Source organism: Nocardioides imazamoxiresistens (assembly GCF_032378595.1).
GTDB lineage: Bacteria > Actinomycetota > Actinomycetes > Propionibacteriales > Nocardioidaceae > Nocardioides > Nocardioides imazamoxiresistens.
Map to the genome: position 1 here is coordinate 1 of NZ_JAVYII010000002.1, position 113,394 is coordinate 113,394.

A 113,394-nucleotide genomic window follows, 5' to 3' on the forward strand; every position below is an offset into this window, starting at 1 on the left:
GACGCCGCCGGACATTCTTTTGCTGTAGGGGCTGGGGATGCGGAACTTTGTTCCGCACCCGGCCCCTACAGTCATTTCTGCGTGCTCGAGGCGAACGCTCCGCGGGCAGTCGTGGGAGACATATCGCCCACAGCTGCAGCCGCGGGGTCACACGAGGCGCATGATGGCGCCCAGGCTCGACTTCGGCTGGAACGACGTGGCCTTCTGCGGCAGACGTCGTCCTGCGTCGAGGACGCTGACCAGCGCGTCGTATCCCACCGCCGGCAGCAGCGCGACGACGCGCTCCTCGCCGCCTCGCGCGGTCGGGCTCAGGCGGCCCAGCGCGCCGTCGGCGGCGTGGTGGTACTCGACCACCGGTGGGATCTCCAGTGCCGGCAGGACGATCTTGTGCAGCACCTCCACGGCCAGGACGTCAGGTGCGCCGATCTCGGCAGCCCACGCCTGGTGGCCGTCGGTCAGGACCATCGTCGCCGGCGCGAGCGCGTGCACGGCGTCGTCGGGGTCGAGGGACTTCATCGGGCCCAGGCCGACCGCATCGACCGCGTCGACGAGCGCCGCCAGCGGCACCCCGCGCAGGACGCGGTGGATGGCCGCGAGGAAGAGCGGCGTGGTCGAGTGGTCCACGAGCATGGCGAGCCCGCGTTCCCAGTCGGTGCCGGGGGAGTCGCGGTGCAGCTGCTGGTAGGCCGCGAGCCGGTGGTGGCCGTCGGCGACCACGGTGTGGTGCCGGGCGTACGACGCTGCGATCGCGCTCGTGCGCTCCTCGTCCGTGACGGACCAGAACCTGTGTCGCTGGCCCGCCCGGTCGACGTAGTCCGCGTCGGGCGGTCCCGCGACCACCTCGCGGACCAGCCCCTGGTCGTCGTTCGCGCCCCGGTGCAGGAGGAGGATCGGGGCGGGGTTGACCCGCATCGCCCGCATCCGCGAGGCGAGCTCGCGCACCTGCGCGGGATCGACGTCCTCGTGCGGGACGATCGCAGCGGACGCCGGGTCGCCGGCGGCCGGTCCGACGCCGGCGAGCGCGACGAGCGCACGCACGGTCAATCCCTGGGTGCTGTACTCGTGGACGTACAGGGCGGGTCGCGAGTCCTGGGTCAGGTTGCCCAGCCGGCGCCAGCGGCGCACCCGTTCGGGGACGGCGCGGTGCGGTCGGGCCAGCAGCCGCGCGGAGGCCGGGTCGCCCACGCGGGCGGGGGCCAGACGGGTCGCTGCGAAGGGGGAGAGCACGAGGGGTCCCGCGACGGCGGAGGCCTCTCCCACGTCGTCCGCTCCCACCGGTGCATCGTAGGGTGCGCTCGCAAGACGACCGGCGAAGGGGAGCACGTTGCTGAGGTCCACCACCGAGAGCCTGGCGGCCCTCCACGACGTCGTCATGCTGGACCTCGACGGCGTCGTCTACGTCGGGGGAGAGGGCGTCCCCGGCGCCTCCGAGCACCTCGCCGCCTGCCGCGAGGTCGGCACCCGGCTCGCGTTCGTCACCAACAACGCGTCCCGGACGCCGGAGACCGTCGCGGAGCACCTGCGGCGGGTCGGCGTGGACGCCACGGTCGAGGACGTGGTGACGTCCGCGCAGGCGGCGGCCGCGCTCGTACGCTCGCGCCACGGCGCCTCCGCGCGGGTCGCGGCCCTCGGAGGGGAGGGGCTGCACGCAGCCCTGGCCGCCGAGGACCTCGAGGTCGTGGGGGTCGGCGCGCCCGCCGACGTGGTCGTGACGGGCTACGGACCCGATGTGCTGTGGCGTGACGTGATGGCGGCCGCCGTGGCCGTGCGCGGCGGTACGCCCTGGGTCGCGTCCAACACCGACCGGACCATCCCGACCCCGCAGGGACCGGCGCCCGGACACGGAGTGCTGGTCGAGATGCTGACGCGGTTCGCCGAGGTGGGGCCAGCGGTCGCCGGGAAGCCGTCCCCTCCGCTGCTGCGCACCACGATCGGACGCACCGGCGCCTCGAGGCCGCTGATGGTCGGTGACCGGATCGACACCGACATCGAGGGCGGGGCGGCGGTCGACGTGGCCACGCTGCTGGTGATGACCGGGGTGAGCGACGCCGCGGCACTCGCGGAGTGTCCGCGGGAGTCGAGGCCCACGTACCTGTCCGCCGACCTCGCCGGACTGCTCGAGCCGCAGCCCGAGCCGCGCGTGGACGACGACGTCGCCCACGTGGGCGGATGGCGCTCCTGGGTGGAGGACGACGAGGCGCAGGTGGACGGCGAGGGGACGGCCTCGGACTGGTGGCGCGCCCTGGCGACGGCGTTGTGGCACCACGCGGACGGGACCGGGCGGGTCGCCGGCACCGCGCTCGTCCACAGCCGGGTGGCGCTGCCCGCCACGCGGGCCGCGGGCCGGTAGCCTCGGGCGCATGTTCGAATCCTCGCCCGCGCCGACCGTCGACCTCGACGACCGCGTGGGGCCGACGCGGGTGACACCGACCGGCGACGCCGACGTCGACGCCGCCCTCACCGCGCTCGAGGAGCTGGACGGCACTGCCGTGGACACCCACGTCGCCGTGTTCGACCGCGTGCACCAGGGGCTGCGCTCCGTCCTCGACACCTCGGCCGCGGGCTGACGCCCGATGGCATCTCGCCCCGCGCGTCCGCGGCGCCTGCGCCTGGACGCGGAGCTGGTCCGTCGCAGCCTCGCGCGCTCGCGTGAGCACGCATCCGAGCTGGTGCTCGCGGGTCGCGTGCTCGTCGCCGGCGCGGTGGCCGGCAAGCCGTCGACCGGCGTGACGACCGACGTGGCCATCGTGGTGCGCGACGACCCCGACCGTCCCGACTTCGTCTCCCGCGGCGGGCACAAGCTCGTGGGCGCGCTCGACGCCTTCGCGGCGGAGGGTCTCGCCGTCGCGGGCCGCCGGGCGCTCGACGCGGGCGCCTCCACCGGCGGCTTCACCGACGTCCTGCTGCGCCGCGACGTCGCGGCGGTGGTCGCGGTCGACGTCGGGTACGGCCAGCTCGCCTGGTCGCTGCGCCAGGACCCGCGCGTCCTCGTGCGCGACCGGACGAACATCCGGGACCTCGACCTCGAGACCACCGAGGGGCCGGTCGACCTGGTGGTCGGCGACCTCTCGTTCATCTCGCTGACGCTCGTTCTCGACGCCCTGCTGTCCGTGACCGCTCCGGACGGCGACCTCGCGCTCATGGTGAAGCCGCAGTTCGAGGTCGGCAAGGAGCGGGTCGGCAAGGGCGGCGTCGTGCGCGACCCCGCGCTGCGCGCCGAGGCCGTGAGCGACGTGGCCGCGGCCGCGGCCGCCCGCGGCTGGGGCGCCCGCGCGGTGGTGACGAGCCCGCTGCCCGGACCGTCCGGGAACGTGGAGTTCTTCCTGTGGCTGCGCCGAGGGCCGAGCGAGGTCGACGACGACGCGATCCTCGCCGAGGTGCGGCGGGGCTCGGGCGAGGAGGCGGACGGATGAGCACGACGCGACGGGCCCTGGTGCTCACCCACACCGGTCGCGCCGACGCCCGGTCGGTGGCCGAGGAGATGTGCCGTGCGCTCGGTGCGGGCGGGATCGAGGTGCTGGTCCCCGCGGACGAGGCGCCCGACCTGGACCTCACGTCTCCCGCGGGCGGCCCCGCGGTGCGCGTCGTGGAGGACCCGGAGCTGCCGGACCTCGACGTCGAGCTGGCGGTCGTCATCGGCGGCGACGGCACGATCCTGCGGGCCGCCGAGCGCACCCGTCGGGCCGGCACCCCGCTGCTCGGCGTCAACCTGGGCCACGTCGGCTTCCTCGCCGAGGCGGAGCACGACGCGGTCGCGGCGACGATCGAGGCCGTCCTCGAGCGGCGGTACACCATCGAGGAGCGCCTCGCCCTCGACGTGACGGTGTTCCACGACAACCAGCTGCTCGCGCACACGTTCGCGCTCAACGAGGCGTCGGTGGAGAAGGCCGCCCGGGAGCGGATGATCGAGGTCGTCCTCGAGGTCGACGGGCGCCCGATCTCGCGCTGGGGCTGCGACGGGGTGGTGCTGGCGACGCCGACGGGCTCCACGGCGTACAACTTCAGCGCCGGCGGGCCGGTGGTGTGGCCCGAGGTCGAGGCGCTGCTGATGGTGCCGATCTCGGCCCACGCGCTCTTCGCGCGGCCCATGGTCGTGGCGCCGACGTCGGTGATCGCCGTCGAGCTGCTGACGCCGGGCACCGGCGCCGGCGTGCTGTGGTGCGACGGGCGACGCACCGTCGAGCTGCCGACGGGGGCGCGGATCGAGGTGACGCGCTCGGCCCAGCCGGTGCGGCTGGTGCGCCTGCACGCCTCGCCCTTCGCGAACCGGCTGGTGGCGAAGTTCGGGCTGTCGGTGGAGGGCTGGCGCGGGGCCGCCGAGCGGCGCCGTCAGGACGCGGGATCAGGGGAGGTGCGCGACCGTGCTCGATGAGATCCGGATCAGCTCGCTGGGGGTCATCGACTCCTCCACGCTCCCGCTGGGGCCCGGCCTGACCGTCGTGACCGGTGAGACCGGCGCCGGCAAGACGATGATCGTGACCGCGCTCGGGCTGCTGCTCGGCGGCCGCTCCGACAGCGGGGCCGTGCGCACCGGCGCGAAGGCCGCGCGGGTCGAGGGCGTCGTGCGCACGACCTCGCTCGCCGGGTTCGGCCCGGCCGTCGAGGAGGCCGGCGGCGTGGTCGAGGACGACGCGGTCGTGCTGGCCCGCAACATCTCCGCGGAGGGCCGCAGCCGCGCGTACGCCGGTGGTGCGGGCGTACCGGTCGCCGTGCTCGGCGAGCTCGCCGGGCCCCTCGTCGCCGTCCACGGCCAGTCCGACCAGCACCGCCTCCTGCGACCCGCGGCGCAGCGCGAGGCCCTCGACCGCTTCGGCGGCGAGGAGGTCGGGGCGCTGCTGCGGACGTACCGCGAGACCCACGACGCGCTCGTCGCCGTCGAGCGCGAGCTCGCCACGACCCTGGCGAGCGTGCAGGAACGTGCCCAGGAGGCCGACCTGCTGCGCTTCGGGCTCGAGCAGATCGAGGCCGTGGCCCCGGCGGCCGGCGAGGACGTCGAGCTGGCGGCCGAGGAGTCGCGGCTCGGGTACGCCGACGAGCTACGCACCGCTGCGGAGCAGGCGCGTGAGGCGCTCTCGAGCGAGACCGGTGCGCCCGACGCGCTGGCGACCGTCGCCGCGGCGCGCGCAGCCCTCGAGGGTGTGGTCGAGCACGACGCAGAGGTGGCCGCGCTCGCGCAGCGGGTGGCCGAGGTCGGCTACCTGCTCGCCGACGTCGCGGCCGACGTCGCCTCCTACGCCTCGCGGGTCGAGGTCGACCCCGCCCGCCTCGCCGCGGTCTCCGAGCGGCGGGCGGCGCTGACGGCGCTGCAGCGCAAGTACGGCGAGTCCGTCGCCGACGTGCTCGCCTGGTCGCAGCGCTCGGCGCAGCGGCTCACCGAGCTCGAGGGCGCCGACGACAGCATCGAGGGCCTGCGGGCCGACCGGGCGCGGCTGCGCGACGAGCTGGCCGCGGCCGGCGCCGCGCTCAGCGCCGCCCGGACCACGGCCGCCGCCGAGCTCGGCACGCGGGTCGAGGCCGAGCTCGCGCAGCTCGCGATGCCGCACGCGCGCTTCCGCATCGACGTCGCGCAGTCCGAGGGCGGCGAGGACGACGACGTCGAGCCCCTGCAGGTCGGCGAGCGGCGCCTGCGCTTCGCCCGGCACGGCCTCGACGACGTCGAGCTGCTCCTCGCGGCCAACACGGGCAGCGAGCCGCGCCCGCTCGGCAAGGGCGCCTCCGGCGGCGAGCTCTCCCGCGTCATGCTCGCGCTCGAGGTCTCCCTCGCCGCGACCAGCCCCGTGCCCACGTTCGTCTTCGACGAGGTCGACGCCGGGGTCGGCGGCAAGGCGGGCATCGAGATCGGGCGCCGGCTGGCGGCGCTCGCCGCGCACAAGCAGGTCCTGGTGGTCACGCACCTGCCGCAGGTGGCGGCGTACGCGGACACCCACGTCGTGGTGCGCAAGGAGAGCGACGGCTCGGTGACCAGCTCGGGCCTCACGGTGCTGGACGACACCGCCCGCGAGCACGAGCTCTCGCGGATGCTCGCCGGCCTGGAGGCCTCCGACACGGCGGTGGCGCACGCCCGCGAGCTGCTCGCGTCCGCCGGGCAGGCGCGCTCGGGGAGGTCCTGACCACACGACGCGCCCGGCCGCGCCTGCGCGATCCGGGCCCCGGGGAGTGCCAGCATGGTCGGGCCATGAGACTGCGAACCCGAACCGACGGCACCCCCGTCCTGCCCGGCACCAGCGGCCCCGTCCGCGTCGGTCGCCGGGTCACCACGCTCGTCCCGCGCCTGCGCGCCGGGGACGTCGCCCTCCTCGACCTGGTCGACATGGACCAGGCGACGGCCCAGTCCCTCGTCGACGCCGGTGTCGCGGCCGTGCTCAACGTGCAGCCGATGGTGTCGGGACGCTTCCCCAACCGCGGCCCGCAGGTGCTCGTGGACGCCGGCCTGCCCGTCGTCGACAGCCTGGGCGAGGGCGTGCTGAAGCTCGTGCGCGACGGCGCCGCCGTGCGGGTGCACGAGGGCGCGGTGCACGTCGAGGGCGCCGAGGAGCCCGTCGCGACCGGGCGGGAGGTCGACGCCGAGCTCGTCGCGCGCCTCCTCGCCGAGGCCCGCGAGGGCCTGACCAGCCAGCTCGACACGTTCACCCACAACGCCAGCGAGTTCCTGCGCCGCGAGCAGGACCTGCTGCTGCACGGTCGCGGCATCCCGGACGTCGACGCCCCGATCGCCGAGCGCCCGGTCGTGGTGGTCGTGCGCAACGAGAGCTCCGACGACGTGCTGCGCTCGCTGAAGCGCTTCCTCACCGAGCAGCGGCCCGTGCTGGTCGGGGTCGACCGCGCCGCGGACGACCTGCTGGCCGCGGGACGTCCCGCCGACGTGGTCGTCCTCAGCAGCGGGATCGACGCCGCCCTGCCGTCGACCAAGGCGCTCAAGGCCGCCACCGACGTCATCGCCGTGGTGCCGGAGGGCATCAGCCGCGAGGCGGCCGCGCAGCTGGACCGGCTGGGCGTACGCCCCCGCAAGGTGCAGACGCGCGCGACCGCCGAGGACGTCGCGCTCCTCATCGCCGACCGCGAGCGCGCCTCGGTGATCGTCGGGGTGGGGGTCAGCGCGACCCTGCCCGACTTCCTCGACCGGCAGCGTGCCGGGCTCGCCAGCACGTACCTGACCCGCCTGCGGGTCGGCGGTCGGCTGGTCGACGCCTCCACCGTGCCGACGCTCTACTCCGGCAGCATCCGACCGGTCCACCTGCTCGTGCTCGCGCTCGTCGGGCTGCTGGTCGTCGTCGCCGCCATCTCCGTGACCCCGGTCGGCCAGATGTGGGGCGAGGACGTCGCCGCCTCGTTCGGCTCGGTCGTCGACTACCTGCAAGGACTGTTCCGTTGATCTCGTTCCGCCACCACCTGCTCTCCGTCGTCGCCGTCTTCGTCGCCCTCGCGGTCGGCGTGATCCTGGGCGGTGGGCCCCTGTCCGAGCTGGGCCGCACGGACGACGCGACCGAGCCCGCCCGCCAGACCGACGACGGCTCCGCGACCCACGCCGAGTACGGCGACGCCTTCGCCGAGACGGTCGGCCCGCAGCTGTACGGCGACCGCCTCGAGGGCCAGCAGGTCTCGCTCCTGACGCTCGCTGGCGCCGACCCGGCGACCGTCGACGGCGTCGTGGCCCAGGTCGAGGCGGCCGGCGGCTCGGTGGCGGCCCGCTACGAGGGCCGCGAGAAGCTGACGGTGCCGGGGGAGCAGGGCTACGTCGACTCGCTGGGCACCCAGCTCGTCGAGGACAACGACCTCGGCGACGCGATCCCCAGCGACCTCGGCTCCCACGAGCGGGTCGGGCGCCTGATCGGGCGGGCGATCGCCAGCACGGAGGAGAACGGCGAGGAGTCCGACGTGACCTCGCAGGCCATCCTCGACACGCTGTCGTCCGGCGAGCTGCTGACCGCGCCGGAGGAGCAGGCCGGGCGTACGCCGCTGGTCCTCGTCGTGCTCGGCGAGGAGCGCACCGACGCCGCCGCGACCGCCCTCCTGGCCGGTCTCGCCCAGGGCATCGGCTCGGCCGCCGTCGGCGAGGTCGTGGTCGGCACGACCACGTCCGGCGAGGACGGCGACCTGTCCCTGCTGCGGGGCGAGGACGTGTCCGGTTTCACGACGGTCGACGGCGCCGACACCACGGTCGGGCAGGTGACGGCCGCGATCGCGCTCGGCGCCGCGGTCGAGGGCGTCCTCGGCTCCTTCGGCACCTCGGGCGCCGACGGCGCCGCCCCCGTCGGCTGAGGGCGCGTCGGCGTCCGGATCCGGCTCGACTCCGGTAGGGTGGAAGCCCGTGAAGAACTCGACGCCCACCAAGCACGTATTCGTCACCGGGGGCGTCGCCTCCTCGCTCGGGAAGGGCCTCTCGGCCTCCAGCCTCGGCAGCCTCCTGAAGGCCCGCGGCCTCACGGTCACCATGCAGAAGCTGGACCCGTACCTCAACGTGGACCCCGGCACGATGAACCCGTTCCAGCACGGCGAGGTCTTCGTCACCGAGGACGGCGCGGAGACCGACCTCGACATCGGTCACTACGAGCGGTTCCTCGACACCGACCTCAACCAGATCGCGAACGTCACGACCGGTCAGGTCTACTCGACGGTGATCCAGCGGGAGCGCCGCGGCGACTACCTCGGTGACACGGTGCAGGTGATCCCGCACATCACCAACGAGATCAAGGACCGGATGCTCGCCATGGGCGGGCCCGACGTCGACGTCGTGATCCACGAGATCGGCGGCACCGTCGGCGACATCGAGTCGCAGCCCTTCCTCGAGTCCGCCCGCCAGGTGCGCCACGAGGTCGGACGCGGCAACTGCTTCTTCATCCACGTCTCCCTCGTGCCCTACATCGGCCCCTCGGGCGAGCTGAAGACGAAGCCGACCCAGCACTCGGTCGCCGCGCTGCGCTCGATCGGCATCCAGCCCGACGCGATCATCTGCCGCGCCGACCGCGAGCTGCCGGCGTCGATCAAGCGCAAGATCGCGCTGATGTGCGACGTCGACGACGAGGCCGTGGTGACGGCGGCGGACGCCCCGTCCATCTACGACATCCCGAAGGTGCTGCACCGCGAGGGCCTCGACGCCTACGTCGTGCGCCGTCTCGACCTCCCGTTCCGCGACGTCGACTGGGAGCGCTGGGACGACCTGCTGCGCCGGGTGCACCACCCCGCCGAGGAGGTCACGGTGGCGCTGGTGGGCAAGTACGTCGACCTGCCGGACGCGTACCTGTCGGTCGCCGAGGCGCTGCGCGCCGGTGGCTTCGCCCACGAGACCAAGGTGCACCTGCGCTGGGTGCCCTCCGACGAGTGCGCGACCCCGGCCGGTGCCGCGCGAGCCCTGGAGGACGTCGACGCGATCTGCGTGCCCGGCGGCTTCGGGATCCGCGGGCTCGAGGGCAAGCTCGGGGCGCTGACCCACGCGCGTACCCAGGGCATCCCGACGCTCGGGCTGTGCCTCGGCCTGCAGAGCATGGTGATCGAGTACGCCCGGCAGGTCGCGGGCCTCGCGGGCGCCGACTCGACCGAGTTCGACCCCCAGACCCCCGAGCCGGTGATCGCCACGATGGCGGAGCAGGCGGCGTTCGTCGAGGGCGCCGGCGACCTCGGCGGCACCATGCGGCTCGGCTCCTACCCCGCGGAGCTGCAGGAGGGCTCGATCGTGCGCGAGGTCTACGGCGCCGCGCGGATCCAGGAGCGCCACCGCCACCGCTACGAGGTCAACAACGCGTACCGCGAGCGCCTCGAGGAGGCCGGTCTGGTCTTCTCCGGCCGCTCGCCCGACGACGAGCTGGTCGAGTTCGTCGAGCTGCCGCGCGACGTGCACCCCTACTACGTCTCGACCCAGGCCCACCCGGAGCTGAAGTCGCGTCCCACCCGCCCGCACCCGCTGTTCGCGGGTCTGGTGGCGGCGGCGCTGGTGCGCCAGCGCGAGCTGCTGATCCCCATCGACGGCGAGGGCTGAGACGTGGGCGCAGGCACCGACGACGCAGGGTCCGAGGACGCTCCCGTCCGCGACGAGCCCGCCTCCTGGCCGGTCGTCTCGAGCGAGGACCTGCACCGCGACGGGTGGGTCGTCGCGCTGCGGGCCGACCGCGTGCAGCGTCCCGGCGCGCCCGAGGAGGCGCCGTTCCGACGCGTCGTGCTCGAGCACCCCGGGGCTGCGGTGATCCTGGCGCTCGACGCCGAGGACCGGGTCTTCTGCCTGCGCCAGTACCGCCACGCCACGCAGATGCGCTTCGTCGAGCTGCCCGCCGGCCTGCTGGACGTCGACGGCGAGAGCGCCCTCGAGGTGGCGCAGCGCGAGCTCGTCGAGGAGGGTGCCCTGCGCGCCGAGCGCTGGACGCACCTCGTCACGACCTACCCCTCGCCGGGGATCAGCGCCGAGAAGGCGGCGATCTTCCTCGCCGAGGGCCTCAGCGCGGCCGACCGCGGCGAGTTCGTGCTGCGGCACGAGGAGGCCGACATGGAGGAGCTGTGGGTGCCGTTCGAGGACCTCGTCGACGGTGTCCTGGCCGGCCGGATCACCGACGCCCCCGTCGTGATCGCGGTCCTCACGCTGCACGCGCGCCGCACCCGCGGCGTGTCGGGCGGCGTCGGGCCGAGAAGCGGGGAGACGTCCTGAGCCTCGCCACGTCGCCGCTGGGCCGGGCGGTCGGGACCTACCTCGACCACCTGGCGGTGGAGCGCGGCGCGGCGGCCAACACCCTGAGCTCGTACCGTCGCGACCTGCGCCGCTACGCCGCGTACCTGGCGACCGCGGACGTGGAGACCCTCGACGACGTGACGACCGAGCTGGTCACGGCCTTCCTCGTGGCGCTGCGCTCCGGGGACGACGAGCACCCGCCGCTCGGCGCCAGCTCGGCGGCCCGCACGCTCGTGGCCGTGCGCGGGTTCCACCGCTTCGCGCTGCGCGACGGCCTGACCACCCGCGACCCGGCCGCCTCCGTGAAGCCGCCGACGCCGGCCAAGCGGCTCCCGAAGGCACTGCCGCTCGCTGACGTGGAGGCGATCCTCGAGGCGGCCGGCGCGCCCGGCACCACGCTGGCGCTGCGCGACCGGGCGCTGCTCGAGGTCCTCTACGGCACCGGCGCACGGATCTCCGAGGCCGTCGGTCTCGACGTCGACGACGTGGACCGCACCGAGGGCACCGTGTGGCTGCGCGGCAAGGGTGGCAAGGAGCGGGTCGTGCCCGTCGGGTCGTTCGCGCTGGCCGCGCTGGACGCGTACCTGGTGCGCGGTCGCCCCGAGCTCGTCGCGGTCGGTGGCGGCACCCCGGCGCTGTTCCTCAACGCCCGCGGCGGCCGGCTCTCGCGCCAGAGCGCCTGGACGGTGCTGGTCCGGGCGGCCGAGCGCGCGGGCGTGCGGGCCGACGTCTCGCCGCACACGCTGCGCCACTCGTTCGCCACGCACCTGCTCGACGGCGGCGCCGACGTGCGCGTCGTGCAGGAGCTGCTGGGCCACGCCTCGGTGACCACCACCCAGATCTACACGCTCGTGACCGTCGACAACCTGCGCGAGGCGTTCGCCCTCGCGCACCCCCGGGCCCGATGACCGCGCTGCTGGACGTCGCGGGCGTCGGCGCCGACCCCGACGCGCTCTACGACGCCTTCACCGGGTGGGCGCGGGCGCGGGGCACGGAGCTCTACCCCCACCAGGACGAGGCGGTCATCGAGCTGCTCGGCGGTGCGAACGTGGTGCTCGCGACCCCGACGGGGTCCGGGAAGTCGCTGGTGGCCGCGGCCGCCCACACCGCGGCCCTGGCCGACGACCGGGTCAGCTTCTACACCGCGCCGATCAAGGCGCTGGTCAGCGAGAAGTTCTTCGACCTCTGCACCCTCTTCGGGGCGGAGAACGTCGGCATGCTGACCGGCGACGCGGCGGTCAACGCCGACGCGCCCATCATCTGCTGCACCGCGGAGGTGCTGGCCAACCTGGCGCTGCGCGAGGGCGCGCAGGCCGACGTGGGGCTCGTGGTGATGGACGAGTTCCACTACTACGGCGAGGCCGACCGCGGCTGGGCGTGGCAGGTGCCGCTGCTGACGCTGCCCGACGCGCAGTTCCTCCTCATGTCGGCGACGCTCGGTGACACCTCCGCGCTGCGCGAGGACCTCATGCGCCGCACCGGCCGTCCGACGGCCCTCGTCGACGACGCCCCGCGTCCCGTGCCGCTGGACTTCCGCTGGTCGATGACGCCGGTCGGGGACACGCTCGAGGAGCTGGTCAGCACCCGGCAGGCGCCGGTCTACGTCGTGCACTTCACGCAGGCGGCCGCGGTCGAGCACGCGACGGGCCTGGTCGGCAGCGGCGGACTGGCGGCGCTGACCGGGCGCAAGGACGAGACGTGGAAGGAGCAGAAGGCGCGGATCGCGGAGCGCCTCGCGGGCTTCCGCTTCGGCGCCGGCTTCGGCTCCACCCTCTCCAAGCTGCTGCGCCAGGGCGTCGGCGTGCACCACGCCGGGATGCTGCCGCGCTACCGCCGCCTCGTCGAGCAGCTCGCCCAGGAGGGCTTGCTGGCCGTGATCAGCGGAACCGACACGCTCGGGGTCGGGATCAACGTGCCGATCCGCACCGTGCTGTTCACCGGTCTCGCCAAGTTCGACGGTTCGCGCCAGCGGATCCTGCGCACCCGCGAGTTCCTCCAGATCGCCGGCCGCGCCGGCCGCGCCGGGTTCGACACCATGGGCTACGTGGTCGTGCAGGCGCCCGAGCACGTGATCGAGAACGAGAAGGCGAAGGCGAAGGCCGAGGAGCGTCGCGCCGCGGGCAAGAAGAACTCCAAGGCCCAGCTGCGCAAGCCGCCCGAGGGCACGGTGGTGTGGAGCGAGCAGACGTTCGACAAGCTGGTCGCCGGCGCCCCGGACCCCCTGGCGTCGCGGATGCGCGTCACCAACGCCATGGTGCTGGCGGTGCTGGCACGCGAGGAGGACGCCTTCGTCGTCCTGCGCCGCCTGCTCACCGACAACCACGAGGACCGGCGCTCCCAGCTGCGCCTGGTGCGTCGGGCCCTGCGCCTGACCCGCAGCCTGGTGGCCTCCGGCGTGGTCCGTCGCCTCGACGTCCCGGACGCCTACGGGCGTCGCTACGTCCTCACCGAGGCGCTGCCGGCCGACTTCGCGCTCAACCAGCCGCTCGCACACTTCGCCCTGGAGGCGCTCGACGTGCTCGACGCGGAGTGGGAGACCCGCACGCTCGACGTGCTCTCGGTCGTCGAGGCGGTGCTCGACTCCCCGCGCCAGGTGCTGATGGCGCAGCAGTACGCCCGTCGCGGCGAGGCCGTCGCGGAGATGAAGGCGGACGGCGTCGAGTACGACGAGCGGATGGCGCTGCTCGAGGAGATCACCTGGCCGCAGCCGCTGCGCGAGGAGCTCGAGGGCCTCTACGAGGTCTACCGCACCAGCCATCCCTGGTTGCCCGACGACGCCCTAGCCCCGAAGTCGGTCGTGCGGGAGATGTACGAGCAGGCCATGAGCTTCACCGACGTGGTCTCGCGCTACGGCCTCGCCCGCTCCGAGGGCGTGCTGCTGCGCTACCTCTCCGACGCGTACCGCACGCTGCGCCACACCGTGCCCGACGTCCACCGCACCGACGAGCTGGACGAGATCGTCGACTGGCTGGGGGAGACGGTGCGGCAGACCGACTCGAGCCTGGTGGACGAGTGGGAGGCGCTCGGCGCCGACGACCCCGAGGCCGTGCGTCGCGCTGCCGCCGAGCGGGCCGGCGGCACCGCGCCGGTGCCGGGCGGCAACCGTCCGCTCTCGGCGCAGCCCGCGCTGCGGGTGATGGTGCGCAACGCCCTGTTCGCGCAGGTCCAGCGCTTCGCCCGCGACGACCTCGACGGACTGGTCCGCGCCGAGCGCGCGGCGGCCGACCGCGCGACCACGCAGCGGCGCGTGCTGGTGGGTCGTTCGGTGTGGGACGCGGCGCTGGAGGACTACTTCGCGGAGCACGACGAGGTACGCCTCGGCGCCGACGCCCGCGGTCCCTCGCTGCTGGACGTCGTCGAGATGCGGGGGCCCGCCCCGGGCTGGCCGGAGGCGCCCGGCGACGAGGACCCGCCCGAGGTGCGGCTGCTGCGCGTGCGCCAGACCCTCGACGACCCGGCCGGCGACCACGACTGGGTGATCGAGGCCGACGTCGACCTCGACGCGACCGACGACGTGGGCGAGCTGGTGGTGCTCACGACGGCCGTCCGACGGCTGTAGAGTCACGGGCGCTCGTACACATGTCGACATCCGTCCCCGAGGAGCCGAGGCCCGCGTGACCGACCACCTGTTCGCGACCGACGCGTCCGACCGCCTCGGACCGACGGGACGCCCCCTGCCGGACTTCCCGGAGCCGCCGCCGGTGACCCACCACGGCAACGCCCGCGTGGTCGCGATGTGCAACCAGAAGGGCGGCGTCGGCAAGACGACGACGGCGATCAACCTGGGCGCGGCGCTGGCCGAGCTGGGCCGCACCGTGCTGCTCGTCGACTTCGACCCGCAGGGCTCGCTGTCCGTCGGCCTGGGGCTCAACCCCCACGAGATGGACCTGACGGTCTACAACCTGCTGATGGAGCCGGACGTCACCCTCGACGAGGTGCTCGTCGAGACCGGCGTGCCCGGCATGGACCTGCTGCCGTCCAACATCGACCTGTCCGCCGCCGAGGTGCAGCTCGTCCACGAGGTGGCGCGCGAGCAGACCCTGGCCCGCGTGCTGGCCCCGGCCGTCGAGCGCTACGACGTCGTCATCATCGACTGCCAGCCCTCGCTCGGCCTGCTCACGGTCAACGCGCTGACGGCCGCCGACGGCGTGATCGTGCCGCTCGAGTGCGAGTACTTCGCGCTGCGCGGCGTCGCGCTGCTCAAGACCACCATCGACAAGGTCGCCCAGCGGCTCAACCCGCGCCTGAGGATCGACGGCGTGCTCGGCACCATGTACGACGGCCGCACGCTGCACGGTCGCGAGGTGATGGAGCGGCTGGTCCAGGCGTGGGGCGACACCGTGTTCCACACCGTGATCCGCCGCACCGTGAAGTTCTCCGACTCGACGGTGGCCGGCGAGCCGATCACCAGCTACGCCTCCCGCTCGACGGGCGCCGACTCCTACCGCCAGCTGGCCAAGGAGGTGCTCGCCCGGTGGCCCGGCGCGTGAGGCTGCCGTCGGCCGACGACCTGTTCCGGCCGACGACGGAGCCCGCGAGCGCCGCGACCCCACCGAGCGCGCCCCAGGACCCCGGGCCCGCAGCACCGGCGCCCGCCGAGACGCCGCGGCGTCCCAGCGGTCGCGTCAAGCACGACGAGAAGATGACGGTCTACGTCACCTCGGCCGAGCTGCTCGACATCGAGCAGGCGCGCCTGCGGATGCGCGCGGAGCACGGCGTGGCCGTCGACCGCGGCCGGCTGGTGCGCGAGGCCGTGGCGCTCGCGCTCGCCGACCTCGAGACGCGCGGCGCCGACAGCGCCATCCTGCGCCGGCTGAACGGCGAGGGATGACCGGCACGGCCCCCGAGAGCCTCGAGCCCGCGGAGGCCGGCGGCGCCGGGTTCGCGGTGCGCCTCGACAACTTCGAGGGTCCCTTCGACCTGCTGCTGAACCTCATCTCCAAGCACAAGATGGACGTCACCGAGGTGGCGCTGTCGCGGGTGACGGACGAGTTCATCGCCCACGTCAAGGCGGGCGGCCCGGTGTGGGACCTCGAGCAGACGACGTCGTTCCTCCTGGTGGCCGCGACGCTGCTCGACCTCAAGGCGGCCCGGCTGCTGCCCTCGGCGGAGGTCGAGGACGAGGAGGACCTCGCGCTGCTCGAGGCGCGGGACCTGCTGTTCGCGCGGCTGCTGCAGTACAAGGCGTACCGGCAGGTGGCCGCGGTGCTGGAGCAGCGCTTCGGCGCGGAGGCGCGCCGCCACCCGCGAGCGGTGGGCCTCGACGAGCGCTACGCCTCCCTGCTGCCCGAGGTGCTCATCGGCATCGGGCTCGAGGAGTTCGCGCGGCTGGCCGCGCGGGCCCTGACCCCGAAGGCGCCGCTCGAGCTCACGCTGAGCCACATCCACGCCCCCGCGGTCAGCGTGCGCGAGCAGGGCGTCCTCGTCGTCGCCCGACTGCGTCGCCAGGGCGCGCTCACGTTCCGCGCGCTCGTGCACGACGCCGCCGACACCCCGACCACGGTGGCGCGGTTCCTCGCGCTCCTCGAGCTGTTCCGCGAGGGCGTCGTCGCCTTCGACCAGGTCGTCGCGCTGGGCGAGCTGACGGTGCGCTGGACCGGCGACGCGGACACCGAGGTCGAGATCACCGACGAGTTCGACGGCGCACCGCCCACCCCGGTGGTCGCCGGGCAGGAGGGACCCGCATGAGCCAGACGCCCCCGGACGCAGCACGGGAGGCAGCGCCGGACGCCGGGCCGCCCGCCACGCCCGCCACGCCCGCCGAGGAGCTGCGACCCGCGCTCGAGGCGGTGCTGATGGTCGCCGACCAGCCCCTGCCCACGGTCGTGCTCGCGGCTGCCGTCGGTCACGGCGTCGGCGCCGTCGAAACGGCGCTGGTCGAGCTGGAGGCCGAGTACGCGGCGCAGGGACGCGGCTTCGAGCTGCGCACCGTCGCCGGGGGCTGGCGCTACTACACCCGCGACGAGTACGCGCCCGTGGTCGAGCGGTTCGTCCTCGAGGGCCAGTCGGCGCGGCTCACCCAGGCCGCCCTGGAGACGCTGGCCATCGTGGCGTACCAGCAGCCCGTCTCCCGGGCGCGGGTCAGCGCCGTGCGCGGCGTCAACGTGGACGGCGTGATGCGGACCCTGCTGTCGCGGGGCCTCGTCGAGGAGGCCGGCCAGGACGAGACCACCGGGGCGCACCTGTACCGGACCACGTCCTACTTCCTGGAGCGGCTCGGCGTCGTCTCCCTGGACGAGCTCCCCGAGCTCGCCCCCTACCTGCCCGCCATGGACGACCTCGAGGAGCCCGCCGGATGAGCGAGGACGCACCCCGTCAGATCGAGACCGACGACGAGGGCCTGATCCGCCTGCAGAAGCTCCTGGCCCAGTCGGGCGTGGCGTCGCGACGCCGCTGCGAGGAGCTGATGCTCGACGGCCTCGTGGAGGTCGACGGCGAGGTGGTGACGCGGCTGGGCACCAAGGTGGACCCGCGCACGGCCGTCATCCGGGTCGACGGCAAGCGGCTGCCGCCGGTCTCGGCGCACGTCTACCTGGTGCTGAACAAGCCCCGCGGCGTGGTCTCGACGATGAGCGACCCCGAGGGGCGCCGCACGCTGTCCGACGTCGTGGCCGACCGGCCCGAGCGGCTGTTCCACGTCGGTCGGCTCGACACGGACACCTCGGGGCTGCTCCTGCTGACCAACGACGGCGACTTCGCCCACCGGATGGCCCACCCCTCCTACGAGGTCGACAAGACCTACGTGGCCGAGGTCGAGGGGGAGGTGCGCCGCGCCACCCTCCAGCAGCTGCGCGACGGCGTCGTGCTCGAGGACGGTCCTGTCGAGGTCTCGAGCGCCCGGCTCGTGGAGCAGGGCCGCGGAGGCGCGAAGGGCCGCACCATCGTCGAGCTGGTCATCCACGAGGGCCGCAACCGCATCGTGCGACGACTGCTCGACGAGGTCGGGCACCCGGTCCGCCGGCTGACCCGCACCCGGATCGGCCCGGTCGAGCTGCGGGGGCTGGCCTCCGGCCAGCTGCGCGACCTCACGCGCGAGGAGCTCGGCGCCCTCCTGGACCGCGCCGAGCTCTGAGCCCACACTGGCCGGGTGCGCCCCGTCCCCGGTCTGACGCTCCACGCGTACGACGCGGTCCTCGACGCCCCGGGCACCCACCGGGGGATGCCGTCGCCGACCGTGACGCTCGTGCTGCCGCTGGGGGCGCCGCTCGACGTCGCCTGGGAGGGCGAGCCCGCCAGCCGGGTGCACCAGTGGTCCACGGTCTCCGGGATGCACACGCGGCCGGCGCTGATCCGCCACGACGGGTGGCAGAGCGGGGTCCAGCTGGCGCTCTCGCCGAGCGCGTGCCGTGCCGTGCTCGGGGTGCCGGCGGCCGCGGTCGCCGGCGCGCTGGTCACCCTGCCGGACCTGCTCGCCCGCGCGCCGTGGCTCGCGGACCTGCCGGAGCGGCTCGCCGCGTCGCGCACGCCGGCCGAGCGGGTCGCTGTCGTGCGGACGGGCCTGGCGCGTGCTGTCGCTCAGGACCACGCGGCCACGCCGGCCGCGCTCGGCGAGGCGCTGCGCCTGCTCGGGGCCGGCGCCCGCGTGGCTGCCGCGGCCGAGGCGGTCGGGTACAGCCGTCGTCGGCTCTCGACCCTCGTGCGCGCCGAGACGGGCGTCGACCCGCAGACGTACGCCCGGCTCGCGCGTCTCGACCGCGCCCGGTCGGCGGTCGTCGACCGCGTGCGGTCCGGGGCGACGGCGCCCCGGTTCGCCGAGGTGGCCGCCGTCACCGGCTACGCCGACCAGGCGCACCTCGCCCGCGACTGGCGGGCCCTGGTCGGACGGCCGCCGTCGGAGTGGCTGCGCGAGGAGTTCCCCATGCTCCAAGCCGGACCCGTCCCCGCGGGCTGAGGATGTCGTCATGTCGAACACCAACGCTCCCCGACTCTGGCTCACCCTGCAGCTGCGTGACGTGCCCGCCACCACCGCCTGGCTCGAGGCGATCGGGTTCACCGAGCACGTCACGCACCGCGACGACACGGGAGTCGTCGTGCACGCCGAGTACCTCTGGCCCGCCGGCGGCGGGGTGATGCTGGGCGCGGCCGAGCGGGCGGGCGGGCAGACCGACTGGGTGCAGCAGCCGGGCGGAGCCGCCGCGTACCTGGTCGTCGCCGACACCGACGCCACCTTCGCCGCCGCGGTCGCGGCCGGCGGGACCGTCCACTACGAGCCCGTCGACCGCGACTTCGGCGGGCGGGAGGCGGCCGTGCGCGACCCCGACGGCAACCTGTGGTCCTTCGGCACCTACGCGCCGGGCGCGTGAGGGCGGCGCGACGGGGCCAGTAGCCTTGCCCGGTGCCCGAGCCGTCCACGCCCGCCAGCGCCCGCCCGCAGGGCCGGATCGCCGGCCCCGTCCTCGTCGTCGGCGCCGGCCTGATCGGCACCTCGGTCGCCCTGGCGCTGGGCGCCGCGGGCCACGAGGTGTGGCTCGCGGACGCCAGCCCCGAGAACGTCAGGACGGCCTCCGGCCTGGGCGCCGGTACGCCCGTGCCGCCCGGCCGCGAGGGCGACGTGGCGCTGGCGGTGGTCGCCGTGCCGCCCGACGCGCTCGGCGCCGTGGTGTCCTCGACCCTGCTCGCGCACCCCGCGGCCGTCGTCACCGACGTCGGCAGCGTGAAGGTGCAGCCGCTGCGGGCCGTGCTCGCCGGGCCGGCCGCCGACGAGGCCGCCCGGTACGTGGGCTCGCACCCGATGGCCGGCAGCGAGCGGTCGGGACCGCTGGCGGCCTCGGCCAGCCTGTTCCAGGGCCGGCCGTGGGCCGTGACCCCGCACGCCGACGCCGACGTCGACGCGGTCGAGACCGTCGAGGACGTGGTCCGCGTCTGCGGCGCCACCCCGGTGTGGTTGACGCCCGAGGAGCACGACCGGGCGGTGGCGCGCACCTCGCACGTCCCGCACCTGCTCGCCTCGCTGGTCGCCGGCCGGCTCGCGGAGGCGCCGGAGCAGCACCTGTCGCTGTCGGGACAGGGCGTCCGCGACGTCACCCGGGTCGCGAGCGGCGACCCCGCGCTCTACGGCCAGATCGTCGCGGGCAACGCCGACGCCGTCCTGGCGCTGCTGGGGGAGGTGCGCGGGGAGCTCGACCGGGTGATCGCGGCCATCGGCGGCGGCGACCGCGGCGGGCTCGAGGCGGTCCTGGCCCGTGGAGTCGACGGCACGCGCGCGATCCCGGCCAAGCACGGCGGCCCGGCCCGGGCGATGAGCTCGGTGTGGGTCTCCGTGCCGGACACCCCCGGCGAGCTGGCCCGGTTGTTCGCCGACGCCGTGGCGAGCGGGGTCAACATCGAGGACATCCGCATCGACCACGACCCGGGTCGGCCCACCGGTCTCGTCGAGCTGGTCGTCGACGCGCGTCGCAGCGAGCACCTGCTCGTCTCGCTCGAGGAGCGTTCCTGGGTGACGCACAGGTAGGCTGCGCGCCCGTGAGCACCGCCGGACACCCCACGCCCGACCCCGCCGACCGCCCCGCCGACCGCCGCGCTGACCGTCCCGCCGACCAGGACGCGGCCGGCCTCGTGATCGCCCTCGACGGCACCTCCGGGTCCGGCAAGTCCAGCACCTCGCGTGGCGTCGCGGCGCGGCTCGGCCTCGCCTACCTCGACACGGGTGCCCAGTTCCGCGCGGTCACCTGGTGGCTGCTGCAGCAGGGCGTCGACGTGCACGACACGACGCGCGTCGCCGCGCTCGCCGACACCCCGCGGCTGGTCTCCGGGACCGACCCGGGCGCGCCGACGATCACCGTCGACGGCGAGGACGTCTCGGGCCCGATCCGCTCCGAGGCGGTCAACGCGGCCGTCAGCCCGGTCAGCGCGGTCCCCGAGGTGCGCGCGCGGCTGCTGGCGCTGCAGCGCGCCGCGATCTCGGAGGCCCTCGCCACGGGGCGCGGCATCGTCGTCGAGGGCCGCGACATCGGCTCGGTCGTGTGGCCGGCCGCTCCCGTCAAGGTCTACCTGCACGCCGACGCGTCGGCGCGTGCCGCCCGTCGCGCCACGGAGGAGGGCGGCAGCGACCCGAGCGCCACCGAGCAGTCCCTGCTCGCCCGCGACGCGATCGACTCGACCCGTGCCACCGCGCCGCTGGTGCGCGCCGACGGCGCGGTCGAGATCGACACCACGCCGTTCACGCTCGACGAGGTCGTCGGCCAGGTGGTCGGGCTCGCCGAGGCGGTCGAGGCGCGCACGTGACGCAGGCCCCGGCCCGGCCGCGTCGCTGGCTGCTGCACGGGGGCCGACCCACCTCGCGGTTCCTGATCCGCCGCGGCTTCGGTGTCCGGGTGCACCACGGCGAGCGTGTGCCGCCCCGGGGCGGCGTGATCCTCGCCGCGAACCACATCGGCTTCGCGGACGGTCCGCTGCTGGCCATCTTCAGCCCGCGCCCCGTGCACGCCCTGACCAAGCAGGAGATGTTCGCCGGCCCGCTGGGGGCGTTCCTGCGCACCTGCGGCCAGGTGCCGCTCGACCGGTTCCACGTCGACCGCGGCGCCGTGCGCACCTGCGTCGACGTCATCGAGCGCGGCGGCGCCGTGGGGGTGTTCCCCGAGGGACGGCGCGGACCGGGCGACCTGTCCCGCTTCCACCGGGGCGCGGCGTACCTGGCCCTGGTCTCCGGCGCACCCGTCGTGCCGGTCGCGATCCTCGGCACGCGCGAGCCCGGCGGCAGCAGCCGCGACCTGCCGCGACGTGGCACCACGGTCCATCTCCACTACGGTGAGCCCCTACGGCTGCAGCAGCAGGCGTGGCCGCGCCGCCGGGAACAGGTGGAGGAGGTCTCGTTGTTGCTGCGGCGGCGGATGCTGGACAACCTCGCGGCCGCCACGGCGACGACCGGGCTGGAGCTGCCCGGCCCGTTGCCGCCGGACGACCTCGACGACGACCCGTACACGGGTCTCGTCCCCCTCGAACCAGGAGCACCATGAGCGAGCACGACGACCTGCAGGCCCCGAGCGACCCGGTCGGCGACCCGACCGAGGTCCCGGTCGGTGGCCCGGTCGAGGACGAACGCGGTCCGCTCCCGGTGCTGGCGATCGTCGGTCGCCCCAACGTCGGCAAGTCGACGCTGGTCAACCGGATCATCGGTCGGCGCGAGGCCGTCGTCGAGGACCGCCCCGGCGTGACCCGCGACCGCGTCTCCTACGACGCCGACTGGAACGGCCGCTCGTTCACGGTCGTGGACACCGGCGGGTGGGACCCCGACGCGCGGGGCCTGGCCGAGCGGATCCGCGAGCAGGCGGAGATCGCGGTGTCGCTGGCCGACGCGGTGCTCTTCGTCGTCGACGCGACGGTCGGCATCACCGACGCCGACGAGGCGGTGGTGCGCGTGCTGCGCCGGGCCGACAAGCCCGTTGTGCTGGCCGCGAACAAGGTCGACGACCAGCGGGCCGAGAACGAGACGTACGGCCTGTGGAACCTGGGTCTCGGCGAGCCGCACCCGGTCTCCGCGATCCACGGCCGCGGCTCCGGCGACCTGCTCGACGCGGTGCTCGCCGTGCTGCCCGAGCCGCCGGCGTACCAGCCGCCCGCCGTCGGCGGTCCGCGCCGGATCGCGATCGTCGGCAAGCCCAACGTGGGCAAGTCCTCGCTGCTGAACAAGCTGGCGGGCGAGAACCGCGTCGTCGTGGACGACGCGTCGGGCACGACGGTCGACCCGGTCGACGAGCTGATCGACTTCGGTGGGCGCACCTGGCGCTTCATCGACACCGCCGGCATCCGCAAGCGGGTCAAGGAGGCCTCGGGGCACGAGTACTACGCCTCGCTGCGCACCTCGACCGCGATCGACCGCGCCGAGGTCGCCGTGCTGGTGATCGACGGTGGGCAGTCGATCTCCGAGCAGGACATGCGGATCATCCAGACGGTGCGCGAGGCCGGGCGGGCGCTCGTGATCGCGTTCAACAAGTGGGACACGGTCGACGAGGAGCGTCGCTACTACCTGGAGCGGGAAATCGAGCGCGAGCTCGTGCAGGTGCAGTGGGCGCCGCGGATCAACGTCACCGCCCGCACGGGCTGGCACGTCGACCGGCTGGTGCCGGCGCTCGACCGGGCGATCGAGGGCTGGGAGACCCGGGTGGGCACCGGTGCGCTCAACGCGTTCCTGGGCCGCCTGGTCGCCGAGCACCCGCACCCGGTGCGGGGCGGCAAGCAGCCGAAGGTGCTCTTCGGCACGCAGCCGTCGACGGCGCCGCCGACCTTCATCCTGTTCACCTCCGGCAAGCTCGAAGCGTCCTACGAGCGCTACATCGAGCGGCGCCTGCGCGAGGAGTACGGCTTCGTCGGCACCCCGATCGTGCTGCAGCAGCGGGTGCGGGAGAAGCGCAAGCGCTGAGGTTCGGCGCCGGCGCTACCTGACGAGGGCGCCGGCGTCCACCGGCAGGGCCGTCCCCGTCACGAAGCGGGCGGTCTCGCCGGCGAGGAACAGCACCGCGTTGCTGACGTCGTCGACCTCGACGAACGGCACGTCGAGGGCGTGCATCGCGTGGAACATCGGTTCGACGTCCTCGCGGCTCGGGGCCTCGGCCTCGGGGAGGAACAGTCGGTAGATCGCGTCGTTGAGCAGCATCCGCGTGTTGACGTTGGTGGGGAGGACCGCGTTGACGCGGATGCCCTCGGGACCCAGTTCGTTGGCGAGGCTGCGCATGATGCCGAGGACGCCGTGCTTGGCCGCCGCGTAGTGCGCGTTGTTGGGCAGGCCCTTGAGCCCGGCGATGGAGCTGATCAGGACGAGGCTGCCGCCGCGCCCTCCGGCCCGCACGTGGGGGAGCGCCGCCCGCACCGTGTTCCAGACCCCGGTGAGGTTGGTGTCGAGCATGTCGCGCCAGATGTCGTCGGTGAGGTCGGCGACGGGGTAGCTGCCGGCGATCCCGGCGTTGGCGACGACCACGTCGAGCCGGCCGAGGCGGGCGACGCCGTCGTCGACCGCCGCGGCGAGGACGCCCGGATCGCGGACGTCCGCCTCGGCGGTCACGACCTGGCGCCCCTCGGCCTCGACGAGGCGCCGGGTCTGCTCGAGGTCCTGGGGCGTGGCCATGTCGTAGGGAGCGCCGCCGACCGGGGCGCAGAGGTCGGTGGCGATGACGTCCGCGCCCTCGCGCGCGAAGCGGACGGCGTGGTTGCGGCCCTGGCCGCGAGCTGCTCCGGTGACGAGGACGACCTGTCCGTCGAAGGGTCCCACAGCGACCTCCTGAGTCCGAGATTGATGCAGAACATACGCATGGAAAGGCGGGCGGGCAACCGTCGCCATCGCTTGTGTTGTTCGAACAAATGTTCGATCATCGTCCTGTGTCCGTCCCCGCCCTCGCCACCGCCGACGACCCGCTCGCGGTCGTCGCCCAGCTGCGTCGCAAGGTCGCCGCGCTGGAGGGCGGACCGGCGCGCGAGACGGTGCCGACGCACCCGTCGCTGAGCGGTCTGCTGCAGCTGCGTGCGGGCGCGGCGTACGGCGTCGACACCGCCCGGCTCGCCCTCACCCTGCTCGCCGGCGCGTCCGGCGCGGGGGAGTGGACGGCCGCGGTGGGGTGGCCCGACCTCGGGGTCGAGGCGGCGGTCGAGCTCGGCGCCGACCCCGCCCGCACGGTGCTGGTGCCCGACCCGGGCGAGCTGTGGCTGGAGGCCACCGCCGCGCTCGTCGACGTGGTCCGCCTCGTCGTGCTCCGTCCGCCCGCGCGGGTCGACGCCCGGGCGGCGAGCGTCCTCGAGGCCCGGCTGCGCAAGCGCTCCGCGGTGCTGGTGGTGTGGGGCGAGTGGCCACGCTGCGAGGCCCGGCTGGGCGTCGAGGAGAGCCGCTGGGGCGGCCCCGAGCGCGGGGACGGACGGCTGCGCTCGCGCTCGGCCCGTGTGGTCGTGCGCCGGGGTGCCGCCCCGCCGCGCAGCGCCGAGGTCCGTCTCGAGGTCGCGGGGTGAGCCGCGTGCTGGCCGTGTGGTGTCCCGACTGGTCGGTCGTCGCCGCCCTCGCCGACGAGGGCCTCTCCGCGGCGCTGCCCGCGGCGGTCCTCAACGGCAACCACGTCGAGGTCTGCAACGCTCCCGCCCGGGCCGAAGGGGTGCGTCGGGGGATGCGGCGCCGCGACGCCCAGGGGCGCTGCCCCGAGCTCGTGCTGCTCGACGCCGACACCGACCGCGACGCCCGCGCGTTCGAGACGGTGCTCGGGGTGGTGGAGCAGCTGCGTCCCGGCGTCGCACCGCTGCGCCCCGGCCTGCTCGCCGTGCGCGGCCCGGGCCGCTTCGGCGCGGAGGACCACGCCGCGGCGACTTTCGCCGAGGCCCTCGTCTCGGCCGGGGTCTGGGACGTGCGGATCGGCATCGCCGACGACCTCTTCACCGCCGAGCAGGCCGCGCGGCGCACCGACGTGCAGGGCCACGAGGTGGTCGAGCCGGGCGGCTCGGCGGCCTACCTGCGCTCGCTGCCCGTCGAGGCGCTGCTGGCCGACCCGGAGGCCGGCGAGCTGGTCTCCCTGCTGCACCGGCTGGGTCTGCGCATCCTCGGCGACCTCGCCGCGCTGCCGGTGGCCGACGTCGCGCGCCGCTTCGGGGCGTACGGCGAGCAGGTCCACCGCCGCGTCCGCGGCGAGCGCTCCGGCCCGCTGGCGTCGCGCACGCCGCCGCCCGAGCTGGCCTGCGACGTCGGCTTCGAGCCGCCGCTGGACTCGGTGGAGGCGATCTGCTTCAGCGTGCGCACGACCGCCGAGCGCTTCGTGGCCGGGCTGGCCGAGCGGCAGCTGGTCGCGACCTCCGTGCGCGTCGAGGCGTCCTGCGCGGGGCCGCACGGCGAGGACGTGGTGGTCTCCTCGCGCGAGTGGCTGCACCCGCGGCACTTCACGGCCCGCGACCTCGTCGACCGGGTGCACTGGCAGCTGCAGGGGCAGGCCCAGGGCTCGGTGCGCAGCCGCCGCGCGGTCGCGGCGGTCACCGAGCCGGTCACGCGGGTGCGGTTCCTGCCCGAGACCACCGAGCCCGAGTCCGCGCACGCCGAGGGGCTGTGGGGCGGCGGTGCCTCCGAGCAGGTGGAGCGGGGGATGGCGCGGGTGCAGGCGCTGCTCGGCTACGACGCGGTGCGGGTCCCGCTGGCCCAGGGCGGGCGTACGCCGGCCGCGCGCCAGCGCACCGTGGCCTGGGGGGAGCGCGTCCGCGTGGTCCGCTCGCCCGAGCAGCCGTGGCCGGGGCAGATCCCCGCGCCCGCGCCGGTGCGGGTCTTCGCGTCCCCGCTGCCGAGCGAGGTGCAGGACGCGACCGGGGTGCCGGTCGAGGTCGACGAGCGGGGCTGGGTCAGCGGGGAGCCGACGATCGTGCGGACCCCCGACGCCGGCTGGCTGCCGATCGAAGCGTGGGCCGGGCCGTGGCCGATGGACGAGAGCTGGTGGGAGGCCGACGGCTCGCCGACGCGGCGGGCCGCGCGCTTCCAGGTCGTCGGGGTGGACGGGCGCGCCTGGCTGATGGCCTGCGTGGACGGCGCCTGGTGGGTCGAGGCGGGCTACGACTGATGGGCTGGAACAACCCCGCGGTGCCGTGGAGCGAGCTGGAGCGCCGGCTCTCCGGGCGTCCCGGCGCGGACGACGCGCCGATCTCGCGGCGTCGGCGACGACCCTCGCGGATCGACGTGGCGGCGCCGAGCGGGCCGACGGTGCCCTACGCCGAGCTGCACTGCCACAGCCACTACAGCTTCCTCGACGGCGCGAGCTCGCCGGAGGACCTGGTCGCCGAGGCCGCCCGGCTGGGGCTGCACGGGATCGCGCTGACCGACCACGACGGGTTCTACGGGGCGCCGATGCTCGCCGAGGCCGCGGCGGCCGTGGCGCCCGCGCCGGGGCGTACGCCGTTGCGCACCGTCTACGGCGCCGAGCTGTCCCTGGGCCTGGGCGGCCCGCAGAACGGGGTCCCGGACCCGGAGGGGCAGCACCTGCTGGTCCTGGCGCGCGGGGTCGAGGGCTACCACCGGCTCGCGGCCGCGATGACCGACGCCCACCTGCGCGGTGACGAGAAGGGCCGCCCGGTCTACGACCTCGACGAGCTCGCGGAGCGCGGCCGGGGGCACTGGGTGGTGCTGACGGGGTGCCGCAAGGGCACCGTGCGCAGCGCCCTGGCTGCCCACGGTCCCGCGGCGGCGGCCGCCGAGACCGCCCGGCTCGTCGGGCTCTTCGGTGCCGAGCACGTCGTCGTCGAGCTGACCCGGCACGGGCGAGCGACGGACCTCGAGACCAACGACCTGCTGGCCGGGCTCGCCGCCGAGCAGGGGCTGCCCGTGCTCGCGACGAACAACGTCCACCACGCGACGCCGCCCGGGCACCGCCTGGCCGCGACGATGGCGGCGGTGCGCGCGCGCCGCAGCCTGGCGGACATGGACGGGTGGCTGACGCCGGGCCCCGCGGCCTACCTGCGCAGCGGCGCCGAGATGGCCCGGATGTTCGAGCGGTACGCGGGGGCGGTCGCGCGCTCCGTGACGCTCGCGGACGAGCTCGCCTTCGACCTCTCCGCGGCCTCCCCGCGGCTGCCGAGCCGCAACATCCCCGAGGGCCACACCGCGGCGAGCTGGCTGCGGGTGCTCACCGAGCGCGGTTTCGCCGAGCGCTACGCCGGCACGCCCGCCGAGGCCGAGGCACGCGAGCGGGTCGAGGCGGAGCTGGAGGTGATCGTCCGCAAGGACTTCGCGGGCTACTTCGTCATCGTCCACGACATCGTCGCCTTCGCCCGCAGCCGCGACATCCTCTGCCAGGGCCGGGGCAGCGCCGCGAGCTCGGCGGTCTGCTACGCGCTCGGCATCACCGCGGTCGACGCGGTCTACTACCAGCTGCCGTTCGAGCGGTTCATCTCCGAGCACCGCGACGAGGAGCCCGACATCGACGTCGACTTCGACTCCGACCGGCGCGAGGAGGTGATCCAGTGGGTCTACGAGACCTACGGGCGCCACAACGCCGCGCAGGTGGCGAACGTGATCACCTACCGGCCGCGGATGGCGGTGCGCGACGCGGCCAAGGCGCTCGGGCACTCGACCGGCCAGCAGGACGCCTGGAGCAAGCAGGTCGACGGCTGGGGCCGGGAGGTGGACCGCGACCTCGGCATCCCCGAGCCGGTGGTCGACCTCGCGGAGGAGCTGCTCGGGGCGCCGCGGCACCTGGGCATCCACTCCGGCGGGATGGTGCTCACCGAGCGCCCGATCGGCGAGGTCGTGCCGATCGAGCGCGCCCGGATGGAGAAGCGCACCGTCATCCAGTGGGACAAGGACGCCGCGGAGTCGATGGGCCTGGTCAAGTTCGACCTGCTCGGTCTGGGGATGCTCGGCGCGCTCGACCACATGATGCGGCTGGTCGAGCAGCACCTCGGGGTGCGCTGGCGGCTGGAGACCGTCCCGCGCGAGGAGCCGGAGGTCTACGACATGCTGTGCCGCGCCGACTCGATCGGCGTGTTCCAGGTCGAGAGCCGCGCGCAGATCGGCACCCTGCCGCGCCTGCAGCCACGCTGCTTCTACGACCTGGCGATCGAGATCGCGCTGATCCGCCCGGGGCCGATCCAGGGCGGCGCGGTGCACCCGTACGTCCGCCGCGCCATGGGCAAGGACCCGGTGAGCTACCCGCACCGCGACCTCGAGCCGGTGCTCGAGCGCACCCTCGGCGTGCCGCTGTTCCAGGAGCAGCTGATGGCGATGGCCGTCGCCGTCGGCGACTGCACCCGCGACGACGCCGACCTGCTGCGGCGGGCGATGGGCTCCAAGCGCGGGGTCGAGCGGATCGAGTCGGTCAAGGAGAAGCTGTACGCCGGGATGGCGCGCCGTGGCCTGACCGGCCCGGCCGCGGACGCGATCTACACCCAGATCCTGTCCTTCGCGAACTTCGGCTTCGCGGAGTCGCACGCGCTCAGCTTCGCGCTGCTCGTCTACCACTCCTCGTGGTTCAAGCTGCGCTACCCGGCCGCGTTCCTGGCCGGGTTGCTGCGCAACCAGCCGATGGGCTTCTACTCGCCGCAGTCGCTGGTCGGCGACGCCCGGCGCCACGGCGTGCTGGTGCTGCGCCCCGACGTCGCGCTGTCCTCGGCGAGGGCCGACCTGGAGCCGGTCGCGGCGGGTGAGCGACCGGCGTACGACGGTCCCACCGCGCCGCACCGTCGCGACGGGGACCTGGCGGTGCGCCTCGGGCTGGACTCGGTGCGGGGGATCGGCCGCGAGGTCGCCGAGCGGGTGGTCGCGGTGCGCGAGCAGGGGGCGTACCGCGACGTCACCGACCTCTCGCGACGCGCCGACCTGACCTCGGCGCAGCTGGAGGCGCTGGCGACCGCCGGGGCCCTGGGCTGCTTCGGGCTGGAGCGGCGCGAGGCGCTGTGGGCGGCCGGGTACGCCGAGAGCGGCGACCACCTGCCCGGCACGACGCCGACCCCCGCCGCCCCGGCGCTGCCGGGGATGAGCACCGTCGAGGAGACCCTCGCCGACCTGTGGGCCACCCGGGTCTCCCCGGAGCACCACCCGGTCGAGCACCTGCGCGGGCTGCTGCGGGCCGCCGGCGTGCACGCGATCGGCGACCTCGACGCCGTCGAGGCCAACCGTCGCGTGCACGTCGCCGGGCTGATCACGCACCGTCAGCGGCCGGGCACGGCGCAGGGCATCACGTTCCTCAACCTCGAGGACGAGTCCGGGATGCTCAACGTCGTGTGCTCGGTGGGGGTGTTCACCCGGCACCGCCAGGTGGCCCGCAACCGGGTCGCCGTCGTGGTGCGCGGGATCCTCGAGCGCACCGAGGGCGTCACCAACCTGGTCGCCGACCGGCTCGAGGCGATCGACGTCGTGGTGCCCGGGGCCGGGGAGATCCTGCAGGCGAGGGCGGCGTCGCGGGACTTCCGCTGACCGCGCGCCGCCCCCGACCGCCCAGGGACCTGCGTCAGACCCGCACGACCATCTTGCCGATGTTGCCGCCGCGCATCATCGACAGGAACGCGTCCACCGCGTTGTCCACGCCGTCGACGACGGTCTCGTCGTGGACGATCCGTCCCTCGGCGAACCAGGCGCCCATCCGCTCGGCGAACTCGCCGGCCAGGTGGCCGTAGGTGCTGACGATGAAGCCCTTCAGCGTCAGGCCGTTGGTGACGACGCGGAACATGTTGCGGGGGCCCGACGGGGCCGAGTCGGCGTTGTAGTCGCCGATCGCGCCGCACATCGCGGCCCGGCCGCCCTGGTTGAACGACCAGAGGGCCGCCTCGAGGTGGTCGCCGCCGACGTTGTCGAAGTAGACGTCGATGCCGTCGGGTGCGGCGGCGGCGAGCTGCTCGCGCACGGAGCCGGCCTTGTAGTCGAAGGCGGCGTCGTAGCCGTAGCGCTCCTGCAGCAGCGCGACCTTCTCGGCCGACCCGGCCGAGCCGATGACGCGGCCGGCGCCGAGCAGGCGCGCGACCTGGCCCACCGCGGTGCCGACGGCCCCCGCGGCGCCGGAGACGAAGACGGTGTCGCCCTCCTGGACGCCCGCGACGGCGGTGAGTCCGACGTACGCCGTCAGCCCCGGCATGCCGAGCACGCCCAGGTGCAGCGAGGACGGCGCGCCGCCCGGCACCTCGGGCACGGCGCGGAACTCCCGGGCGGGCGCCTGCGCGACGTCGCGCCAGCCCAGCTGGTGCAGCACGAGCGTGCCGACCGCCAGTGCGTCGTCGCGGGACTCGACCACGCGACCGACGGCCCCGCCGGTCATCGTGGCGTCGAGCTCGAAGGGGGGCACGTAGCTCTTGGCGTCGTTCATCCGACCCCGCATGTAGGGGTCGACGGAGACGAACTCGTTGCGCACGCGCACCTCGCCGGGGGCGAGGTCGTCCAGGGTGACCTGGACGGTGCGGAAGTCCTCGGGCACCGGCCAGCCCTCCGGGCGGCGGACCAGCTGGACCTGCGTGCTGACGGTGGTGGGAGACATGGGTGGACGTCCTCTCGTCGGGGGAAGGGGGAGGGGAGCGCGTCGCGTCAGGACACGGCGAGCACGACCAGCACGCCGCCGACCAGCGGCGGCACGAGCTGGACGAGCGCCGGTCGTGCCTTGGCGGGCGAGGACAGCACGAGCACCAGCCCGGCGGCCACCATCGAGGCGGCGCCGGTGAGCACGAGGGTCACGCCGACGGCCCGCTCGTCGAGCGCGACGAGCACGGTGCCGACGATGATCGCGATCGCGAGGAACAGGTTGTAGAAGCCCTGGTTGAACGCCATCTCCGCCGTCTGCTCGGCCTGCTCGGGGCTCGTGCCGAACACGGCGCGGGCGCGCGTGCGCCACCACAACGACTCCAGCGCGAAGATGTAGACGTGGATGGCGGCGGCGACGCCGGTGAGCACCAGTCCTGCGACGAGCATCGCTTCCCTCCTCCGCCGGCCCGGGTCTCGGACCGGCGGGAGCCACCGTAGCGCCGGGGCGCACGACCGGGCCCGGACTAGCGTGGCGGCGTGACGGACGCGAGCACGGTCGAGGAGGACACCGAGGGCCAGGACCCCTACGAGCCGGACCCCCGCCGCTGGCGCGTGCTGGGCGTCTCCCTGGTGGTCGGCTTCATGGTGCTGCTCGACGTCACGATCGTGAACGTCGCGGTGCCCTCGATGACCGAGTCGCTGGGCACGGGGCCGGGCACCATCCAGTGGGTGGTCTCGGGGTACGCCCTGACCTTCGGCCTCACGCTCGTCACCGGCGGGCGCCTCGGCGACGCGTTCGGCCGGCGACGCCTCATGGTGGTCGGGCTGCTGGGCTTCATCGCCTCCAGCGCGGCCGCGGGGCTCGCACCGGACGCCCTGTGGCTCATCGTCGCCCGGCTCGTCCAGGGCGCGTCGGCGGGCCTGCTGACCCCGCAGAACTCCGGGCTCATCCAGACCCTGTTCCGGGGACGCGAGCGCGGGGTCGCGTTCGGCACCTTCGGCCTCGTGGTCTCCGTGTCGTCCGCGATCGGGCCGGTGCTCGGCGGCGTCATCATCGCGCTGGCGGGCATCGAGGACGGGTGGCGCTGGATCTTCCTCGTCAACGTGCCGATCGGCCTGGCGCTGCTGCTGCCGATCGTGCGGATGGTGCCGGGCCGCACCGACGACGGCGCGGGCCGCACGCGCCTCGACCTCCTCGGCGCCGTGCTGCTCGGCGCGACGGTGCTGGCCGTGCTGGTCCCCGTCATCTCGTTCGAGGGCGGCGCCCGCCTGCCGCTGGTGCTGCTCCTGCTCGTGCCGGCCCTCGGCTGGGCGTTCGTGCGCTGGGAGCACCGGGTGGTACGCCGCGGGGGAGCGCCCCTGCTCGACGTCGGGCTGCTGCGCCGCACGCCCGGTTACGCCAGCGGCGTCACGGTCGGCGCCCTGTACTTCACCGGCTTCACCGGCGTCTTCCTCGTGCTCAGCGTCTTCCTGCAAGAGGGACGCGGGCTCTCGGCGCTCGAGGCCGGACTCCTGCTGTGCCCGTTCGCGATCGGCTCGGCGGTCGCCTCCCCGCTCGCCGGCCGGGTCGTGGACCGGGTCGGCCGGGTCCTGACGGTGGTCGCGCTGGGCGTGATGATGGTCGGCCTGCTGGCGCTGGGTCTGGCGGCGCCGCTGCAGGGCGTGCCGCTGTGGCTGGTGCTGTCGGTGCCGCTGCTCGTGGCGGGCGCCGGCGGTGGCGCGGTCGTGTCGCCGAACATGACGCTGTCGCTGGCCGACGTGCCGACCCGGATGGGCGGCGCGGCCGGGGGCGCCCTGCAGACGGGTCAGCGGATCGGCGCGGCGATCGGGGCGGCGCTGGTGATGACCGCCTACCAGGTGGCGGCGGAGCAGGCCGGCGATCCCGGCGTCGCGCTGCGGTGGGGCATCGGCTGCTCGCTGGTGCTGCTCAGCGCAGCGCTCGCCGCGGCCGTGTGGTCGTGGCGCCACGAGCCGGGCGGGGCGACGAGGTCCGCCTGACGGGTGCCGCCCGGACCGGTGGCGCTGCTCAGACCGGTGCCGCTCAGACCGGAGGCGCCACGCGGGGCCGGTCCCACTTGTCGGTCCAGGTCGGCGCCGCGGCCAGCGCGTCGAGGAGCCGGTCGAGGTCGTCGTCGAAGGTGACGATGTCGCCCTGGGTGGGGCGCACGAAGCCACGCTCGACCATCTGGTCGCGCAGGGTGCGCAGGGGCTGCCAGAACCCCTCGACGTCGAGGAACCCGCTGCGCTTGTCGTGGATCGAGAGCTGGGCCCACGTCCACTGCTCCGCGACCTCCTCGAGCGTGCCGGCGCCGCCGGGCAGCGTCAGGAACGCGTCCGCGCGCTCGGCCATGATCGCCTTCCGCTCGTGCATCGACTCCACGACGAGCACCTCGGTGCAGCCGGTGTGGGTGAGCTCGCGCTCGTGCAGGGCGCGGGGGATCACCCCGACGACCTCGCCGCCGGCCTCGAGCGCGGCGTCGGCCACCGTGCCCATCAGGCCGACGCTGCCGCCGCCGTAGACGAGCGTGGTGCCGCGCTCGGCCAGTGTGCGTCCGACCAGGCGGGCGGCGTCGGCGTAGGCCGGCGAGTCGCCGAACGAGGAGCCGCAGAAGACGGCGACGGCACGGAGCGGGGAGTGGTGGGTCACGGCGCTCAACCTATCGACCGGTGCGGACGGTCCGTCGCTCAGGCGTGCACCGCGGCGACCACGGTGCGTACCCAGTCCGCGAGGTCGCGGGCCTGCGTGGCCGACACGGTGTGGCCCAGGCCCGGGTAGCTGCGGACGGTCGCGGTCGTGTGCAGCGGCAGCCACCCGTCGGTGCGCTCGACCGCGTGGGCGGCGATCACGGTGTCGGCGGTGCCGCGGCCGGAGAACACCGGGGGACGGGTACGCCGCAGCGTGGCGTCCCCGGCCGCCTCGCCCTGCAGGACGAACCCGCCGAGCAGCCCGGCGCCGGCGTAGCGCTCCGGCCGGGTGCGCAGCAGCTGGCTGGCGACCAGCCCGCCCTGGGAGAACCCCACGGGCACGACGGCGACGTCGGGCGCGACGTGCTCGGTGACCCAGGCGTGGGCCGCGGCGACGCCCGGCGCCACGGCGTCGGGGTCCGGGCTGCCCGGGGTGGAGATCGGGAACCAGGCGTGCTGCCCGGGGGCCAGGGTCAGCGGTGCGCGCAGCACGACGACGCGGAGACCGTCGGGCAGGCGCGTCCCGACACCGGCGAGGCTCGTCTCGTCGGCGCCGAACCCGTGCAGGAGGAGCACGACCGGCGCGTCGGCGGGGGCGGTGCGGACGACGGCGTGGTGGACGGCGTGGTGGACGGCGTGGTGGACGGCGTGGACGTCGGGGGCGGGCGGCATGCGGTTCGGTGGCCGGTCAGTCGACGTGCTTGGCCCACGCGAAGCAGAACACGCCGAACGCTGCGATGCCGACGCCGAGCGCTCCCAGCAGGACGGGCCCGCCGGGTGCCTCGAGGACCTGCCGCAGCGCCTGGTCCAGCCCGCCGGCCTCGTCGGGGTCGTGCGTCGCCGCGGCGTAGCCGAAGAGGATGCCGACCGCGCCGATCACGATGCCCTTGGCGACGTAGCCGACGCGGCCGAGCCAGGTGTACGCCGTGCCCGCGTTGCCCGTGCCGGAGTGCGCGATGTCCTCGAGGAACTTGTCGGTCGCGCCCTTGTAGATCAGGTAGCCGCCGACGCCGAGCACGACGAGCCCGACGACGCCGACGATCACCTGGCCGCCCGGCATCGAGAGCAGACGTGCGGTGAGGGTGTTGGCCTGCTCCTCCTGGCCGCCGCTCTGGGAGCCCATCGCGATGCGCGCGGCGCTGGTGCCCATGACGATGTAGAGCACGGTCTTCGCGGCCGCGGACCCCCGGTTGCGCAGCTGGTCGGACTTCTCCTCGGAGCGGTGGTCGAAGATCGCCTCGGCCGCCTGCCACAGGGCGAGCAGGAACAGCCCGACGGTGATCGCCCAGACCAGGACGCCCCCGAACGGCTGCTGCGCGAGCTGCTGGATGGCCCCGGTCGTCGACGCCTCGCCCTCGCGGTCGCCGAGCGCGAGCTGCACCGCCAGCCAGCCGAGCAGCAGGTGGATGACGCCGTACGCGACGAGGCCGACGCGGGCGAGGTTGTCGCGATCGGTGTCCGGGGTCTGCATCGCGCCAGCGTACGGCCGCGTCGGCGGACCCGACCGGCCGGTCATGTCGGGTCATCAGATCCAGGGGCGACGGACGAATCGGACGCTGGTGTGGCCGAGGGGGTGTCGGGTGCGGCGGGTCTCGTAGCGGGGGTCGTGGACCTTGCGGTGGTGGTGGCCGCACAGCAGTCCGGCATCTCTGACGGTGGTGGAGCCTCCGGCGGACCACAGGGTCCAGTGGTGGACCTGGCACTGGTGGGCTGGTCGGTCGCAGCCGTCGGTGACACAGGTCTTGTCGCGGATCGCGATGGCGAGGCGTTGGGCCTTGCTGTGAGATCTCTGCGACCTCCCCAGGTCGAGCACTTCGCTGCCGCCGCCCAGGACCGCTGGCACGAGGTTCGCCGAGCACGCCAGGCGCCGGGCCTCGGCGGCGCTGATCCGCCCGCCGGTGTCCAACGTCGCGACGCCCAGGTCGCGCAGCAACGCATCGAGGTCCAGGGTGACCACGACTGTCGCGTTCGTGCCGCCCACGTCGGGCAGGTCGCGGGCGTCCAGGGCCTCGATGAGCTCGACGAACGCCTCCCCTCGGCGCAGCGGCGACGGGGTCCCGGTCGTGAACCGGTCCGCCTCGTCGGGGTTGGCGTTCTTGTGACCGGGTGCGGCGTAGGCGTCGAGGGCCTTGCCGAGCATCTCGGCGTGCAGGGTGGGCAGTACACCGCGGATCGACGTCCTGCCGTCGCCGAGGTCGCGCAGCGTCAGCGACGCGGCCGCCATGGCGGACCGTTCTTCGGCTGCGAGCAGCCGTGCCTCGTGGGCCTCGCCGACCTCGGGTGCGACGACGTCAAGGATCCGCTTCCCGAGCTTGCGTAGAGCGAGCGCGTCGAACCGGCCCGCGTTTGCGACCAGCACCTCTTCGGCGCGACCCACGGTCTCGGCGTCGATCTCGTCCGGCAGGGCATCCAGCGCTCGCACGATCACGTCCGCCTGGTCGAGTGACACGGCACCTGTTGCGGCGGCCGCGGCCAGACGTACGTACCTCTCCGCGGACTGCCCGACCCGCACCACCCGGTGCGCCTCACCCCGCGTCGTCCCGGTCGCGTTCGCGAACCACACCGCGGTCGACGGTGACCCGTCCACGTGGCCGACCTGCAGCTCATCGGCACGTGCGGCGAGCCTCGCCACCAGTCCCGTCGCGCGGTTGATCAGCTGCTGCGCAGCCACCAAGGCCGACCGCGCATCCACTTCGCCGAGCGTCAGCAGACCCAGCTCGAGCGCGTCCCCGACGTGCTCGTCGGCGCGGCCGATCGCCGCCAGCACCGGATGCCCCGATCCCGGCGAGAAGGTCCCCGTTCCCCCTACCATGGACCCACTCAAGCACCCACCACCGACAGTTCGGTCCAGGGCGATCGGGGGCTGTGGAAGGCCGCTCCCGGTGGCTCCGAAGCGCCGGCGCGCTGCGCTCGCGAGGCCCCGCAGCACCCGATTCGAACCCAGCGCTCGGGCTGCGGTAGTGTTCCCCGCGCTCCGCCCGGTGATCCCGGACGGGCTTCGGGCTGTGGCGCAGCTTGGTAGCGCACTTGACTGGGGGTCAAGGGGTCGCAGGTTCAAATCCTGTCAGCCCGACCGAAGCGAGAGCCCCTCTCCGACATCGTCGGGGAGGGGCTCTCGTCATCTCTGCCGACGGACGCTCACGTGTCCTCGGGCGCCGGGTCGGGGTCGCTCGCCGGCGCCGAGTCCGGGTCGAGCTGTCGCGTGTCGGGCTCCCGCCCGTCGGGGGTCGGCGGCTCGGCGTCCTGGTCGTGGTCGTCGTGGTCGGGCTGCTGGCTCGGGTCGGTGGTCATGGGGGGCCGGTACCCCGCCAGCAGGTTTGACCCTCGGACCCCGGGGCACGCCGGTGCCCATGACCGGACACCCCGCGCTCGCCTCCACCCCCTCGCCCGACGAGAGCACGTTCGCGGGGTGGGTGATGCTCCAGGTCGCGATCGGACTGGACGACCGCGAGTCCCTGCGCGACCGGGTCGACGACCTCGTGGTGACCGGCGAGTTCGCCCACGTGTTCCCCGGCGAGCCCGCGCTGGACCTCGACGCCGCGCTCGCCGTGGTCGACGAGGTCATCGCGGCGCACGACCGGCTGGTGACCGAGCCGGCCACGGACACCATCGCGCTGGTGCGCGTCCTGTCCGCGCTGCCGCGCCACGGCATCGCGCTGTCCTTCGGCGCCGCCTTCGACGCGCGGGAGGCGGCGCGGGACGGGTACGCCGCCGCGCTCGCCCTCGCCGACGACCGTGGCGCGCCCAGCCTCGGCTACGTCTACGCCCACACGCAGGACCTGGCCCGCCTCGTCGTCGACGGGGTGCTGGTGCTCGGGTTCAGCGACATGTCCGGCGGCGGTGGCGATCCCAGCGCGGCGGTGGGCCAGGTCGTCACCGAGGCGCTGCGCAGCGCCGGGCTCCAGGTCGACTGGAACGGCGACCCGCGCAGCCGCCTCGCCGTCGGGCCGCTGGTCTGGGCGCGTCCGTTCGACCTCGACGCCGCGGTCCCTCCGAGCTCCGCCGCCGACGCTCCGGACCCCGAGCGTCCGACCAGCGAGGGCGCGACCAGCGAGGAGGGCGAGGAGCTCCTCATCGACCTCCCCGCCCCGGCGGTCGTGGACCTCGCGCTGCACCTGGGTGGCCGCGCCCTGCCCGACGACTGGGAGCACCACGAGGTCGACGGCGTCGAGGTCGCGTCGTCGGGCGGCGGGCACCTGCTCTACCTGGTCGGTGTCGACCGGCACGAGGACCCGTCGGGCGAGGTGCGGGCGCAGGGGGAGGCGCTGGTCGAGGAGGTCCTCGCCGCCCTGACCACGCGCCTCGGCGCGCCGGAGCGCCGCGAGCGCCGCGACGCCGAGTCGTCCTCCGCCAGCTGGGTCGACGTGGTGATGGGATCGCTCCGGGCCGCCGACGCGCAGGTCTGGGCGATCGACGACAACCGCGTCGTCGTGCTGATGCGCCGCCGCAACGCCCACGAGCTGCACGCCGCTCTCGCCGTCTGCCCGCGCAGCTCGGTCGAGCGGCCCGTGATCGACGTCCTGAGCGTCGGCTACGTCTACGACGAGGTCGTCGAGGGCGAGACGTTCGAGGAGGTCCGTCGACGGGCACGCGTGGTGGGGGAGCGCACGGGCGTACCGTCCGTGGTCCTCGACGGCGTCGAGCGCCACGGCTGGCGCGGGGGCGACGGCCGGGCCACGGCCTGGTACTTCACCGCCGACGGCCGCGCGCTGCTCACCTGGTTCGACCCCTGCTCCGAGCTCGCCGACGTGCCTGCCCGGGGGCGGGACGGCGTCGAGCCGGAGGCGTACTACGGCGCCATGTTCGACGGCGTCCCCGACGACCTGCGGGCCGCCGTCACCGACCGCCCCGGCGACCTGCTGCCCAACACGCAGGGCTCCGGGACGCCGGTGCACCTGGTCACCGGTGTGTTCTGGTTCGACGGTCTGCACTGGCGCATGGCCGACGGCTGGCTGCGCGAGAACGCCCGCCGCGACGACCCGGACCCGGGCGCCGTGGAGTGCCTCGAGGTGTACGCCCTGGGCAAGCCCTTCGGGTTCGACGCGGACCCGACGGCCTAGGATCGAACCTCGGCGTCGTGCGCGGCGCACCGGACCTGGGAGGGAGCGCTCGGTGAGGTTCACCGAACGGGAGATGACCATCGCGGTGGAGGCCCTGGCCTCCGCGACGTTCGACGCGCTGCCGCGCCTGCTGCGCTCCCGGGCCGGAGCCTCCTCGTGGGACGAGCTCGGCAAGGGCGCCCGCTACCCGCACCTGGTGGCGGCCGGCGAGCTCGTGCTGCCGGGCCTCACGGAGCTGCCCGAGCGGCCCACGGTGGGCGCGACGCCGCAGTTCAGCGCCGACGAGTACGCCCAGGCGGCCGCGGTCGCCCTGGAGCGTCGGCTGGAGGCGGCGCGCCCGGGCTCGTGGGCCTCGATGTCGGCGCGCAAGCAGCAGAAGGCCGTCGCCGCCGCGGGCGAGGCGCTGCGTCACGCCGTCGAGGCCATGCCCGTGCGGCAGGACCCCGACGCGATCATCGTGCCCGACCACCTCTGAGGTTCCCGGCGTCCCCGGCGTCCCCGGCGTCCCCGGCGGCACCGGCGGTACCGCGCAGCCGCACCGGCTCCTCCTCGGGAGCCGAGAGCGTCAGCACGGCGTCCTCGACGAGGTCCGCCTGCTCGAGCTCGGCCTCGAGCGCCCGCAGCCGTCGTGCCAGCACGGGCTCGTCGTCGTCGCCGGTCAGGTCCACCGCCGCGACGAGGAAGATCCGTCGCGGCCCGACGAACTCCACGTGGAGGTACGTCAGCCGGTCGACCGCCGGGTGCGCCGAGAGCCGGCGCACGAGCTCGTCGTGCACCCGCGGCGGCACGCCCTCGCCGAGCAGGTAGTCCATGTTGCGCCGGATCAGGAACAACGCGACGACCCCGAGCAGCAGGCCGACCGCGATCGAGCCCAGGGCGTCGTAGACGGGGTCGCCGGTCAGCTGGTGGGCCAGCACCCCCGCGCCCGCCAGCGCGAGCCCGACCAGCGCGGAGGAGTCCTCCAGCACCACGGCGCGCAGGGTCGGGTCGGAGGTCCGGTAGACGAACGCCAGCGGCCGCAGGTGCCAGCGCCGCGACTCGCGGCGCACCTGCCGCGTGGCCTGGAGGAACGAGAAGCCCTCGAGCAGGAACGCGACGCCCAGCACGACGTAGTTGAGGGTGTACGCCGGCGCCTCGGGCACCGCGGTGTCGTGGAGCTCGTCCCAGAGCTGGGTGCCGCCGTGCCACAGCGCCACCACCGAGCCGGCGACGAAGAGCCCGAAGGCCGCGACGAGCGACCACAGGTAGGACGCACGCCCGTAGCCGCGGGGGTGCGCGTCGTCGCGGGGACGGCTGCCCCGCCGCTCGGCCGCCAGCAGGGCGACCTCGTTGCCGGTGTCGGCCCACGAGTGCGCCGCCTCCGCGACCATCGACGCCGAACCGGTGAGCGCGGCGGCCACCGACTTCGCGACGGCGACGAGCGCGTTGGCCGCGAGCGCGACGAGGACGGTGACGAGCGAGCCGGACACGCCCCCAGCGTGGCACGGGTAGCCTGCGCCGGTGCCGCAGCTCCCGTCCCCGCTCGCGCGTCGTCTGCTCGACGGCCCCGTCCGACGCGTCGTCGCGGACGCCCTGCACTCCACGCGGCGGCTGGTGGAGTGGTACGGCGCCATCGCCCCCGGCACCCGCGCCGCCGCGCGCTTCGGCGCCTTCGGGCCCGGCAGCTGCATCGCCTTCCCCGTCGCCACGCTCTTCGGCGCCGCTGCGATCCACCTCGGGCGCGACACGCTCGTCGGCCGGTCCTGCACCCTCACCGTCGGCTACGGGATCGGGTCACCGCTGCCCGAGCGGGGCCTCGTGATCGGCGACCGGTGCGTGATCGGCGCGCGCTCCACCATCACGGCCCACGACTCGGTGACGCTCGGCGACGACGTCTGGTTCGGCCAGGGCGTCTTCGTCTCCGACGCCAGCCACGGCTACCAGGACCCCGACGTGCCGGTCGGCCTCCAGGTCGGCACGCACCAGCCCGTCGTGGTCGGGGACGGCTCGTGGGTCGGGCACCACGCGATCCTGCTGCCCGGCACCCGGCTGGGCCGCAACGTCGTGGTGGCCGCGGGCGCCGTGGTCCGCGGCGAGGTGCCCGACCACAGCGTCGTCGCCGGCGTGCCCGCCCGGGTCGTGCGCCGGCTCGAGCCCCGGGTCGGCTGGGTCGGGCGCGAGCCCGACGACGTCCGCGAGGTACGCCGCCACGCCGACGTGGTCGCGTACCTCACGACCGGCCACGGCGCCGACGGCGCGTCATCGACCGGCTGAGACCAGCCAGCCCACCCACCACCCCAGCGCGGCGGCGGCGACGCCGAGCACGGCCATGCCGGGGCCGTGGACCAGGGCCGCGGGCCAGCGCCGCCCCTCGACCAGCCGCGCGAGCTCGAGCATCGCGGTGCTGAAGGTCGTGTACCCGCCCAGCAGGCCGGTGCCGAGCACCTGCGCGACGTCGGCCGGGGGAGCGAGGCCGACGAGCAGGCCGAGCAGGAGGGAGCCGGTCAGGTTGATCGCGAAGGTGCCGACGCCGTCGCCGAACCGCGAGCGCAGCCCGGTGTCGACCACGAAGCGCAGCGCGGCGCCCGCTCCGCCGGCGAGCGCGATCCCCGCGAGGAGCGCGGCGCTCACGCGGACCTCCCGGCGAGGGCCCGGCCGCCCAGCAGGCCGGCCAGGGCCGCGAGCCAGCCGGCGACCAGGCAGCCGAGTGCGTACGCGAGGCCCGCGCCCGGCCGCTCGCCGAGCAGCACCGCGACGTCGACGGCGAACGTGCTGTAGGTCGTGAACCCGCCGAGCACGCCGACGCCGAGGAGCAGGCGGGTCCGGCGGCGGGGGCCGGTGTCGTCGCCGCGCGCCACCAGCAGGCCGACGAGCAGGCCCAGCAGCAGGGAGCCGACCACGTTCACGGCCGCGACCGTCGTGGGCAGGCCGCCCGCGTCGGGGACGGCGAGCACGGCGCCCACCCGCGCGGCGGTCCCGGCGGCGCCGCCGAGGGCGACCAGCGCGACCTCGGCCGGGAGGATGCCTCTTGTGCCGACGGCCACGGCGGAGCACGCTACTCCCACGGCCGGTGCCGGTGTGTTCGGAGGGCCTGCCTATCCTCTGCGCAGACCGAACCACGGGGGTGGAGGGCAGGACTCGTGGGAACCACGGAAGAGCGACCCAAGCGTCGCTACGTCTCACCGACGCGGGAGGCGGCGCTGGCGGCCACCCACCGCCGCATCATCGAGGCGGCCGCAGAGCTCTTCGCCCGCGACGGCTACCGCTCCACGACCCTGGCCGCGATCGCGGAGAAGGCCGGCGTATCCGTGCCTCGCGTGAACCTGTCGGGCTCGAAGCCCGCGCTGCTCGTCGAGGCGTACGAGGAGCGTGCCGGCGGCTCCGGCGCACGCGTCCCGGTCACCGAGCAGTCGGTCCTGCAGCAGATCATGGCGCTGGACACCGAGGAGGCGCTGGACGCCTACGTCGAGTGGCTCGCCGAGGCGCACGCCGGCTCGATCGGGCTGTGGCAGGCGCTGAGCGAGGCGGCCACCTCCGACGAGGACGCGGCGACCGAGCTGACCGCCGCGCTGCGGCGCAACGACGAGGCCGCCCGCGCGGGCGTCGCCTGGGCCGACAGCCGGGGTCTGCTGCAGGGCGACGTCTCCCACGAGGAGCGGGCGCAGGTGTGGGCGCTGCTCGGGTCCGCCGAGACGTACGGCCGGCTCGCGAAGGAGTACGGCTGGTCCCACGAGCGGTACGCAGCCTGGGTGCGGCGCTCGCTCGTCGTGCTGGTCTTCGACCTGGCGTGAGGTAGCCGGTCAGCCGGTCGGGCCGCTCAGGCCGGCCAGGTGGCGGGGAAGTCGTCGACCGCGCGGTCGTGCGCCTTGGCCAGCTTCTTGCGCGCCTTGGCCGAGAGGCGGTCGCCGAAGACGGTGCCGCGGGTGTGGTCGGTCTCGTGCTGCAGGCAGCGCGCGAGCAGGCCGTCGCCCGCGAAGGTGACGGGCTCGCCGTCCAGGCCCTGCCCGACGACCTGCGCGTGGTCGGGCCGCGCGCACTCGACGAACGCGCCGGGGTAGCTCAGGCAGCCCTCGTCGTCGGCGTCGAGGCGGCGCTCGGGGCCCTCGGGTGTGGTCACATCGGGGTTGCAGACCACGCCCGCGGTGCGCTCGCCGCTCTCGTCGGGGCAGTCGAAGACGAAGACCGCGAGGTCGACGCCGATCTGGCAGGCCGCGAGCCCGACACCGTCAGCTGCGTACATCGTCGCCACCATGTCGGCGACCAGGGCGACGAGGTCGTCGTCGAACGCCGTCACGGGCTGCTGCGGGGCGTGCATGACCGGCGTCCCCCAGCGTGTGATCGGACGCACCGTCCCGCCCGCGGGCAGCGCGCCGTGGGGGGTGTGGTCGGGTGCGGTCGGCGGGGTGGTCTCGGCCATGGGCCCGATCCTAGGAACTGCCCGGCGCGCCGGGTGACGCCGCCCTCGGCGAGAAAGTGTGGCGCACTGTGTAACTCCGAGTTACATTGAGCCCATGTCCGTCACCAAGCGTCTCGCCCCGGGTGGCCGCAACGGCGTCGCCCGCAAGGAGTCCCGCGACCCGATCGGCTACGCCGTCGCCGCGCTCAACGTCGTCGCGCAGAGCGACCTGATCGACCGGCTCGGCCTGCGCAAGCGCGCCGAGCAGGTCGTGTTCACCTCGACGCGCACCGGGTTCGCGGCCCTGACGCGTGCCGGTCGCACCTTCACGCCCCGCGGCGCGAAGGGTGCCCCCGGCGTGCGGGTGCCGAGCACGGACCCGCGGGGCGTCTTCGACCTGACCCCGACCGAGGACGAGCAGATGCTCGTCGACGTCGTCTCGGAGCTCGCCGTCGAGGTCCTGCGTCCGGCGGCCGCCGACGCCGACACCGCCTGCGAGGCTCCCGCGGACGTGCTCCGGGCGACCACCGAGGTCGGTCTGCCGATCCTCGGGGTGCCCGAGTCGCTGGGCGGGATCAGCGAGGCGCGTTCCGCGATGAGCGGGACGCTGGTCGCCGAGACGCTCGCGAAGGGCGACATGGGGCTGGCCGTCGCCGCGCTGGCGCCCGGCGCGGTCGCCACCGCGCTGTCGCTGTGGGGCACCGAGGCCCAGCAGCAGACCTACCTGCCGGCGTTCACCGGCGACGAGGTCGCCGGCGCGGCGCTCGCCCTGTCGGAGCCCACCGTGCTCTTCGACGTCCTCGCGCCCGCGACCACGGCCGTGCGCGACGGGGACGAGCTCGTCCTGGACGGCGTGAAGTCGGCCGTCCCGCGCGGGGGCGACGCGGAGCTCTTCGTGGTGGGCGCACAGCTCGACGGCGCCCCGGTCCTGGTGCTGGTCGAGGCGGGGACCGAGGGTCTGCGCATCGAGGGCGACCCCTCGATGGGCGTGCGCGCCGCGACCCTGTCGAAGCTGCACCTCGACGGCGTGCGGGTGCCCGCCGACGCCGTGCTGGGAGCGAGCGACGGCAGCACCTACACCGAGTGCGTACGCCTCTCGCGCCTGGCCTGGTGCGCCCTCGCGGTCGGCACCGCCCAGGCGGTGCTCGACTACGTGACGCCCTACGTCAAGGAGCGCCGCGCGTTCGGCGAGCCGATCGCGCACCGGCAGTCGGTCGCGTTCATGGTCGCCGACATCGCGATCGAGCTGCAGGCGATGCGGTTGGTGACCTACAAGGCGGCCTCGCGGGCCGCGCAGGGCAAGGACTTCTCCCGGGAGGTGGCGCTCGCGCGCCAGCTCTGCTCGACGCGGGGGATGAGGATCGGCCTCGACGGCGTGCAGCTGCTCGGCGGTCACGGCTTCGTCAAGGAGCACCCGGTGGAGCGGTGGTACCGCGACCTGCGTGCGCTCGGCGTCCTGGAGGGAGGGGTCCTGGTCTGAGCGACGTCCGCAGCCACGACGCCCGCCACCCCCAGGAGGAGACACCATGATCAACCTCGAGACCCCGAAGAAGCACCGCGCGCTCATCGAGCAGGCGCACCAGGTCGCCATGAACATGCTGCGGCCCATCTCCCGCAAGTACGACCGCGCCGAGCACGCGTACCCCAAGGAGCTCGACATGCTCGCCGCGATGATCGACGGGCTCTCCGAGTCGGGTGCCGCCGAGGGCGCCGGCGCCGCCGGCGTGCGCCGCGACGAGTCGAAGGACTCCGGCGGGGTGCGCAACGGCTCCAACCTCGCCTCGGTGATGTCGGTGGCCGAGATGTGCTGGGGCGACACCGGGCTGCTGCTGTCCATGCCCCGCCAGGGCCTCGGCAACTCGGCGATCGCCTCCGTCGCGAACGACGAGCAGCTCGAGCGGTTCAAGGGCACGTGGGCCGGCATGGCCATCACCGAGCCCGGTGTCGGGTCCGACTCGGCGAACATCACGACGACGGCGGTCCAGGACGGCGACGAGTACGTCATCAACGGCGAGAAGATCTACGTCACCTCGGGCGACCGTGCCGACTCGATCGTCGTGTGGGCCACGCTCGACAAGTCGCTGGGCCGCGCGGCCATCAAGTCGTTCGTGGTGCCGAAGGGCACGCCGGGGATGCGGGTCGAGCGGCTCGAGCACAAGCTCGGCATCCGGGCCTCCGACACGGCCGTCATCATCTTCGAGGACTGCCGGGTGCCGGCCGCCAACCTGCTCGGCTCGCCCGACATCGACGTCAAGCAGGGCTTCGCCGGCGCGATGGCCACGTTCGACAACACCCGGCCGCTCGTCGCGGCGATGGCCGTCGGTTGCGCCCGCGCCTCGCTCGACCTGACCCGCGACCTGCTCGCGCAGGCGGGAGTCGAGGTCGACCACGACCGCCCGGCCCAGCTGCAGTCCGCCGCCGCCGCACGCTTCCTGCAGCTCGAGGCCGACTGGGAGGCGGCCCAGCTGCTGACCATGCAGGCGGCGTGGATGGCGGACAACCGCCGACCGAACTCGCTGGAGGCGTCGATGGCCAAGGCGAAGGCCGGGCGGGTGGGCTCCGACGTCACCCTCGGCTGCGTCGAGCTCTGCGGGACGCTCGGCTACAGCGAGGGCGAGCTGCTCGAGAAGTGGGCCCGCGACTCGAAGATCCTGGACATCTTCGAGGGCACGCAGCAGATCCAGCAGCTCATCGTGGCCCGCCGCGTGCTGGGGCTGAGCAGCGCCGAGCTGAAGTAGCCCGGCGCCGCCCGTGCGCCCGCCGCCCGCACGCCCGCCGGCGCTCAGGCGACGTTGCGGAAGGGGTCGTGCTCGGCGAGGATCCGGTCGACCCGGGCCTGGTCGAGGCGGGAGACGACGGACGAGCTCTCCTGCGCGTCGCGCACGCACTTGGCGAGCGTGAACGACGAGGTCACGAGGAACAGCGTGCCGAGCGCGAGGAAGGCGCGGATCCACGGGTCGACCGGGACGTAGATGATGGCGCAGACCATCGTGAGCAGCGCGACGCCGAAGGCGATGCCCGCCTGGAGGAAGAACGCGTTGGTGTTCTTCGAGGAGGGGCCGTTGGGGAGCGAGGAGTTCGTCATGGGCCACACGTTCCCCGCCGACCCGGGGGCCTCGCACCCGCACGCGTACTCAACCCGGTCTGAGTGGTCGGGCACCGTGGCGCGGCTGCGGGATGCCGGCTGCGTGTTCGCCGAGGACGAGGCCGCCGAGCTGCTGCGTGCCGCGGACGGCCGCGAGACCGGTTGGTTGCAGGCGGGCCTGGCGCGGCGTGTGCGGGGCGAGCCGTTGGAGCAGGTGGTGGGGGAGGCCGTCTTCGCCGGACTGCGCCTGCGCGTGGTCCCCGGCGTCTTCGTGCCGCGACGCCGCACCGAGCTGCTCGCCCGGGTCGCGGCCGACGCCGTGGCGCCCGGGGGGCGGCTGGTGGACCTGTGCTGCGGGGTCGGCGCCGTCGCGGCGGCGGTGCTCGCCCGCCGCGACGACGTCGAGGTCGTCGCGGCCGACCTCGACCCGGTGGCGACCGGGTGCGCGCGCCACAACCTGGCCGCGGCCGGCGCGCGGGCGGCCGTGGTGACCGGGGACCTGTACGCCCCGCTGCCGCCGGCGTGGCGCGGCACCGTCGCGGTGCTGGCGGCCAACGCCCCCTACGTCCCCAGCACGGACCTCGCCACCATGCCGCGCGAGGCCCGCGACCACGAGCCGCGTCTCGCGCTCGACGGCGGGCCCGACGGCGGGGAGGTGCAGCGGCGGGTGCTGGCCGGGATCCACGCGTGGCTGCGACCGGGCGGGACGGTGGCGGTGGAGACGTCCCGGGCCGGTGCGCCCGCCCTGGCAGCGGCCATGACCGCCGCAGGGCTCGAGGCGGAGATCCACCTCGACGACGATGTCGACGGCACCGTCGTCGCGGGCCGTGCTGCTCGCGGGCCGGGCCGGGTGGGGCCATGACCTAAGGTCCTGGTGGCGCACGTCACATCGGGGTGGGGTGCGACCGTCCTCGGGAGGGACCCATGGCAGAGACCGACAGGGAGATCGAGAGGGAGGCCGCCGGCGAACCGTCGCTGGCCGCCCAGCTGAGCGCCGAGTTCGCCGGCACGATGATCCTGATCCTCTTCGGCTGCGGCGTGGTCGCGTCGGTGGTCGCCGGCGGTCGCGGCGACGTCGACTCGATCAGCTGGGCGTGGGGTCTGGGCGTCGTGCTCGGCGTCTACACCGCCGCGCGGATCAGCGGGGCGCACCTCAACCCGGCCGTGACGCTCGCGATGGCCTGCTTCCGCGGGTTCCCGTGGCGCAGGGTCGCGCCGTTCGCCCTCGCCCAGCTCGCCGGGGCGTTCGTCGCCGCGCTGCTGGTGCGCCTGCTCTACCACGACGTGCTCGTGGCGTTCGACCCGTCGTTGGGCAAGGACTCCGGCGGCGTCTTCTACACCTCGCCCGGGCTCACCGCGGACGGGTCGCCCGTCTCGGTCGCGACCGGGTTCGGGGACCAGGTCCTCGGCACCGCGATCCTGGTGTTCCTCGTGCTGGCCCTGACCACCGCGACCAACCACCCGCCGATGGCCAACCTGGGCCCGTGGCTGATCGGTCTCGTCGTGGTCGGCATCGGCATGGCCTGGGGCGCCAACGCGGGGTACGCCATCAACCCCGCCCGCGACCTCGGCCCGCGCCTGGCCGCCTGGATCACGGGCTACGGCAACGACGTGTGGGAGTCTGCGTCGAGCGACGTCCTGTACTTCTGGGTGCCCCTGGTGGCGCCCCTGGTGGGAGCCGTGGTGGGCGGTCTGGCCTTCCGCCTGCTGATCGAGCGTCACCTCCCGCCCGAGCCCGTGCCCGAGCCGGCCCCCGAGCCGACCGCCGACCCGCCCGCCGACCCGCCCGCAGCCACGCCCGCAGCCACGCCCGCACAGCACCGGAAGGACCGCACCCATGACTGAGACCCGCGCCGGAGCCGAGTTCGTCGGGGCCATCGACCAGGGCACGACGAGCACGCGCTTCATGATCTTCGACCACGACGGCAACGAGGTGGCGCGCCACCAGCTGGAGCACGAGCAGGTCCTGCCGCAGGCCGGGTGGGTCGAGCACAACCCGGTCGAGATCTGGGAGCGCACGAGCGCTGTCGTGCAGACGGCCCTGGGCAAGGCCCGGCTGGGCGTCGACGACCTGGTCGCGCTGGGGATCACGAACCAGCGCGAGACGACGGTCGTGTGGAACCGCCGTACGGGGCGGCCCTACTACAACGCGATCGTGTGGCAGGACACCCGCACGGACCGGATCGCCACCGCCCTGGAGCGCGACGGCCACGGGGACCTGATCCGCCACCGCGCGGGCCTCCCGCCGGCGCCCTACTTCGCGGGCGGCAAGATCAAGTGGATCCTGGAGAACGTCGACGGGGTGCGCGAGGCGGCCGAGGCCGGCGACGCGATCTTCGGCACCACGGACACGTGGGTGCTGTGGAACATGACCGGCGGGCGCGACGGCGGCGTCCACGTCACCGACGTGACCAACGCCAGCCGCACGATGCTGATGGACCTCGAGACCCTCGACTGGGACGACGAGCTGCTCGCCGTCTTCGACATCCCGCGCCAGATGCTGCCCGAGATCCGCTCGTCGTCGGTGTCCGACCCCTACGGGCTCACCCGGGCCTCCGGACCGTTCGCCGGGGAGCTGCCGATCACGGGCATCCTCGGCGACCAGCAGGCGGCGACCGTGGGTCAGGTCTGCTTCGCGCCCGGCGAGGCCAAGAACACCTACGGCACGGGCAACTTCATGCTCATCAACACGGGCACCGAGATCGTCCGCTCGGAGTCCGGGCTGATCACCACGCCCGCCTACCGCTTCGGCGACGAGCCCTGCGTGTACGCGCTCGAGGGCTCGATCGCGGTGACCGGGTCGGCGGTCCAGTGGCTGCGCGACCAGCTCGGCATCATCTCGGGCGCGGCGCAGTCGGAGTCGCTCGCGCGCCAGGTCGAGGACAACGGCGGGGTCTACTTCGTGCCCGCCTTCTCGGGCCTCTTCGCGCCCTACTGGCGCAGCGACGCGCGGGGCGCGATCGTCGGCCTCTCGCGCTACAACACGAACGCCCACCTGGCCCGCGCCACGCTGGAGGCGATCTGCTACCAGAGCCGCGACGTCGTCGAGGCGATGGAGAAGGACTCCGGGGTCCGCCTCGAGGTGCTGCGCGTCGACGGCGGCGTGACCGCCAACGAGCTGTGCATGCAGATCCAGGCCGACGTACTGGGCGTCCCGGTGAGCCGGCCGGTGGTGGCCGAGACGACCGCGCTGGGCGCCGCCTACGCCGCGGGCCTGGCCGTGGGTTTCTGGCGCGACACCGACGAGCTGCGGGAGAACTGGAACGAGTCGCAGCGCTGGGAGCCGGGCTGGGACGACGACAAGCGCGCCGAGGGCTACGCCGGCTGGAAGAAGGCGGTCGACCGGACGCTCGACTGGGTCGACGTCGACTGACGCGGCCCCCGATCGGTCTCGTCCGGTCCCGTCCGGTCCCGGCGGGCCCTGCCGTTTGCGTGGGGCCCGCCGGGAGCGGATCATGGGCCGACGTGCGATTCCTCCACGACCGTCAGCCCCAGCACGACCTGACCTACGACGACGTCTTCATGGTGCCGCAGCACTCGACGGTGTCGAGCCGCTTCGACGTCGACCTGTCGACCGACGACGGCACGGGCGCGACCCTGCCCCTGGTCGTCGCCAACATGACGGCGGTCGCGGGGCGCCGGATGGCCGAGACCGTCGCGCGGCGCGGCGGCATCACGGTGCTGCCCCAGGACATCCCGGTCGAGGTGGTGCGCGAGGTCGTGGCGCACGTGAAGTCGCGCCACCTCGTCTTCGACACCGCGATCGAGCTGGCCCCGGACGCCACGGTCGGCGACGCGCTCGCCCTCATCCCCAAGCGCGCCCACCGCGCGGCCGTCGTCGTCGAGGACGGCCGGCCGGTCGGGGTCGTCGCCGAGGACGACTGCGGCGGCGTGGACCTGTTCACCCAGGTGCGCGAGGTCATGTCGCGCACGCTGGTCACGGTCCCCGCCGACACCGACCCCCGCACGGCGTTCGACCTGCTGGACCGCGCGCGCGTACGCCTCGCCCCGGCCGTCGACGCCGACGGCCGGCTGCTGGGCGTGCTGACCCGCAAGGGTGCGCTGCGCGCGACGCTGTACGCCCCGGCGGTCGACGCCGACGGGCGGCTGCGGGTCGCGGCGGCGATCGGCGTCAACGGCGACGTCGCCGGCAAGGCCGCCGCGCTGCTCGACGCCGGCGTCGACACCCTCGTGGTCGACACCGCGCACGGCGACCAGGACCGCATGCTCGACGCCCTCAAGGCCGTGCGCGCCCTGGACCCGCAGGTGCCGGTCGCCGCGGGCAACATCGTGTCGGCCGAGGGCACGCGCGAGCTGGTCGCCGCGGGCGCCGACATCGTCAAGGTCGGCGTCGGCCCCGGCGCCATGTGCACGACGCGGATGATGACCGGCGTCGGGCGCCCGCAGTTCTCCGCGGTGCTCGAGTGCGCCGCCGCGGCGCGCGCCGAGGGCGCGCGCGTGTGGGCCGACGGCGGGGTGCGCCACCCCCGTGACGTCGCGCTCGCGCTGGCCGCGGGCGCCTCCTCGGTGATGGTCGGCTCGTGGTTCGCGGGCACCCACGAGTCGCCGGGCGACCTGCAGCGCGACGCCGACGGGCGGGCGTACAAGGTCTCCTTCGGGATGGCCTCGGCGCGCGCGGTCGCGCACCGCACGTCCACGGAGTCCTCCTACGACCGGGCGCGCAAGGGTCTCTACGAGGAGGGCATCTCGAGCTCGCGGATGTTCGTGGACCCGCAGCGGCCCGGGGTCGAGGACCTGATCGACCAGGTGAGCGCGGGCGTGCGCTCGTCGTGCACGTACGCCGGCGCCCGCTCGCTCGTCGAGCTGCACGAGAACGCGGTGGTCGGCGTCCAGTCCGCCGCCGGCTTCCACGAGGGACGTCCGCTGCCCGCGGGCTGGTGACGCGGCCCGGTCCTCGACGCCGAGGCGGGGGCCGGAGACACCGGGAGCAGCAGGCACGGGGCGGTGGCGCGGGAGCGTCACCGCCCCGTCGTGGTCAACGGCCGTGCGGCGGATCCGGTGCTCGGCGGCCGCACCCGCTCGGGTGACGTCTGGACCGGTCGGTGACCTGTCTCACCGAAACGCTTGCGGAGGAGACGTGGCTCACGTACGTTTCTCGCAGTCAAACGTTTGAACGCCCTCCGCTCGCCGCCGCCGGCGGCTCCGGGAGCCAGGGGGAGCGTCAGGGATGGGACCGACGCAACGTCGCGTCCAGGCAAGGGAGACACAACATGATTCGACGTCCACTTCTCGGCGGACTGGCGTGTGTGATGGCACTGGGGCTCGCCGCGTGCGGCGAGGTCGACGGGGCCGAGCAGTCCTCGGGCGGGAGCTCCGAGGACCTGACGATCGGGGTCTCGAACCTCGGTCTGAGCTTCCCGTTCCCGTCGGCCATCGGCGAGGGCATCAAGGCCCGCGCCGACGAGCTCGGCGTGACGATCGTGGAGCTGGACGCGCAGAGCGACACCGAGAAGCAGTCGAACGACGTGCAGGACCTGATCGGGCAGGCTCCCGACGGCGTCCTGCTGCTCCCGGTCGACTCCGGCGTCGCGGTCGGCCTGGTCGACCAGCTGGCCTCCGCGGACATCCCGACCGTCGCGGTCGCCTCGCAGGTCGGCGATCCGAGCGAGCGCGACCTCGAGGACGTCTACGAGGAGCTCGTCGCGCTCGTGACGCAGGACGAGCTGGCCGCCGGCCGGGCCGCGGGCGAGCTGGCCCTGCAGGCGCTCCCGGAGGGCGGAAAGCTGGCCGTCGTCGAGGGCGCGGCCGGCTTCGCCGAGGTCGAGCTGCGCTTCGCCGAGTTCCTCGACCCCGCCGAGGAGGCGGGCGTCGAGTTCGAGGTCGTCGCGCGCCAGCCCGGCGACTGGACCGTCGAGGGTGCGCAGGGAGCCTGCCAGAACCTGCTGGCCAGCGACCCGGACATCGACGTGCTCTACGCCGAGAGCGACGACATGGCCGTCGGCTGCGCCGAGGCCGTCGACGCCGCCGGCTCCGACGCCGTCGTGATCGGGATCGGCGGCTCGCAGCTCGGTATCGACGGTGTGGAGGCCGGCGACGTCTACGGCACGGTCTGCTTCAAGCCCCGCGACCTGGGCGAGCTGGCGATGCAGGTCATCTACGACCACCTGACGGGCGAGGAGACCCGCGAGTCGGAGTTCGTCTCCTACGACACGCCGGCCGTCACCGCCGACAACGTGGACGAGTGCGACCCGCAGTGGTGACGGGCTGAGGCCCGACCGCACCACCGCTGGAGCACACCCGCACCACCCGCACCACCGCGCCCCGTGCGCGGGCCGAGAGCCCGCGCACGGGAGCGCCACCGTCCACCCGACGAGCTCATCGAGAAGGGCGCGACCCATGAAGGACGGCACGACCGCTGAGGTCCTGCTCGAGCTGCGCGGCGTCACGAAGCAGTTCCCCAACGGCACCAAGGCCCTGCGCGGGGTCGACCTGGCCGTGCGCCGCGGCGCGGTGCACGGCCTCGTCGGCGCGAACGGCGCCGGCAAGTCGACGCTGATCAAGTGCGTCAGCGGCGTGCAGCCGGTCAGCGACGGCACGATCAGCTGGGACGGCGAGGTCCGCACGTGGAAGGACCCCGGCGACGCGCAGGGCGCGGGCCTGGCGACCATCCACCAGCACGTCCCGCTGGTGCCGACCCTCTCGGCGCTGGAGAACGTCTTCCTGTGGCGTCGTGGGCCGTGGCGCCGCACCGCCGAGATGCGCGCGGAGTTCGAGCGTCTGGTCGAGCGGCTGGGCTACGAGATCGACCCCGACGTGCAGGTCGCGAGCCTGCCGATCGGGACGCGGCAGATGATCGCGATCCTCCAGTCGCTCGCCCTGGGCGCGCAGCTGGTCATCATGGACGAGCCGACCGCCTCGCTCTCCGAGGCGGAGCGCCGCATCGTGCTCGACGCCGTGCAGCGGCTGGCGGCCGACGGCACGACGTTCGTGTTCATCTCCCACTTCCTCGACGAGATCCTCGAGATCACCGACCACGTCACCGTCCTGCGCGACGGCCGGGCCATCCTGGACGAGCCGACGGCGACGCTGACCGAGGAACGGCTGGTGCAGGCCATCGCCGGCCGCGAGCTGCTGGCGGTCGAGCGTGCCGGTGGTCCCGCCCCGGCGGGCGCCGAGGTGGTGCTGGACGTCCAGGAGCTGAACGCGCCGGTCGGGGTCCGCGACGTCTCCTTCCAGGTGCGCGCCGGCGAGATCGTCGGTCTGGCCGGTCTGCTCGGCTCGGGCCGCTCGGAGATCCTCGACGGCATCTTCGGGGCGGACACGAAGGCCACCGGCACCGTCCGCGTGGCCGGGCGGCGCCTGCGCCGCAACCCCCGCGCGGCGGTCGCGGCCGGCTGCGCGTACGTCCCGGAGGACCGGGTCAGCCAAGGTCTGCACCCCGACCAGCCCCTGTGGAAGAACATCAGCCTGCCCGACCTGGGGCGGCGCTCCCTGCGGCGCCTGCTGCCCCGCGAGGACGCCGAGCGCGAACTCGCGCGCCGGGCCATCGCCGACCTGGGCATCGTCGCCTCGGGTCCCGACGCCCTGCCGAGCGAGCTGTCGGGGGGCAACGCCCAGAAGGTCGTCTTCGCCAAGTGGCTCTACGCCGACAAGGTGGTCTGGCTGCTCGACGAGCCCACGGCCGGTGTCGACGTCGGCGCCAAGGCCGAGATCCTGCAGCTCGTGCGGCGCCTCGCCGCCGAGGGGCGCGCCGTCGTGATCGCCTGCAGCGACTTCGAGGAGCTGCTGTCGGTGGCGACGCGCGTGCTCGTCGTGCGCGGCGGACGGGTCGTCGACGACCTCGACGCCCGCGAGACCACCGAGGAACAACTCATCATGCTCGCCCACGGGTTGGGCGCCGGAAGCCGAGAGGTCGTCCATGTCTGAGAAGGTCCTGTCCCCCCGCGGGTCGAGCGGGCCCCGGGTGCCCAGCTGGCTGCACCCCAGCAACGCCGGCGTGGTGTACGCCTTCGCCGCCCTCGTGGTGGTGCTGAGCCTCGCCACCGCGAGCGCCGGGCGACCGGCGTACGTCTCGCCCACCAACGTGTCGAACATCCTCGACCAGACCGCCCTGCTCGGGATCCTGGTCGTGACCTCGACGATCGTGCTGATCTCGGGGAACTTCGACCTCTCGGTCGGGTCGGTGGCCGCGCTCGGGGCGGCCACCTGCCTGGCCCTCATGCCGTCGATCGGGTTCTACGGCGCGTTCCTCGCGGCCCTCGCGGCCGGCGCGGCCATCGGGCTGTTCAACGGCCTGGTGGTGCAGTACGTCGGCATCAACGCCTTCATCGTCACCCTCGGCACGTTGACCGCCGTGCGCGGTCTCGTGCTGATCATCACCGACGGGCGCACCGTCACGGCGGCCGAGGGCGCCGACCGCGACGCGCTGCGGGCGCTCGACGGGTCGCGCTGGGTGACGCCGAACCTCTACCTGCTGGCGGGTCTCGTGCTGCTCGCCGTCGGCGCCTGGCGCCTGTGGTCCCGGCGCAGCCAGGGCGACGTGTGGCGCCGCCCCGTGCTGCTGCTCCCGCTCGTCGCGGGCGTCGCGCTGCTGGCGGCCTCCCCGGTCGCCGTCTTCACCATCCGGCTCAGCCAGCGCGCCCTCTACATGCTCGTGCTCGTCGCCGTCGCCGCCTGGATCCTGCGCTACACCACGGTGGGGCGCCGGCTCTACGCCACCGGCGGCAACGCGGAGGCCGCGCGCCTGTCGGGTGTGGCCGTCGACCGCTACCGCGTGATGGCCTTCGTGCTCAACGGCACCGCGGCGGCGTTCGTCGGCGTGCTCTACGCCAGCCGGCTCGGCTCGATCAACCCGACCGGGCTCAGCGGCTTCGAGCTGACCGCGCTGGCCGCGGCGATCCTCGGCGGCACCTCGCTGTTCGGCGGCCTCGGCAGCGTGGCGAAGTCGCTCGTGGGCGCCCTGATCCTCGTGACGCTGGCCAACGGCTTCAACATCCTCAACCTGGGCGCGAACTACCAGGGCCTGATCGAGGGCGTGGTGCTGATCGTGGCGGCGGGCATGTACACCGTCGCGCTGCGCCGCAAGCAGCGCGCGACCCTGCGCTCGACCGAGCCGCCGGTGCCCTCGCCCCACCCCGGCGACGAACCGGCCGCCCACGCGGAGCCGGTGGCCGCCGGCGCGGGGACGGGACGACCGTGAGCGTGCGCGCCGCCGTCCTGCACAGCGTCCTGCGACCCGGGCAGGAGACGGCGTACGAGACCGAGCACCGCGTCGTGCCCGACGAGCTCCTGACCACGCTGCGCGGACACGGGGTGCGCGACTGGGTGATCTGGCGCGACGGGACCGACCTGCTGCACCTGGTCGACGTCGACGACTACGCGGCGCTGGCCGCCGCGATCGCCGACGACCCGGCCAACCTGCGCTGGCAGGAGCGGATGGCCGCGCACGTCGAGGGCTTCACCGAGCTCGACGCGCTGCCGGCGCCACGCCGGCCGCACCTGGTCTGGTCGCTGCGCGGCCAGGTCGCCGACGGTGCGACGGTGGCGTCGTGATCCACGGACGCCGCGTGCTCGACGCGCACCAGCACTTCTGGCAGCTCGGCCCCGGTGCGTACCGGTGGCTGACCCCCGAGGCCGGCGACCTGCACGCCGACTTCGGCGTCGCCGACGTCGAGCCGCACGCCGCGGCCGCCGGCGTCGACGACGTCGTCCTGGTCCAGGCGGACCCGACGCGCGCCGACACCGACGCCATGCTGGCCGTGGCCGACGCCTGGTCGCGCGTGGTCGGGGTCGTCGGGTGGGCTCCGCTCGACGACCCCGGCGGCCTGGCCGCGGCGCTGGAGGCGTACGCCGCCGACCCGCGTGTGGTCGGGCTGCGCCACCAGATCCACGACGAGCCCGACCCCGACTGGGTGGTGCGCCCCGAGGTGCTCGCCGGCCTCGCCGAGGTGGCCGCCGCCGGCCTGACCTACGACGTCGTCGCGGTCCTGCCGCGTCACCTCGAGCACGTGCCGACCCTGGCCGCCCGGCACCCGGGCCTGCGCATCGTCGTCGACCACCTGGCCAAGCCACCGGTCGCCGACAAGGGCTGGGACCCGTGGGCGGAGCTGCTGCGCCAGGCCGCGGCCCACCCCAACGTCACCGCCAAGCTGTCCGGTCTCGACACGGCCGCCGCGCCGGGCTACGGCGTCGGCGACCTGGCGCCCTACGTCGAGCACGCGCTCGAGGTCTTCGGGCCCGAGCGGCTGATGTTCGGCTCCGACTGGCCGGTCAGCGTGCTCGCGGGCGGGTACGCGCGGTGGTGGGAGGTGGTCGGCGAGCTCGTGGCGCCGCTGACCGAGGACGAGCAGGTGGCCGTGCTGGGCGGCAGCGCCCGCGGCTTCTACGGCATCGAGGAGAAGGCATGAACGAGTCCACCCAGGCCCCGGCCGAGCAGGCCCCGACCGGCCAGACCGGCCCGACCGGCGTGGAGCTGTGGGCCCCGGTGGCCCGCACGGTCGACCTGCGGGTCCCGCCGGAGCACCGCGTGCCGGTCGCGATCGTCGGCGCCGGCGCCATCGTGGACGTCGCCCACCTGCCGGCCTACCGCGCCGCGGGCATCGAGGTCGTCGGCATCTTCGACATCGACGGCGAGCGCGCCCGCGAGGTCGCGTCCCGGCACGGGCTGTCGCGGGTCTACGAGAGCCTCGAGGAGGTGCTCGCCGACGAGCGGGTGCAGGTCATCGACGTGGCCGTGGTGGCCTCGGCGCAGCCGGAGATCGTGCGCCGGGCCGTCGCCGCGGGCAAGCACCTGCTGTGCCAGAAGCCGTTCGCGCCCGACCTCACGACGGCCGAGGAGCTGCGCGACCTCGCCGACGAGGCGGGCGTGTGCGTCGCGGTCAACCAGCAGCTGCGCTTCGACGAGGGCGTGGCGGTCGCGCGGGCGGCGGTCGAGGCGGGCTGGATCGGGGAGCCCACGGCGATGACCGTGCACGTCGACATCGCGACCGACTTCGGGGCGTGGCCGTGGCTGCTGGTCTCCGAGCGGCTCGAGATCGCCTACCACTCGATCCACTACCTCGACGCGATCCGCTCGATCCTGGGCGACCCGGAGACGGTGTACTGCGCCGCGGGCCGCCGCCCGGGCCAGGCGCCGGCCGCCGAGACCCGCACGATGACGACCCTGCGTTTCGCCTCCGGCGCCAGCGCCGGGCTGCACGTCAACCACGAGAACCTCGGCGGCGACGTCCGTGCCGAGTTCCGCGTCGACGGCTCCGAGGGCTCCGTGCGGGGCACGTTCGGCCTGCTCCTCGACTACCCGCACGGACGGCCCGACACCGTCGAGCTGTTCAGCCGCGTGGTCCCCACCGACGGCTGGGTGCCCTACCCGGTCACCCGCCGGTGGATCCCCGACGCCTTCGCCGGTCCCATGCAGGGGCTGCTGCGCTGGATCGCCACGGGACAGCCGGCGCCGACGGCCGCCGCGGACAACGTGGGCACGCTCCGCCTGGTGGAGGCGGCCTACGCCTCGATCTCCAGCGGCCAGGCCGAGAAGGTCGACCGGTGAGCGCAGCGACGCAGGTCGTCGACCTGGGTGGGCGCCGGGCCCTGGTCACCGGAGGTGCCGGCGGGCTCGGACGCGCGTGCGCCGAGGCGTTCCTCGCCGGCGGCGCGCAGGTCGTGCTCGCCGACGCGCCCACCTCGGCGGTGGCCGAGGTGGCCGAGGATCTGTCCGGCGCGCACCCCGGCCGCGTGCACGCGGTGGCCATCGACCTGGCCACGGCCGAGGGTGCGGGCTCCCTGCCGGCCCTGGCCTGCGAGGTCGCCGGCACCGACGGTCTCGACGTCCTGGTCAACGCCGTCGGGATCATGCGGACCACGCCGTTCGACGAGCTCGAACCGGAGGCGTGGCAGCGCACGCTCGACGTGAACCTGACCGGCGTCTTCGCGACGACCCAGGCGGCGGCACGGTTGATGGGCGACGGCGCCAGCATCGTCAACGTCGCCTCGGTGGCCGGTCGCTCCGGGCGTCCCAACGCCGCCGACTACGCCGCGACGAAGTCGGCGCTGCTGTCGCTGACCAAGTCGGCGGCCCTGGCGCTGGCGCCCCGGGTGCGGGTCAACGCGGTGTGCCCCGGTGTCTTCCTGACGGCGATGTGGTCGCAGATCATGCGCGACCGCGACGCGTCCTTCGGCCCCGGCGCCGGCGAGGCGTACCTGCGCGAGCAGGGGGAGCGCACCGCGCTCGGCCGCGTCGGCGAGCCCGCCGAGCTCGCGCACGTCGTCGCCTTCCTCGCCAGCCCGCTGGCCTCGTTCGTGACCGGTCAGGCGATCAACGTCGACGGTGGATTGGAGATGGACTGATGGGTGGACGGCCCGGCCCGTTCGACCTCCTGTGGGAGCTCTACGGCGACGACGAGATGGCGGCCGTGTTCTCGGCCGAGGCGACGGTCGCCGCCTGGGTGCGCGTGGAGTCCGCGCTCGCCGAGGCGCAGGCCGAGCTCGGCATCGTGGACGCCGAGCGCGCGTCCGCGATCCGCGACGCGTGCGCCGACCCCGGCCTGGTGGACCTGACCGCGTTGTGGGAGGGCGCCCGCAACGTGGGCTACCCGATCCTCAACCTGGTGCGCCAGGTCGACGCGGCGCTGCCGGAGCCGCTGCGCGGCAGCGTCCACTTCGGGGCCACGACGCAGGACATCATGGACTCCGGGCTCGCGCTGCAGCTCGACGCCGCGATGGCACTGCTCGAGCGCCGGCTCCGCTCGCTCGGCGACGCGCTCGAGGTGCTCGTGACCGCGCACGAGGAGACCGTCATGCCGGGGCGCACGCACGGGCAGCAGGCCGTGCCGACGACGCTGGGGGCCAAGCTGGCGGTCTACCTCGACGAGGTCGCCCGGCACCGGGTGCGCCTGGTTGCCGCGCGCGACGACGTGCGCCGCGTCTCGCTCTTCGGCGCCGGCGGCACGTCGGCGGCCCTCGGGCCGGACGCCGCGCGCGTACGCACCCTGGTCGCCGACCGGCTCGGCCTCGTCGACACGAGCGTGCCCTGGCACGTGGCCCGCGACTCGATCGTGCACGTCGCCGGCGTCGTCGTCGGCGCCGCGACCACCACCGCGCGGCTGGCCCGCGAGGTGACCGACCTGTCGCGCACCGAGATCGGCGAGATCGGCGAGACCGTCGGGCACCACCGCGGCGCCTCCTCGACGATGCCCCAGAAGGCCAACCCGATCACGAGCGAGTCGATCATCGGCTTCGCCGTCTCGGCGCGCACCGCGCTGCCGGGGCTCTCCCGGGCCGCGGAGGCCGGGCACGAGCGCTCGGCGGGGGAGTGGCAGGTCGAGTGGGTCCTGCTGCCCGCCCTGTTCGCGAACGCCAGCTCGGCGCTGCTGCTGGCCGTCGACCTCGTCTCCTCGCTCGCCGTCTATCCCGAGCGGATGCGCGAGAACCTGGCGGCCGACGGCGGGCTGATCATGAGCGAGCACGCCATGATCCGGCTCGCCGCGACGCTGGGCCGCGAGGAGGCCCACGACGTCGTCTACGACCTCGCGCTGCGCACGCGTCGTGACGGCACGACGCTCGCCGAGGTGCTGCGCGCCTGGCAGGACGCCCACGCGGGCCCCGGCACCTCCGCGATCGACGTCAGCGCCGACGCCGGATCCGTGGGCGACGCCGTCGCGGTCAGCCGCGCCTCGGTCGTGCGCTGGCACGACACCCTGATGACCGACCCCCGTCCCTGGAAGGACCTCGCATGAAGCTCGACGACCTCCTCGCCATGTGGCGCATCCGCGCCCTGGAGGAGAAGATCCGCGACCTCCGCCTGGAGGGCTCGATCGTGGGCTCGGTGCACCTGTCGAACGGGCAGGAGAGCGTCGCGGTGGCGGCGTGCAGCCAGCTGCGGCCGGTCGACGCCGTGTACGCGACGTACCGCGGCCACGGCTGGGCCGTCGCCCGCGGCGTACCGCCCCGCGAGATCTTCGCCGAGCTGCTCGGCCGGGTCACCGGCGTCAACGGCGGCCGCGGCGGCTCCGCGCACTTCTCCGCGCCGCAGCACGGCTTCCACGGCGAGAACTCGATCGTCGGCGCCGGCGCGCCGATCGCGGTCGGTGCGGCGCTCGCGGGCCGCTTCGACGGGTCCGGCCGGATCGCCCTGACGGTCTTCGGCGACGGCGCGATGAACCAGGGCGCCGTGGCGGAGGCCATGAACTTCGCCGCCGCGTTCTCGCTCGGCGTGGTGTTCGTCTGCGAGAACAACCGCTACTCCGAGCTGACCCCGATCGACGACATGGTCGCGCAGCCCGACCTCTCCCGCCGCGCCACCGCGCTCGGCATCCCCGCCGTCCGGGTGGACGGCAACGACCTGGCGCAGGTGCGTACCGCCACGCGACTCGCGGTGGAGTCCGCGGCCGCCGGCCGGGGACCGTCCTTCGTCGAGGCCCACACGCAGCGCATCGTGGGCCACTACATCGGCGACGCGGAGCAGTACCGCCCCGCCGGTGAGCTGGAGCGCGACCTCGAGCTCGAGCCGATCGCCCGGCTGACCCGCGAGCTGCTCGCCGAGGGCGTGCCGACGGAGGCCGTCGCCCGCTGCGAGGAGCGCGCCCGCGCCGAGATGGACGCCGCCGCGGACGCGGCGCTCGCCGACCCGCTGACCGACCCCGCGACCGCGAAGGACCACCTCTATGCCTGAGATCGTGAAGCTCAACGTCGGCGGGGCCGTCAACGCCGCCCTCGCGCGGGCGCTCGAGGAGATGCCGGAGACCCTGCTCTACGGCGAGGACGTCGCGAAGCCCGGCGGGGTGTTCGGGGTCTCGCGCGGTCTCCACAAGCGCTTCGGCGACCGGGTCTTCGACACCCCGATCAGCGAGACCGCCATGCTCGGCGCCGCCGTCGGCGCCGCGTCCTTCGGCCGTCGCCCGATCGTCGAGATCATGTGGATCGACTTCTCACTGGTCGCCTTCGACCAGATCGTCAACCAGGCGGCGAACGTGCGCTACGTGTCCGCTGGCCGCACGGGTGCGCCGCTGACGATCCGCACCCAGCAGGGCAGCGCGCCGGGCTCGTGCGCCCAGCACTCGCAGAACCTCGAGGCGCTGCTGCTGCACGTGCCGGGCATCCGCGTGGCGATGCCGCGCACGCCGCAGGACTCCTACGACCTGCTGCTCTCGGCCGTCGCCTGCGACGACCCGACGGTCGTGATCGAGAACCGCACGCTGTACGCCGGGCCCAAGGACGCCGTCGAGGTCGGCGGCCCGGTACGCCCGATCGGCGGGCACCGGCAGCTGCGTTCCGGCGCGGACGCCACGGTGGTCGTGTGGGGCGCCGTCACGACGAAGGTGCTCGACGCCGTCGACCGGCTGGAGGCCGAGGGCACCAGCGTCGACGTCCTGGAGATGGTCTGGCTGAACCCGTTCGACTGGGACGCCGTGCTGGACAGCGTCGGGCGCACCGGTCGGCTGCTGGTCGTGCACGAGGCGGCCCGCACCGGCGGCTTCGGGGCCGAGGTGGTCGCACGGATCGCCGAGTCCGGCGTCGCGCTGCGCTCCGCGCCGCGGCGCGTCGCGCTCGACGACTCGCGCATCCCCTCGGCGCCGCAGCTCGCCGCCGCGCTGCTGCCGCAGACCGCGGACGTCGAGTCGGCGCTGCGCAGCCTGGTCGCGGGCGGCGCCGAGTGATCGGGGTCTGGCACTTCAGCTTCACCGTGGCCGACATCGACCGGTCCATCGCCTTCTACGCCGACCTCCTCGGGATGGAGCTGGTGCACCGCCAGGAGCAGGACAACGCGTACACCCGCAGCCTCGTCGGGTTCCCCGACGCCCGGCTGCGGGTGGCGCAGCTGGCCGTGCCCGGTCAGCCGCGCGGTGTCTCGACCCACGACCTGGAGCTGGTGGAGTACGTCGCTCCGCGGGCCGAGCCGACGAGCACCGAGCGCAACCGGCCCGGCGCCGCGCACCTCGCGTTCGCCGTCGCGGACGCACCGGCGACCTACGAGCGGCTGCGGGCGGCCGGGGTCGAGTTCGTCTCGCCGCCGCAGGAGATCACCGCGGGCGTCAACCGGGGCGGTTACACCTGCTACTTCCTCGACCCCGACCGGATCACCCTCGAGCTCGTGCAGGTGCCGCCTCGCCCGGACGGGCCCTGATGGGCGAGGGTGGCACCATGAGCCGACCGCAGCGCGTCACCCTCGCCGACGTGGCGCGGGCCGCGGGCGTCGACGTCTCGCTGGTCTCCCGCGTGCTGCGCGGGCACGACGTCAAGGTGCTCGACGAGACCAAGCAGCGCATCCACGACCAGGCCCGCGAGCTCGGCTACCGCCCCAACGCCATCGCGCGCAGCCTGCGCTCGGCCAAGGCGGGGGCGTTCGGGCTGGTGATCCCCAACTTCTCGAACCCGGTGTACGCCCAGATCATCGAGGGCGCGGAGGCCGCCGCCGCCCGCCGGGGCTCGGTCGTGATGACCTCCAGCGGCGAGGGCTGGGAGCGTCGGGCGTGGTACGAGGCGCTCGACTCCGGCCGGGTCGACGGCCTCCTGGTGGCCGGCGGCAGCGCCGTGGAGCTGGAAAGCCTGCGGGTGCCCTACCTGCTGGTGAACCGGAGCGTGCCCGGTGTGCACCGCCACCTCGTGCTCGACGACGAGGGTGCGGCCGCCGTCGCGGTGCGTCACCTGCTGGACCTGGGGCACCGCCACATCGCCTTCGTGGGCGGGCCCTCCGACGCCGACACCGCCTCCCGCCGCGCGGCGGGCTTCCGGGCGGAGGTCGACAGCGTCGACGGGGTCAGCGGCGTGGAGCTGCGTGGCGACTACACGGCCGCGGGCGGTCGTGCCGCCGTGGCCCAGGTCGTGGACACGGCGGTGACGGGCGTCGTCGCCGCCAACCTGCCGTCGGGCATCGGGGCGCTCGAGGGCCTGCGCGACGCGGGGGTCGACGTGCCGCGCGACGCCTCGGTCGTGGCGGTCCACGACGCCGAGATCGCGGAGTACGTCGTGCCGCGGCTCACCACGGTGCGGATGCCGCTGCGGCGCCTCGGCGCGCGGGGCATCGAGCTGCTCACGACGCTCTCGCCGACCGACGAGGTGGCCGAGGTCGTCGACGCGCCCACCGAGCTGGTCGTGCGCGACTCGACCGGACCGGTGCGGTGACGCGCAGCGACTTCCTCGTCGAGATCGAGGTCGTGCCCGACGGTCTGCCCGAGGGGCACGACCTCGACCGGCTCCGGGCCGCCGAGTCCGCGCGAGCGGCGGAGCTGGGGGCCGCGGGGGTCCTGCGGCGGCTGTGGCGCCCGGCCGGGCCGGGCTGGCGCAACGTGGGGATCTGGACGGGCGCCGACGCCGCGGAGGTCGACCGGGCCGTGCGCAGCCTGCCGATGGCTGCCCACCTGCGCTGGACGGTGCAGGAGCTGCTGCCCCACCCGAACGACCCGGGGCCGGTTCAGCCCTCCTGACGGCCCTTCGGCTGCGGCGGGGCCCCGGCCACGCCGGTGCTGCCCGGAGCGGCCTGCACCGACGACGCGGGAGCGGTGGAGGGACCGTTGGCGATGTAGTCGCCCAGGCCCTCGCCGGGAGCGGTCGCCTTCACCTCGATGACGAAGTCGTCGCCGTGCTCGGTCACGCCCGTGACGACGGCCTGCTCGACGGCCTGCACGGCGTACGTGCCGCGCACCACGATCGGGTCGGTGCGCAGGTCCTTCACGAGCGCGAAGCACAGCCCGATCATGACCACCACGAAGGGCACGGACGCCGCGATGGTGATGTTCTGCAGACCCGTCAGGGCGTCGGAGCCGCCGACCAGGAGCATCACGGCCGCGACCGCGCCGGTCGCCGTGCCCCAGAAGATCACCGTGCCGCGACGCGGCTCGCTGGCCCCGCGCTCCGAGAGCGTCCCCATCACGATCGAGGCCGCGTCGGCGCCGGAGACGAAGAAGATCGCCACCAGGACCATCACGAGCACGCTGGTGAGGGTGGCCATCGGGTACGCGTCGAGGACGGAGAACAGCTGGTCCTCCAGGCCGGCCGCCCCGGCGATGTCGCGCCCCATCTCCTGCAGGTGGATGGCGGTGCCGCCGAAGATGGCGAACCAGACCAGGCTGACACCGGTGGGCACGAGGAGCACACCGGCGACGAACTGGCGGATCGTGCGGCCGCGGGAGATCCGGGCGATGAACAGCCCCACGAAGGGCGTCCAGGACAGCCACCAGGCCCAGTAGAAGATCGTCCAGCTCGACAGCCAGCCGGCGGCGTCGGTGCCGTCGGAGGCGGTGCCGGTGTCCGAGGGCACGCGGCCGGCCATCTCGGCGAGGTCGCCGCCGTAGGCGCCGAGCGTGCTGGGCAGCATGTCGAGGATGAAGACGGTGGGCCCGACCACGAACACGAACGAGGCGAGCGTCAGCGCCAGGACCATGTTGATGTTGGACAGCCACTGGATCCCGCGGGCGACGCCGGACACGGCGGAGACGATGAAGGCCGCGGTCAGGCCGGCGATGATGGCGATCAGGACGGCGTTGCCGACCTCGCCGATGCCCGCCACGATCTGCAGGCCGCTGCGGATCTGCAGGGCACCGAGGCCCAGGGAGGCCGCGGACCCGAAGAGCGTCGCGAAGATGGCGAGGATGTCGATGGCCTTGCCGATGGGGCCGTGCGCGCGGCGGCCGAGGATCGCCTCGAACGCGGAGCTGACCAGCTGCAGGCGGCCCTTGCGGTAGACGCCGTACGCCACGGCGAGGCCCAGCACGGCGTAGATCGCCCAGGGGTGCAGGCCCCAGTGGAACATCGTGGTCGCCAGCGCGGTCTTCTGGTCGCCGGCCTCGCCGGTGCCGGGCGGGGCCACGTCGAAGTGCGCGACGGGCTCGCTGACGCCGTAGAACATCAGGCCGATGCCCATGCCCGCGCTGAACATCATCGCGATCCACGAGATGGTGCGGAACTCGGGCTCCTCGTCGTCGCGCCCCAGGGGGATCTTGCCGTAGCGGCTCAGAGCGAGCCACACGACGAACACGACGAACGCCGACGACGCGATGGTGAACATCCAGCCGAGGTGGTCGATGATCCAGGTCAGCGCGTTGCCGGAGGCGCTCGAGAGCGACTCGGTGGACACGACGCCCCACACGATGAACGCCACGGCGAACGCGGCGGTGACGCCGAAGACGACGGGGTCGATGGCGCTGGTGGAGGGTCGGGTCTCGACCGGCGGTGGCACGTCGAGCGCGGGGTGGCTGCCCGTGTCGGTGTCAGGTGGGGCGGGGGACCGGAGTCCCTCGTCGACAGGCGGCTTCGGCTCGAGTGCGGTCACGTCGTCCTCTCGGGTGCAAGCAGGCACCGGACACGGGCTGGACCGGCGCGGACCTACCGACAGTGCCGCAGAATGTTGCTTCGTGCAACTTTCATCGTCGGCTGCTGCGCGAGGTGCGCCCGCGGGCGATGCCCACCATCTCCTGCGTCCAGTCGTCGTCGCGGTCGCGCTTCCAGGCCAGGGCGACCGTGGTCGGCGCGAGGTCGACGACCGGCCGGTGCGCCGCGTCCTTGCGGTGCAGCAGGCGGGCGACCGACAGCGGGAGGATCGCGACCCCGGCGCCGCTGGCCGCGACCTCGACGGCCTCGCGCGGGGTCATGGCCGGCCAGTCGAGGCGCTCGACGGTGCTCGTGGCCGCCCACCCGGGCACGAGGTCGGGGTCGGTGACGAGCTGCTCGTCGGCGAGGTCGGCCAGCGTCACCTCGTCGACCGCGGTCACCACGTGCTCGTCGGCGACGACCACCACGGGCTGCTCGTCGTAGAGGCGCACGACGTGCAGGTCGTCCCCGGTGACCGGGAGGCGCACCAGGCACATGTCGACGGCGTCCTCGGCCAGCACCCGCGCCTGGTCGGTCTCCTCCACGGGGACGAGCTCGAGGGGGCGGCGGTGGCGTTCGCGCCAGCGCGCCGCCCACTTGTCGGGCGTGGCGCCCGTGACGAAGCCGAGGCGGAACGGGGTGTTGTCGGGCTGCACGGTGGCAGCACATCATGGGGAGGGCGTGCCCGGGGCATCGATGAGTGAAGCATGAGCCTTCATTTCCGCCGGATTCATCTATATGCTTCACTCATGGTCGTCCACGCCGTCATCGCCGACCTGGTCGGGTCGCGTCGCGTCGCCTCGCGGACCGCGGTCCAGCGGGCCCTCGCCCCCGCCTTCGCGCGGGTGGAGGCGCTCGTACCCTCCGTCGACGGGCTCGCGGCGACCGTCGGCGACGAGTTCCAGGGGCTGTACTCCTCCCTGGCCGACGCCCTCGCGGCCACCCAGCTGCTGCGGCTCGTCCTCCTGCCCGTGGTCGACACCCGCTACGGGATCGGGGCGGGGGAGCGCACGGTCGTCGACGACACCGTCACGCCGCCGATCCAGGACGGCACCGCATGGTGGTCGGCGCGCGCGGCCGTGGACGCCCTCGGCTCGGGGGCGGGGCGTCGCCGACGGACCTGGTACGACGGCCGGCACGCCGCGCCCGGCGCCCCCGACGCCGCCCTCGTCAACGCCCTGCTGCTGACTCGCGACGCGCTGACCGACCGGCTCGGGGACCGTGGTCCCGCCGTGCTCCTGCGGCTGCTCGAGGGCGCCACGCAGCAGGAGATCGCCCTCGCCGAGGGCGTCTCGCCGTCGGCGGTCTCCCAGCAGGTACGCCGCGGCGTGGGCGCCGCACGGGACGCCCACCTGCTGGTGCGCCGGGCCGGCTCGGACGCCACGGACGACGGGGTCGCGACGCGGTGAACCCCGATGCGGGGTTTCCGTGAGGTCTTTGCTAACGTTCCACCCGCACTCGTCCGGGTGGCGGAATTGGCAGACGCGCTAGCTTGAGGTGCTAGTGCCCTTATTGGGCATGGGGGTTCAAGTCCCCCCTCGGACACCGGAACGGCCCCGGTTCTCCTCGGAGAACCGGGGCCGTCGTGGTTCTCGGCCCAGGTCACGGCCCGGGTCGCGCGTCCCAGTGTTGCGCGTCACTCCTCGGACTCGACGAGGTGGACGCTCACCCCCGCCCCGGCGAAGTTGGCGAGGTCGGCGGTGCCCTGCTCGCCCTCCGGAGAGGCGAGCGAGGCCAGGCCGGTGTCGCGGTCGGGCCACTCGAGGGTCGCCACGACGAACGCCTCCGGGCGGCCGCCCGCGGGGTCGACGCACCGACCCCACGTGAACGACCGCAGGCCGGGCATCGCGCGGGCCAGCGGCGCGTGCACCTCGCGGTAGTGCCGGAGGAAGGCCTCGGGGTCCTCCGGGTGGGCGTAGACGACGAGGGCTCGGAACACGGTGGTCTCCTCCTGGGGTGGTGGGTGGGTCGGCGGGTCGCGCGGTCAGGCGCTGAGCTCGAAGCCCTTGTAGCCGGCGGCGGCGACCTCGTCGCAGACGTCCTGGTAGACCCCCACGCCGCCGACGTAGACCATGAAGACGCGCGGCTTCCCGGGCACGTTCGCGCCGAGGTACCACGAGTTCGCCTCCATGTGCAGGGTCCCGGCCGCGGACTCGCGGACGTGGTCGGTCCACTCCGCCTCGCTCGCGGGGTCGGCCTCGATCAGCGCCGTGCCGGTGGACTCGAGGTGCTCCAGGGCGGCGGCGATCCACTCGACGTGCTGCTCGATCGCGACGGCCATGTTGCTCAGCACCGAGGGGCTGCCCGGGCCGGTGATGGTGAAGAGGTTGGGGAACCCCGCCATCGCCAGCCCCAGGTACGACGTCGGACCGTCGCGGCACTTGTCCGCGAGGCGCTGCCCGTCGCGGCCGCGGATGTCCATGCCCAGGAGGGCGCCGGTCATCGCGTCGAAACCGGTGGCCAGCACGAGCGCGTCGAGCTCGTGCTCCTCGTCGCTGGTGCGCACGCCGGCCGGCGTGACGCTCTCCAGCGGCGTGCGGCGCAGGTCGACGAGGCGTACGTGGTCCTCGTTGAAGGTCTCGTAGTAGCCGGTGTCCATGCACGGGCGCTTGGTGCCGAACGGGAAGTCCCGCGGGCACAGGACCTCCGCCACCTCGGGGTCGTCGACCACCTCGCGGATCCGGTCGCGCACGAACTCGGCGGCGACGTGGTTGGCGTCGGCGTCGACCAGGAGGTCGTTGTACGAGGTGAGCACGGCCGTCACGGAGCCCTTGGACCACTGCTCGTGCAGGTAGCGCTCGCGCTCCTCGGCGCTGACCTCCAGCGCGGACCTCTCCGGCGGCGGCAGGGGCACACCGAACCCGGAGCGACGGGCCTCCTGGCGGATCTGCGGGTAGTTCTCCCGCACGTGCGCCACCAGGTCCGGGTCGATGGGGCCGTTGCGGGTGGGGACGGAGAAGTTCGGCGTGCGTTGGAAGACCGTCACCGACGCAGCGTCGCGGGCGACCTCGGGGACCAGCTGGATGCCGGACGAGCCCGTGCCGATCACCCCGACGCGCTTGCCGCTGAAGTCCACGTGCTCCTCGGGCCAGGCGCCGGTGTGGTACCACTCGCCCCGGAACGTCTCCAGGCCCGGCACCTCGGGCTGCTTCGGCGTGGACAGGCACCCGACGGCCGTGACGAGGAAGCGCGCCTCGAGCTCGCCCCCCGTCTCGCCCTCGGTCGAGACGCGCCACCGGCCCGCCGCCTCGTCGAACCGGGCGCCCGTGACGGTCGTGCGGAAGCGGATGTCACGACGCAGGTCGTGGCGCTCGGCGACGTGGCGCAGGTACGCGTGGATCTCGGGCTGCGAGGGGTACTTCTCCGTCCACTCCCACTCCTGCTCGAGCTCCGGGTCGAACGAGTACGAGTAGTGCATGCTCTCGACGTCGCATCGGGCGCCCGGGTACCGGTTCCAGTACCAGGTGCCGCCGACGTCCTCGCCCGTCTCGAGGACGACCGCGCTCAGGCCGAGGCCCCGCAGGCGGTGCAGCATGTAGAGGCCCGAGAAGCCGGCGCCGACGACGACCACGTCGTAGGTCGTCCGGGCGGTCCGGGCTGTCGGGTCGGTCGGGTCGGTCGGGTCGGTCGGTGTCGCCGTGCTGGTCTCGCTCATGGTGGTCCTCCGAGAATGTGGGTCCGTGGGCGTCGGTCGAGGGCGCGGGCGGGCTACCGCGTGGGCTCCTGGGTGGGCTGCTGGGCGGCGTCGGTGGCCGACTGGCGGGCGATCGCGTCCGCGACGTACGCCAGCGCGTCGTCGGCTCCGGGCAGCAGGTTCACCATCGTGAAGAAGCCGTGCATCTGCCCGTCGAAGCGGCGTGCGTCGACCGGCACACCGGCGGCCTCGAGCGCCGCGGCGTACGCCTCGCCCTCGTCGCGCAGCACGTCGTGCTCGGCGGTCAGCACGATCGCGGGCGGCAGGCCGCTCAGGTCCTCGGCGCGCAGCGGGCTGGCGTCGGGGTCGACGCGGGCGTCCACGTCGGGCAGGTAGTGGTCCCAGAACGCCACCATGGAGGCGCGCTCGAGCATCAGCTGGTTGGCGGGGTCGCGGTACGACGGGCGCTCGAGGTCGCAGTCGGTGACGGGGTAGACGAGCACCTGACGGGCGATCTCCGGCCCGCTGCCGTGGGTCGCACGGCGGGCCAGCACCGCCGCGAGGTTGCCGCCGGCGCTGTCCCCGGCGACCGTCAGCGGGACCCGGCCGCCCAACAGGTCGTCGCTGCGCTCGGAGAGCCACAGCAGCGCCGCCCAGGCGTCCTCGACGGCCGTCGGGAAGCGGTGCTCCGGGGCGAGGCGGTAGTCGACGAGGGCGACGGCCTGCCCCGTGCGCTCGGCCAGCCGGCGCCCCAGGGTCTCGAACTCCTCGACCTTGCCGATCACCCAGCCGCCGCCGTGGAAGTAGACCAGCAGTCCGGTCGGGCTCGGCGTCGGGACCAGGAGGAGCACGTCGATCTCGCCGTCGAGCACGGGCACCGACAGGGTCTCCGCGCGGTGCACGTCCGGCCCGGGTCCGAACAGGTCCTTGAGCCCCGCCGTGATCTGGCGCGCCTCCGCCGGGGTCTGCTCGTGCAGGGGTCGGCCGCCCTGCTCGGCCATCTGGGCCAGGAAGCTGCTCGTCGCGTCGTCGAGGGTCATCGGTCGTCCTTCCGAGGTGGTCCGCCGACGCGGGCCACCGTGACCCCCGTCACAAGGAGGCTGGACTAGACCTCGAAAAGATGTCAAGCATTGTTTTCATATGCATGGATAGGGGTGGCGAGAGGCGCGCGGCGGGCCGCGCGTCAGAGGCCCAGGTCGACGGCGGGGCGGTCGGCGATCTCGACCGCCGTGTCGTGGGAGGTGTCCACGCAGCCGCTGCGCACGACGAGCTGCCGCCCGCCCGCCCCGCTGCTGAGGTCGGCGCCCAGCGGGTCCTTGTCCGCCTCCAGGCCGGTGGGCCCCGGCTCGACCGTCCACCCCTCGGCCTCGAACGCGCCGGTCAGCACCTCGACCGTGCGGGCGCCGCCCGCCCGCAGGCTGCTGAGGTCGACCGAGGCGCGGTACTCCGCGCCGGTGTAGCGGGGACCGTCGCCGCAGAGCTGGTGGGCGCCGGTCCCGCCGCCGCGGGCGCTGCCGCCGAGCTCCTCGAGGGCGGCGCCCACCACCGCCCGCACGACCTCGTCGACCTCGGCGACGCGCGCGTCGTACTCCTCGACGGCGCTCGCGTCCGACTCGTCGCCGTCACCGCCGCCTCCCGCCGTGCAGCCGACGACCAGGCCGAGCACCACGAGGGCGACGAGGGTCCCGTGCAGGCGACGGCCCGGACGGGGGAGAGGAACGAGGGGTACGAGCGGACGGTGGCTCACGGGAGGATGCCTCTCGGGTCGAGGAGTCGGAGCAGGTCGTCGCCGTGCTCCACCAGCTGCTCGCCGGCCGACGCGGCCGACGAGCCGGCGATGAGCGCCGGCAGCGTGAGGGCGCCCGGCGCGGTACGCCCGTCGACGAGCGTGGGGTCGTTCCCCGTCGTGACGGCGGCGATGTTGGCCAGCGAGTCGGATCCCTCGTCGAAGTAGGACGAGTGGTTGGCGAAGAGGTCCTCGACGCGGTAGGAGCCGGGGTCGACCTCGAAGCGGTGGGCGTCGAAGTAGTCCTGTGCAGGATCGTGCCCCAGGCCGATCCGACCGGGGTTGCCCAGGTGGGTGATCGGGTCGTGCTCGGCGGCCCCCACCCACACGTTCCCGCTCGCGAGCAGGTCGGTGGCCTCGTCGTTCCCCTCGCCCGCGCCCGGGCTGCCGATCAGCACGAGGTCGTCCACGTCCATGCCCGCGGTCGCGGCGTACGACGCCGTCGTGGAACCGTAGCTGTGGCCGATGGCGGTGAGGTGCGCCCGGCCGCCGCCGTCCTCGCCCGCCTGCTCGTCGCTGGCCCGCAGGCCCGCCACGAAGTCCGCGAACCGGTCGCCTCCCGCGTTGGCGAACAGCTCGTTGGTGGTCATCAGGAGGTCCCCGGAGTCCTGCACCACGTCGAGGAGGTCGTCGGGGTTCCAGGGCTCGCCGCTCGGGGCGTTGTAGTCCAGCCACGCGATCGTGGCGACGGAGCGGTCGCCGTTCTGGGCGTCGGCCTCCGTGAGCAGACGGTCCATGCTGCTCACGTTGCCCGCCAGCGACGACTGCTCCGAGGTGACGCCCGGCACCAGCGCCGCTACGTCGTCGGCGAGGTCCGGGTCGCCCAGGCTGAGCGCGACGCCTCCATTGCCCCCGTGCTCGCCGGGCTTGTAGACGAGCAGGTTCGACAGGTGGTCGCCGGTGGTGACGTCGATGTCGTCGCGGTAATCGTCGAGGACGTCGCGCGTGCTGCGGGCGTTGGCGAGCTGGTCGGCCTCGTTGCGGGAGAGCTGGTCGTCGGCCTCCCGCTGGCCCAGGTAGTCGACGTCGCTGTACAGCGACGTCCGGTTCGCGACGTCGCGGTCGGCCACCGGGACGCCGTCGGCGTTGCCGACCAGCTGGGGGGAGTGGATCGTCAGCGCCTGACGCTCGGCCGGGTCCAGCCCGGCCCAGAAGCCGGCGATCGCCGTCGGGTCGCCCGAGTCGACCAGCGCTTGGAGGTCGTCGGCCAGTCCCGCGGCGTCCGTCCGGTCCGGGGCACGGGCGGCGTCGTCGCCCTCCGCGACGGTGTCGACCCGCTGCAGCGCGGCCACGACCTCCTCGTGGGCGCTGCGTGCGTCCGCCTCCCACTGCGCCACGCGGGCGCGGAGGTCGGCGGTCGCGCTCTGCAGCTGGCCCTGCTGCTGGTCGAGCAGGGTCGTGTCGGCGTCCGGCACCGCGTTGGCGGTGCGCCGGTCGGACTGGTGCGCCGCGACCTGGGCGTTGACGGCGTCGATCTCGTCGACGAGGGCGACGAAGCGCTGCTCGAGCGAGACGAGGGCGGCGGCGTAGGTGTCCATGGCCAGCGACCCCTGCTCCAGTGCGGCGACCCCCGCGTCGAGGTCCGCGACGACCACGGTCATCGCGTGGTCGGCCGCCTCCGAGGCCTCGCCCTCCCAGTCGGCGGGTCGGCCGCCGTCCTGGAGGCGCGTGTGGGCGTCGCTCACGTTCTCCGCCACGGCCCGCAGGTTGGTCGCGAGGGTCGTGGCGCGCTGGGAGGTCGAGGTGAGCTCGGCCGGGTACGCCACCGGGCCCAGGGTCATCAGGGCCCCGCCGGGGTGGGCGGCGGCACGTACAGCGTCGAGCCGCGGTACTCCCACGGCAGCAGCGTGCGCAGCTGCTCGAAGGTGACGTCGTCGACGGCCCCGTAGGCCCGCACGGCGTCGTCGAGCGCCTCGCTGTGCGCCTGGGCGCTCTGCGCCGTGCGCTTGACCTCGTCGACCCACGTCTCGCGGAAGGCCTCGGAGGCGGCCGCGACTGCCGGGTCCAGGTCGGCCAGGGAGGCACCGTGGAGGCGGTGCCACGCCCCGTCGAGGCCGTCGGCCACCTGGTCCCACTCGTCACGGGCGTCCTGGAGGGTGACCCAGGTGGCCTGCAGGTCCTCAGCCATCGCGCCGCGCCTCGGCCCGCAGGAGGTCCAGGTCGTCCGCGGCGACGACGACCGGAGGGCTCGCGACCACCAGGCTCGTCGCGGCCGCGCCGCTGCGCACCTCGAGGTCCAGCCAGCCGTTGCCGGCGCGCAGCACGACGACGTCCCCCGAGGGCCGGCCCCACACCCGCCACCCGCGCCGGTGCAGCTCGGCGCCCAGCCGGTGCTGCAGGGCGCGCGCCTCGGATCCGGCGAGGCCCCGCAGCGCCTTGCGGACGGTGAAGGCCCACAGGTCGCCGGCCGGACGCCAGGACCGCGTGGGGTCGGGGAGGTCGGGCGGCAGCAGCGGCCGCAGGGAGGCGTACGCCCGCTCGGTCGCGGCCGCCAGGCGCCGCAGGTCGTCCAGCCCGACGGCCGGCGCGGGGTCCGCAGCGGCGGCGGGGCGGGGCAGCAGGACGATGTCGACGTCGGGATGGCGGCGGTGGAACGCCGCGAAGAACGGCTCCTGCGCCAGCAGCTCGGCGGCCCGGCCCGGTCCGGAACGCTCGGTCATGGTGCTCTCCTCTCGTGGACAGCCCTCCCGGCGCCAGGTGTGCCCCCGCCGTCGGGACGGGAAACGTCCCACGGCCCGGGCCGGGCGCCGGGCCTCAGACGGCCGCGACCAGCGCGATGCCGCCCAGCGCGACGAGCCAGCTCGCCATGCTGCCGACGAGGAAGTACTCCGTGACGTCGCTGGGGCCGCCGTGCGGCGCCTGCCCGCGCCCGGGCGTGCGCAGCTCCGGGAAGCGGAGCAGCGCCTTGGCCGCGATGACCAGGGAGGCCGCCGTGAGGCTCCCCGCCACGCCCAGGCCGACCACGACGATGCGCTCCATCGGCCCGAGCACGCGACCGCCGCGCAGCTGCTTCTCGTTGTCGTGCGCGGGCACCCCCACCAGGTCGAGCAGGAGCCGCACCACGACGTTGGCGGTGGAGACCTGCACCAGGAGGACGCCCGCGACGACGAGGAGCCGCTCGGGGCTGGCCTCGGCCAGCACAGTGCCCTCCAGCAGCCGGTCGGCGCGACCCTCCGCGACCATGCCGGGTCCGCACACGACGGCCCCGACGAAGCCCAGCGCCAGCGCGGCGTACGCCGTCACGAACACCCCGCGCTCGCCCACCAGGCCGGGGGCGGGCGGGGGCGTGCTGCGCCGGGCCCGGCCCAGCGCGGTGCCGGAGGCCGGCACCCACAGGGCCACCGAGACACCGACGGCCAGCCAGCCCCACCAGCCCCGCCCCGCGGGGTCGCTGGCCAGGGCCAGCACGACCGTGGTCCACGCGCCGACGCCGGCCAGCACGAAGCGTCGCGCGCGGCTCGTCTCGTCGTGGTGGGCCCGGAACAGGTCGAGCGTGCCGAGCAGCAGCAGCCACAGCGCGACCCCGGTCACCGGCGCGTCCCCGTCGTGTCCCTCATGGCGCCCACTGTGCCGTGCCCCACCGACGGTCCGCGGTCGCGACACCGCCCGTCACGACGTGTTTGCGAGGATGGCGCCATGAGCGACGAGACGAGCAGTCCGGGAGCCGACGCGTCGTACGCCCCGCAGTACGACCCCGCCGCCGAGGTCGTCGAGCTGTGCCGCGACCTGATCCGCATCGACACCTCCAACTACGGCGACGACTCGGGGCCGGGGGAGCGCAAGGCGGCCGAGCACGTCGCCACGCTGCTGGACGAGGTCGGCATCGAGTCGCGCCTGGTCGAGGGCGAGCGCGGGCGCACGTCCGTCATCGCGCGCTGGGGCGGCACCGAGGGTGACCCGCTGCTGCTGCACGGCCACCTCGACGTCGTCCCCGCCGCGGCGGAGGACTGGCAGGTGCACCCGTTCTCCGGCGAGATCCAGGACGGGTACGTCTGGGGCCGCGGCGCCGTCGACATGAAGGACTTCGACGCCATGCTCCTCTCGGTCGTGCGCGCCCGCACCCGGGCCGGCGCGATGCCGCGGCGCCCGGTCGTGCTGTGCTTCACCGCCGACGAGGAGGCAGGCGGCCACAAGGGCGCCCAGGTCCTCGTCGAGCAGCACGCCGACGAGCTGGCCGACTGCACCGAGGCTGTCGGCGAGGTCGGCGGCTTCAGCGCCACGGTCCGTGGCCAGCGCGTGTACCTGATCGAGGCCGCCGAGAAGGGCATGGCCTGGATGAAGCTGACCGCCCGCGGCCGGGCCGGGCACGGGTCGATGGTCAACACGGAGAACGCGGTGACCGACCTCGCCGCGGCGGTCGCGCGGATCGGTGCGTACCAGTGGCCCGTCCGGCTCACCCCCACGATGGAGGTGCTGCTCGCCACCATCGGGCAGCTGGCCGGCAACCCCGCCACGCCCGAGAACGCCCCGGCGCTGGTCGACGAGTTCGGCAGCGCCGCCCGGATGCTCGGCAACGTCATCCGCAACTCGACCAACCCGACGATGCTGTCCGCGGGCTACAAGGTCAATGTGGTGCCGACCGAGGCGACCGCCCACGTCGACGGGCGCTTCCTGCCCGGCTTCGAGGACGAGTTCTTCGCCACGCTCGCCGAGCTGACCGGGGAGCACGTCGAGATCGACTTCGTCTCCCACCAGCAGCCGTGGGAGACGCCCTACGAGGGCCACCTCGTCGACGCGATGAGCCGCAGCCTCCTGGCGGAGGACCCGGGCGCCGTGGTCGCGCCGTACCTGATGAGCGGCGGCACCGACGCGAAGCACTTCCGGCGGCTGGGGATGCGCTCCTTCGGCTTCGCCCCGCTGCGGCTGCCCGCCGACCTGGACTTCACGGCGCTGTTCCACGGGGTGGACGAGCGCGTCCCGGTCGACGCGCTGGAGTTCGGCGCCCGCGTCTTCGACCGCTTCCTCGAGGAGGCCTGAGCCTCCGGGGCCTCAGCTGGCCCAGAGGGTGGGGCGCTGCCGAATGATCTTGCGGCGCACCACCACCCGGCGCACGCCGTCGGCCGCGATCCGCACCCGGTCCAGCTCCCAGCCCCCGTGCTCGGCCATCTCCACGAGGAGCTGGCGCACGGCGTTGCGCGAGAGGTGCCGCGACAGCACGACGTCGCGGAACTCCCACTCGACACCGCGCGAGAGCGGGCGACGGTCACGACTCATGGATCCACCTCCGGACGGCGGGGCGAGGGACGGGTCGATGGGACGATGGGACGATGGGACGATGATGCGACGGCCGGCGGGTGAGCCGGACGGGTCAGTCGAGGGCTGAGACGTCGTCCAGCGCCTCGTCGATCTCGGGCGGCAGGGTGCGTTCCTCCACGCCGAGCAGGCCCCGCAGCTGCTGCGCGGTCCGCGCACCGACGACCGGGGCCGTGACCCCGGGGCGGTCCCGCACCCACGCCAGGGCCACCTCGGCCGGCGTCCAGCCGAGACCGTCGGCGGCCTTGACGACCGCCTCGACGATCCCGCGGGAGCGGTCGTCGAGGTAGGGCTCGACGAAGGACGACAGGTGCGACGTCGCCGCCCGGGAGTCCGACGGGGTGCCCGTGCGGTACTTCCCGGTCAGGACCCCCCGGCCCAGCGGCGACCACGGGAGCACGCCCAGCCCGAGGGCGTCCGCGGCCGGCAGGACCTCAGCCTCCACGGCGCGGTTGAGCAGGGAGTACTCGACCTGGGTGGACACGGGCACCGCCCGGCCCGGGACGGCCGCCTGCCAGGTCGCCGCGCGCGCCGTCTGCCAGCCCGTGTAGTTCGACACCCCCGCGTAGAGCACGCGGCCGCTCGACACCGCGGTGTCTAGCGCGGCGAGGGTCTCCTCCAGGGGCGTGTCGTCCGACCACACGTGCACCTGCCACAGGTCGACCCGGTCGGTCCCGAGGCGTCGCAGCGTGGCGTCCAGCGTGGTGAGCAGCGAGCGGCGCGAGGTGTCCCGCGTCCCACGCCCGGCGACGTCGCGGCGGGCCCCGAGCCCGGCCTTGGTGGCGATCACGAGGTCGTCACGGGCCACCACGTCGCCGAGCAGGGTGCCCAGCAGGGTCTCCGAGGCCCCGTCGCCGTAGGCCGCCGCGGTGTCGACGAGCGTCCCGCCGGCGGCCGTGAACGCCGCCAGCTGGTCGCGGGCCTCGTGCTCGTCGGTGTCGCGGCCCCACGTCATCGTGCCCAGGCCCAGACGCGAGACCCGCAGGCCGCTGGCGCCGACACTTCGCTGCTGCATGCGGGTCAACCTATCCGGCACCGCTAGGCTCGCGCCCCGTGTGGGACTACTTCGAGGCCGTCGTCCTCGGTGTCATCCAGGGACTCACGGAGTTCCTCCCGATCTCGAGCTCCGCGCACCTGCGGATCTTCCCGGAGCTGTTCGGGTGGGGTGACCCGGGCGCCGCCTTCACGGCGGTGTGCCAGATCGGCACCGAGGTCGCCGTGCTCCTGTACTTCCGCAAGGACATCTGGCGCATCGCGACCACCTGGCTGCGCTCGCTGGTGCGGCCGGAGCTGCGTGGTGCCCTGGACGCGCGGATGGGCTGGTTCATCATCATCGGCTCGCTGCCGATCGTGGTGCTCGGCCTGCTCCTCGAGGACGCGATCGACACCACGCTGCGCAGCCTGTGGATCATCGCGACCACGCTGGTGGTCCTCGGCATCGTCCTGGGCGTCGCGGACCGCTACGGCCGCAACGAGAAGGACCTCAAGGACCTCTCGGTGCGCGACGCGGTCCTGATGGGCCTCGCGCAGGCCGCCGCGCTGGTCCCGGGCGTGTCGCGCTCGGGGGCCACGATCTCGATGGGACGGGCCCTGGGCTACGAGCGCGCCGTCACCGCGCGGTACGCCTTCCTGCTCGCGATCCCCGCGGTGGTCGGCTCGGGCGTCTACAAGCTCAAGGACGTCGGAGCGGAGCAGAACCTGTACGGCTGGGGCCCGACGATCGCGGCCACCGTGGTCGCCTTCGTCGTGGGCTACGCGGCCATCGCCTGGCTGCTGCGCTACGTCTCGACGCGCTCGTTCCTGCCCTTCGTGACCTACCGCGTCCTGCTCGGTCTGGGCGTCATGGGCCTGCTGTCGGCGGGCGTCCTCACCGCGGGCGGCTGAGGGCCCGCCGGCTCACAGCCAGCCGGAGCGCTTGAAGCGCCACCACAGGAACCCCGAGATCGCGGCCATCAGCACGATCGAGAGCGGGTAGCCGGCCGGCCAGTCGAGCTCGGGCATGTAGCGGAAGTTCATGCCGTACACGGCGGCGACCAGCGTCGGGCCGGCGACCAGCGCGACGGCGGCCGAGATCTTGCGCATGTCCTCGTTCTGCTGCACCGAGATCCGCGCCAGGTGCGCGTCGAAGGCGGCGCCGAGCAGCGTCTCCAGGCTCTCCACGTGGTCCGCGACGATGGCCACGTGGTCGGCCACGTCGCGGAAGTACGGCGCGGCGGCCGCGCCCACCTGGTCCACCTCGCCCGACGCCATCCGCCGCATGGGCTCGCGCAGCGGCATGATCGCGCGCCGGGCCTCCGCCAGCTCGCGCTTGAGCTGGTAGATCCGAGGCGAGTCGTCGGTGCGCTGCGGGGAGAAGACCGACGCCTCCACCTCCTCGACGTCGATCTCGAGGGAGTCGCCGACGTCGCCGTACGCGTCGACCACGTGGTCGCAGATCGCGTACAGCACCGCGGCCGGGCCGTGGCTGAGCACCGAGGCCCGCGCCTCCAGGTCCATCCGCACGCGGTGGATGTCGACGCCCTCGCCGTGGCGCACGTGCACCACGAAGTCGCGGCCGACGAAGACCGCGATCTCGCCGGTCTCCACGGCGTCCTGGTCGTCGACGTACCAGAGCGTCTTCAGCACGACGAAGAGCTGGTCGTCGTAGTGCTCGACCTTGGGGCGCTGGTGGGCCAGCACCGCGTCCTCCACCGCCAGCGGGTGCAGGCCGAAGTGCTGCGCGACCGCCTGCATCTCCTCGGGGTCGGGCTCGAGGACGCCCACCCACACGAAGTCGCCCGGCTCGCGGGCGGCGAGGACGCCCTCGAGGTCGCCGGCGGCGCAGCCGGGGTCGGTGCGGCGCCCGTCGCGGTAGAGCGCGTTGTCGACGATCACCCGCGCAACCTAGCGCGGTCGGTCGGCGAGGACCGGGAACCTAGGCTGGCCGCCATGGCCACCGTGATCCTCCAGCGCCACGGGCGTACCACCGCCAACGCCTCCGGCGTGCTCGCCGGCCGGCTGCCCGGCGTCCTGCTCGACGCGACGGGGGAGGAGCAGGCGGCGGCGGCCGCCGGCCGCCTCGCCGAGGTGCCCCTCGCGGCGCTCGTCACCAGCCCGCAGGAGCGGTGCCGCCAGACGATCGGGTACGCGGCCGCGCCCGGGCGCCCCGAGGCGCTCGTCGAGCCCGGTCTCGACGAGTGCGACTACGGGCAGTGGCAGGGCCGCCCGCTCCAGGAGCTGGCGAAGGAGGACCTCTGGTCGGTCGTGCAGCGCCAGCCCTCGGCGGCCGCTTTCCCCGGCGGGGAGTCGCTGCGCCAGATGCAGCACCGCGCGGTCGAGGCCGTGCGCCGCCACGACGCGGAGGTCGAGCAGGTGCACGGCGCGGGCGCGGTGTGGCTGGCCGTGACCCACGGCGACATCGTGAAGTCGGTGCTGGCCGACGCCCTCGGCCTCCACCTCGACCAGTTCCAGCGGCTGCACGCGGACCCGGCGTCGCTGACGGTCGTCCGTTACGGCACCGGCGGCGTCCAGGTCCTGCAGACCAACACCCACGCCGGGTCGCTGGCCTGGCTGGCGGGGCCCGCGAGGGCGCCGCAGGTCGGTGGTGGTGCCGGACCTGCGCCGGCGCCGGGAGCGGTCTCCTAGGCTGTCGCCATGCCTCCTGTCGTCCACCGGTTCGACCCGCCCGAGCGCTTCGTCGTGGGCACCGTCGGCGAGCCCGGCTCGCGCACCTTCTTCCTGCAGGCCCGCTCGGGCGCCCGGCTCGTCTCGGTCGCCCTGGAGAAGCAGCAGGTGCTGGCGCTCGCGGAGCGGGTCGACGAGCTCCTCGACGAGGTCATGGAGTCCGACGCGCACTCGGAGATCGTCCCCGCGCTCGCGCCGGTCGACCTGCGCGACGACGAGCCGCTCGAGCAGCCGATCGAGGAGGAGTTCCGCGCCGGCACGATGACGCTGTCGTGGGACCCCGAGGACGACCGCATCGTGATCGAGGTCTTCCCGTTCACCGAGGCCGCTGTCATCTCCCCGGGCCAGCCCGAGGAGGAGATCGACGAGCCGGAGCCCGAGGAGGTCCTGCTCGTGCGGATGGGCGCGGGCGCCGCGCGCGCCTTCGTCCAGCGCGCCGCGAACGTGGTCGAGGCCGGCCGCCCGACCTGCCCGTTCTGCACGCTGCCGATCGACCCGGCCGGTCACCTGTGCGTGCGCGCGAACGGGTTCCGGCGGCGCGCGGAGTGAGCGGTCCCCGCGGTCGGGACGCCGCGGCGCTCGAGGCCCTCGCGGACGGCGACATCGAGCTGCGCGGGCGCGTGATGCCGGCCTCCAACGCCACGTTCGTCGGGGAGGTCGGCGACCTCGAGGTCGTCTACAAGCCGGTGCGCGGCGAGCGGCCGCTGTGGGACTTCCCCGACCACACCCTCGCGAACCGCGAGGTCGCGGCGTACGCCCTCTCGGCCGCGACCGGGTGGGACGTCGTCCCGCCCACCATCCTGCGTGGCGGCCCGCACGGCACGGGGATGGTGCAGCGGTGGCAGACCACGGATCCCGACCAGGCGGCCGTCGACCTGGTGCCCGACGGCGAGGTGCCCGAGGGGATGCTGCACGTCCTCGACGGGCTGGACGCCGACGACCGGGCCATCTCGCTGGTGCACGAGGACACGCCGGCGCTGCGCCGCATCGCGGTGCTCGACGTCGTGCTCAACAACGCCGACCGCAAGGGCGGCCACGTGCTCGAGATGCCCGACGGGCACCGCTACGGCGTCGACCACGGCCTCTCGTTCCACGTCGAGCCCAAGCTGCGCACGGTGCTGTGGGGCTGGGCCGGCGAGCCGCTGCTGCCCGACGAGCACGAGGTGCTGGAGGCGCTCGCGCGCGACCTCGACGGCGGCCTGGGGGAGACGCTCGAGGACCTGCTCGCGATGGACGAGGTGGAGGCGACGCGCCGCCGCTGCCGCGCGCTGCTCGCCGCCGGCCGGCTGCCGCTGCCGCGCGGCGACGGGCCCGTCATCCCCTGGCCGCCCTTCTGACCGACCCGGGCGCGGGGTTCGTTAGGCTCGCCCCATGCGCGCCTGGGCCCTCCCCGACCTTCCCGAGCTGGCCGAGACGGGTCCGGCGGTCTCCCTCCACGACACCTCGACCGGCCGGCTGCGCCTGACGGAGCCCGAGGGGACGGCGCGTCTCTACGTCTGCGGGATCACGCCCTACGACGCGACCCACATGGGCCACGCGGCGACCTACGTCGCCTTCGACCTGCTGGTGCGCGCGTGGCGCAACGCGGGGCACGAGGTCACCTACGTGCAGAACGTGACCGACGTCGACGACCCGCTGCTCGAGCGCGCGACCAAGGTCGGCACCGACTGGGTGACGATCGCCGAGCGCGAGACGCAGCTGTTCCGCGAGGACATGGAGGCGCTGCGGGTCGTCCCGCCCGCCCACTACGTCGGGGCCGTCGAGTCCATCCCGTGGGTGGTCGAGATGATCGAGCGCCTCGCCGAGGCTGGTGCGATCTACCACGTCGAGGACGACCTGTACTTCTCCGTCGCCGCCGACCCGGCCTTCGGCCAGGTCTCGGGCGCCGACCGCGCCACGATGACGGCGTTGTTCGGCGAGCGGGGCGGCGACCCCGAGCGGCCCGGCAAGCGGGACCCGCTGGACTGCCTGGTCTGGCGCGCGGAGCGCCCGGGCGAGCCGGCGTGGGACAGCCCCTTCGGCCGTGGCCGACCCGGCTGGCACATCGAGTGCACGGCCATCGCGCTGCGCCACCTCGGCTCGACCTTCGACGTCCAGGGCGGCGGCAGCGACCTGGTCTTCCCGCACCACGAGATGTGTGCCTCGGAGGCGCAGGTCGCGGTGCCGGAGCGGCCGTTCGCGCGGGCGTACGCGCACGCCGGCATGGTGGCCTACGACGGCGAGAAGATGTCGAAGTCGCGGGGCAACCTGGTGTTCGTCTCCGCGCTGCGGCGCAGCGACGTCGACCCCATGGCGATCCGCCTGGTGCTGCTCGCGCAGCACTACCGCTCCGACTGGGAGTGGGTGGACGGCCTGCTGTGGCAGGCGGGCGAGCGCCTCGAGCGCTGGCGCCGCGCGGTCGCGCTCGGTGCGGGCGCCCCGGCGGGCCCGGTCGTCGAGGGCGTGCTCGCCGCGCTGGCCGACGACCTGGACGCGCCGAGCGCGCTCGCGTGCGTGGACGCGTGGGTCGACGCGACGCTCGGCACCGCGGACCTGGCCGACACCAGCGACCCGCAGGCCGGTGCGGCCGTGCGCGCGCTCGTGGACGCCGCGCTGGGCGTACGCCTCTGAGCCGACGCCTCAGGCGTCGTCGCCGCGGCGCTTGAGGTAGCGCTCGAACTCCCGCGCGATGGCCTCGCCGGAGGCCTCGGGGAGGTCGGCGGTGTCGCGGCTCTCCTCGAGCGAGCGCACGTACTCCGCGATCTCCTCGTCCTCGCCGGCGAGCTCGTCGACGCCGCGTTCCCAGGCGCGGGCGTCCTCGGGGAGGTCCTCCAGGGGGATGGAGGTGCCGAGGAGGTCCTCGAGCTGGCCGAGCAGGGCCAGCGTCGCCTTCGGGCACGGCGGGGCCGCGACGTAGTGCGGCACGGCCGCCCAGTACGAGACCGACGGGATGTCGAGGCGCACGCAGGCGTCCTGGATGACGCCGACGATGCCGGTCGGACCCTCGTAGGTCGACTCGTCCAGCTTGAGCCGGTCGACGAGCTCGGGCTCGCTGGCGCTGCCGGTCACCGGGATCGGTCGCGTGTGCGGGCTGTCGGCCAGCAGGGCGCCCAGGGTGATCACCATCGTCGCGCCGAGGTCGTCGCACGCCGCGAGCACCTCGGCGCTGAACTGGCGCCAGCGCATGTTCGGCTCCAGGCCGCGCACGAGGATGACGTCGCGCTCCATCCCCGGGGGAGAGGCGACGGCGATGCGGGTGGTCGGCCAGGTCAGGCGGCGCATCCCGTTCTCGTCGGTGCCGACGCTGGGACGGTTGACCTGGAAGTCGTAGAACTCCTCCGGGTCGATCGCGCCGACGACCCGCGCGCCCCACACGTTCATGAGGTGGTCCACCACGCCGCTCGCGGCGTCCGCGGCGTCGTTCCACCCCTCGAAGGCGGCGATCACCACGGGGTCGACCAGGCCCTCCACGTCGTCGATCTCGATCACCCGTCCAGGGTAGACGCCGGTCGCCGGCGCTCGCGTCGTGCCCGGGATTTCGCGGCCCTCCCGAGCCGGTGTCACGATGCGACACGCGTGTCCACGCCTTGGATCTGTGACGGAAGGTAGGTACGTGGCCGACTCCCAGCACCGCCCGGACTGCACCGACGAGCTCACCCGCGCGCTCCGCGAGCGCGTGCTGGTGATCGACGGTGCGATGGGCACGGCCATCCAGCGCGACCGGCCCGACGAGGCCGGCTACCGCGGCGAGCGGTTCGCGGACTGGCCGAGCGACCTCGTCGGCAACAACGACCTGCTGACGCTGACGCAGCCCGCGATCATCGAGGGCATCCACCGGGAGTACCTGGCGGCCGGCGCCGACATCATCGAGACCAACACGTTCTCCGCCAACGCGATCTCGTTGGGCGACTACGACATGGTCGAGCTCGCCTACGAGCTCAACGTGACCTCGGCCCGCCTGGCGCGCGCGGCCTGCGACGCGGTGGCGACGCCCGAGCGACCCCGCTACGTCGCGGGCGCCCTCGGCCCCACCACCCGCACCGCGTCCATCAGCCCGGACGTCAACGATCCCGGGGCGCGCAACGTGACCTGGGACCAGCTGGTCGAGGCGTACACGACGGCCGCCCGCGGCCTGGTCGACGGCGGCGCCGACCTCCTCATCATCGAGACCATCTTCGACACGCTCAACGCGAAGGCCGCGATCTTCGCGGTCCAGACGCTGTTCCACGAGCTCGGTCGGCGCTGGCCCGTGATCATCTCGGGCACGATCACCGACGCCTCCGGGCGCACGCTCTCGGGCCAGACCACCGAGGCGTTCTGGAACTCGGTGCGCCACGCCGACCCGCTGCTGGTCGGTCTCAACTGCGCGCTCGGCGCCAAGGAGATGCGTCCGTTCCTCGCCGACCTGGCGCGCGTCGCGGACACGTTCGTCTCGGCCTACCCCAACGCCGGCCTGCCCAACGCCTTCGGCGAGTACGACGAGGCGGCCGAGGAGACCGCGGCGATCGTCGCGGAGTTCGCGGACGCCGGGCTCGTCAACCTCGTCGGCGGCTGCTGCGGCACGACACCCGCCCACATCGGCGCGATCGCCCGTGCCGTCGACGGCGCCACGCCGCGCGAGGTCCCGACCCGGCCGTCCGCCCTGCGCCTGTCGGGTCTCGAGCCCCTCACCGTCGACGCCGACAGCCTCTTCGTCAACATCGGCGAGCGCACGAACATCACGGGCTCGGCGCGGTTCAAGAAGCTCATCAAGGACGGCGACTACGACACCGCGCTCTCGGTCGCCGCGCAGCAGGTCGAGAACGGCGCGCAGGTCATCGACGTCAACATGGACGAGGGCATGCTCGACGGCGTCGCGGCGATGGACCGCTTCCTCAAGCTGATCGCCTCCGAGCCCGACATCTCGCGCGTGCCGCTGATGGTCGACTCCTCCAAGTGGGAGGTGATCGAGGCCGGGCTGAAGTGCGTCCAGGGCAAGGCCATCGTCAACTCGATCTCGATGAAGGAGGGCGAGGAGCCCTTCCGTGAGCAGGCGCGCCTGGTGCGGCGCTACGGCGCCGCGGCCGTCGTCATGGCCTTCGACGAGCAGGGCCAGGCGGACACGCTGGAGCGGCGCAAGGAGATCTGCGCCCGGGCGTACCGGATCCTCGTCGACGAGATCGGCTTCGACCCCGACGACATCATCTTCGACCCGAACGTCTTCGCGGTCGCGACGGGCATCGAGGAGCACGCCGCCTACGGCACCGACTTCATCGAGGCCTGCCGGTGGATCCGCGAGAACCTGCCGGGCGCCCACGTCTCCGGCGGCATCTCGAACGTCTCGTTCTCGTTCCGGGGCAACAACCCGGTGCGTGAGGCCATCCACGCCGTCTTCCTCTTCCACGCCGTCCGCGCGGGCCTCGACATGGGCATCGTCAACGCCGGCGCGCTCGTCGTCTACGACGAGGTCGACCCCGAGCTGCGCGAGCGGATCGAGGACGTGATCCTCAATCGCCGCGAGGACGCCACCGAGCGTCTGCTGGAGATCGCCGAGCAGTTCCGCGGCAGCGGCGAGAAGGAGGAGGCCGCGGTCGACGAGTGGCGCTCCCTGCCGGTCGGCGAGCGGATCACCCACGCTCTGGTCAAGGGCAACGACGGCTTCGTCGAGGCCGACACCGAGGAGCTGCGCCAGGAGATCGCGGCCCGCGGCGGGCGCCCCATCGAGGTCATCGAGGGCCCGCTGATGGACGGCATGAACGTCGTCGGCGACCTCTTCGGCGCCGGCAAGATGTTCCTGCCCCAGGTCGTGAAGTCGGCCCGCGTGATGAAGAAGGCCGTGGCGTACCTGATCCCCTTCATCGAGGAGGAGAAGGCGAACGACCCCGCACTCGCCGCCAGCAAGGACACCAACGGCACGATCGTCATGGCCACGGTGAAGGGCGACGTGCACGACATCGGCAAGAACATCGTCGGCGTCGTCCTGGCCTGCAACAACTACGAGGTGATCGACCTCGGCGTGATGGTGCCGGCGCAGAAGATCATCGACGCCGCGCGGGAGCACTCCGCCGACATCATCGGCCTCTCGGGCCTGATCACGCCGAGCCTCGACGAGATGGTCGGGTTCGCGGGCGAGATGCAGCGCCAGGGCCTCGACATCCCGCTGCTGATCGGCGGCGCGACCACGTCGCGCGCCCACACGGCCGTCAAGGTCGACCCGCGCTACGAGGGCCCGGTCGTGTGGGTCAAGGACGCCTCGCGCTCCGTGCCGGTCGCCGCCGCCCTGCTGCACCCGCAGCGCCGCGGCGACCTGCTGGCCGACGTCAAGGTCGACTACGACGCGCTGCGAGCGCGCCACGCGGGCAAGCAGGACCGCAAGCTCGTCAGCCTCGAGCAGGCCCGCGAGCGGCGCACGCCGATCGACTGGTCGGACTTCGAGCCCGTGGCGCCCGCCCGGCCGGGCACGCACGTGTTCGAGGACTACCCGATCGCCGAGCTGGTCGACTACATCGACTGGCAGCCGTTCTTCAACGCCTGGGAGATGAAGGGACGCTTCCCGGACATCCTCAACAACGCGGCGACGAGGGACGCGGCCCGCCCGCTCTACGAGGACGCGCGGGCGATGCTCGACCGCATCGTCGAGGAGAAGTGGCTGACGGCGCGCGGCGTGATCGGCTTCTTCCCCGCGGCCGGGGTCGGCGACGACACGGTGCTGTACGCCGACGAGGAGCGCACCGAGGTCCGCGCCGTGCTGCACCACCTGCGCCAGCAGGGCGAGCACCGCGAGGGCGTCCCCAACCGGTCGCTGGCCGACTTCGTGGCGCCCGCCGAGACCGGCCTGCGCGACCACGTGGGCGGGTTCGCCGTTACCGCGGGCATCGGCCTGGAGGAGCGCGTGGCCGCCTACAAGGCCGACCACGACGACTACAACGCGATCCTGATCGAGGCGCTGGCCGACCGGCTCGCGGAGGCGTTCGCGGAGCGGCTGCACCAGCGTGTACGCACGGAGCTGTGGGGCCACGAGCCGGCCGAGCGGCTCGACAACGAGGACCTGGTCGCCGAGCGCTACCGCGGCATCCGGCCGGCGCCGGGCTACCCGGCCTGTCCCGAGCACACCGAGAAGCTGACGCTGTGGGAGCTGCTCGACGTCGAGGCGACGACCGGGATCACGCTGACGGAGTCGATGGCCATGTGGCCGGGCGCCGCGGTGTCGGGCTGGTACTTCGCGCACCCGCAGTCGCAGTACTTCGTCGTCGGCCGCCTCGGGCGCGACCAGGTCGAGGACTACGCCGAGCGCAAGGGCTGGAGCGTCGCCGAGGCGGAGCGCTGGCTCTCGGCCAACCTCGGCTACGACCCGGAGGACTGAGGTGGACGCCCGCGAGCTGCCCGCCGCCGCCCTCTGGGACATGGACGGCACGCTGGTCGACACCGAGCCGTACTGGATCGCCACCGAGTTCGAGCTGGCCGACACCTACGGCGGCAGCTGGAGCACCGAGCACGCCCTGGCGCTGGTGGGCAACGACCTGCTCGTCTCGGGCCGCTACATCCGCGAGCACATGGGCATCGACCTGGCGCCCGAGCGGATCGTGGAGCTGCTGCTCGACGGGGTCGTGGAGCGGGTGCGGCGTGAGGTGCCCTGGCGCCCGGGCGCCCGGGAGCTGCTGGTGGACCTGGCGGACTCGGGCGTGCCGTGCGCGCTGGTGACGATGTCCTACCGACGGTTCGTGACGCCGATCCTCGAGTCGCTGCCCGCGGGGACGTTCGCGGCCGTCGTGACGGGCGACGAGGTCGAGCACGGCAAGCCGCACCCGCAGCCCTACCTGCGAGCGGCCGAGGCGCTGGGCGTCGCCCCCGAGGCGTGCGTCGCCCTCGAGGACTCCACGACGGGCGTGGCCTCGGCGACCGCGGCCGGGTGCCGCGTGCTGGCCGTGCCGCACCACGTCGAGGTGCCGGACGGTCCCGGCCACGTCCGCCACGACACGCTCGCCGGGCTCGACGCGCGCTCGCTGTGGCGCCTCGTCGCCTCCACCTGAGGCCCGGTCGGGGCCGACGCCGTCGGTGGCGACCGGTCGATCGTTGCCGGATCGGGACCTGTCCGCGCCCGAACCGACGTGACGTGACGCACACTCCGCGCTAGTTTGCCCGGACGCCTTGTCGCGCTCGGGTCGACGGGGATGAGTTCATGAGGTGGACAGTGCGTTCGACGAGACTTCGTTCGTTCGGTGCCGCGACCGCGGCCTTCGTGGTAGGCGGCACGCTGCTCTCGGGTTGCGTGGCCAGTGAGCGGGACGAGAGCGGCGACGGGAGCACCTTCGTGTTCGCCGGCTCCGCGGCCCCCAAGACGCTGGACCCGTTCTACGCCTCCGACGGCGAGACGTTCCGGATCAGCCGACAGATCTTCGAGGGCCTGGTCGGCACCGACCCCGGCACCGTCGACCCGGCGCCGCTGCTGGCGGAGTCGTGGGACCAGTCGCCCGACGGCCTCTCGTACACCTTCCAGCTGAAGGAGGGCGTGAGCTTCCACGACGACACGCCGTTCGACGCGGAGGCGGTGTGCGCCAACTTCGACCGGTGGTACCAGACGCCGGAGCTGCAGCAGACCGACGACAAGGCGTACTACTACGGCAAGCTCTTCCGGGGCTTCGAGTCCGGCCCGACGGCCGGCAACGGCATCTACGACAGCTGCACGGCCGACGACGAGCTGACGGCCACCGTCAACCTCAACTCGCCGTTCGCCGGCTTCATCGCCGCGCTGACCCTGCCCGCGTTCTCCATGCAGAGCCCCACGGCGCTGGAGGAGTACCAGGACGACGAGGCCGACAACGTCCTGACCACCGAGTACGGGACGGCCCACCCGACCGGCACCGGCCCGTTCGTCTTCGACGCGTGGAACCAGGGCTCCGGCGAGGTGCGGCTCACGCGCAACGACGACTACTGGGGCGAGGTCGCCAGCATCGAGCGGGTGGTCGTCGTCGAGATCGACACTCCCCGCGGTCGCGCCGACGCGCTGCGCAACGGGGACATCGACGGCTTCGACCTGGTCGGCCCCGCGGACGTCGCGCCGCTGGGCGACGACGGCTTCACGGTGGAGGACCGCCCGGCGTTCAACATCCTCTACCTCGCCTTCAACCAGGCGCAGGCGCCGTTCGACGACCCGCGGGTGCGCCAGGCGATCGCCCACGCCATCGACAAGGACGCCGTCATCTCCGCCTCGATGCCCGACGGCACCGAGCCCGCGACCCAGTTCGTCCCGGAGCTCGTGGACGGGTACGCGGACGACGTCGCGACCTACGACTACGACCCGGACGAGGCGCGCCGACTGCTGGAGGAGGCGGGTGTCGCCGGCTCGACGATCACCTTCAACTACCCGACCAACATCAGCCGGCCCTACATGCCGCAGCCCGAGGACACGTTCAACGTGATCCGCAGCCAGCTGGAGGAGGTCGGGCTCAGCATCGAGCCGGCCGCGCAGGAGTGGACGGACTACCTCGAGCAGGTGCAGAGCACGCCCGACCACGGCATCCACCTGCTCGGCTGGACGGGCGACTACAACGACCCCGACAACTTCCTCGGCGTCTTCTTCGGCCAGGCCGGACTCGAGTGGGGCTTCGACGAGCCCGGCCTGTTCGAGTCGATCGCCGCGCCCCGTGAGCTCACGACGCCCGAGGAGCAGCGCCCGCTCTACGAGCAGGTCAACCGCGACGTCATGGAGTTCCTGCCCGGCGTCCCGCTCGCCAGCCCGGTCCCGTCCCTGGCCTTCGCGCCGGAGGTCGAGGGCTACGTCGCCAGCCCCGTCCAGGACGAGGTCTGGAACACGATCACGATCGAGGACTGACCGGCTCGCGCCGGTCGACGAGGTGAGCTGACACCAGACCATGCTCCGTTTCGTCGCACGCCGACTGCTCCTGCTCGTCCCGGTGCTGTTCGGCCTGTCGGTCCTGCTGTTCGCGTGGGTGCGCGCGCTCCCCGGGGATCCCGCCCGGGCCCTGCTCGGGGAGCGCGCGTCCCCGGCCGGCATCGACCGCGTCAACGAGATCTACGGGTTCGACCGGCCGCTGCTGGAGCAGTACGGCCTGTACGTCTCCGCCCTGCTGCGCGGTGACTTCGGCACGTCGATCCAGACGGGCCGGTCGGTGACCGGCTCCTTCGTCGACTACTTCCCGGCCACCCTCGAGCTCGCCGGCGCCGCGCTGCTGTTCGCGGTCGTGCTCGGGGTGCCGCTCGGCTACCTCGCTGCGCGTCACCAGGGGCGCCTGCTCGACACGGTCGTCGTGTCGGGGTCCCTGCTGGGGGTCGTCACGCCCGTGTTCTTCCTGGCCATCCTGCTCAAGCTGGTCTTCGCGGACTGGCTCGGCTGGCTCCCGGCGTCGTTGCGGCAGGACCCGCGGATCGACGCGACCCACGTGACGAACTTCTACGTCCTCGACGGCCTCCTGACCGGCGAGCTCGACGCGGCGTGGGACGCCGTGCTCCACCTGGTCCTGCCGGCGATCGCGCTGGGCACCATCCCGCTGGCGATCATCGTGCGCATCACGCGCGCCGCGGTGGCCGACGTGCTGAACGAGGACTACGTCCGCACGGCCCGGGCCAAGGGCCTGTCCAGCCGGACGGTCTCCGTGCGCCACGTGCTGCGCAACGCGCTGCTGCCGGTCGTCACCACGATCGGTCTCCAGGCCGGTCTGCTGCTGTCCGGCGCCGTGCTGACCGAGACCGTCTTCGCCTTCAACGGCGTCGGCTCCTACCTGTTCACGGCCATCACGCGCCGCGACTATCCCGTCCTCCAGGGGTTCATCCTGTTCATCGCGCTGATCTACTGCCTGGTCAACCTGCTGGTCGACGTCGCGTACGGCGTCATCGACCCCCGGATGCGTGCCTCATGAGCATCGCGGAGTCCCTGGAGAAGGCCGACGGCCTCGACGACGGTGGGGTCAACCTCTGGCGCGGGGCGTGGCGGCGGCTGCGGCGCTCGCCCACCGCGTGGCTCGGCGCCGTCATCGTGGGCGCGTTCCTGCTGGTCGCGCTCGCCGCCCCCCTGCTGACCTCCTACGAGCCGGCCTCGACGCAGTGGGCGGGCCAGGTGGGCACCAGCAACGTCCCGGGGCCCTCGGAGGACCACGTCCTGGGCCTCGACCGGTTCGGCTCGGACCTGTGGACCCAGCTGGTCTACGGCGCGCGCACGTCCCTGCTCTACGGCGTGATCTCCACGCTCATCGGGCTCGTGGCGGGCGCGACGCTCGGTGCGGTGGCGGGCGGGTTCGCGACCGTGGGCGGCCGCATCGGCGGCGTCGTGGACAGCGCGCTGATGCGCCTGGTCGACATCATGCTCTCGGTGCCGAGCCTCCTGCTGGCGGTCAGCGTGGCGGCGGTCCTCGGCCAGAGCGGCACGGCGATCGTGATCGCCATCGGCGTCGCGCAGGTGCCGGTCTTCGCCCGGCTGCTGCGCAGCTCGATGCTGAGCCAGGGCCAGGCCGACTACGTCCTCGCCGCCAACGCGCTGGGCCTGCGCCGCTCGCGCATCGTGATGAGCCACCTGCTGCCCAACTCGGTGGGGCCGACGATCGTGCAGGCGACGCTCAACCTCGCCACGGCGATCATCGAGGTCGCGGCGCTGTCCTACCTCGGCCTCGGTGCCCCGGACCCGGCGATCGCGGAGTGGGGCCGGATGCTCGTGGCCGCCCAGGACCGGTTCGACGAGGCGCCGCGCCTGGCCGTCCTGCCGGGCGTCGCCATCGCCGTGACCGCCCTCGGGTTCACGCTGCTGGGCGAGTCCCTGCGCGAGTCCCTCGACCCCCGCTCCCGGAGGTGAGCCCCGACATGAGTGCCCCCGCCACGCCGGAGACCGGGCGTACGCCCCTGCTCTCGGTGCGCGACCTGCGGGTCCGCTTCACCCGCGACGGCCGCACCACCACGGCGGTCGACGAGGTCGCCTTCGACGTCGCGCCCGGTCAGAACGTCGCCCTGGTGGGGGAGTCGGGCAGCGGGAAGTCCGTGACCTCGCTGGCCGTCATGGGTCTGCTGCCCGCGCGCGGGGTCGAGGTCTCCGGCTCGGTGACCTACGACGGCCGCGACCTGCTGGGGATGCGCCCGCGCGAGCTCGAACGCCTGCGCGGCCCCGAGATCGCCATGGTCTTCCAGGACCCGATGACCTCGCTCAACCCGGTGGTCACGGTCGGCACGCAGCTCGACGAGGTCCTGAAGCGCCACTTCGACCTCTCGCGCCGCGAGCGCCGCGAGCGCTGCGCCGACCTGCTCGCCCGGGTGGGTATCCCGGACCCCGTGCGACGGCTCAAGGAGTACCCCCACCAGCTCTCCGGGGGGATGCGCCAACGGGTGCTCATCGCGATCGCCCTCGCCTGCGAGCCGCGCCTGCTGATCGCCGACGAGCCGACCACGGCGCTCGACGTGACCATCCAGGCGCAGGTCCTCGACGTGCTCGCCGAGCTCGTCGCCGGCAGCTCGACGGCCCTGCTGCTCATCACCCACGACCTCGGGGTCGTGGCGGGCGTGTGCGACGAGGTGAACGTGATGTACGCGGGGCGCATCGTCGAGCAGGCCCCGCGGCGCCCGCTGTTCGCCGCTCCCGCGCACCCCTACACCGACGGGTTGCTGGGCAGCATCCCGCGCCTGGACACCCCGCGCGGCGCGCCGCTCGTCCCGATCCCCGGGTCCCCGACGCAGACGCTGCCGTGGGCCGACGCCTGCGCCTTCGCGCCCCGGTGCCCGCGGGTCGAGGACGACTGCCGCGCCGGCGCGCCGCGGCTGGAGGCGCGCGGGGAGGGCCGCGACGTCCGCTGCTTCCACCCGCTCGTGCCCACCGCCACCCGGAAGGACCTGCGATGACCGGCCCGGAGAAGGAACAGGCGCCCAACCCCGTGCTCGAGGTCCGCGACCTCGCGGTGCACTACCCGCTGCGGGGACGCCGCGGCACGGTACGCGCGGTGGACGGCGTGGACCTGCAGGTGCACGCCGGCTCCACCCTGGGACTGGTCGGCGAGTCGGGCTGCGGCAAGTCCACGCTGGGCCGGGCCGTGCTGCGCCTGGCGCCCGTGACCCGGGGCGAGGTGCTCCTCGACGGCGAGGACCTCGCGGCCCTGCGCGGGGAGGCGCTGCGTCGCCGGCGCCGCGACCTGCAGATGGTGTTCCAGGACCCGCTGGCCAGCCTCAACCCGCGCCAGTCCGTCGACACGATCCTGACCGAGCCGATGCGGGCCCACCGCCTGCCCGTCGGGCCGGGGAGGGTCGCCGAGCTGCTCGACCAGGTCGGCCTCCCCGCGTCGGCCGCGCGTCGCTACCCGCACGAGTTCTCGGGCGGGCAGCGCCAACGCATCGGGATCGCCCGCGCCCTGGCGCTCGAGCCGCGGGTGGTCATCGCCGACGAGCCGGTCTCCGCGCTGGACGTCTCGATCCAGGCGCAGGTCCTGAACCTGCTGGCCGAGCTGCAGGAGCGGCTCGGGCTCACCTACCTCGTCATCGCCCACGACCTCGCCGTCGTGCGGCACGTCTCGGACGTCGTGGCGGTGATGTACCTCGGCGGCATCGTCGAGCAGGCCGACGCCGACGCCCTCTACGACCAGCCCCTGCACCCCTACACCCGCGGGCTCATGTCGGCCGTGCCCGTGCCCGACCCCCTCGTGGAGGACGCCCGCGAGCGGATCCTGCTGCGCGGCGACCTGCCGTCCCCGGCCTCACCGCCGAGCGGCTGCCGGTTCCACACCCGCTGCCCGTTCGTGCAGGAGGCGCGGTGCCGCGACGAGCGGCCGCTGCTGCGGCCGGTCCCGGCGCCGCGGGCGTCCGGGGCGTCCGGGGCGCGCCCCCCGTCGGGGGACCACCTCGTGGCCTGCCACTACGTCGAGGAGATCGAGGCGGGGTCGATCGTGGCGAGGACCGACCCGGTCGCGGCGGGGGCCTGAGGCGGGACCGGCGGGACCGGCAGGACAGGTGGGAACGGCGGGGGAGTGCCGCCGTACGCCGGGCACAGCGCCTGGTGGGCGCACCAGCCGCACAGCTTGCTCGGCCGCGGCTGCCAGTCCCCGCTGGTGCGGGCCTCGCTGATCGCCTGCCAGATGGCCTCGACCTTGCGCTCCAGCGCCAGCAGGTCCCGCTCGTCGGGCCGGTCGGTGATGATCTCGCCGTTGCCGAGGTACATCAGCTGCAGCGCCGCCGGCAGGACACCCCGTGAGCGCAGCAGCACGAGGGCGTAGAACCGCATCTGGAACAGGGCGCGGGCCTCGAAGCCCACGCCGGGCGAGCGTCCCGTCTTGTAGTCGACGACCCGCACCCGTCCGTCGGGGGCCACGTCGAGCCGGTCGACGATGCCGCGCAGCACGAGCCGAGAGCCGGTCACGGTCTCCACGTAGAGCTCCCGCTCGGCGGGCTCGAGGCGACGCGGGTCCTCGAGCGTGAAGTAGCGGTCGACGACCCGGCCGCACTGCTCGAGCCACGCCTCCTCGGTGGGGCCGTCGGCGGCGTGCGGCGACAGCAGCGCGAGCACGGCCGGCTCGGCCTCGCCGACCTGCGACCACGCCGGTCCCAGCAGGTCGCGCGCCCGCTCCGGGGTGCGCTCGGCGGCCGGCTCGTCGAAGAGCAGCTCGAGGGCCCGGTGCACCACCGTGCCGCGCACCGCGTCGAGCGACGGCTGCTCCGGGAGACGGTCGACGTGGCGGAAGCGGTAGAGCAGCGGACAGGTCAGGAAGTCGCCCGCGCGGCTCGGCGAGAGCGAGCCCACGACGTCCGCGTCGGCGGCGATCGAGGTCAGTGCGTCGGCCGGCGAGTCCACGGCGATCACCCTAGGTCAGGGCACCGACGGTGCTCTCGTGACGTCGGCTAGCCTCGACGGCGTGGGGGACGCAGCGAGACAGGACCGCCCGGCGGCGCCGCGCGGCACCTTCCGGCTGGGGCGCATCGCCGACAGCGACGTCCTGGTCTCCCGCTCCTGGTTCCTGGTCGCCGCGCTCATCGCCGTCGTCATGGCGCCCCGCGTCGACCAGGTGCAGCCGGGCCTGGGCCCGTGGAAGTACGTCGCGGGCCTCGTCTTCGCGGTCCTGCTCTACCTCTCCGTCCTGCTGCACGAGGCCTCGCACGCCATCGCCGCCCGGCACTACGGCTACCGCGTCTCGTCCATCACGCTGCACTTCCTCGGCGGGATGACCGCGATCGAGGAGGAGTCGCGGCGTCCCCGCCACGAGTTCGTGATCTCGGTGGTCGGCCCGCTGACCTCGATCGCGGTGGGCGCCGCCGCGGTCGGGCTGTGGTTCGTCACGCCCGGCGGCCTCATCCAGCTCAGCGTCGAGGCGCTGGCGTTCGCGAACCTGCTGGTCGGCCTGCTCAACCTCGTGCCCGGGCTGCCCCTGGACGGCGGCCGGGCCCTGCAGGCCGGTGTCTGGAAGCTGACCGGGTCGCGCGAGCGCGGCACCGTCGTGGCCGGGTGGGCCGGCCGCGTGGTCGCCTTCGCGGTGCTCGGCTGGCCGATCCTGGTCGCGGAGCTCCTGGGCACCGAGCCGCGGCTGCTCGACTTCGCGCTGGCCGGCGTCGTCGCGGCCTTCCTCTGGACCGGGGCGAGCGCCGTGCTGGCCCACGCCCGGCTGCGCAGCCGCATGCCGCGCCTGGACGTGCGCGCCCTGGCGCGCCCCCTGCTGCTGGTGCCGGTCGACGTCTCGGTCGCGGAGGCGGTACGCCGCGCCCAGGCCGCCGCGGCGGGCGGCATCGTCACCGTCGACCAGGACGGGCGCCCGGTCGGCATCCTCAGCGAGGCCGCGCTGCGCCGGATGCCGGAGGACCGGCGGCCGTGGGCCGCCGTCGGCACGCTGACCCGGACGATCGCGCCCGAGCTCGTGCTGCCGGCCGACCTGGCCGGCGAGAGCCTGCTCACGACGCTGCAGCAGAACCCGGCGACGGAGTACCTGCTGGTCGAGCCGGACGGGAGCCCCTACGGCGTGCTCTCGGTCCACGACGTGGACCGGGCGCTGCGCGCGGGCTGAGGCGCCCCCTCGCGCCCGCCCCCCGCTGCCCTCGCCGAATGCGCCCGGGGCCCGGCGGATCGCTACCCTTCCGCGCATGCCCGACGCGCCCTCCGCCGAGCCCGTGACCGCCGCCGAGACTCCCGCCGAGACTCCCACCGAGACCTCACCGTCCCCGGGCGACGTCCACCCCGACGCGTGGTCGGGCGTCCACCGCGGACCGCTGCGCGAGGGCGAGTGGGTGCGGCTCACGGACCAGAAGGGCCGCCGCCACAACTTCTGCCTCGTCGCGGGCAAGCGCTTCTTCAGCAACCGCGGCCACCTGGAGCACGACGAGATGATCGGCCGTGAGGAGGGCTTCACCGTCACCTCGTCGGCCGGCGGGGAGTACCTCGTGTTCCGGCCGCTGCTCTCGGAGTTCGTGGTCTCGATGCCGCGCGGCGCGGCGGTGGTCTACCCCAAGGACGCCGCCCAGATCGTGGCGCTGGCCGACATCTACCCGGGCGCCCGGGTGGTCGAGGCGGGCGTCGGCTCCGGCGCCCTGACCTGCTCCCTCCTGCGCGCCGTCGGCCCCTACGGCCGGGTCACCTCCTACGAGCGCCGCGAGGAGTTCGCCGACGTCGCACGCCGCAACGTGGACCAGTTCTTCGGCGCGCCCGCGGGCTCGAGCCACCCGTGCTGGGACCTGCGCCTCGGCGACCTCGCCGAGGAGCTGCCGCGCACCGGGGAGCCGGCGGACCGGGTGATCCTGGACATGCTGGCGCCGTGGGAGTGCGTGGACGCGGTGGGCGACGCCCTCACCCCCGGCGGCATCGTGTGCGTCTACGTCGCCACGACCACGCAGCTGAGCCGCGTCGTCGAGACGCTGCGCGCCCACGGCGGCTTCACCGAGCCGCAGGCCTGGGAGTCGCTCGTGCGCGACTGGCACGTCGAGGGCCTGGCCGTGCGGCCCGGCCACAAGATGATCGGTCACACCGCGTTCCTGGTCACGGCGCGCCGCATGGCGCCGGGGGAGCGGCCGCCCGTGAAGAAGCGGCGCCCCGCGCCCGGGGCGTACGGCCCGGACTACTCCGGCCCGCGGCCCGCCGGCATGGCGACCGAGTCGCTCGAACCGGTCGAGCTGGCCGGGACCGGCGACGAGACGCCCGACGAGGACTGACCCGGCGCCGGCGGGCGCGCCGCTCCGCGACACGATCGTGACCAAGAAGCGCGGACAATGACTTCCGCGCGTCGGATGCGCGAGTAGGGTCGACATCACCCTCAGGAGGTGGTGACGACCATGTCGACATCCGACTACCGCGACCTCGAGCTGCGCCTGGCGGACACGCAGCGCTCGCTCGCCGCCGTGACCAGCCAGAACGAGCGACTCGCGGGCACGCTGCGCGACGCGCGCGACCAGATCACCCGCATGAAGGAGGAGATCGACAAGCTCGCGCAACCGCCGGCGGGCTTCGGCGTCTTCCTCTGCCGCAACGACGACGACACGGTCGACATCGTCACCGGCGGGCGGAAGCTGCGGGTGTCGGTCAGCCCGGAGGTGGACCTCGACGGCCTGCGCCGCGGCCAGGAGGTGCTGCTCAACGAGGCCCTCAACATCGTCGCCGCCTTCGAGTTCGAGCAGGTGGGCGAGGTCGTCATGTTCAAGGAGCTGCTCGCCGACGGCGAGCGGGTCCTGGTCATCGCGAACGCCGACGAGGAGCGCGTCGTGCGCCTCGCGGAGCCGCTGATCGGCCAGACCCTGCGGGCCGGCGACTCGCTGCTGCTCGACTCCCGCGCCGGCTACGTCTACGAGAAGGTCCCGAAGTCCGAGGTCGAGGAGCTGGTCCTCGAGGAGGTCCCGGACATCGCCTACGAGTCGATCGGCGGCCTGGCCGGGCAGATCGAGCAGATCCAGGACGCCGTCGAGCTGCCCTACCTGCATCCCGACCTCTTCCTCGAGCACGAGCTGAAGCCGCCGAAGGGGATCCTGCTCTACGGCCCTCCCGGCTGCGGCAAGACGCTCATCGCCAAGGCGGTCGCGAACTCGCTGGCCAAGAAGGTGGCGGCCCGGCACGCGGACGACGCCACGCTGGCGGACGCGCGGGCGTACTTCCTCAACATCAAGGGCCCGGAGCTGCTCAACAAGTACGTCGGCGAGACCGAGCGCCACATCCGGCTCGTTTTCCAGCGGGCCCGTGAGAAGGCCTCGCAGGGCACCCCGGTGATCGTGTTCTTCGACGAGATGGACTCGCTGTTCCGCACCCGTGGCTCGGGCGTCTCCTCCGACGTCGAGAACACGATCGTGCCGCAGCTGCTGAGCGAGATCGACGGTGTCGAGACGCTGGAGAACGTGCTCGTCATCGGCGCCTCGAACCGCGAGGACATGATCGACCCCGCGATCCTGCGGCCCGGGCGGCTCGACGTGAAGATCAAGATCGAGCGGCCCGACGCGGAGTCGGCGCGCGACATCTTCAGCAAGTACCTGACCGACCGCCTGCCCCTGCACCTCGACGACGTCGCCGAGTTCGGCGGCGACCGCGAGGCGTGCGTCGAGGGCATGATCCGGGCCACCGTCGAGCGGATGTACACCGAGAGCGAGGAGAACCGCTTCCTCGAGGTGACCTACGCCAACGGTGACAAGGAGGTCATGTACTTCAAGGACTTCAACTCCGGCGCCATGATCCAGAACATCGTCGACCGGGCGAAGAAGATGGCGATCAAGGACTTCCTCGACCTGGGCCAGAAGGGCATGCGGGTCCAGCACCTGCTGCAGGCCTGCGTCGACGAGTTCAAGGAGAACGAGGACCTGCCGAACACCACCAACCCCGACGACTGGGCGCGGATCTCCGGCAAGAAGGGCGAGCGGATCGTGTTCATCCGCACGCTCATCACCGGCAAGCAGGGCACGGAGCCGGGTCGCTCCATCGACACGGTCGCCAACACGGGGCAGTACCTGTAGGGGTCGAGACCCCCCGCAGGTCGGCGTGGGCCGAGGAGGCGCGACGTAGGGTCCAGGGCATGAGCGTGCGGCGCGTGATGGGCTCCGAGGTCGAGTACGGCATCAGCGTGGTCGGCCAGCCGACCGCCAACCCGATGGTCGCGTCCTCCCAGGTGGTGAACGCGTACGCCTCCTCGGCCCTGCGGGCCCGCCGCGCCCGCTGGGACTTCGAGGAGGAGTCGCCGCTGCGCGACGCCCGCGGGTTCGACCTCTCGCGTGGCGACGCGGACCCCTCCCAGCTGACCGACGAGGACCTCGGCCTGGCCAACAGCATCCTCACCAACGGCGCGCGGCTCTACGTCGACCACGCCCACCCCGAGTTCTCCACGCCCGAGGTGACGACGCCGCTGGACCTGGTGCGCTGGGACAAGGCCGGCGAGCGCGTCATGGAGGCCGCGGCGCGGATGGCCGCGGCGATGCCGCAGGGCCAGCCGATCGTGCTCTACAAGAACAACACCGACAACAAGGGCGCCTCCTACGGCGCGCACGAGAACTACCTGATGCGGCGCTCGACGCCGTTCGGCGACATCGTGCGCCACCTGACCCCGTTCTTCGTCTCGCGCCAGGTGGTGTGCGGGGCCGGCCGGGTCGGCATCGGGCAGGACGGGCGTCGCCACGGGTTCCAGATCAGCCAGCGTGCCGACTACTTCGAGGTCGAGGTCGGCCTGGAGACGACCCTGAAGCGCCCGATCATCAACACGCGCGACGAGCCGCACGCCGACCCCGAGAAGCACCGCCGGCTGCACGTCATCATCGGCGACGCCAACCTCGCCGAGGTCTCCACCTACCTCAAGGCGGGCACCACCGCGCTGGTGCTGGCCATGATCGAGGACGACTTCATCGACGCCGACCTCTCCGTCGACCAGCCGGTGGGGGCGCTGCACGCCGTGTCCCACGACCCGACGCTGCGGCACCTCGTGACGCTGCGCGACGGTCGGTCGATGACGGCCGTGCAGCTGCAGCGCACCTACCTCGAGCTGGCGCACGCCTACGTCGACGACCGTCTCGGCGGCGACGTCGACGAGCAGACCAAGGACGTCCTGGTGCGGTGGGGATCGGTGCTCGACCGGCTGGAGACCGACCCGATGTCGCTGGCGGGAGAGCTCGACTGGGTGGCGAAGTACCAGCTCCTGCGCAGCTACCAGGAGCGCGACGGCCTCGACTGGGACGACGCGAAGCTGCACCTCGTCGACCTGCAGTACTCCGACATCCGGCCCGAGAAGGGTCTCTACCACCGGTTGGTCGGCGCCGGGCGCATGCAGCGACTGCTCACCGAGGAGCAGGTCCAGCACGCCGTCACGGAGCCGCCGGAGGACACGCGGGCGTACTTCCGCGGCCGCTGCCTGGCGCTGTACGCCCGCAACGTGGCCGCCGCGTCCTGGGACTCGGTCATCCTCGACCTCCCGGGCCGCGAGTCGCTGCAGCGCATCCCCACCATCGACCCGCTGCGCGGCACCCGCGCCCACGTCGGGCGCCTGCTGGACGAGTGCGCGACGGCCGAGGAGCTGTTCGCGGCGCTCACGGGCTGACGCGGGCCGGAGCGCTAGGGTCGACACCACACGAACGAGGAGGTCAGGCATGGCACAGGAGCAGAAGCGCCCCCAGCCGTCGTCCGAGGAGACCGAGGAGGTCGTCGAGGAGACGACCGGCGACGTCGCCGAGCGCAAGGACGCGATCGACGAGGACGTCGACTCGATCCTGGACGAGATCGACGAGGTCCTCGAGCAGAACGCGGAGGACTTCGTGAAGTCCTTCATCCAGAAGGGCGGGCAGTGACACGTGGGTGACCAGCACCTCGATCCCACGGGCGCGCGCCTCCCCGGCGCGTACCTGACCCCCGGGTCGTCCTCGTTCGCGGAGTTCGTCGCGGCCCAGGCCCCCGACCTGCTCCCGGGCCGGCGACCGGTCCCGGCGGCCGCGGCAGGTGGCGACATCGCCCCGCACGGCACGACCATCGTCTCGCTGACCTTCCCGGGCGGCGTCCTGATGGCCGGCGACCGGCGCGCCACCATGGGCAACATCATCTCCAGCCGCGACATCGAGAAGGTCTTCCCGGCCGACGAGCACAGCTGCGTCGGCATCGCGGGCACCGCGGGTCTCGCCGTCGAGATGGTCCGGCTGTTCCAGCTCGAGCTGGAGCACTACGAGAAGATCGAGGGCACCACGCTCTCGATGCAGGGCAAGGCCAACCGCCTCGCCGCCCTGATCCGCGGCAACCTCGGCCTGGCCATGCAGGGCCTCGCGGTGGTGCCGCTGTTCGCCGGCTACGACCTCGACGCCGGCCTCGGCCGGATCTTCAGCTACGACGTCGTCGGCGGGCGCAGCGAGGAGACCGGGTTCCACGCGGTGGGATCCGGCTCGCTGTTCGCGCGCGGCTCGCTGAAGAAGCTGTACCGCCCCGACCTCGACGCCCGCCGCGCCGCGCTGGTCGCGCTGCAGGCGCTCTACGACGCGGCCGACGACGACTCCGCGACGGGCGGGCCCGACGTGAGCCGGCGCATCTTCCCGATCGTGCACGTGATCACGGCCGACGGCGGCGAGCGGCTGCCCGAGGGCGAGGTGACCACGCTGGCCGAGGAGGTCGTCGCGGGGCGCGTGCTGCGTCCCGACGGCCCGCCCGCGCGGGTGGAGGACCCGACCGGGCGCGAGGCCACGACCGGCGGCACGACCGAGGGAGACCTGCGATGAGCATGCCGTTCTACGTCTCGCCCGAGCAGCAGATGAAGGACCGGGCCGACTTCGCGCGCAAGGGCATCGCGCGGGGCCGCTCGGTCGTCGCGGTGCAGTACGCCCAGGGCATCCTGTTCGCCTCGGAGAACCCGTCGCAGGCGCTGCACAAGGTCTCGGAGATCTACGACCGGATCGCGTTCGCGGCCGTGGGCCGCTACAACGAGTTCGAGTCGTTGCGCATCGCCGGCGTGCGCCTGGCCGACATGCGCGGCTTCTCCTACGACCGCCGCGACGTCACCGGCCGCAGCCTGGCCAACGCGTACGCCCAGACGCTCGGCGCGATCTTCTCCTCGGGCGGGGAGAAGCCCTACGAGGTCGAGATCTTCGTCGGGGAGATCGGCACGGAGCCCGGCGCGGACCAGATCTTCCGTCTCACCTACGACGGCCAGGTCTTCGACGAGCACCGCTACGCCGTCATGGGCGGCGCGGCCGACGTGGTGGGCACCTACCTCGAGGAGCACTACGTCGAGGGCGCCGACCTCGCCACGGCCCTGCGCACCGCGGTGGCGGCGCTCGGGCACTCCCGCGACGAGCGGGGGCAGGACAGCGACCGGGAGATCGCCGTGGGCCAGCTCGAGGTGGCGGTCCTGGACCGCACCCGCACCCAGCCGCGCAAGTTCCGTCGGCTGCGGGCCGCCCAGCTCGAGGACCTGCTCGCGACGCGCTGAGGACGGGTCGGCTCGGACACGCCCCGCGTCAGGTCCCGAGTCGTAGTGTTCGGTCATGGACCGGCGGATCTTCGGGATCGAGAACGAGTACGGCGTCACGTGCACGTTCCGGGGGCAGCGGCGGCTGAGCCCCGACGAGGTCGCGCGCTACCTGTTCCGCAGGGTGGTGTCGTGGGGCCGCAGCAGCAACGTGTTCCTGCGCAACGGTGCGCGGCTGTACCTGGACGTCGGCTCCCACCCGGAGTACGCGACGCCCGAGTGCGACGACATCGGCGAGCTGGTCGCGCACGACAAGGCCGGTGAGCGGATCCTCGAGGGGCTGCTGATCGACGCCGAGCAGCGGCTGCACGACGAGGGCATCGCGGGCGACATCTACCTGTTCAAGAACAACACCGACTCGGCCGGCAACTCCTACGGCTGCCACGAGAACTACCTCGTGGGCCGGGCCGGCGAGTTCAGCCGGCTGGCCGACATCCTCATCCCGTTCCTGGTCACCCGCCAGATCGTGGTGGGGGCCGGCAAGATCACGCACACGCCGCGGGGCGCGGCGTACAGCGTCAGCCAGCGTGCCGAGCACATCTGGGAGGGCGTCAGCAGCGCAACGACGCGCTCGCGCCCGATCATCAACACCCGCGACGAGCCGCACGCCGACGCGGAGAAGTACCGCCGTCTGCACGTCATCGTCGGCGACTCGAACATGAGCGAGACGACGACGCTGCTGAAGGTCGCCAGCTGCGACCTCGTGCTGCGGATGATCGAGGAGGGGGTCGTCATGCGCGACCTCACGATGGAGAACCCGATCCGGGCGATCCGCGAGATCTCCCACGACGTGACGGGTCGGCGCAAGGTGCGCCTGGCCAACGGCCGCGAGGCGAGCGCGCTGGAGATCCAGGGGGAGTACCTGGCGAAGGCCCGCGACTTCGTCGACCGCCGCGAGATCTCGACGCCGGTCATCGAGCGCGCCCTCGACCTCTGGGAGCGCGGGCTCAAGGCCGTCGAGTCCGACGACCTCGGACTGGTCGACACCGAGATCGACTGGGTGATCAAGTGGAAGCTGATCGAGGCGTACCGCGCCAAGCACGGCCTCTCGCTGAACCACCCGCGCGTGGCCCAGCTCGATCTCGCCTACCACGACATCCGACGCGACCGCGGGCTGTTCTACCTGCTGCAGCGCCGGGGCCAGGCGGCCCGCACGACCACCGACCTGGCGACCTTCCGGGCGAAGTCCGTGCCGCCGCCGACGACGCGCGCCCACCTGCGCGGCGAGTTCATCAAGCGCGCCCAGGAGCGGCGCCGCGACTTCACGGTCGACTGGGTCCACCTCAAGCTCAACGACCAGGCCCAGCGCACGGTGCTGTGCAAGGACCCGTTCCGCTCCGAGGACGAGCGCGTGCAGCGGCTGATCGACGGCATGTGAACGGTCGGGCCGACCGTGCGTCGTGACGCGGGGTCGGGTCGGTAAGGTGACCGCGGCGTGCCCGCCGGGCGTCCGCCGTTGACCGCCGATCTGCTCGACGTCCTCGAAGAAGGTGTGCTCGTGCGTGCTGCTCGACCCGTCCGACGTACGTCCGCCGCCCTCGCGGCGGCCCTGCTGCCGCTGGGGGCCCTGGCGGCCTGCGGCAGCGACGACACCGACGCGGCAGGTCAGCTGGACCAGGTCTCCGTCAGCGGCGAGGTCGGCGAGCCGCCGACCGTCGAGATCAACGGCCAGGTCGACCCCGAGGGCTTCGCCTCCGAGGTCGTCGTCGAGGGCGACGGCCCGGAGATCGCGGACGGCGACTTCGCATTCCTGCAGATCTGGGCGGGCAACGGCTACACCGGCCAGGAGGCGTTCAGCACCTACGACTACGTGGCCGACGGCTTCGCCCCGGACCTGATGCGCGTGACGACGGGCGAGCTGGCCACCGAGGAGCTCACGGCGCTGCAGCAGTCGGCGCTGGCCGCCTTCCTGGGCGCGGACAGCAACTTCCCGGAGGCGGTCGTCGACAGCCTCGAGGGCGTCAAGGGCGGCTCCCGGGTCGTCGTCGTCGCGGACGCCGAGAGCAGCTTCGGCTCCACCGGCCAGCCGAACATCGGCATCGGCAACGGCGACGGCGTCGTCTTCGTCATCGACGTGCTGGACGTGCCCCTGAGCGGGCCCTCCGGCACCGACGTCGCCGCGCCCGAGGGCACCCCGACGCTGGTCGAGGACGGCGACGCCGTCACCGGCTTCGACTTCACCGGCGCCACCGAGCCGACGGACGAGCTGCAGGTCATCCCGCTGGTCGAGGGCGACGGCCCGGTGGTCGAGGAGGGTGCGACGCTGATCGCGAACTACCTGGGCCAGACCTTCGGCGGCGATGCGCCCTTCGACGAGTCCTACTCCGGCGGCATCCCGCGCGACTTCGTGGTCGGCGGCGAGAACGCCGGCGTGATCGAGGGCTGGAGCCAGGGCCTGGTCGGCCTGACCGCCGGATCCCGCGTGATCCTCGTCGTGCCGCCCGCGCTCGGCTACGGCGAGGAGGGCAACGAGGGCGCCGGCATCACGGGCACCGACACGCTCTACTTCGTCGTCGACGTGCTCGGCTCGACCGTCGTGCAGGTGCCCGAGCCGGAGCCGACCGAGACGGGGACCGACACCCCGGCCCCCGAGGAGGACCCGGCGGTGACGGACCCGGCCGCGACCGAGCCCACCTCGACCGCCACCGAGTGACCCGACCCCCGGAGGGCGCCGCATGAGCTCGGCCCGCAGCGAGCGGCTGATGAAGCTGCTCATCATGCTGCTCGTGCAGCGCCAGTACGTCGGCAAGGACCGCATCCGCGAGGCGCTCTACCCGGGCACCGGCGACGAGGCCTTCGAGCGGATGTTCGAGCGCGACAAGGACGAGCTGCGCTCGCTCGGCGTGCCGGTGGAGACCGGCACGCACGACGCGTACTTCGACGACGCGCAGGGCTACCGCGTGCGGCCCGATGCGTTCGAGCTGCCCGAGGTGGTGCTCACCTCGGCCGAGGCCGCCGTGCTGCGGGTCGCGACCCAGGTGTGGCAGACGACCCGGCTCGCCGACGCGACGCGCGACGGCCTGCGCAAGCTCACCGCCGGCGGCGCGCCGGTGGCGCTCGGCGACGACGCGGCCTCCGACCTCGGCGTGCGGATCCCGCTGCTCGGGGCCGAGGAGCCGTCGTTCGACGTCTTCGTCGAGGCGGCCCACGTGCGCAGCGAGGTGGTCTTCGACTACCGCGGCACGCAGGACGTCGCGGCCCGGCGCCGCCGGCTCCAGACGTGGGGGGTCGTGCGCCACGGCGGCCGGTGGTACGCCGTCGGCCGCGACCCCGAGGTCCCCCTCGGGCCGGACGAGGACGGACGCCGCGTGTTCCGGCTGTCCCGCGTCGTCGGGCAGGCCCGGACGCAGGGGCGGCGCGACGCGTTCGACGTGCCGGCCGACGTGGACGTGCGCGAGATCGCCCGTCGCATCGCCCCGCCCGCCCGCTCGGGCGCGCCGGCCGTGCTGCTGGTGCGTCAGGGTGCGGGCTTCGCGCTGCGCCGCGACGCCGCCGAGGTGACGCCCGGCGTGCGCGGGCCCGACGGCGGCGAGGCGTGGGACCGGGTACGCCTGCCGTGGTCGGGCGAGGAGGTCGCCCGCACGGTGCTCGAGCACGGCGCCGACGTCGTCGTCGAGGAGCCGCCGGCGCTGCGCGACCAGGTCGTGACGGCCCTGCGCGAGATCGCCGGACCGGGGGAGACCCCCGGACCGGGGGAGGAGAGCCGATGAGCGCGCCGAGCGGTGCTGGGGCCCGCGACCAGGTCGGTCGCATGCTCGCCCTGGTGCCCTACCTCAACGCCCGGGGGTCCGTGCACGTCGACGAGGCCTCGCGCGACCTCGGTGTCCCGGCCCAGCAGATCGTGCAGGACCTGCGCGTCCTGTTCCTGTGCGGCCTGCCCGGCGGCTATCCCGACGACCTCATCGACGTCGACATCGAGGCCCTGACCGACGCGGACGGCGACGGCGTGATCCGGATGTCCAACGCCGACTACCTCTCCCGGCCGCTGCGACTGGCGCCCACCGAGGCGTCCGCGCTCGTCGTGGCCCTGCGGGTCCTCGACGCGGACCCGGGCCTCCCGGAGGCGACCCGGGCGTCGCTGCACAGCGCTCTCGCCAAGCTGGAGGGCGCTCTGGGCCAGGACCGGCCCCGCATCGAGGCGGGTGACACCGACCCGGGCCAACGCGACCTCGACGAGCTGGCCGGACGGGTCGAGGACGCGCTCGCGGCGGGCGAGCAGCTGCGGATCACCTACCACGTCCCGGCCCGCGACGAGCTCGTCGAGCGGACCGTCGACCCGTGGGCGCTGGTGCGCCGCGGCGGCGTCGCGTACCTCGAGGCGTGGTGCCACCTCGTCAGCGACGAGCGCAGCTTCCGCCTGGACCGGGTCCACCACGCCGTCCGCCTGACCACCCCCGTCGAGCACCGGCGGCCGCCGGTCGCCGTCCCGGACGGCCAGGACCCAGCGGGAGAGCAGGACCAGGGCGCGACCCCGGGCGACGTCTTCCCGCGCGCGGACGAGACGCTGCTCGCGACCCTGCGGCTGGCGCCCCCGGCCCGGTGGGTCCCGGACTACTACCGCACCGAGGCCGTGCGGCCGCAGGAGGACGGCACCCTCGAGATCGACCTGAGGGTGGCCGACCCCCGCTGGCTGGAGCGGCTGGTCCTGCGGCTGGCGCCGCACGCGACCGTGCTCGACCCCACGTCGGTGTCGGAGCAGGTCACAGCAAGTGCTCAGCGCACGCTGAGGCTCTACGAAGGTGGTCGCGTAGGATGAAGGACCGAAGGACGTCTGTCGTCGAGTTGTTTGTGAGGCCCTTGTGACCAGTCCCCTTGTCACCATGCCCGGCGGGTGGGAGCTCGTCCTGATCGTGCTCGTCATCGTGCTCCTGTTCGGGGCGCGCAAGCTGCCCGAGCTGGCCCGCGGCACCGGTCAGGCCCTGCGCATCTTCAAGTCGGAGACCAAGGGTCTGACCGACGACGACGACGACCGCGCGAAGGACCAGCAGGACCGGCCCGCCCAGGGCACCGGTGCGCTCGGTGCGCGCGAGGCCGACCTGGGTGACCAGGCCGGTCGTCCGCGCGCGGCCGACCCGGTGCGCGACGAGCAGCGTCGCGACACCCAGGCCTGAGCCTCCCGAGCCCGCGGACGTGAGCGTCAAGGGACTGCTGCGCTTCTACTCCGTTCGCCCCCTCCACCCCGTCAGCGACGACGGGCGGATGGCCCTGACCGACCATCTGCGGGAGCTGCGGGCCCGGGTCCTCCGGGTGCTGACCCTGTGGGTGGTCGCCCTGGTCGTGTCGTTGTTCTTCTTCGACGTCATCTTCCAGCTGGTGTTCCAGCCGTACGAGCAGGCGGCCGCGGAGCTGGGCGGCAGCACCGACACGCAGGCGACGATCGCCGGCGTCGGCGGCCCGCTGGTGCTCTACCTCAAGCTCTGCGGTGTCACCACGCTGGTGCTGACCAGCCCGTACTGGCTCTACCAGATCTGGGCGTTCATCCTGCCGGGCCTGCACCGGCACGAGCGCAAGTGGAGCCGGGTGTTCGCGGCGATCGCCGGACCGCTGTTCCTGCTCGGCGTGGCCGTCGGCTACTGGACCCTGCCGAAGGGTCTGGAGATCCTCATCGGGTTCACCCAGGCCGAGCTCACCAACCTCGTCGAGTTCGGCGACTACTTCTCGTTCCTGGTGCGCACGCTGCTGGTCTTCGGGGTCTCCTTCGAGATCCCGGTCTTCCTCGTGCTGCTCAACCTCGCCGGGGTGATGAAGGGCGCCACCATCGGGCACTACCGTCCGTGGTTCATCATCGGCATCTTCATCTTCGCCGCGATCGCCACGCCGTCGACGGACCCCTTCACCATGCTGTTCCTCGCCATCCCGATGTGCTTCCTGGTGGGCATCTCCGAGGTGATCACGCGCCTCCTCGACCGTCGGCGGGCCCGCAAGGACCCGTTCGCCGAGCCGCTGGGGACCGAGGGCGCCGCCTGATGCCACCCCGTCGGCTCGCGCTGCTCACGCACCCCGGTGCGGGCCGCGGTCGCGGTGCCCGGGTCCGTGAGGTCGTGCTGTCCCGGCTGCGGCGTGCGGGCTTCGACGTGCTGGACCTCGTCGGCGCCGACGTGGACGAGGCCCGGGACCTGGCCCGCACCGCGTGCGCCGCGGACGTCGAGACGCTGGTGGCGCTCGGCGGGGACGGCACGGTGCACCTGGCGTTGCAGCAGGCCGTGCCCGCCGGCGTCACGCTGGCGGTCGTGCCGGCCGGCACCGGCAACGACCTGGCGCGCGAGCTGGGCATCCCGGCGGACCCCGTCGCGGCCGCGGACCGGGTGGTCGCCGGGCGTACCCGGGAGATCGACGTGCTGCAGGTCGGTGACCGCTACGTGGCCACCGTGCTGGCCTGCGGCTTCGACGCGCTCGTCGCGGAGCGGGCCGACGCGATGGCCTGGCCGCGCGGGCGCTCGCGCTACGTCGCGGCCGTCGCGGCCGAGCTGCGCGCCCTCGCGCCGCGCCGTTACACCCTCGAGCTCGACGGCACCGTGAGGGAGGTCGACGGCGTGCTCGCCGCGGTCGGCAACACCGCCTCCTTCGGCGGCGGACTGCGGATCACCGAGGGCGCGGAGCCGGACGACGGCCTGCTCGACGTGGTCGTGATCCGCACGCTGGGCCGCCGCGAGCTGGTCCGCGCCTTCCCGCGGCTCTACCGCGGCACCCACACCGACCACCGGGCGTACGAGCACCACCGCGCCCGCTCGGTCACCGTCGCGGCGCGCGGGATCACGGCGTACGGCGACGGCGAACCGCTCGGTCGGCTCCCCCTGACGATCAGCGCCCTTCCCCGGGCTGTGAAGGTGGTCGTGTGAACGACGAGTCCCCCTCCGCGCGGTACGCGGCCTTCCGCGCCTCCCAGGAGCACCCGCGCCTGCACGCCTTCGAAGAGCTCTACCCGTTCGGCCTCGACGACTTCCAGCGGCGCGCGTGTGCGGAGCTGGAGGACGGTCGCGGCGTGCTGGTCGCGGCGCCGACCGGCTCGGGCAAGACGATCGTCGGCGAGTTCGCGGTCCACCTCGCGCTCGCCGAGGGCCGCAAGTGCTTCTACACCACCCCCATCAAGGCGCTGTCGAACCAGAAGTACAGCGACCTGGCCGACCGCTACGGCGCCGACCGGGTGGGCCTGCTGACCGGGGACAACGCGGTCAACAGCGAGGCGCCGGTCGTCGTGATGACCACCGAGGTGCTGCGCAACATGCTGTACGCGGGCTCGCGCACCCTCGCCGACCTCGGCTACGTGGTGATGGACGAGGTGCACTACCTCGCCGACCGCTCGCGCGGCGCCGTGTGGGAGGAGGTGATCATCCACCTGCCCGAGTCGGTGGTGGTCGCCTCGCTGTCCGCGACGGTGTCGAACGCCGAGGAGTTCGGCGAGTGGCTCGAGACGGTGCGGGGCGCGACCACGACCATCGTCGAGGAGAAGCGGCCGGTGCCGCTGTTCCAGCACGTGCTGGTGGGCAAGCACCTGCACGACCTCTTCCACGCGGGGGACGTCGCGGCGTCGGCCGGGTTCGCCTACGACGGCGCCAAGGTCAACCCGCACCTGCTGCGCATCGCCCGCGACGACTGGGCGTCGTCGCGGATCCGGGACCGACGCCCGCCGAAGGGCACGCGCCGCAGCCGACCGGAGGGCGGGGCCGGCCAAGGTCGCGGTCGCGACACCGGCAACGGCCGCCGTCCGTGGTCGCCCAGCCGCGCGGACGTCGTGCAGCGCCTCGAGCGCGAGCACCTGCTGCCGGCCATCACGTTCATCTTCAGCCGGGCCGGCTGCGACGCCGCGGTGCAGCAGTGCCTCGACGCCGAGATCGAGCTGACCAGCCCGGAGGAGCGCGAAGCCATCCGCGCGTACGTCGAGGACAAGCTCGCCGACCTCCCCGCGGCCGACCGCCGGGCGCTGCGCTACCACGACTTCCTCGAGGGCCTCCTGCGCGGCGTCGCGGCGCACCACGCCGGGATGCTGCCCACCTTCAAGGAGTGCGTCGAGGAGCTGTTCCTGCGGGGGCTGTGCAAGGCGGTCTTCGCGACCGAGACGCTGGCGCTGGGCATCAACATGCCGGCGCGCACGGTCGTGCTGGAGAAGCTGACGAAGTGGAACGGCGAGACGCACGCCGACATCACGCCGGGGGAGTACACCCAGCTGACCGGCCGGGCCGGCCGTCGCGGCCTGGACGTCGAGGGCCACGCCGTCGTGCTGTGGCAGCAGGGCCTGAACCCCACGGACCTCGCCGGACTGGCCTCCACCCGCACGTACCCGCTGCGCTCCTCGTTCCGGCCGTCCTACAACATGGCCGTCAACCTGGTGCACCGGTTCGGGCGCGACCGCGCCCGCCAGCTGCTCGAGAGCTCCTTCGCGCAGTTCCAGGCCGACAAGGCCGTGGTGGGGCTCGCGCGCCAGCTGCGCAAGGCCGACGACGCGCTGGCGGGGTACGCCGACGCGGCCGTGTGCGAGCGCGGCGACTTCATGTCGTACGCCGCGCTGCGCCGCCGCATCGGCGAGGTCGAGAAGGCCGGCGCCCGCTCCCGGCGCGACGACCGTCGCGGCGAGGTGGTGGGGTCGCTGGCCCGCCTGCGACCCGGCGACGTGATCCACGTGCCGGCCGGGAAGTTCAGCGGCTGGGCCGTGGTCATCGATCCCGGGGTGACCCGGGACGAGCCGCGACCCCTCGTCGTCACCGTGGAGAAGCAGTCGCGCCGGCTCGGCCTGATCGACTTCCCGGTGCCGGTGCGCGCCGCGAGCCGGATCCGGGTGCCGCGCACGTTCGACGGCCGGAACCCGCAGCAGCGCCGCGACCTCGCCGCGACGTTGCGCAACCACGTGCGCGACCTGCGCCGCCCGCCCGAGCCCGAGACGCCCCGCGAGGGTCGCTCGCCCCACGACGACGGCACGGCCGCCGAGGTGGCCCGGCTGCGCGCCGAGCTCCGGGCGCACCCGTGCCACGCGTGCCCGGAGCGCGAGGACCACGCCCGGTGGGCCGACCGGTGGGCCAAGCTCGAGAAGGAGGCCTCGACGCTGCGTCGGCGCATCGAGTCGCGCACCAACACCGTCGCGCGCGAGTTCGACCGGGTCAGCGTCGTGCTGACGGCCCTGGACTACCTCGACGGTGACGTGGTCACCGAGCGGGGCCAGGCCCTCATGCGGATCTACTCCGAGCTGGACCTGGTCGCGGCCGAGGCCCTACGCCTGGGCGTGTGGGACGACCTGGCGCCCGACGAGCTCGCGGCCGCGCTGTCGGCGCTCGTCTTCGAGTCGCGCCGCACGGAGGACCCGCGCGGACCGCGCGTGCCCGGCGGCGCGGTCGGCGACGCCATCTCGGTCGTGCGACGCCTGTGGCGCGACCTGTCCGCGCTGGAGCGGCAGCACAAGGTGGAGCACCTGCGCGAGCCCGACGCGGGCTTCGCCTGGGCGGCGCTCGGCTGGGCCCGCGGGGAGGACCTCGACGACCTGCTGCGCGAGACGGGCATGACCGCCGGCGACTTCGTGCGCGTCGCCAAGCAGCTGCTCGACCTCACCGACCAGATCGCCGTGGCGACCGACGACCCGGCGCTGCGGCGTACCGCCCGCGCGGCCGGCGACCTCGTCAACCGCGGGGTGGTCGCCTACAGCGCGGTCGGCAGCCAGGCCTGAGGAGCCGTCGGGGGGGCCGTCGGGGGGCCTAGACGGCGGCGGCGACCGCGTCCGCGACGGCCGTGGGCCCGTTGACGAGCTCCCACTGCTGGCCGACGGTGCGGGGGTCGTCGAGCGCGGCGGCGACCACGGCGGCGACGTCGGCGCGGGTCACCTCCCCGCGCTCCACCTCCGCGGCCAGGGTGACGGCGCCCGTCGGGTCGTCGTCGGTCAGTGCTCCGGGACGGACGATGGTCCAGTCGAGGCCGGAGGCGCGCAGGGCCTTGTCGGCGTCGCGCTTGGCCTCGACGTAGGCCTTCCAGACCTCTCCGGCGTCCTCGCCGACGGGCTGGTCGACGCCGATCGCGGAGATCTGCACGAACCGGCGCACACCGGCCTGCTTGGCGCCGGCGATCGAGCCCAGCGAGCCGCCCAGGTCCACGGTGCGCTTGCGCTCGACGTTGCCGTCGGGACCACCGCCGGCCGCGAACACGACAGCGTCCGCCCCGGAGAGGACCCGGGCGTAGTCGGCCGCCGAGGCCTGCTCGATGTCGAGGATGTCGACCTCGGCACCCAGGGCCTCGAGGTCGGGCCGGTAGGACTCCGTGCGCACCAGTGCGACGGGCGTGTGGCCCGCCTGCACCAGCAGCGGGTGGAGCTGCCGAGCGATCTGTCCGTTGCCTCCGACGACTGCGATGCGTGCCATGCCCGTCACCGTACCGACGCGACCTGAGGCGCCCGCGGGTCCAGGCCCAGCCGGGTCAGGCCCAGCCGGGTCAGGCCGGCCGGGTCAGGCCAGCCGGGTGAGGACGTCGGTGAGCCGGGTGGCGCTGGTGCCGAGGTCCCAGCGCTCGGTGAGCACGGCGACCTCGTCGGGGTCGGCAGGGCCCGCGGGCAGGGTGAGGTCGACGTCGCGCACCGGCAGGTCGCGCACGACGGCGACGACCGTCGGGGCGACGTCGAGGTAGTCCGAGGCGGCCTTGACCTTGGCCCGCACGCCCGGTGCCATGTCCGCGGCCGGGTCCTCGGCGGCGGCGCGGATGCCGGCGACGTCGTCGAAGCGGCCGAGCAGCGTGGCCGCGGTCTTCTCACCGACGCCCTTGACGCCCGGCAGCCCGTCGGAGGTGTCGCCACGCAGGGTCGCGAAGTCGGCGTACTGGTCGGCGCGCACGCCGTACTTCTCGAGCACGACGTCCTCGGTGATCCGCTCGTGACGCCCGACGCCCCGGGCGGTGTAGAGCACCCGCACCTCGGCGGCGTCGTCGACCAGCTGGAAGAGGTCGCGGTCGCCCGTCACGACGTCGACCGGCATACCCGCGTCGGTGGCCAGCGTGCCGATCACGTCGTCGGCCTCGTGCTCGGCGGCGCCGACCACGGCCAGGCCGTAGGCGGCCAGGACCGCGCGGATCACCGGCACCTGCAGCTCGAGCGGGTCGGGGACCTCCTCGAGGTCGGGGGTGCTCGCGCGCTCCTCGACGACGCGGTGCGCCTTGTAGGTCGGCACGAGGTCGACGCGCCACTGCGGGCGCCAGTCGTCGTCCCAGCAGCAGGCCAGGTGGGTGGGCTCGTACTCCTCGACCAGCCGCGACACGAAGTCCATCAGACCGCGCACGGCGTTGACGGGGGTGCCGTCGGGTGCGCGCATCGTGTCGGGCACGCCGAAGAAGGCACGGAAGTACAGCGACGCCGTGTCGAGCAGGAGCAGGCGGGGGCTTCGGTGGGGCACGGGGTGATCCTGCCACGAGGCGATAGCCTGTCCGGCGTGGAAGAGACCGATCGCAAGATCCTCGCTCTGCTCGCCCAGGACGGCCGGATGTCGTTCACCGACCTGGGGCGTGGCACGGGTCTGTCGACGTCGGCCGTCCACCAGCGGGTCAAGCGTCTGGAGCAGCGTGGCCTGATCCGCGGCTACGGCGCGACGATCGACTACGAGCAGCTGGGGCGACCGCTGACGGCGTTCATCTCGATCCGCCCGATCGACCCTGCGGCGCCCGACGACTCCCCGGAGCGGCTGCGCGACATCGAGGAGATCGAGTCGTGCTGGTCGGTCGCGGGGGAGGAGTCCTACATCCTCAAGGTGCGCGCCGAGACGCCC

General features: G+C 74.0%; 110 protein-coding genes and 2 tRNA genes (1 of these 112 only partly in view). 81 read left to right on the forward strand and 31 right to left on the reverse strand.

Going from position 1 to position 113,394, the window contains the following annotated elements:
* Window positions 1-147: 147 nt before the first annotated feature.
* Window positions 148-1,275, reverse strand: a complete 1,128-nt coding sequence (locus RDV89_RS04040; RefSeq protein WP_315731535.1) for a DUF1015 family protein — start codon at window positions 1,273-1,275, stop codon at window positions 148-150.
* A 49-nt stretch (window positions 1,276-1,324) separates the two neighbouring features.
* On the opposite strand from RDV89_RS04040, the gene RDV89_RS04045 reads away from it, so the two are divergent.
* The 22 genes from RDV89_RS04045 (at window position 1,325) to der (ending at window position 23,012) form a co-directional block, all read left to right on the forward strand.
* Window positions 1,325-2,350 carry an HAD-IIA family hydrolase gene (locus RDV89_RS04045; protein WP_315731537.1) on the forward strand — a complete coding sequence of 342 codons (1,026 nt, stop codon included), beginning with the start codon at window positions 1,325-1,327 and terminating at the stop codon, window positions 2,348-2,350.
* Window positions 2,351-2,360: 10 nt separating this feature from the next.
* Window positions 2,361-2,567, forward strand: a complete 207-nt coding sequence (locus RDV89_RS04050) for a hypothetical protein (protein WP_315731539.1) — start codon at window positions 2,361-2,363, stop codon at window positions 2,565-2,567.
* Window positions 2,568-2,573: 6 nt separating this feature from the next.
* Entirely contained in the window at window positions 2,574-3,413 is an 840-nt protein-coding gene (locus RDV89_RS04055) for a TlyA family RNA methyltransferase (RefSeq protein ID WP_315731541.1), read from the forward strand.
* Window positions 3,410-4,372 carry an NAD kinase gene (locus tag RDV89_RS04060; RefSeq protein WP_315731543.1) on the forward strand — a complete coding sequence of 321 codons (963 nt, stop codon included), beginning with the start codon at window positions 3,410-3,412 and terminating at the stop codon, window positions 4,370-4,372. Before RDV89_RS04055 ends, RDV89_RS04060 begins: the two co-directional genes overlap by 4 nt.
* On the forward strand, window positions 4,362-6,110 hold the full coding sequence (gene recN, locus RDV89_RS04065; protein WP_315731545.1) for a DNA repair protein RecN: 1,749 nt from the start codon (window positions 4,362-4,364) through the stop codon (window positions 6,108-6,110). The genes RDV89_RS04060 and recN overlap by 11 nt, the downstream gene beginning before the upstream one ends.
* 65 nt (window positions 6,111-6,175) lie before the next feature.
* Complete coding sequence (steA, locus tag RDV89_RS04070) at window positions 6,176-7,372, forward strand: putative cytokinetic ring protein SteA (protein WP_315731547.1); 1,197 nt, start codon at window positions 6,176-6,178, stop codon at window positions 7,370-7,372.
* The gene (locus RDV89_RS04075) at window positions 7,369-8,259 is read left to right on the forward strand and encodes a copper transporter (protein ID WP_315731549.1); all 891 of its coding nucleotides are present in this window, start codon (window positions 7,369-7,371) and stop codon (window positions 8,257-8,259) included. The genes steA and RDV89_RS04075 overlap by 4 nt, the downstream gene beginning before the upstream one ends.
* Before the next feature lie 49 nt (window positions 8,260-8,308).
* Window positions 8,309-9,973, forward strand: coding sequence for a CTP synthase (gene pyrG / locus RDV89_RS04080; protein ID WP_315731551.1), 1,665 nt, complete (start codon window positions 8,309-8,311; stop codon window positions 9,971-9,973).
* A gap of 3 nt (window positions 9,974-9,976) precedes the next feature.
* On the forward strand, window positions 9,977-10,633 hold the full coding sequence (locus RDV89_RS04085; RefSeq protein WP_315731553.1) for an NUDIX domain-containing protein: 657 nt from the start codon (window positions 9,977-9,979) through the stop codon (window positions 10,631-10,633).
* Complete coding sequence (xerD, locus tag RDV89_RS04090) at window positions 10,630-11,562, forward strand: site-specific tyrosine recombinase XerD (RefSeq protein WP_315732216.1); 933 nt, start codon at window positions 10,630-10,632, stop codon at window positions 11,560-11,562. Before RDV89_RS04085 ends, xerD begins: the two co-directional genes overlap by 4 nt.
* A complete protein-coding gene (locus tag RDV89_RS04095) occupies window positions 11,559-14,213 on the forward strand; it encodes a DEAD/DEAH box helicase (RefSeq protein ID WP_315731555.1) in 2,655 nt (884 codons plus the stop codon). The genes xerD and RDV89_RS04095 overlap by 4 nt, the downstream gene beginning before the upstream one ends.
* Window positions 14,214-14,268: 55 nt before the next feature.
* A complete protein-coding gene (locus RDV89_RS04100; RefSeq protein WP_315731557.1) occupies window positions 14,269-15,144 on the forward strand; it encodes a ParA family protein in 876 nt (291 codons plus the stop codon).
* Entirely contained in the window at window positions 15,129-15,485 is a 357-nt protein-coding gene (locus RDV89_RS04105) for a hypothetical protein (RefSeq protein ID WP_315731559.1), read from the forward strand. Before RDV89_RS04100 ends, RDV89_RS04105 begins: the two co-directional genes overlap by 16 nt.
* Entirely contained in the window at window positions 15,482-16,342 is an 861-nt protein-coding gene (locus tag RDV89_RS04110; protein ID WP_315731561.1) for a segregation and condensation protein A, read from the forward strand. The genes RDV89_RS04105 and RDV89_RS04110 overlap by 4 nt, the downstream gene beginning before the upstream one ends.
* The gene (gene scpB, locus RDV89_RS04115) at window positions 16,339-16,953 is read left to right on the forward strand and encodes an SMC-Scp complex subunit ScpB (protein ID WP_315731563.1); all 615 of its coding nucleotides are present in this window, start codon (window positions 16,339-16,341) and stop codon (window positions 16,951-16,953) included. The genes RDV89_RS04110 and scpB overlap by 4 nt, the downstream gene beginning before the upstream one ends.
* Window positions 16,950-17,726: a pseudouridine synthase gene (locus tag RDV89_RS04120; RefSeq protein WP_315731565.1), complete on the forward strand. Its 777-nt coding sequence runs from the start codon at window positions 16,950-16,952 to the stop codon at window positions 17,724-17,726. Before scpB ends, RDV89_RS04120 begins: the two co-directional genes overlap by 4 nt.
* A gap of 15 nt (window positions 17,727-17,741) precedes the next feature.
* The gene (locus RDV89_RS04125) at window positions 17,742-18,545 is read left to right on the forward strand and encodes an AraC family transcriptional regulator (protein ID WP_315731567.1); all 804 of its coding nucleotides are present in this window, start codon (window positions 17,742-17,744) and stop codon (window positions 18,543-18,545) included.
* A gap of 10 nt (window positions 18,546-18,555) precedes the next feature.
* Window positions 18,556-18,957, forward strand: coding sequence for a VOC family protein (locus RDV89_RS04130; RefSeq protein ID WP_315731569.1), 402 nt, complete (start codon window positions 18,556-18,558; stop codon window positions 18,955-18,957).
* 32 nt (window positions 18,958-18,989) lie between these two features.
* Entirely contained in the window at window positions 18,990-20,105 is a 1,116-nt protein-coding gene (locus RDV89_RS04135) for a prephenate dehydrogenase (protein WP_315731571.1), read from the forward strand.
* An 11-nt stretch (window positions 20,106-20,116) separates the two neighbouring features.
* Entirely contained in the window at window positions 20,117-20,878 is a 762-nt protein-coding gene (gene cmk, locus RDV89_RS04140) for a (d)CMP kinase (protein ID WP_315731573.1), read from the forward strand.
* Window positions 20,875-21,609, forward strand: a complete 735-nt coding sequence (locus tag RDV89_RS04145; RefSeq protein ID WP_315731575.1) for a lysophospholipid acyltransferase family protein — start codon at window positions 20,875-20,877, stop codon at window positions 21,607-21,609. Before cmk ends, RDV89_RS04145 begins: the two co-directional genes overlap by 4 nt.
* Entirely contained in the window at window positions 21,606-23,012 is a 1,407-nt protein-coding gene (der, locus tag RDV89_RS04150) for a ribosome biogenesis GTPase Der (protein ID WP_315731577.1), read from the forward strand. Before RDV89_RS04145 ends, der begins: the two co-directional genes overlap by 4 nt.
* Window positions 23,013-23,027: 15 nt before the next feature.
* Here the strand turns inward: der and RDV89_RS04155 are convergent, their stop codons facing one another.
* Window positions 23,028-23,858, reverse strand: a complete 831-nt coding sequence (locus RDV89_RS04155) for a mycofactocin-coupled SDR family oxidoreductase (RefSeq protein ID WP_315731579.1) — start codon at window positions 23,856-23,858, stop codon at window positions 23,028-23,030.
* A 107-nt stretch (window positions 23,859-23,965) separates the two neighbouring features.
* Between RDV89_RS04155 and imuA' the strand changes: the two genes are divergently transcribed.
* The 3 genes from imuA' to RDV89_RS04170 are packed head-to-tail and all read left to right on the forward strand — an operon-like array spanning window position 23,966 to window position 29,510.
* Complete coding sequence (gene imuA' / locus RDV89_RS04160; RefSeq protein WP_315731581.1) at window positions 23,966-24,586, forward strand: DnaE2-dependent mutagenesis accessory factor ImuA'; 621 nt, start codon at window positions 23,966-23,968, stop codon at window positions 24,584-24,586.
* Window positions 24,583-26,163, forward strand: a complete 1,581-nt coding sequence (locus RDV89_RS04165; protein ID WP_315731583.1) for a DNA polymerase Y family protein — start codon at window positions 24,583-24,585, stop codon at window positions 26,161-26,163. Before imuA' ends, RDV89_RS04165 begins: the two co-directional genes overlap by 4 nt.
* Complete coding sequence (locus RDV89_RS04170; RefSeq protein WP_315731585.1) at window positions 26,163-29,510, forward strand: error-prone DNA polymerase; 3,348 nt, start codon at window positions 26,163-26,165, stop codon at window positions 29,508-29,510. Before RDV89_RS04165 ends, RDV89_RS04170 begins: the two co-directional genes overlap by 1 nt.
* 34 nt (window positions 29,511-29,544) lie before the next feature.
* Here RDV89_RS04170 and RDV89_RS04175 read toward each other — a convergent pair whose 3' ends face one another.
* The gene (locus RDV89_RS04175) at window positions 29,545-30,561 is read right to left on the reverse strand and encodes an NADP-dependent oxidoreductase (protein WP_315731586.1); all 1,017 of its coding nucleotides are present in this window, start codon (window positions 30,559-30,561) and stop codon (window positions 29,545-29,547) included.
* A gap of 47 nt (window positions 30,562-30,608) precedes the next feature.
* Window positions 30,609-30,989, reverse strand: coding sequence for a DUF1304 domain-containing protein (locus tag RDV89_RS04180; protein ID WP_315731588.1), 381 nt, complete (start codon window positions 30,987-30,989; stop codon window positions 30,609-30,611).
* Window positions 30,990-31,079: 90 nt separating this feature from the next.
* Between RDV89_RS04180 and RDV89_RS04185 the strand changes: the two genes are divergently transcribed.
* Entirely contained in the window at window positions 31,080-32,540 is a 1,461-nt protein-coding gene (locus RDV89_RS04185) for an MFS transporter (protein ID WP_315731590.1), read from the forward strand.
* A gap of 43 nt (window positions 32,541-32,583) precedes the next feature.
* Here RDV89_RS04185 and RDV89_RS04190 read toward each other — a convergent pair whose 3' ends face one another.
* From RDV89_RS04190 to RDV89_RS04205, 4 genes are read right to left on the reverse strand one after another with little or no spacing between them, the layout of a single operon-like run.
* A complete protein-coding gene (locus RDV89_RS04190; RefSeq protein WP_315731592.1) occupies window positions 32,584-33,189 on the reverse strand; it encodes an LOG family protein in 606 nt (201 codons plus the stop codon).
* 38 nt (window positions 33,190-33,227) lie between these two features.
* Window positions 33,228-33,899 carry an alpha/beta hydrolase gene (locus tag RDV89_RS04195; RefSeq protein WP_315731594.1) on the reverse strand — a complete coding sequence of 224 codons (672 nt, stop codon included), beginning with the start codon at window positions 33,897-33,899 and terminating at the stop codon, window positions 33,228-33,230.
* A gap of 16 nt (window positions 33,900-33,915) precedes the next feature.
* On the reverse strand, window positions 33,916-34,698 hold the full coding sequence (locus RDV89_RS04200) for a DUF1206 domain-containing protein (protein WP_315731596.1): 783 nt from the start codon (window positions 34,696-34,698) through the stop codon (window positions 33,916-33,918).
* Between the two features lie 54 nt (window positions 34,699-34,752).
* Window positions 34,753-36,039, reverse strand: a complete 1,287-nt coding sequence (locus RDV89_RS04205) for an HNH endonuclease signature motif containing protein (protein ID WP_315731598.1) — start codon at window positions 36,037-36,039, stop codon at window positions 34,753-34,755.
* 187 nt (window positions 36,040-36,226) lie between these two features.
* On the opposite strand from RDV89_RS04205, the gene RDV89_RS04210 reads away from it, so the two are divergent.
* A tRNA-Pro gene (locus RDV89_RS04210) sits at window positions 36,227-36,300 on the forward strand.
* Between the two features lie 65 nt (window positions 36,301-36,365).
* Here RDV89_RS04210 and RDV89_RS04215 read toward each other — a convergent pair.
* Entirely contained in the window at window positions 36,366-36,518 is a 153-nt protein-coding gene (locus tag RDV89_RS04215; protein ID WP_315731600.1) for a hypothetical protein, read from the reverse strand.
* A 59-nt stretch (window positions 36,519-36,577) separates the two neighbouring features.
* On the opposite strand from RDV89_RS04215, the gene RDV89_RS04220 reads away from it, so the two are divergent.
* Both RDV89_RS04220 and RDV89_RS04225 read left to right on the forward strand, forming a co-directional pair.
* A complete protein-coding gene (locus RDV89_RS04220) occupies window positions 36,578-38,287 on the forward strand; it encodes a DUF6891 domain-containing protein (protein WP_315731602.1) in 1,710 nt (569 codons plus the stop codon).
* A 52-nt stretch (window positions 38,288-38,339) separates the two neighbouring features.
* On the forward strand, window positions 38,340-38,762 hold the full coding sequence (locus tag RDV89_RS04225) for a hypothetical protein (protein ID WP_315731604.1): 423 nt from the start codon (window positions 38,340-38,342) through the stop codon (window positions 38,760-38,762).
* Here the strand turns inward: RDV89_RS04225 and RDV89_RS04230 are convergent.
* Window positions 38,740-39,756, reverse strand: a complete 1,017-nt coding sequence (locus RDV89_RS04230) for a cation diffusion facilitator family transporter (protein ID WP_315731606.1) — start codon at window positions 39,754-39,756, stop codon at window positions 38,740-38,742. The genes RDV89_RS04225 and RDV89_RS04230 overlap by 23 nt on opposite strands.
* A gap of 31 nt (window positions 39,757-39,787) precedes the next feature.
* On the opposite strand from RDV89_RS04230, the gene RDV89_RS04235 reads away from it, so the two are divergent.
* Entirely contained in the window at window positions 39,788-40,540 is a 753-nt protein-coding gene (locus tag RDV89_RS04235) for an acyltransferase (protein ID WP_315731608.1), read from the forward strand.
* On the opposite strand, the gene RDV89_RS04240 is transcribed toward RDV89_RS04235, so the two are convergent.
* Both RDV89_RS04240 and RDV89_RS04245 read right to left on the reverse strand, forming a co-directional pair.
* Window positions 40,526-40,897: a CrcB family protein gene (locus tag RDV89_RS04240; protein WP_315731610.1), complete on the reverse strand. Its 372-nt coding sequence runs from the start codon at window positions 40,895-40,897 to the stop codon at window positions 40,526-40,528. The two genes, RDV89_RS04235 and RDV89_RS04240, sit on opposite strands and share 15 nt — an antisense overlap.
* Window positions 40,894-41,310, reverse strand: a complete 417-nt coding sequence (locus RDV89_RS04245) for a CrcB family protein (protein ID WP_315731612.1) — start codon at window positions 41,308-41,310, stop codon at window positions 40,894-40,896. Before RDV89_RS04245 ends, RDV89_RS04240 begins: the two co-directional genes overlap by 4 nt.
* 96 nt (window positions 41,311-41,406) lie before the next feature.
* On the opposite strand from RDV89_RS04245, the gene RDV89_RS04250 reads away from it, so the two are divergent.
* A complete protein-coding gene (locus tag RDV89_RS04250) occupies window positions 41,407-42,057 on the forward strand; it encodes a TetR/AcrR family transcriptional regulator (protein WP_315731614.1) in 651 nt (216 codons plus the stop codon).
* A gap of 26 nt (window positions 42,058-42,083) precedes the next feature.
* On the opposite strand, the gene def is transcribed toward RDV89_RS04250, so the two are convergent.
* Window positions 42,084-42,683, reverse strand: a complete 600-nt coding sequence (gene def / locus RDV89_RS04255; protein ID WP_315731616.1) for a peptide deformylase — start codon at window positions 42,681-42,683, stop codon at window positions 42,084-42,086.
* Window positions 42,684-42,777: 94 nt separating this feature from the next.
* Between def and RDV89_RS04260 the strand changes: the two genes are divergently transcribed.
* Together RDV89_RS04260 and RDV89_RS04265 are read left to right on the forward strand one after the other, a co-directional pair.
* A complete protein-coding gene (locus RDV89_RS04260; RefSeq protein ID WP_315731618.1) occupies window positions 42,778-44,142 on the forward strand; it encodes an acyl-CoA dehydrogenase family protein in 1,365 nt (454 codons plus the stop codon).
* A gap of 46 nt (window positions 44,143-44,188) precedes the next feature.
* Entirely contained in the window at window positions 44,189-45,400 is a 1,212-nt protein-coding gene (locus tag RDV89_RS04265) for an acyl-CoA dehydrogenase family protein (RefSeq protein WP_315731620.1), read from the forward strand.
* A 44-nt stretch (window positions 45,401-45,444) separates the two neighbouring features.
* Here RDV89_RS04265 and RDV89_RS04270 read toward each other — a convergent pair whose 3' ends face one another.
* A complete protein-coding gene (locus RDV89_RS04270; RefSeq protein ID WP_315731621.1) occupies window positions 45,445-45,747 on the reverse strand; it encodes a YiaA/YiaB family inner membrane protein in 303 nt (100 codons plus the stop codon).
* On the opposite strand from RDV89_RS04270, the gene RDV89_RS04275 reads away from it, so the two are divergent.
* The 17 genes from RDV89_RS04275 to RDV89_RS04355 all read left to right on the forward strand — a co-directional run bounded on the left by RDV89_RS04275 (window position 45,746) and on the right by RDV89_RS04355 (window position 63,125).
* Window positions 45,746-46,609, forward strand: coding sequence for a putative protein N(5)-glutamine methyltransferase (locus tag RDV89_RS04275; protein WP_315731623.1), 864 nt, complete (start codon window positions 45,746-45,748; stop codon window positions 46,607-46,609). The two genes, RDV89_RS04270 and RDV89_RS04275, sit on opposite strands and share 2 nt — an antisense overlap.
* Before the next feature lie 62 nt (window positions 46,610-46,671).
* A complete protein-coding gene (locus RDV89_RS04280) occupies window positions 46,672-47,592 on the forward strand; it encodes an MIP/aquaporin family protein (protein WP_315731625.1) in 921 nt (306 codons plus the stop codon).
* Window positions 47,585-49,120, forward strand: coding sequence for a glycerol kinase GlpK (glpK, locus tag RDV89_RS04285; protein WP_315731627.1), 1,536 nt, complete (start codon window positions 47,585-47,587; stop codon window positions 49,118-49,120). Before RDV89_RS04280 ends, glpK begins: the two co-directional genes overlap by 8 nt.
* Before the next feature lie 92 nt (window positions 49,121-49,212).
* Window positions 49,213-50,649, forward strand: a complete 1,437-nt coding sequence (locus tag RDV89_RS04290) for a GuaB1 family IMP dehydrogenase-related protein (protein ID WP_315731629.1) — start codon at window positions 49,213-49,215, stop codon at window positions 50,647-50,649.
* Window positions 50,650-51,017: 368 nt separating this feature from the next.
* The gene (locus RDV89_RS04295) at window positions 51,018-51,968 is read left to right on the forward strand and encodes a sugar ABC transporter substrate-binding protein (RefSeq protein WP_315731631.1); all 951 of its coding nucleotides are present in this window, start codon (window positions 51,018-51,020) and stop codon (window positions 51,966-51,968) included.
* A gap of 136 nt (window positions 51,969-52,104) precedes the next feature.
* On the forward strand, window positions 52,105-53,634 hold the full coding sequence (locus RDV89_RS04300) for a sugar ABC transporter ATP-binding protein (RefSeq protein ID WP_315731633.1): 1,530 nt from the start codon (window positions 52,105-52,107) through the stop codon (window positions 53,632-53,634).
* On the forward strand, window positions 53,627-54,907 hold the full coding sequence (locus tag RDV89_RS04305) for an ABC transporter permease (RefSeq protein WP_315731635.1): 1,281 nt from the start codon (window positions 53,627-53,629) through the stop codon (window positions 54,905-54,907). Before RDV89_RS04300 ends, RDV89_RS04305 begins: the two co-directional genes overlap by 8 nt.
* Window positions 54,904-55,260, forward strand: a complete 357-nt coding sequence (locus RDV89_RS04310; protein WP_315731637.1) for an L-rhamnose mutarotase — start codon at window positions 54,904-54,906, stop codon at window positions 55,258-55,260. The genes RDV89_RS04305 and RDV89_RS04310 overlap by 4 nt, the downstream gene beginning before the upstream one ends.
* Complete coding sequence (locus RDV89_RS04315) at window positions 55,257-56,114, forward strand: amidohydrolase family protein (protein ID WP_315731639.1); 858 nt, start codon at window positions 55,257-55,259, stop codon at window positions 56,112-56,114. The genes RDV89_RS04310 and RDV89_RS04315 overlap by 4 nt, the downstream gene beginning before the upstream one ends.
* A complete protein-coding gene (locus RDV89_RS04320) occupies window positions 56,111-57,253 on the forward strand; it encodes a Gfo/Idh/MocA family protein (RefSeq protein ID WP_315731641.1) in 1,143 nt (380 codons plus the stop codon). Before RDV89_RS04315 ends, RDV89_RS04320 begins: the two co-directional genes overlap by 4 nt.
* On the forward strand, window positions 57,250-58,050 hold the full coding sequence (locus RDV89_RS04325; RefSeq protein ID WP_315731643.1) for an SDR family NAD(P)-dependent oxidoreductase: 801 nt from the start codon (window positions 57,250-57,252) through the stop codon (window positions 58,048-58,050). Before RDV89_RS04320 ends, RDV89_RS04325 begins: the two co-directional genes overlap by 4 nt.
* The gene (locus RDV89_RS04330) at window positions 58,050-59,438 is read left to right on the forward strand and encodes a class-II fumarase/aspartase family protein (protein WP_315731645.1); all 1,389 of its coding nucleotides are present in this window, start codon (window positions 58,050-58,052) and stop codon (window positions 59,436-59,438) included. Before RDV89_RS04325 ends, RDV89_RS04330 begins: the two co-directional genes overlap by 1 nt.
* Window positions 59,435-60,373 (forward strand): thiamine pyrophosphate-dependent dehydrogenase E1 component subunit alpha, encoded by a 939-nt coding sequence (locus RDV89_RS04335; RefSeq protein WP_315731647.1) that lies wholly within the window; start codon window positions 59,435-59,437, stop codon window positions 60,371-60,373. Before RDV89_RS04330 ends, RDV89_RS04335 begins: the two co-directional genes overlap by 4 nt.
* Window positions 60,366-61,358 carry an alpha-ketoacid dehydrogenase subunit beta gene (locus RDV89_RS04340; protein WP_315731649.1) on the forward strand — a complete coding sequence of 331 codons (993 nt, stop codon included), beginning with the start codon at window positions 60,366-60,368 and terminating at the stop codon, window positions 61,356-61,358. Before RDV89_RS04335 ends, RDV89_RS04340 begins: the two co-directional genes overlap by 8 nt.
* Entirely contained in the window at window positions 61,355-61,825 is a 471-nt protein-coding gene (locus RDV89_RS04345) for a VOC family protein (RefSeq protein WP_315731651.1), read from the forward strand. The genes RDV89_RS04340 and RDV89_RS04345 overlap by 4 nt, the downstream gene beginning before the upstream one ends.
* A gap of 17 nt (window positions 61,826-61,842) precedes the next feature.
* A complete protein-coding gene (locus RDV89_RS04350; RefSeq protein ID WP_315731653.1) occupies window positions 61,843-62,823 on the forward strand; it encodes a LacI family DNA-binding transcriptional regulator in 981 nt (326 codons plus the stop codon).
* Complete coding sequence (locus RDV89_RS04355; protein ID WP_315731655.1) at window positions 62,820-63,125, forward strand: muconolactone Delta-isomerase family protein; 306 nt, start codon at window positions 62,820-62,822, stop codon at window positions 63,123-63,125. The genes RDV89_RS04350 and RDV89_RS04355 overlap by 4 nt, the downstream gene beginning before the upstream one ends.
* Here the strand turns inward: RDV89_RS04355 and RDV89_RS04360 are convergent.
* Window positions 63,113-64,969 (reverse strand): BCCT family transporter, encoded by a 1,857-nt coding sequence (locus RDV89_RS04360; RefSeq protein WP_315731657.1) that lies wholly within the window; start codon window positions 64,967-64,969, stop codon window positions 63,113-63,115. The genes RDV89_RS04355 and RDV89_RS04360 overlap by 13 nt on opposite strands.
* A gap of 91 nt (window positions 64,970-65,060) precedes the next feature.
* The gene (locus RDV89_RS04365; protein WP_315731659.1) at window positions 65,061-65,663 is read right to left on the reverse strand and encodes a LysR family transcriptional regulator substrate-binding protein; all 603 of its coding nucleotides are present in this window, start codon (window positions 65,661-65,663) and stop codon (window positions 65,061-65,063) included.
* Window positions 65,664-65,756: 93 nt separating this feature from the next.
* Between RDV89_RS04365 and RDV89_RS04370 the strand changes: the two genes are divergently transcribed.
* Together RDV89_RS04370 and RDV89_RS04375 are read left to right on the forward strand one after the other, a co-directional pair.
* Window positions 65,757-66,416 (forward strand): SatD family protein, encoded by a 660-nt coding sequence (locus RDV89_RS04370; protein ID WP_315731661.1) that lies wholly within the window; start codon window positions 65,757-65,759, stop codon window positions 66,414-66,416.
* Window positions 66,417-66,467: 51 nt separating this feature from the next.
* Window positions 66,468-66,552: transfer RNA gene (locus RDV89_RS04375), tRNA-Leu, on the forward strand.
* 91 nt (window positions 66,553-66,643) lie between these two features.
* Here the strand turns inward: RDV89_RS04375 and RDV89_RS04380 are convergent.
* The 8 genes from RDV89_RS04380 to RDV89_RS04415 all read right to left on the reverse strand — a co-directional run bounded on the left by RDV89_RS04380 (window position 66,644) and on the right by RDV89_RS04415 (window position 73,958).
* A complete protein-coding gene (locus RDV89_RS04380; protein WP_315731664.1) occupies window positions 66,644-66,946 on the reverse strand; it encodes an EthD family reductase in 303 nt (100 codons plus the stop codon).
* 45 nt (window positions 66,947-66,991) lie between these two features.
* The gene (locus RDV89_RS04385) at window positions 66,992-68,662 is read right to left on the reverse strand and encodes a flavin-containing monooxygenase (RefSeq protein WP_315731666.1); all 1,671 of its coding nucleotides are present in this window, start codon (window positions 68,660-68,662) and stop codon (window positions 66,992-66,994) included.
* Between the two features lie 53 nt (window positions 68,663-68,715).
* Window positions 68,716-69,681 (reverse strand): alpha/beta hydrolase, encoded by a 966-nt coding sequence (locus tag RDV89_RS04390; RefSeq protein ID WP_315731668.1) that lies wholly within the window; start codon window positions 69,679-69,681, stop codon window positions 68,716-68,718.
* A gap of 143 nt (window positions 69,682-69,824) precedes the next feature.
* Complete coding sequence (locus RDV89_RS04395) at window positions 69,825-70,388, reverse strand: hypothetical protein (RefSeq protein ID WP_315731670.1); 564 nt, start codon at window positions 70,386-70,388, stop codon at window positions 69,825-69,827.
* Window positions 70,385-72,208 (reverse strand): alpha/beta hydrolase, encoded by a 1,824-nt coding sequence (locus RDV89_RS04400; protein WP_315731672.1) that lies wholly within the window; start codon window positions 72,206-72,208, stop codon window positions 70,385-70,387. The genes RDV89_RS04395 and RDV89_RS04400 overlap by 4 nt, the downstream gene beginning before the upstream one ends.
* Window positions 72,208-72,555 carry a hypothetical protein gene (locus RDV89_RS04405; RefSeq protein ID WP_315731674.1) on the reverse strand — a complete coding sequence of 116 codons (348 nt, stop codon included), beginning with the start codon at window positions 72,553-72,555 and terminating at the stop codon, window positions 72,208-72,210. Before RDV89_RS04405 ends, RDV89_RS04400 begins: the two co-directional genes overlap by 1 nt.
* Complete coding sequence (locus RDV89_RS04410; RefSeq protein ID WP_315731676.1) at window positions 72,548-73,087, reverse strand: hypothetical protein; 540 nt, start codon at window positions 73,085-73,087, stop codon at window positions 72,548-72,550. The genes RDV89_RS04405 and RDV89_RS04410 overlap by 8 nt, the downstream gene beginning before the upstream one ends.
* A 94-nt stretch (window positions 73,088-73,181) precedes the next feature.
* The gene (locus RDV89_RS04415) at window positions 73,182-73,958 is read right to left on the reverse strand and encodes a hypothetical protein (RefSeq protein WP_315731678.1); all 777 of its coding nucleotides are present in this window, start codon (window positions 73,956-73,958) and stop codon (window positions 73,182-73,184) included.
* A 105-nt stretch (window positions 73,959-74,063) separates the two neighbouring features.
* Here RDV89_RS04415 and RDV89_RS04420 point away from each other — a divergent pair, with 105 nt between their 5' ends.
* Window positions 74,064-75,404 (forward strand): M20/M25/M40 family metallo-hydrolase, encoded by a 1,341-nt coding sequence (locus RDV89_RS04420; RefSeq protein ID WP_315731680.1) that lies wholly within the window; start codon window positions 74,064-74,066, stop codon window positions 75,402-75,404.
* 12 nt (window positions 75,405-75,416) lie between these two features.
* Here the strand turns inward: RDV89_RS04420 and RDV89_RS04425 are convergent, their stop codons facing one another.
* Together RDV89_RS04425 and RDV89_RS04430 are read right to left on the reverse strand one after the other, a co-directional pair.
* Window positions 75,417-75,641: a DUF5703 family protein gene (locus RDV89_RS04425; protein WP_315731682.1), complete on the reverse strand. Its 225-nt coding sequence runs from the start codon at window positions 75,639-75,641 to the stop codon at window positions 75,417-75,419.
* A gap of 94 nt (window positions 75,642-75,735) precedes the next feature.
* Window positions 75,736-76,695 carry an aldo/keto reductase gene (locus tag RDV89_RS04430; RefSeq protein WP_315731684.1) on the reverse strand — a complete coding sequence of 320 codons (960 nt, stop codon included), beginning with the start codon at window positions 76,693-76,695 and terminating at the stop codon, window positions 75,736-75,738.
* A 38-nt stretch (window positions 76,696-76,733) separates the two neighbouring features.
* Between RDV89_RS04430 and RDV89_RS04435 the strand changes: the two genes are divergently transcribed.
* Window positions 76,734-77,564, forward strand: a complete 831-nt coding sequence (locus tag RDV89_RS04435; RefSeq protein WP_315731686.1) for an undecaprenyl-diphosphate phosphatase — start codon at window positions 76,734-76,736, stop codon at window positions 77,562-77,564.
* 12 nt (window positions 77,565-77,576) lie between these two features.
* Here the strand turns inward: RDV89_RS04435 and corA are convergent, their stop codons facing one another.
* Window positions 77,577-78,554: a magnesium/cobalt transporter CorA gene (gene corA, locus RDV89_RS04440; RefSeq protein ID WP_315731688.1), complete on the reverse strand. Its 978-nt coding sequence runs from the start codon at window positions 78,552-78,554 to the stop codon at window positions 77,577-77,579.
* Window positions 78,555-78,608: 54 nt separating this feature from the next.
* On the opposite strand from corA, the gene RDV89_RS04445 reads away from it, so the two are divergent.
* From RDV89_RS04445 to mshC, 4 genes are read left to right on the forward strand one after another with little or no spacing between them, the layout of a single operon-like run.
* A complete protein-coding gene (locus RDV89_RS04445) occupies window positions 78,609-79,304 on the forward strand; it encodes an MSMEG_4193 family putative phosphomutase (protein ID WP_315731690.1) in 696 nt (231 codons plus the stop codon).
* A gap of 9 nt (window positions 79,305-79,313) precedes the next feature.
* Window positions 79,314-79,892 carry a DUF3090 domain-containing protein gene (locus RDV89_RS04450; RefSeq protein WP_315731691.1) on the forward strand — a complete coding sequence of 193 codons (579 nt, stop codon included), beginning with the start codon at window positions 79,314-79,316 and terminating at the stop codon, window positions 79,890-79,892.
* Window positions 79,889-80,680 carry an SCO1664 family protein gene (locus tag RDV89_RS04455; RefSeq protein WP_315731693.1) on the forward strand — a complete coding sequence of 264 codons (792 nt, stop codon included), beginning with the start codon at window positions 79,889-79,891 and terminating at the stop codon, window positions 80,678-80,680. Before RDV89_RS04450 ends, RDV89_RS04455 begins: the two co-directional genes overlap by 4 nt.
* 34 nt (window positions 80,681-80,714) lie before the next feature.
* Complete coding sequence (gene mshC, locus RDV89_RS04460; RefSeq protein WP_315731695.1) at window positions 80,715-81,953, forward strand: cysteine--1-D-myo-inosityl 2-amino-2-deoxy-alpha-D-glucopyranoside ligase; 1,239 nt, start codon at window positions 80,715-80,717, stop codon at window positions 81,951-81,953.
* 9 nt (window positions 81,954-81,962) lie between these two features.
* On the opposite strand, the gene RDV89_RS04465 is transcribed toward mshC, so the two are convergent.
* Window positions 81,963-82,811 (reverse strand): PAC2 family protein, encoded by an 849-nt coding sequence (locus RDV89_RS04465; protein ID WP_315731698.1) that lies wholly within the window; start codon window positions 82,809-82,811, stop codon window positions 81,963-81,965.
* Window positions 82,812-82,935: 124 nt separating this feature from the next.
* Between RDV89_RS04465 and metH the strand changes: the two genes are divergently transcribed.
* The 7 genes from metH (at window position 82,936) to RDV89_RS04500 (ending at window position 93,208) form a co-directional block, all read left to right on the forward strand.
* On the forward strand, window positions 82,936-86,664 hold the full coding sequence (metH, locus tag RDV89_RS04470; protein ID WP_315731700.1) for a methionine synthase: 3,729 nt from the start codon (window positions 82,936-82,938) through the stop codon (window positions 86,662-86,664).
* Between the two features lies 1 nt (window position 86,665).
* Window positions 86,666-87,331: an HAD family hydrolase gene (locus RDV89_RS04475; protein WP_315731702.1), complete on the forward strand. Its 666-nt coding sequence runs from the start codon at window positions 86,666-86,668 to the stop codon at window positions 87,329-87,331.
* A 239-nt stretch (window positions 87,332-87,570) separates the two neighbouring features.
* The gene (locus RDV89_RS04480; protein WP_315731704.1) at window positions 87,571-89,133 is read left to right on the forward strand and encodes an ABC transporter substrate-binding protein; all 1,563 of its coding nucleotides are present in this window, start codon (window positions 87,571-87,573) and stop codon (window positions 89,131-89,133) included.
* 40 nt (window positions 89,134-89,173) lie between these two features.
* Entirely contained in the window at window positions 89,174-90,178 is a 1,005-nt protein-coding gene (locus tag RDV89_RS04485) for an ABC transporter permease (RefSeq protein WP_315731706.1), read from the forward strand.
* Window positions 90,175-91,104, forward strand: a complete 930-nt coding sequence (locus RDV89_RS04490; protein ID WP_315731708.1) for an ABC transporter permease — start codon at window positions 90,175-90,177, stop codon at window positions 91,102-91,104. The genes RDV89_RS04485 and RDV89_RS04490 overlap by 4 nt, the downstream gene beginning before the upstream one ends.
* Before the next feature lie 8 nt (window positions 91,105-91,112).
* Window positions 91,113-92,138 (forward strand): ABC transporter ATP-binding protein, encoded by a 1,026-nt coding sequence (locus RDV89_RS04495; protein WP_315731710.1) that lies wholly within the window; start codon window positions 91,113-91,115, stop codon window positions 92,136-92,138.
* Window positions 92,135-93,208 (forward strand): ABC transporter ATP-binding protein, encoded by a 1,074-nt coding sequence (locus RDV89_RS04500; protein ID WP_315731712.1) that lies wholly within the window; start codon window positions 92,135-92,137, stop codon window positions 93,206-93,208. Before RDV89_RS04495 ends, RDV89_RS04500 begins: the two co-directional genes overlap by 4 nt.
* On the opposite strand, the gene RDV89_RS04505 is transcribed toward RDV89_RS04500, so the two are convergent.
* The gene (locus RDV89_RS04505; protein WP_315731714.1) at window positions 93,142-94,074 is read right to left on the reverse strand and encodes a RecB family exonuclease; all 933 of its coding nucleotides are present in this window, start codon (window positions 94,072-94,074) and stop codon (window positions 93,142-93,144) included. The genes RDV89_RS04500 and RDV89_RS04505 overlap by 67 nt on opposite strands.
* Before the next feature lie 61 nt (window positions 94,075-94,135).
* On the opposite strand from RDV89_RS04505, the gene RDV89_RS04510 reads away from it, so the two are divergent.
* From RDV89_RS04510 to RDV89_RS04580, 15 genes are all read left to right on the forward strand, one after another.
* Window positions 94,136-95,275: a M50 family metallopeptidase gene (locus RDV89_RS04510; protein ID WP_315731716.1), complete on the forward strand. Its 1,140-nt coding sequence runs from the start codon at window positions 94,136-94,138 to the stop codon at window positions 95,273-95,275.
* A gap of 76 nt (window positions 95,276-95,351) precedes the next feature.
* Window positions 95,352-96,413, forward strand: coding sequence for a tRNA (adenine-N1)-methyltransferase (locus tag RDV89_RS04515; RefSeq protein WP_315731718.1), 1,062 nt, complete (start codon window positions 95,352-95,354; stop codon window positions 96,411-96,413).
* 120 nt (window positions 96,414-96,533) lie between these two features.
* Window positions 96,534-98,192, forward strand: coding sequence for a proteasome ATPase (arc, locus tag RDV89_RS04520; RefSeq protein WP_315731720.1), 1,659 nt, complete (start codon window positions 96,534-96,536; stop codon window positions 98,190-98,192).
* 59 nt (window positions 98,193-98,251) lie between these two features.
* Window positions 98,252-99,760 carry a depupylase/deamidase Dop gene (gene dop, locus RDV89_RS04525; protein WP_315731722.1) on the forward strand — a complete coding sequence of 503 codons (1,509 nt, stop codon included), beginning with the start codon at window positions 98,252-98,254 and terminating at the stop codon, window positions 99,758-99,760.
* A 49-nt stretch (window positions 99,761-99,809) separates the two neighbouring features.
* Window positions 99,810-100,007, forward strand: coding sequence for a ubiquitin-like protein Pup (locus RDV89_RS04530; RefSeq protein ID WP_315731724.1), 198 nt, complete (start codon window positions 99,810-99,812; stop codon window positions 100,005-100,007).
* A 3-nt stretch (window positions 100,008-100,010) separates the two neighbouring features.
* Window positions 100,011-100,919, forward strand: coding sequence for a proteasome subunit beta (prcB, locus tag RDV89_RS04535; RefSeq protein WP_315731726.1), 909 nt, complete (start codon window positions 100,011-100,013; stop codon window positions 100,917-100,919).
* The gene (prcA, locus tag RDV89_RS04540) at window positions 100,916-101,629 is read left to right on the forward strand and encodes a proteasome subunit alpha (RefSeq protein WP_315731728.1); all 714 of its coding nucleotides are present in this window, start codon (window positions 100,916-100,918) and stop codon (window positions 101,627-101,629) included. Before prcB ends, prcA begins: the two co-directional genes overlap by 4 nt.
* Before the next feature lie 55 nt (window positions 101,630-101,684).
* Window positions 101,685-103,046, forward strand: coding sequence for a Pup--protein ligase (pafA, locus tag RDV89_RS04545; RefSeq protein WP_315731730.1), 1,362 nt, complete (start codon window positions 101,685-101,687; stop codon window positions 103,044-103,046).
* A gap of 120 nt (window positions 103,047-103,166) precedes the next feature.
* Window positions 103,167-104,321, forward strand: a complete 1,155-nt coding sequence (locus RDV89_RS04550) for an FKBP-type peptidyl-prolyl cis-trans isomerase (RefSeq protein WP_315731732.1) — start codon at window positions 103,167-103,169, stop codon at window positions 104,319-104,321.
* 22 nt (window positions 104,322-104,343) lie between these two features.
* Window positions 104,344-105,378 carry a helix-turn-helix transcriptional regulator gene (locus RDV89_RS04555; RefSeq protein WP_315731734.1) on the forward strand — a complete coding sequence of 345 codons (1,035 nt, stop codon included), beginning with the start codon at window positions 104,344-104,346 and terminating at the stop codon, window positions 105,376-105,378.
* Complete coding sequence (locus tag RDV89_RS04560) at window positions 105,375-106,424, forward strand: helix-turn-helix transcriptional regulator (RefSeq protein ID WP_315731735.1); 1,050 nt, start codon at window positions 105,375-105,377, stop codon at window positions 106,422-106,424. Before RDV89_RS04555 ends, RDV89_RS04560 begins: the two co-directional genes overlap by 4 nt.
* A gap of 64 nt (window positions 106,425-106,488) precedes the next feature.
* Window positions 106,489-106,779: a Sec-independent protein translocase subunit TatA gene (tatA, locus tag RDV89_RS04565; protein ID WP_315731737.1), complete on the forward strand. Its 291-nt coding sequence runs from the start codon at window positions 106,489-106,491 to the stop codon at window positions 106,777-106,779.
* A 19-nt stretch (window positions 106,780-106,798) separates the two neighbouring features.
* Entirely contained in the window at window positions 106,799-107,635 is an 837-nt protein-coding gene (gene tatC, locus RDV89_RS04570; protein WP_315731739.1) for a twin-arginine translocase subunit TatC, read from the forward strand.
* The gene (locus RDV89_RS04575; RefSeq protein WP_315731742.1) at window positions 107,635-108,507 is read left to right on the forward strand and encodes a diacylglycerol/lipid kinase family protein; all 873 of its coding nucleotides are present in this window, start codon (window positions 107,635-107,637) and stop codon (window positions 108,505-108,507) included. Before tatC ends, RDV89_RS04575 begins: the two co-directional genes overlap by 1 nt.
* On the forward strand, window positions 108,504-111,320 hold the full coding sequence (locus tag RDV89_RS04580; RefSeq protein ID WP_315731744.1) for a DEAD/DEAH box helicase: 2,817 nt from the start codon (window positions 108,504-108,506) through the stop codon (window positions 111,318-111,320). Before RDV89_RS04575 ends, RDV89_RS04580 begins: the two co-directional genes overlap by 4 nt.
* Window positions 111,321-111,348: 28 nt before the next feature.
* On the opposite strand, the gene RDV89_RS04585 is transcribed toward RDV89_RS04580, so the two are convergent.
* Window positions 111,349-112,005: an SDR family oxidoreductase gene (locus RDV89_RS04585; RefSeq protein ID WP_315731746.1), complete on the reverse strand. Its 657-nt coding sequence runs from the start codon at window positions 112,003-112,005 to the stop codon at window positions 111,349-111,351.
* A gap of 84 nt (window positions 112,006-112,089) precedes the next feature.
* On the reverse strand, window positions 112,090-113,025 hold the full coding sequence (locus RDV89_RS04590) for a 5'-3' exonuclease (protein ID WP_315731748.1): 936 nt from the start codon (window positions 113,023-113,025) through the stop codon (window positions 112,090-112,092).
* 36 nt (window positions 113,026-113,061) lie between these two features.
* Between RDV89_RS04590 and RDV89_RS04595 the strand changes: the two genes are divergently transcribed.
* A protein-coding gene (locus RDV89_RS04595) for an Lrp/AsnC family transcriptional regulator (protein WP_315731750.1) crosses the window boundary here: on the forward strand, window positions 113,062-113,394 show its 5' portion. 105 nt of this gene lie beyond the right edge of the window; the window shows 333 of its 438 coding nt (coding positions 1-333); it begins with the start codon at window positions 113,062-113,064; its stop codon lies off the right edge, out of view.

Excerpts from the sequence above, each read along its gene's own strand:
- RDV89_RS04350 (WP_315731653.1), top strand. The coding sequence starts at position 61,843 with ATGAGCCGACCGCAGCGCGTCACCCTCGCCGACGTGGCGCGGGCCGCG.
- RDV89_RS04515 (WP_315731718.1), top strand. The coding sequence starts at position 95,352 with ATGCCCGACGCGCCCTCCGCCGAGCCCGTGACCGCCGCCGAGACTCCC.
- RDV89_RS04385 (WP_315731666.1), bottom strand. The coding sequence starts at position 68,662 with ATGAGCGAGACCAGCACGGCGACACCGACCGACCCGACCGACCCGACC.
- RDV89_RS04220 (WP_315731602.1), top strand. The coding sequence starts at position 36,578 with ATGACCGGACACCCCGCGCTCGCCTCCACCCCCTCGCCCGACGAGAGC.
- mshC (WP_315731695.1), top strand. The coding sequence starts at position 80,715 with ATGCGCGCCTGGGCCCTCCCCGACCTTCCCGAGCTGGCCGAGACGGGT.
- RDV89_RS04425 (WP_315731682.1), bottom strand. The coding sequence starts at position 75,641 with ATGAGTCGTGACCGTCGCCCGCTCTCGCGCGGTGTCGAGTGGGAGTTC.
- RDV89_RS04260 (WP_315731618.1), top strand. The coding sequence starts at position 42,778 with ATGTCCGTCACCAAGCGTCTCGCCCCGGGTGGCCGCAACGGCGTCGCC.
- dop (WP_315731722.1), top strand. The coding sequence starts at position 98,252 with ATGAGCGTGCGGCGCGTGATGGGCTCCGAGGTCGAGTACGGCATCAGC.
- RDV89_RS04215 (WP_315731600.1), bottom strand. The coding sequence starts at position 36,518 with ATGACCACCGACCCGAGCCAGCAGCCCGACCACGACGACCACGACCAG.
- RDV89_RS04265 (WP_315731620.1), top strand. The coding sequence starts at position 44,189 with ATGATCAACCTCGAGACCCCGAAGAAGCACCGCGCGCTCATCGAGCAG.
- RDV89_RS04095 (WP_315731555.1), top strand. The coding sequence starts at position 11,559 with ATGACCGCGCTGCTGGACGTCGCGGGCGTCGGCGCCGACCCCGACGCG.
- RDV89_RS04110 (WP_315731561.1), top strand. The coding sequence starts at position 15,482 with ATGACCGGCACGGCCCCCGAGAGCCTCGAGCCCGCGGAGGCCGGCGGC.
- tatA (WP_315731737.1), top strand. The coding sequence starts at position 106,489 with ATGCCCGGCGGGTGGGAGCTCGTCCTGATCGTGCTCGTCATCGTGCTC.
- glpK (WP_315731627.1), top strand. The coding sequence starts at position 47,585 with ATGACTGAGACCCGCGCCGGAGCCGAGTTCGTCGGGGCCATCGACCAG.
- RDV89_RS04530 (WP_315731724.1), top strand. The coding sequence starts at position 99,810 with ATGGCACAGGAGCAGAAGCGCCCCCAGCCGTCGTCCGAGGAGACCGAG.
- RDV89_RS04370 (WP_315731661.1), top strand. The coding sequence starts at position 65,757 with ATGGTCGTCCACGCCGTCATCGCCGACCTGGTCGGGTCGCGTCGCGTC.
- RDV89_RS04485 (WP_315731706.1), top strand. The coding sequence starts at position 89,174 with ATGCTCCGTTTCGTCGCACGCCGACTGCTCCTGCTCGTCCCGGTGCTG.
- RDV89_RS04305 (WP_315731635.1), top strand. The coding sequence starts at position 53,627 with ATGTCTGAGAAGGTCCTGTCCCCCCGCGGGTCGAGCGGGCCCCGGGTG.
- RDV89_RS04585 (WP_315731746.1), bottom strand. The coding sequence starts at position 112,005 with ATGGCACGCATCGCAGTCGTCGGAGGCAACGGACAGATCGCTCGGCAG.
- RDV89_RS04055 (WP_315731541.1), top strand. The coding sequence starts at position 2,574 with ATGGCATCTCGCCCCGCGCGTCCGCGGCGCCTGCGCCTGGACGCGGAG.
- RDV89_RS04295 (WP_315731631.1), top strand. The coding sequence starts at position 51,018 with ATGGCACTGGGGCTCGCCGCGTGCGGCGAGGTCGACGGGGCCGAGCAG.
- RDV89_RS04560 (WP_315731735.1), top strand. The coding sequence starts at position 105,375 with ATGAGCGCGCCGAGCGGTGCTGGGGCCCGCGACCAGGTCGGTCGCATG.
- RDV89_RS04490 (WP_315731708.1), top strand. The coding sequence starts at position 90,175 with ATGAGCATCGCGGAGTCCCTGGAGAAGGCCGACGGCCTCGACGACGGT.
- RDV89_RS04175 (WP_315731586.1), bottom strand. The coding sequence starts at position 30,561 with ATGTCTCCCACCACCGTCAGCACGCAGGTCCAGCTGGTCCGCCGCCCG.
- RDV89_RS04500 (WP_315731712.1), top strand. The coding sequence starts at position 92,135 with ATGACCGGCCCGGAGAAGGAACAGGCGCCCAACCCCGTGCTCGAGGTC.
- def (WP_315731616.1), bottom strand. The coding sequence starts at position 42,683 with ATGGCCGAGACCACCCCGCCGACCGCACCCGACCACACCCCCCACGGC.
- RDV89_RS04130 (WP_315731569.1), top strand. The coding sequence starts at position 18,556 with ATGTCGAACACCAACGCTCCCCGACTCTGGCTCACCCTGCAGCTGCGT.
- RDV89_RS04300 (WP_315731633.1), top strand. The coding sequence starts at position 52,105 with ATGAAGGACGGCACGACCGCTGAGGTCCTGCTCGAGCTGCGCGGCGTC.
- RDV89_RS04390 (WP_315731668.1), bottom strand. The coding sequence starts at position 69,681 with ATGACCCTCGACGACGCGACGAGCAGCTTCCTGGCCCAGATGGCCGAG.
- RDV89_RS04555 (WP_315731734.1), top strand. The coding sequence starts at position 104,344 with ATGAGCTCGGCCCGCAGCGAGCGGCTGATGAAGCTGCTCATCATGCTG.
- RDV89_RS04450 (WP_315731691.1), top strand. The coding sequence starts at position 79,314 with ATGCCTCCTGTCGTCCACCGGTTCGACCCGCCCGAGCGCTTCGTCGTG.
- RDV89_RS04320 (WP_315731641.1), top strand. The coding sequence starts at position 56,111 with ATGAACGAGTCCACCCAGGCCCCGGCCGAGCAGGCCCCGACCGGCCAG.
- RDV89_RS04180 (WP_315731588.1), bottom strand. The coding sequence starts at position 30,989 with ATGCTCGTCGCAGGACTGGTGCTCACCGGCGTCGCCGCCGCCATCCAC.
- arc (WP_315731720.1), top strand. The coding sequence starts at position 96,534 with ATGTCGACATCCGACTACCGCGACCTCGAGCTGCGCCTGGCGGACACG.
- RDV89_RS04405 (WP_315731674.1), bottom strand. The coding sequence starts at position 72,555 with ATGGCTGAGGACCTGCAGGCCACCTGGGTCACCCTCCAGGACGCCCGT.
- RDV89_RS04575 (WP_315731742.1), top strand. The coding sequence starts at position 107,635 with ATGCCACCCCGTCGGCTCGCGCTGCTCACGCACCCCGGTGCGGGCCGC.
- RDV89_RS04340 (WP_315731649.1), top strand. The coding sequence starts at position 60,366 with ATGCCTGAGATCGTGAAGCTCAACGTCGGCGGGGCCGTCAACGCCGCC.
- RDV89_RS04205 (WP_315731598.1), bottom strand. The coding sequence starts at position 36,039 with ATGGTAGGGGGAACGGGGACCTTCTCGCCGGGATCGGGGCATCCGGTG.
- prcA (WP_315731728.1), top strand. The coding sequence starts at position 100,916 with ATGAGCATGCCGTTCTACGTCTCGCCCGAGCAGCAGATGAAGGACCGG.
- RDV89_RS04195 (WP_315731594.1), bottom strand. The coding sequence starts at position 33,899 with ATGCCGCCCGCCCCCGACGTCCACGCCGTCCACCACGCCGTCCACCAC.
- RDV89_RS04495 (WP_315731710.1), top strand. The coding sequence starts at position 91,113 with ATGAGTGCCCCCGCCACGCCGGAGACCGGGCGTACGCCCCTGCTCTCG.
- RDV89_RS04420 (WP_315731680.1), top strand. The coding sequence starts at position 74,064 with ATGAGCGACGAGACGAGCAGTCCGGGAGCCGACGCGTCGTACGCCCCG.
- RDV89_RS04200 (WP_315731596.1), bottom strand. The coding sequence starts at position 34,698 with ATGCAGACCCCGGACACCGATCGCGACAACCTCGCCCGCGTCGGCCTC.
- RDV89_RS04050 (WP_315731539.1), top strand. The coding sequence starts at position 2,361 with ATGTTCGAATCCTCGCCCGCGCCGACCGTCGACCTCGACGACCGCGTG.
- steA (WP_315731547.1), top strand. The coding sequence starts at position 6,176 with ATGAGACTGCGAACCCGAACCGACGGCACCCCCGTCCTGCCCGGCACC.
- pafA (WP_315731730.1), top strand. The coding sequence starts at position 101,685 with ATGGACCGGCGGATCTTCGGGATCGAGAACGAGTACGGCGTCACGTGC.
- RDV89_RS04120 (WP_315731565.1), top strand. The coding sequence starts at position 16,950 with ATGAGCGAGGACGCACCCCGTCAGATCGAGACCGACGACGAGGGCCTG.
- RDV89_RS04270 (WP_315731621.1), bottom strand. The coding sequence starts at position 45,747 with ATGACGAACTCCTCGCTCCCCAACGGCCCCTCCTCGAAGAACACCAAC.
- RDV89_RS04280 (WP_315731625.1), top strand. The coding sequence starts at position 46,672 with ATGGCAGAGACCGACAGGGAGATCGAGAGGGAGGCCGCCGGCGAACCG.
- RDV89_RS04060 (WP_315731543.1), top strand. The coding sequence starts at position 3,410 with ATGAGCACGACGCGACGGGCCCTGGTGCTCACCCACACCGGTCGCGCC.
- RDV89_RS04275 (WP_315731623.1), top strand. The coding sequence starts at position 45,746 with ATGGGCCACACGTTCCCCGCCGACCCGGGGGCCTCGCACCCGCACGCG.
- RDV89_RS04430 (WP_315731684.1), bottom strand. The coding sequence starts at position 76,695 with ATGCAGCAGCGAAGTGTCGGCGCCAGCGGCCTGCGGGTCTCGCGTCTG.
- RDV89_RS04330 (WP_315731645.1), top strand. The coding sequence starts at position 58,050 with ATGGGTGGACGGCCCGGCCCGTTCGACCTCCTGTGGGAGCTCTACGGC.
- RDV89_RS04400 (WP_315731672.1), bottom strand. The coding sequence starts at position 72,208 with ATGACCCTGGGCCCGGTGGCGTACCCGGCCGAGCTCACCTCGACCTCC.
- RDV89_RS04170 (WP_315731585.1), top strand. The coding sequence starts at position 26,163 with ATGGGCTGGAACAACCCCGCGGTGCCGTGGAGCGAGCTGGAGCGCCGG.
- der (WP_315731577.1), top strand. The coding sequence starts at position 21,606 with ATGAGCGAGCACGACGACCTGCAGGCCCCGAGCGACCCGGTCGGCGAC.
- RDV89_RS04410 (WP_315731676.1), bottom strand. The coding sequence starts at position 73,087 with ATGACCGAGCGTTCCGGACCGGGCCGGGCCGCCGAGCTGCTGGCGCAG.
- RDV89_RS04445 (WP_315731690.1), top strand. The coding sequence starts at position 78,609 with ATGGCCACCGTGATCCTCCAGCGCCACGGGCGTACCACCGCCAACGCC.
- scpB (WP_315731563.1), top strand. The coding sequence starts at position 16,339 with ATGAGCCAGACGCCCCCGGACGCAGCACGGGAGGCAGCGCCGGACGCC.
- RDV89_RS04335 (WP_315731647.1), top strand. The coding sequence starts at position 59,435 with ATGAAGCTCGACGACCTCCTCGCCATGTGGCGCATCCGCGCCCTGGAG.